Origin of the sequence: Rhodococcus sp. AD45-ID (assembly GCF_003023755.1) — a bacterium.
GTDB lineage: Bacteria > Actinomycetota > Actinomycetes > Mycobacteriales > Mycobacteriaceae > Rhodococcus_F > Rhodococcus_F globerula.
This window is the reverse complement of sequence record NZ_PYHL01000001.1, coordinates 3,236,442-3,351,784: the sequence shown is the minus strand read 5'-3', so window position 1 is coordinate 3,351,784 and position 115,343 is coordinate 3,236,442. Positions and strand designations below refer to the sequence as shown.

General features: G+C 61.4%; 103 protein-coding genes and 4 tRNA genes (2 of these 107 cut by a window edge). 52 read left to right on the top strand and 55 right to left on the bottom strand.

Annotated features, from left to right (window positions below; translation table 11 throughout):
• Positions 1 to 1,827, bottom strand: the 5' portion of a protein-coding gene (locus tag C7T36_RS15360) for a LamG-like jellyroll fold domain-containing protein (protein ID WP_052683459.1). The gene continues 1,455 nt to the left of window position 1, outside the view; the window shows 1,827 of its 3,282 coding nt (coding positions 1-1,827); its start codon is at positions 1,825 to 1,827; its stop codon lies off the left edge, out of view.
• A gap of 95 nt (positions 1,828 to 1,922) precedes the next feature.
• Positions 1,923 to 2,810, bottom strand: a complete 888-nt coding sequence (locus C7T36_RS15355; protein ID WP_146153443.1) for a hypothetical protein — start codon at positions 2,808 to 2,810, stop codon at positions 1,923 to 1,925.
• 75 nt (positions 2,811 to 2,885) lie between these two features.
• On the opposite strand from C7T36_RS15355, the gene C7T36_RS15350 reads away from it, so the two are divergent.
• Entirely contained in the window at positions 2,886 to 3,884 is a 999-nt protein-coding gene (locus C7T36_RS15350) for a glycosyltransferase family 2 protein (RefSeq protein WP_204368970.1), read from the top strand.
• 6 nt (positions 3,885 to 3,890) lie between these two features.
• The gene (locus C7T36_RS15345) at positions 3,891 to 6,071 is read left to right on the top strand and encodes an oligosaccharide flippase family protein (RefSeq protein WP_052683458.1); all 2,181 of its coding nucleotides are present in this window, start codon (positions 3,891 to 3,893) and stop codon (positions 6,069 to 6,071) included.
• On the opposite strand, the gene C7T36_RS15340 is transcribed toward C7T36_RS15345, so the two are convergent.
• The gene (locus tag C7T36_RS15340) at positions 6,060 to 7,319 is read right to left on the bottom strand and encodes an O-antigen ligase (protein WP_146153442.1); all 1,260 of its coding nucleotides are present in this window, start codon (positions 7,317 to 7,319) and stop codon (positions 6,060 to 6,062) included. The two genes, C7T36_RS15345 and C7T36_RS15340, sit on opposite strands and share 12 nt — an antisense overlap.
• 72 nt (positions 7,320 to 7,391) lie before the next feature.
• On the opposite strand from C7T36_RS15340, the gene C7T36_RS15335 reads away from it, so the two are divergent.
• On the top strand, positions 7,392 to 8,438 hold the full coding sequence (locus C7T36_RS15335) for a glycosyltransferase (protein WP_084702608.1): 1,047 nt from the start codon (positions 7,392 to 7,394) through the stop codon (positions 8,436 to 8,438).
• Here the strand turns inward: C7T36_RS15335 and C7T36_RS15330 are convergent.
• Positions 8,420 to 9,793, bottom strand: coding sequence for a Wzz/FepE/Etk N-terminal domain-containing protein (locus tag C7T36_RS15330; protein ID WP_045066455.1), 1,374 nt, complete (start codon positions 9,791 to 9,793; stop codon positions 8,420 to 8,422). The two genes, C7T36_RS15335 and C7T36_RS15330, sit on opposite strands and share 19 nt — an antisense overlap.
• 158 nt (positions 9,794 to 9,951) lie before the next feature.
• Here C7T36_RS15330 and C7T36_RS15325 point away from each other — a divergent pair, with 158 nt between their 5' ends.
• The 3 genes from C7T36_RS15325 (at position 9,952) to C7T36_RS15315 (ending at position 13,291) form a co-directional block, all read left to right on the top strand.
• Positions 9,952 to 11,115, top strand: coding sequence for a glycosyltransferase family 4 protein (locus C7T36_RS15325; protein ID WP_045066453.1), 1,164 nt, complete (start codon positions 9,952 to 9,954; stop codon positions 11,113 to 11,115).
• On the top strand, positions 11,115 to 11,879 hold the full coding sequence (locus tag C7T36_RS15320) for a CDP-alcohol phosphatidyltransferase family protein (protein WP_045066451.1): 765 nt from the start codon (positions 11,115 to 11,117) through the stop codon (positions 11,877 to 11,879). Before C7T36_RS15325 ends, C7T36_RS15320 begins: the two co-directional genes overlap by 1 nt.
• Before the next feature lie 224 nt (positions 11,880 to 12,103).
• Complete coding sequence (locus C7T36_RS15315; RefSeq protein WP_045066449.1) at positions 12,104 to 13,291, top strand: DUF1972 domain-containing protein; 1,188 nt, start codon at positions 12,104 to 12,106, stop codon at positions 13,289 to 13,291.
• A 135-nt stretch (positions 13,292 to 13,426) separates the two neighbouring features.
• Here C7T36_RS15315 and C7T36_RS15310 read toward each other — a convergent pair whose 3' ends face one another.
• The 4 genes from C7T36_RS15310 to C7T36_RS15295 form a co-directional block, all read right to left on the bottom strand.
• Positions 13,427 to 15,358 carry an ABC transporter ATP-binding protein gene (locus tag C7T36_RS15310; RefSeq protein ID WP_084702606.1) on the bottom strand — a complete coding sequence of 644 codons (1,932 nt, stop codon included), beginning with the start codon at positions 15,356 to 15,358 and terminating at the stop codon, positions 13,427 to 13,429.
• Positions 15,355 to 17,088 (bottom strand): ABC transporter ATP-binding protein, encoded by a 1,734-nt coding sequence (locus tag C7T36_RS15305; RefSeq protein WP_033235085.1) that lies wholly within the window; start codon positions 17,086 to 17,088, stop codon positions 15,355 to 15,357. Before C7T36_RS15305 ends, C7T36_RS15310 begins: the two co-directional genes overlap by 4 nt.
• A gap of 135 nt (positions 17,089 to 17,223) precedes the next feature.
• Positions 17,224 to 19,572, bottom strand: coding sequence for an MMPL family transporter (locus C7T36_RS15300; RefSeq protein ID WP_045066448.1), 2,349 nt, complete (start codon positions 19,570 to 19,572; stop codon positions 17,224 to 17,226).
• Between the two features lie 87 nt (positions 19,573 to 19,659).
• Positions 19,660 to 20,274 (bottom strand): TetR/AcrR family transcriptional regulator, encoded by a 615-nt coding sequence (locus C7T36_RS15295; protein WP_033235087.1) that lies wholly within the window; start codon positions 20,272 to 20,274, stop codon positions 19,660 to 19,662.
• Positions 20,275 to 20,519: 245 nt separating this feature from the next.
• Between C7T36_RS15295 and C7T36_RS15290 the strand changes: the two genes are divergently transcribed.
• The gene (locus tag C7T36_RS15290) at positions 20,520 to 21,635 is read left to right on the top strand and encodes a GGDEF domain-containing protein (RefSeq protein WP_033235088.1); all 1,116 of its coding nucleotides are present in this window, start codon (positions 20,520 to 20,522) and stop codon (positions 21,633 to 21,635) included.
• A 74-nt stretch (positions 21,636 to 21,709) separates the two neighbouring features.
• Here the strand turns inward: C7T36_RS15290 and C7T36_RS15285 are convergent, their stop codons facing one another.
• Positions 21,710 to 22,165: an Rrf2 family transcriptional regulator gene (locus tag C7T36_RS15285; protein WP_045066446.1), complete on the bottom strand. Its 456-nt coding sequence runs from the start codon at positions 22,163 to 22,165 to the stop codon at positions 21,710 to 21,712.
• 112 nt (positions 22,166 to 22,277) lie between these two features.
• Here C7T36_RS15285 and C7T36_RS15280 point away from each other — a divergent pair, with 112 nt between their 5' ends.
• Positions 22,278 to 23,213 (top strand): sterol desaturase family protein, encoded by a 936-nt coding sequence (locus tag C7T36_RS15280; RefSeq protein ID WP_045066445.1) that lies wholly within the window; start codon positions 22,278 to 22,280, stop codon positions 23,211 to 23,213.
• Here C7T36_RS15280 and C7T36_RS15275 read toward each other — a convergent pair.
• From C7T36_RS15275 to C7T36_RS15265, 3 genes are all read right to left on the bottom strand, one after another.
• Positions 23,185 to 23,547, bottom strand: coding sequence for a DUF202 domain-containing protein (locus tag C7T36_RS15275; RefSeq protein WP_052683456.1), 363 nt, complete (start codon positions 23,545 to 23,547; stop codon positions 23,185 to 23,187). The genes C7T36_RS15280 and C7T36_RS15275 overlap by 29 nt on opposite strands.
• Position 23,548: 1 nt before the next feature.
• Complete coding sequence (locus C7T36_RS15270; RefSeq protein WP_045066442.1) at positions 23,549 to 23,899, bottom strand: YidH family protein; 351 nt, start codon at positions 23,897 to 23,899, stop codon at positions 23,549 to 23,551.
• A 110-nt stretch (positions 23,900 to 24,009) separates the two neighbouring features.
• Positions 24,010 to 24,693 carry a YceI family protein gene (locus tag C7T36_RS15265; RefSeq protein ID WP_045066440.1) on the bottom strand — a complete coding sequence of 228 codons (684 nt, stop codon included), beginning with the start codon at positions 24,691 to 24,693 and terminating at the stop codon, positions 24,010 to 24,012.
• Positions 24,694 to 24,849: 156 nt separating this feature from the next.
• Here C7T36_RS15265 and C7T36_RS30145 point away from each other — a divergent pair, with 156 nt between their 5' ends.
• Positions 24,850 to 25,023 (top strand): hypothetical protein, encoded by a 174-nt coding sequence (locus C7T36_RS30145; protein ID WP_165826333.1) that lies wholly within the window; start codon positions 24,850 to 24,852, stop codon positions 25,021 to 25,023.
• A gap of 6 nt (positions 25,024 to 25,029) precedes the next feature.
• On the opposite strand, the gene C7T36_RS15260 is transcribed toward C7T36_RS30145, so the two are convergent.
• From C7T36_RS15260 to C7T36_RS15245, 4 genes are all read right to left on the bottom strand, one after another.
• The gene (locus tag C7T36_RS15260; protein WP_045066439.1) at positions 25,030 to 26,112 is read right to left on the bottom strand and encodes a porin PorA family protein; all 1,083 of its coding nucleotides are present in this window, start codon (positions 26,110 to 26,112) and stop codon (positions 25,030 to 25,032) included.
• 348 nt (positions 26,113 to 26,460) lie between these two features.
• Positions 26,461 to 27,120, bottom strand: a complete 660-nt coding sequence (locus tag C7T36_RS15255; RefSeq protein ID WP_095887678.1) for a TetR/AcrR family transcriptional regulator — start codon at positions 27,118 to 27,120, stop codon at positions 26,461 to 26,463.
• Positions 27,121 to 27,246: 126 nt separating this feature from the next.
• The gene (locus tag C7T36_RS15250; RefSeq protein WP_045066436.1) at positions 27,247 to 28,161 is read right to left on the bottom strand and encodes an SDR family NAD(P)-dependent oxidoreductase; all 915 of its coding nucleotides are present in this window, start codon (positions 28,159 to 28,161) and stop codon (positions 27,247 to 27,249) included.
• Between the two features lie 60 nt (positions 28,162 to 28,221).
• Positions 28,222 to 29,082 (bottom strand): MaoC family dehydratase, encoded by an 861-nt coding sequence (locus C7T36_RS15245; protein WP_233364875.1) that lies wholly within the window; start codon positions 29,080 to 29,082, stop codon positions 28,222 to 28,224.
• 398 nt (positions 29,083 to 29,480) lie between these two features.
• Here C7T36_RS15245 and C7T36_RS15240 point away from each other — a divergent pair, with 398 nt between their 5' ends.
• From C7T36_RS15240 to C7T36_RS15200, 9 genes are all read left to right on the top strand, one after another.
• Positions 29,481 to 29,894 (top strand): Zn-ribbon domain-containing OB-fold protein, encoded by a 414-nt coding sequence (locus C7T36_RS15240; RefSeq protein ID WP_033235097.1) that lies wholly within the window; start codon positions 29,481 to 29,483, stop codon positions 29,892 to 29,894.
• Complete coding sequence (locus tag C7T36_RS15235; RefSeq protein ID WP_033235098.1) at positions 29,891 to 31,063, top strand: thiolase; 1,173 nt, start codon at positions 29,891 to 29,893, stop codon at positions 31,061 to 31,063. Before C7T36_RS15240 ends, C7T36_RS15235 begins: the two co-directional genes overlap by 4 nt.
• Before the next feature lie 94 nt (positions 31,064 to 31,157).
• Positions 31,158 to 32,441 carry a cytochrome P450 gene (locus C7T36_RS15230; RefSeq protein ID WP_045066434.1) on the top strand — a complete coding sequence of 428 codons (1,284 nt, stop codon included), beginning with the start codon at positions 31,158 to 31,160 and terminating at the stop codon, positions 32,439 to 32,441.
• A 30-nt stretch (positions 32,442 to 32,471) separates the two neighbouring features.
• Complete coding sequence (locus tag C7T36_RS15225; protein ID WP_045066431.1) at positions 32,472 to 32,666, top strand: ferredoxin; 195 nt, start codon at positions 32,472 to 32,474, stop codon at positions 32,664 to 32,666.
• Entirely contained in the window at positions 32,663 to 33,907 is a 1,245-nt protein-coding gene (locus C7T36_RS15220; RefSeq protein WP_045066429.1) for an NAD(P)/FAD-dependent oxidoreductase, read from the top strand. The genes C7T36_RS15225 and C7T36_RS15220 overlap by 4 nt, the downstream gene beginning before the upstream one ends.
• Positions 33,904 to 35,007: an NAD(P)-dependent alcohol dehydrogenase gene (locus C7T36_RS15215; protein WP_045066428.1), complete on the top strand. Its 1,104-nt coding sequence runs from the start codon at positions 33,904 to 33,906 to the stop codon at positions 35,005 to 35,007. Before C7T36_RS15220 ends, C7T36_RS15215 begins: the two co-directional genes overlap by 4 nt.
• Before the next feature lie 18 nt (positions 35,008 to 35,025).
• Positions 35,026 to 36,459, top strand: a complete 1,434-nt coding sequence (locus tag C7T36_RS15210) for an aldehyde dehydrogenase family protein (RefSeq protein WP_045066426.1) — start codon at positions 35,026 to 35,028, stop codon at positions 36,457 to 36,459.
• A gap of 165 nt (positions 36,460 to 36,624) precedes the next feature.
• A complete protein-coding gene (locus C7T36_RS15205) occupies positions 36,625 to 38,187 on the top strand; it encodes an AMP-binding protein (RefSeq protein WP_052683454.1) in 1,563 nt (520 codons plus the stop codon).
• A gap of 367 nt (positions 38,188 to 38,554) precedes the next feature.
• Entirely contained in the window at positions 38,555 to 39,049 is a 495-nt protein-coding gene (locus tag C7T36_RS15200) for a DUF1877 family protein (RefSeq protein WP_045066422.1), read from the top strand.
• Between the two features lie 143 nt (positions 39,050 to 39,192).
• Here C7T36_RS15200 and C7T36_RS15195 read toward each other — a convergent pair.
• The 4 genes from C7T36_RS15195 to C7T36_RS15180 all read right to left on the bottom strand — a co-directional run bounded on the left by C7T36_RS15195 (position 39,193) and on the right by C7T36_RS15180 (position 40,675).
• Positions 39,193 to 39,283 (bottom strand) — tRNA-Ser (locus tag C7T36_RS15195).
• Between the two features lie 56 nt (positions 39,284 to 39,339).
• Positions 39,340 to 39,531, bottom strand: a complete 192-nt coding sequence (locus C7T36_RS15190) for a CsbD family protein (protein ID WP_033235102.1) — start codon at positions 39,529 to 39,531, stop codon at positions 39,340 to 39,342.
• A gap of 142 nt (positions 39,532 to 39,673) precedes the next feature.
• Positions 39,674 to 40,135 (bottom strand): nucleoside deaminase, encoded by a 462-nt coding sequence (locus C7T36_RS15185; RefSeq protein ID WP_045066420.1) that lies wholly within the window; start codon positions 40,133 to 40,135, stop codon positions 39,674 to 39,676.
• Positions 40,136 to 40,675: a tRNA adenosine deaminase-associated protein gene (locus tag C7T36_RS15180; protein ID WP_033235104.1), complete on the bottom strand. Its 540-nt coding sequence runs from the start codon at positions 40,673 to 40,675 to the stop codon at positions 40,136 to 40,138.
• Between the two features lie 48 nt (positions 40,676 to 40,723).
• On the opposite strand from C7T36_RS15180, the gene C7T36_RS15175 reads away from it, so the two are divergent.
• Positions 40,724 to 41,695, top strand: coding sequence for a prephenate dehydrogenase (locus C7T36_RS15175; RefSeq protein ID WP_045066853.1), 972 nt, complete (start codon positions 40,724 to 40,726; stop codon positions 41,693 to 41,695).
• A 24-nt stretch (positions 41,696 to 41,719) separates the two neighbouring features.
• On the opposite strand, the gene C7T36_RS15170 is transcribed toward C7T36_RS15175, so the two are convergent.
• A complete protein-coding gene (locus C7T36_RS15170) occupies positions 41,720 to 42,307 on the bottom strand; it encodes a putative glycolipid-binding domain-containing protein (RefSeq protein ID WP_072782699.1) in 588 nt (195 codons plus the stop codon).
• 248 nt (positions 42,308 to 42,555) lie between these two features.
• Between C7T36_RS15170 and C7T36_RS15165 the strand changes: the two genes are divergently transcribed.
• Genes C7T36_RS15165 through C7T36_RS15145 form a run of 5 tightly spaced genes read left to right on the top strand, consistent with a single transcriptional unit; the run spans position 42,556 to position 47,009 of the window.
• Entirely contained in the window at positions 42,556 to 43,701 is a 1,146-nt protein-coding gene (locus tag C7T36_RS15165; RefSeq protein WP_172936952.1) for a DNA cytosine methyltransferase, read from the top strand.
• Positions 43,702 to 43,731: 30 nt separating this feature from the next.
• Positions 43,732 to 44,610, top strand: coding sequence for a hypothetical protein (locus C7T36_RS15160; RefSeq protein ID WP_045066418.1), 879 nt, complete (start codon positions 43,732 to 43,734; stop codon positions 44,608 to 44,610).
• A gap of 20 nt (positions 44,611 to 44,630) precedes the next feature.
• A complete protein-coding gene (locus tag C7T36_RS15155; RefSeq protein WP_033235108.1) occupies positions 44,631 to 45,035 on the top strand; it encodes a very short patch repair endonuclease in 405 nt (134 codons plus the stop codon).
• A gap of 10 nt (positions 45,036 to 45,045) precedes the next feature.
• Positions 45,046 to 45,741, top strand: a complete 696-nt coding sequence (locus C7T36_RS15150; RefSeq protein WP_045066414.1) for a DUF998 domain-containing protein — start codon at positions 45,046 to 45,048, stop codon at positions 45,739 to 45,741.
• 29 nt (positions 45,742 to 45,770) lie between these two features.
• The gene (locus tag C7T36_RS15145; protein ID WP_045066412.1) at positions 45,771 to 47,009 is read left to right on the top strand and encodes a S9 family peptidase; all 1,239 of its coding nucleotides are present in this window, start codon (positions 45,771 to 45,773) and stop codon (positions 47,007 to 47,009) included.
• Here C7T36_RS15145 and C7T36_RS15140 read toward each other — a convergent pair.
• From C7T36_RS15140 to C7T36_RS15130, 3 genes are all read right to left on the bottom strand, one after another.
• Positions 47,006 to 48,193: a cation:proton antiporter gene (locus tag C7T36_RS15140; protein ID WP_045066410.1), complete on the bottom strand. Its 1,188-nt coding sequence runs from the start codon at positions 48,191 to 48,193 to the stop codon at positions 47,006 to 47,008. The two genes, C7T36_RS15145 and C7T36_RS15140, sit on opposite strands and share 4 nt — an antisense overlap.
• Positions 48,194 to 48,260: 67 nt before the next feature.
• Positions 48,261 to 48,902 carry a dihydrofolate reductase family protein gene (locus C7T36_RS15135; RefSeq protein ID WP_033235111.1) on the bottom strand — a complete coding sequence of 214 codons (642 nt, stop codon included), beginning with the start codon at positions 48,900 to 48,902 and terminating at the stop codon, positions 48,261 to 48,263.
• A gap of 85 nt (positions 48,903 to 48,987) precedes the next feature.
• Positions 48,988 to 49,821, bottom strand: coding sequence for a MurR/RpiR family transcriptional regulator (locus C7T36_RS15130; RefSeq protein ID WP_052683453.1), 834 nt, complete (start codon positions 49,819 to 49,821; stop codon positions 48,988 to 48,990).
• Positions 49,822 to 50,060: 239 nt separating this feature from the next.
• Between C7T36_RS15130 and C7T36_RS15125 the strand changes: the two genes are divergently transcribed.
• Complete coding sequence (locus C7T36_RS15125; RefSeq protein WP_084702600.1) at positions 50,061 to 51,290, top strand: amidohydrolase family protein; 1,230 nt, start codon at positions 50,061 to 50,063, stop codon at positions 51,288 to 51,290.
• A 132-nt stretch (positions 51,291 to 51,422) separates the two neighbouring features.
• Here the strand turns inward: C7T36_RS15125 and C7T36_RS15120 are convergent.
• The 3 genes from C7T36_RS15120 to C7T36_RS15110 all read right to left on the bottom strand — a co-directional run bounded on the left by C7T36_RS15120 (position 51,423) and on the right by C7T36_RS15110 (position 52,482).
• A tRNA-Arg gene (locus tag C7T36_RS15120) sits at positions 51,423 to 51,495 on the bottom strand.
• Positions 51,496 to 51,577: 82 nt separating this feature from the next.
• A tRNA-Ser gene (locus C7T36_RS15115) sits at positions 51,578 to 51,669 on the bottom strand.
• 96 nt (positions 51,670 to 51,765) lie between these two features.
• Positions 51,766 to 52,482, bottom strand: a complete 717-nt coding sequence (locus C7T36_RS15110; RefSeq protein ID WP_045066405.1) for a dienelactone hydrolase family protein — start codon at positions 52,480 to 52,482, stop codon at positions 51,766 to 51,768.
• 62 nt (positions 52,483 to 52,544) lie between these two features.
• Here C7T36_RS15110 and hisC point away from each other — a divergent pair, with 62 nt between their 5' ends.
• The 3 genes from hisC to C7T36_RS15095 all read left to right on the top strand — a co-directional run bounded on the left by hisC (position 52,545) and on the right by C7T36_RS15095 (position 56,310).
• Positions 52,545 to 53,621 (top strand): histidinol-phosphate transaminase, encoded by a 1,077-nt coding sequence (gene hisC, locus C7T36_RS15105; RefSeq protein ID WP_045066851.1) that lies wholly within the window; start codon positions 52,545 to 52,547, stop codon positions 53,619 to 53,621.
• Positions 53,622 to 53,721: 100 nt separating this feature from the next.
• Positions 53,722 to 55,404, top strand: coding sequence for a bifunctional UDP-sugar hydrolase/5'-nucleotidase (locus C7T36_RS15100; RefSeq protein ID WP_045066403.1), 1,683 nt, complete (start codon positions 53,722 to 53,724; stop codon positions 55,402 to 55,404).
• Between the two features lie 36 nt (positions 55,405 to 55,440).
• On the top strand, positions 55,441 to 56,310 hold the full coding sequence (locus C7T36_RS15095) for an MYG1 family protein (protein ID WP_045066402.1): 870 nt from the start codon (positions 55,441 to 55,443) through the stop codon (positions 56,308 to 56,310).
• Positions 56,311 to 56,314: 4 nt separating this feature from the next.
• On the opposite strand, the gene C7T36_RS15090 is transcribed toward C7T36_RS15095, so the two are convergent.
• Positions 56,315 to 57,310 carry an alpha/beta hydrolase family protein gene (locus tag C7T36_RS15090; protein ID WP_045066400.1) on the bottom strand — a complete coding sequence of 332 codons (996 nt, stop codon included), beginning with the start codon at positions 57,308 to 57,310 and terminating at the stop codon, positions 56,315 to 56,317.
• A gap of 359 nt (positions 57,311 to 57,669) precedes the next feature.
• Between C7T36_RS15090 and C7T36_RS15085 the strand changes: the two genes are divergently transcribed.
• Positions 57,670 to 58,287: a LysE family translocator gene (locus C7T36_RS15085; protein ID WP_045066397.1), complete on the top strand. Its 618-nt coding sequence runs from the start codon at positions 57,670 to 57,672 to the stop codon at positions 58,285 to 58,287.
• A gap of 27 nt (positions 58,288 to 58,314) precedes the next feature.
• Complete coding sequence (locus tag C7T36_RS15080; protein WP_045066395.1) at positions 58,315 to 58,719, top strand: DUF4259 domain-containing protein; 405 nt, start codon at positions 58,315 to 58,317, stop codon at positions 58,717 to 58,719.
• Between the two features lie 6 nt (positions 58,720 to 58,725).
• Here the strand turns inward: C7T36_RS15080 and C7T36_RS15075 are convergent, their stop codons facing one another.
• The 13 genes from C7T36_RS15075 to C7T36_RS15015 form a co-directional block, all read right to left on the bottom strand.
• A complete protein-coding gene (locus C7T36_RS15075) occupies positions 58,726 to 59,652 on the bottom strand; it encodes a D-isomer specific 2-hydroxyacid dehydrogenase family protein (protein WP_045066394.1) in 927 nt (308 codons plus the stop codon).
• Positions 59,653 to 59,741: 89 nt separating this feature from the next.
• Positions 59,742 to 60,785 (bottom strand): urea transporter, encoded by a 1,044-nt coding sequence (gene yut / locus C7T36_RS15070; RefSeq protein ID WP_033235121.1) that lies wholly within the window; start codon positions 60,783 to 60,785, stop codon positions 59,742 to 59,744.
• 37 nt (positions 60,786 to 60,822) lie between these two features.
• Positions 60,823 to 61,782, bottom strand: coding sequence for an urease accessory protein UreD (locus tag C7T36_RS15065; protein WP_045066392.1), 960 nt, complete (start codon positions 61,780 to 61,782; stop codon positions 60,823 to 60,825).
• Positions 61,779 to 62,420 (bottom strand): urease accessory protein UreG, encoded by a 642-nt coding sequence (gene ureG / locus C7T36_RS15060; RefSeq protein ID WP_033235122.1) that lies wholly within the window; start codon positions 62,418 to 62,420, stop codon positions 61,779 to 61,781. The genes C7T36_RS15065 and ureG overlap by 4 nt, the downstream gene beginning before the upstream one ends.
• A 10-nt stretch (positions 62,421 to 62,430) precedes the next feature.
• Positions 62,431 to 63,144: an urease accessory protein UreF gene (locus C7T36_RS15055; protein ID WP_033235123.1), complete on the bottom strand. Its 714-nt coding sequence runs from the start codon at positions 63,142 to 63,144 to the stop codon at positions 62,431 to 62,433.
• The gene (gene ureE, locus C7T36_RS15050) at positions 63,128 to 63,748 is read right to left on the bottom strand and encodes an urease accessory protein UreE (RefSeq protein ID WP_230590192.1); all 621 of its coding nucleotides are present in this window, start codon (positions 63,746 to 63,748) and stop codon (positions 63,128 to 63,130) included. Before ureE ends, C7T36_RS15055 begins: the two co-directional genes overlap by 17 nt.
• A gap of 9 nt (positions 63,749 to 63,757) precedes the next feature.
• A complete protein-coding gene (locus C7T36_RS15045; RefSeq protein ID WP_033235125.1) occupies positions 63,758 to 65,476 on the bottom strand; it encodes an urease subunit alpha in 1,719 nt (572 codons plus the stop codon).
• 35 nt (positions 65,477 to 65,511) lie between these two features.
• Positions 65,512 to 65,949, bottom strand: a complete 438-nt coding sequence (locus C7T36_RS15040) for an urease subunit beta (protein WP_033235126.1) — start codon at positions 65,947 to 65,949, stop codon at positions 65,512 to 65,514.
• Between the two features lie 45 nt (positions 65,950 to 65,994).
• Positions 65,995 to 66,297 (bottom strand): urease subunit gamma, encoded by a 303-nt coding sequence (locus tag C7T36_RS15035; RefSeq protein ID WP_033235127.1) that lies wholly within the window; start codon positions 66,295 to 66,297, stop codon positions 65,995 to 65,997.
• Positions 66,298 to 66,355: 58 nt separating this feature from the next.
• Positions 66,356 to 68,032: an ammonium transporter gene (gene amt / locus C7T36_RS15030; RefSeq protein ID WP_033235128.1), complete on the bottom strand. Its 1,677-nt coding sequence runs from the start codon at positions 68,030 to 68,032 to the stop codon at positions 66,356 to 66,358.
• Between the two features lie 544 nt (positions 68,033 to 68,576).
• Positions 68,577 to 68,666, bottom strand: a tRNA-Ser gene (locus C7T36_RS15025).
• Between the two features lie 53 nt (positions 68,667 to 68,719).
• Positions 68,720 to 69,190: a MarR family winged helix-turn-helix transcriptional regulator gene (locus tag C7T36_RS15020; protein ID WP_033235227.1), complete on the bottom strand. Its 471-nt coding sequence runs from the start codon at positions 69,188 to 69,190 to the stop codon at positions 68,720 to 68,722.
• Between the two features lie 184 nt (positions 69,191 to 69,374).
• On the bottom strand, positions 69,375 to 70,619 hold the full coding sequence (locus C7T36_RS15015; protein ID WP_033235228.1) for an alpha-hydroxy-acid oxidizing protein: 1,245 nt from the start codon (positions 70,617 to 70,619) through the stop codon (positions 69,375 to 69,377).
• On the opposite strand from C7T36_RS15015, the gene C7T36_RS15010 reads away from it, so the two are divergent.
• Positions 70,618 to 71,607 (top strand): NAD(P)H-quinone oxidoreductase, encoded by a 990-nt coding sequence (locus C7T36_RS15010; RefSeq protein WP_033235129.1) that lies wholly within the window; start codon positions 70,618 to 70,620, stop codon positions 71,605 to 71,607. The two genes, C7T36_RS15015 and C7T36_RS15010, sit on opposite strands and share 2 nt — an antisense overlap.
• A 16-nt stretch (positions 71,608 to 71,623) precedes the next feature.
• Here the strand turns inward: C7T36_RS15010 and C7T36_RS15005 are convergent, their stop codons facing one another.
• Positions 71,624 to 72,826 carry a cysteine desulfurase-like protein gene (locus tag C7T36_RS15005; protein WP_045066388.1) on the bottom strand — a complete coding sequence of 401 codons (1,203 nt, stop codon included), beginning with the start codon at positions 72,824 to 72,826 and terminating at the stop codon, positions 71,624 to 71,626.
• Positions 72,827 to 72,957: 131 nt separating this feature from the next.
• On the opposite strand from C7T36_RS15005, the gene C7T36_RS15000 reads away from it, so the two are divergent.
• The 6 genes from C7T36_RS15000 to C7T36_RS14975 all read left to right on the top strand — a co-directional run bounded on the left by C7T36_RS15000 (position 72,958) and on the right by C7T36_RS14975 (position 78,316).
• On the top strand, positions 72,958 to 73,521 hold the full coding sequence (locus tag C7T36_RS15000; protein ID WP_033235131.1) for a bacterial proteasome activator family protein: 564 nt from the start codon (positions 72,958 to 72,960) through the stop codon (positions 73,519 to 73,521).
• Positions 73,522 to 73,585: 64 nt separating this feature from the next.
• Positions 73,586 to 74,458 (top strand): ABC transporter permease, encoded by an 873-nt coding sequence (locus tag C7T36_RS14995; protein ID WP_045066386.1) that lies wholly within the window; start codon positions 73,586 to 73,588, stop codon positions 74,456 to 74,458.
• Positions 74,459 to 74,469: 11 nt separating this feature from the next.
• A complete protein-coding gene (locus C7T36_RS14990; RefSeq protein WP_033235133.1) occupies positions 74,470 to 75,276 on the top strand; it encodes an ABC transporter ATP-binding protein in 807 nt (268 codons plus the stop codon).
• Positions 75,273 to 76,184, top strand: a complete 912-nt coding sequence (locus C7T36_RS14985) for a glycosyltransferase (RefSeq protein ID WP_045066384.1) — start codon at positions 75,273 to 75,275, stop codon at positions 76,182 to 76,184. Before C7T36_RS14990 ends, C7T36_RS14985 begins: the two co-directional genes overlap by 4 nt.
• A gap of 160 nt (positions 76,185 to 76,344) precedes the next feature.
• On the top strand, positions 76,345 to 77,442 hold the full coding sequence (gene rsgA / locus C7T36_RS14980; protein ID WP_045066850.1) for a ribosome small subunit-dependent GTPase A: 1,098 nt from the start codon (positions 76,345 to 76,347) through the stop codon (positions 77,440 to 77,442).
• 46 nt (positions 77,443 to 77,488) lie between these two features.
• Positions 77,489 to 78,316 (top strand): TylF/MycF/NovP-related O-methyltransferase, encoded by an 828-nt coding sequence (locus tag C7T36_RS14975; protein ID WP_045066382.1) that lies wholly within the window; start codon positions 77,489 to 77,491, stop codon positions 78,314 to 78,316.
• A 3-nt stretch (positions 78,317 to 78,319) separates the two neighbouring features.
• Here C7T36_RS14975 and C7T36_RS14970 read toward each other — a convergent pair whose 3' ends face one another.
• Entirely contained in the window at positions 78,320 to 80,209 is a 1,890-nt protein-coding gene (locus tag C7T36_RS14970; RefSeq protein ID WP_045066377.1) for a glycosyltransferase, read from the bottom strand.
• 59 nt (positions 80,210 to 80,268) lie between these two features.
• Positions 80,269 to 81,078, bottom strand: a complete 810-nt coding sequence (locus C7T36_RS14965; protein WP_045066375.1) for a glycosyltransferase — start codon at positions 81,076 to 81,078, stop codon at positions 80,269 to 80,271.
• Between the two features lie 163 nt (positions 81,079 to 81,241).
• On the opposite strand from C7T36_RS14965, the gene C7T36_RS14960 reads away from it, so the two are divergent.
• Positions 81,242 to 83,449 (top strand): hypothetical protein, encoded by a 2,208-nt coding sequence (locus C7T36_RS14960; RefSeq protein ID WP_045066373.1) that lies wholly within the window; start codon positions 81,242 to 81,244, stop codon positions 83,447 to 83,449.
• Here the strand turns inward: C7T36_RS14960 and C7T36_RS14955 are convergent.
• Together C7T36_RS14955 and C7T36_RS14950 are read right to left on the bottom strand one after the other, a co-directional pair.
• The gene (locus C7T36_RS14955; RefSeq protein ID WP_033235138.1) at positions 83,404 to 84,384 is read right to left on the bottom strand and encodes a Gfo/Idh/MocA family protein; all 981 of its coding nucleotides are present in this window, start codon (positions 84,382 to 84,384) and stop codon (positions 83,404 to 83,406) included. The genes C7T36_RS14960 and C7T36_RS14955 overlap by 46 nt on opposite strands.
• Positions 84,385 to 84,386: 2 nt before the next feature.
• Complete coding sequence (locus tag C7T36_RS14950; RefSeq protein WP_045066372.1) at positions 84,387 to 85,487, bottom strand: DegT/DnrJ/EryC1/StrS aminotransferase family protein; 1,101 nt, start codon at positions 85,485 to 85,487, stop codon at positions 84,387 to 84,389.
• A gap of 110 nt (positions 85,488 to 85,597) precedes the next feature.
• Here C7T36_RS14950 and C7T36_RS14945 point away from each other — a divergent pair, with 110 nt between their 5' ends.
• Positions 85,598 to 86,314 (top strand): DapH/DapD/GlmU-related protein, encoded by a 717-nt coding sequence (locus C7T36_RS14945; RefSeq protein WP_033235140.1) that lies wholly within the window; start codon positions 85,598 to 85,600, stop codon positions 86,312 to 86,314.
• Positions 86,315 to 86,414: 100 nt separating this feature from the next.
• Positions 86,415 to 87,428 carry a lysylphosphatidylglycerol synthase transmembrane domain-containing protein gene (locus C7T36_RS14940; RefSeq protein WP_045066369.1) on the top strand — a complete coding sequence of 338 codons (1,014 nt, stop codon included), beginning with the start codon at positions 86,415 to 86,417 and terminating at the stop codon, positions 87,426 to 87,428.
• Between the two features lie 5 nt (positions 87,429 to 87,433).
• On the opposite strand, the gene rfbB is transcribed toward C7T36_RS14940, so the two are convergent.
• A complete protein-coding gene (gene rfbB / locus C7T36_RS14935) occupies positions 87,434 to 88,438 on the bottom strand; it encodes a dTDP-glucose 4,6-dehydratase (protein ID WP_045066849.1) in 1,005 nt (334 codons plus the stop codon).
• A 188-nt stretch (positions 88,439 to 88,626) separates the two neighbouring features.
• On the opposite strand from rfbB, the gene rfbA reads away from it, so the two are divergent.
• From rfbA to C7T36_RS14920, 3 genes are all read left to right on the top strand, one after another.
• Positions 88,627 to 89,502, top strand: a complete 876-nt coding sequence (gene rfbA, locus C7T36_RS14930) for a glucose-1-phosphate thymidylyltransferase RfbA (protein WP_033235232.1) — start codon at positions 88,627 to 88,629, stop codon at positions 89,500 to 89,502.
• A 1-nt stretch (position 89,503) separates the two neighbouring features.
• A complete protein-coding gene (locus C7T36_RS14925) occupies positions 89,504 to 90,085 on the top strand; it encodes a dTDP-4-dehydrorhamnose 3,5-epimerase family protein (protein WP_033235142.1) in 582 nt (193 codons plus the stop codon).
• Between the two features lie 156 nt (positions 90,086 to 90,241).
• Entirely contained in the window at positions 90,242 to 91,390 is a 1,149-nt protein-coding gene (locus tag C7T36_RS14920; protein WP_052683452.1) for a S1C family serine protease, read from the top strand.
• A gap of 28 nt (positions 91,391 to 91,418) precedes the next feature.
• Here C7T36_RS14920 and C7T36_RS14915 read toward each other — a convergent pair whose 3' ends face one another.
• The 4 genes from C7T36_RS14915 to C7T36_RS14900 all read right to left on the bottom strand — a co-directional run bounded on the left by C7T36_RS14915 (position 91,419) and on the right by C7T36_RS14900 (position 95,522).
• Complete coding sequence (locus C7T36_RS14915) at positions 91,419 to 92,921, bottom strand: HNH endonuclease signature motif containing protein (protein WP_239654674.1); 1,503 nt, start codon at positions 92,919 to 92,921, stop codon at positions 91,419 to 91,421.
• 93 nt (positions 92,922 to 93,014) lie between these two features.
• Entirely contained in the window at positions 93,015 to 93,971 is a 957-nt protein-coding gene (locus C7T36_RS14910; protein WP_045066366.1) for an alpha/beta hydrolase, read from the bottom strand.
• 19 nt (positions 93,972 to 93,990) lie between these two features.
• Positions 93,991 to 94,965 (bottom strand): PIN domain-containing protein, encoded by a 975-nt coding sequence (locus C7T36_RS14905; RefSeq protein WP_045066365.1) that lies wholly within the window; start codon positions 94,963 to 94,965, stop codon positions 93,991 to 93,993.
• 83 nt (positions 94,966 to 95,048) lie between these two features.
• Entirely contained in the window at positions 95,049 to 95,522 is a 474-nt protein-coding gene (locus C7T36_RS14900; RefSeq protein ID WP_172936890.1) for a GtrA family protein, read from the bottom strand.
• 64 nt (positions 95,523 to 95,586) lie between these two features.
• On the opposite strand from C7T36_RS14900, the gene C7T36_RS14895 reads away from it, so the two are divergent.
• The 5 genes from C7T36_RS14895 (at position 95,587) to C7T36_RS14875 (ending at position 101,171) form a co-directional block, all read left to right on the top strand.
• Positions 95,587 to 97,020 (top strand): FAD-binding oxidoreductase, encoded by a 1,434-nt coding sequence (locus C7T36_RS14895; protein ID WP_045066364.1) that lies wholly within the window; start codon positions 95,587 to 95,589, stop codon positions 97,018 to 97,020.
• Positions 97,017 to 97,778: a decaprenylphospho-beta-D-erythro-pentofuranosid-2-ulose 2-reductase gene (locus C7T36_RS14890; RefSeq protein ID WP_033235147.1), complete on the top strand. Its 762-nt coding sequence runs from the start codon at positions 97,017 to 97,019 to the stop codon at positions 97,776 to 97,778. The genes C7T36_RS14895 and C7T36_RS14890 overlap by 4 nt, the downstream gene beginning before the upstream one ends.
• 91 nt (positions 97,779 to 97,869) lie before the next feature.
• The gene (locus tag C7T36_RS14885; protein ID WP_045066362.1) at positions 97,870 to 99,714 is read left to right on the top strand and encodes a galactan 5-O-arabinofuranosyltransferase; all 1,845 of its coding nucleotides are present in this window, start codon (positions 97,870 to 97,872) and stop codon (positions 99,712 to 99,714) included.
• Positions 99,715 to 99,815: 101 nt separating this feature from the next.
• A complete protein-coding gene (locus tag C7T36_RS14880) occupies positions 99,816 to 100,424 on the top strand; it encodes a TetR/AcrR family transcriptional regulator (RefSeq protein ID WP_239654673.1) in 609 nt (202 codons plus the stop codon).
• 129 nt (positions 100,425 to 100,553) lie between these two features.
• Positions 100,554 to 101,171 carry an ANTAR domain-containing protein gene (locus C7T36_RS14875; RefSeq protein ID WP_095887651.1) on the top strand — a complete coding sequence of 206 codons (618 nt, stop codon included), beginning with the start codon at positions 100,554 to 100,556 and terminating at the stop codon, positions 101,169 to 101,171.
• 40 nt (positions 101,172 to 101,211) lie between these two features.
• On the opposite strand, the gene C7T36_RS14870 is transcribed toward C7T36_RS14875, so the two are convergent.
• Positions 101,212 to 101,958: an MspA family porin gene (locus C7T36_RS14870; protein ID WP_072782726.1), complete on the bottom strand. Its 747-nt coding sequence runs from the start codon at positions 101,956 to 101,958 to the stop codon at positions 101,212 to 101,214.
• A 353-nt stretch (positions 101,959 to 102,311) separates the two neighbouring features.
• On the opposite strand from C7T36_RS14870, the gene C7T36_RS14865 reads away from it, so the two are divergent.
• The 3 genes from C7T36_RS14865 to C7T36_RS14855 all read left to right on the top strand — a co-directional run bounded on the left by C7T36_RS14865 (position 102,312) and on the right by C7T36_RS14855 (position 110,868).
• On the top strand, positions 102,312 to 104,153 hold the full coding sequence (locus tag C7T36_RS14865) for a hypothetical protein (protein ID WP_045066359.1): 1,842 nt from the start codon (positions 102,312 to 102,314) through the stop codon (positions 104,151 to 104,153).
• Positions 104,154 to 104,212: 59 nt separating this feature from the next.
• Positions 104,213 to 107,494, top strand: coding sequence for an arabinosyltransferase domain-containing protein (locus C7T36_RS14860; protein WP_375128802.1), 3,282 nt, complete (start codon positions 104,213 to 104,215; stop codon positions 107,492 to 107,494).
• A 140-nt stretch (positions 107,495 to 107,634) separates the two neighbouring features.
• Positions 107,635 to 110,868 carry an arabinosyltransferase domain-containing protein gene (locus C7T36_RS14855; RefSeq protein WP_375128800.1) on the top strand — a complete coding sequence of 1,078 codons (3,234 nt, stop codon included), beginning with the start codon at positions 107,635 to 107,637 and terminating at the stop codon, positions 110,866 to 110,868.
• Here C7T36_RS14855 and C7T36_RS14850 read toward each other — a convergent pair.
• Positions 110,865 to 111,794 carry an EamA family transporter gene (locus C7T36_RS14850; RefSeq protein ID WP_045066354.1) on the bottom strand — a complete coding sequence of 310 codons (930 nt, stop codon included), beginning with the start codon at positions 111,792 to 111,794 and terminating at the stop codon, positions 110,865 to 110,867. The genes C7T36_RS14855 and C7T36_RS14850 overlap by 4 nt on opposite strands.
• 74 nt (positions 111,795 to 111,868) lie before the next feature.
• Between C7T36_RS14850 and C7T36_RS14845 the strand changes: the two genes are divergently transcribed.
• Positions 111,869 to 112,801: a LysR family transcriptional regulator gene (locus tag C7T36_RS14845; RefSeq protein WP_045066351.1), complete on the top strand. Its 933-nt coding sequence runs from the start codon at positions 111,869 to 111,871 to the stop codon at positions 112,799 to 112,801.
• A gap of 62 nt (positions 112,802 to 112,863) precedes the next feature.
• On the opposite strand, the gene C7T36_RS14840 is transcribed toward C7T36_RS14845, so the two are convergent.
• Entirely contained in the window at positions 112,864 to 114,405 is a 1,542-nt protein-coding gene (locus C7T36_RS14840) for an acyl-CoA carboxylase subunit beta (protein ID WP_045066350.1), read from the bottom strand.
• Positions 114,402 to 115,343, bottom strand: the end of a protein-coding gene (pks13, locus tag C7T36_RS14835; protein WP_045066349.1) for a polyketide synthase Pks13. The gene runs 4,065 nt beyond the window's last position; only the last 942 of its 5,007 coding nucleotides appear in the window; its start codon lies off the right edge, out of view; its stop codon occupies positions 114,402 to 114,404. Before pks13 ends, C7T36_RS14840 begins: the two co-directional genes overlap by 4 nt.

Sequence of the window (115,343 nt, the reverse complement as noted above, 5' to 3'; positions counted from 1 at the left end):
GACGATCGCACCACCGACATTGCGCTGGGCCGATTTCAGAGTCAGATCGGCATCACCGGCCCAATCCGACGCGAGAGTCCCCGACGCCTCCCCCAGGCGCCACAAATGGACGGCTCCGTCGCGGGCAACCATCTCCTGGTAGGTGCTCGACGACGCACTTCCGGCCGGCACCGTGGCCGTCGCTATCGGTCCCACCATGCTGTTGCCGAATGCGTCCGAGACCCGAACCCGATACGTCTGGGTCGAACCGGGTGGCGCCGAAGTATCCGTGGCACCCATCCGGCCACGATTCCACCACTGCGCATCGTTGGCGGTGGTAGCCGCGACCGTGGCAGTCGACAGTTGGGCACCACGAAGCAGTTCGTAGGTCAAGTGGCTGTTGTCGCGGTCCCAGGCTGCCGTCCACGTCGCGCGGACCGTGCCAGGAGCCACTCCGGTCAGCACGGGTAGGAGCTCGTTGTAGCCGTTCGGTGCTTCCTTGTTCGGTGCCTGATCCGTGATTGCAAACCGAACCAGCCCCTCCTGCGGCACACCGTTGACCTTCGGAAACTCACCACCAAGGACGATGTACCGATCGTTTCCCGCGATCGACCAACCCGCCTGCTTCTGGCCCGTGAAGGTTCCGGGCGCCAATGTCGGCAACCAGTGCAACAACTCCGGTGCCGGCTTGCCGACGAAGTTGCCGCTCGAGTTGACGGGGCCGACCGCGTTCGTGCGAAACGCCAACGTCCACTGGTAACTCCACGGTTCGGTCTGCGGAAGACCACCGATTTGACTGCAGTCGTGCGGATGTCCGGCCACGTACATCACGTCACCAATCGTGACGTTGGAATACGTGTCGCCTCGGCAGCCGCTGACCCAGCGTAGATTTCCGGTTGCAACATCGGAAGCAAAAACGCTCTCCAGGTTTCCCGACCCATACGAATAGCCGGTCCCGTACACGGTGCCGGCATCGCTGCTGAGGCTGTAAATCGCGGAGTTGATACCGGAATTGCGCACAACCGCGTTGGTAGGAAACGAGATAGTGGCGGCAGATGTGGCATCGAGAGAACCGACGCCGACGTTGTTTGCACCGTTGAGCGTCGTGAAGCGACCGCCAACCACAACCTTGTTGCTACCTGGCGGTGCCGTGATGGCCATTACCTCGGCGTTGGCCTTCGGTGCCCACGGCAGAGCTGCACCGGTGGCGACATTGAATGCCGCCAGCCGCTGACGCGCTTGTCCGCCAACACTATTGAAGATTCCGCCGACGTACAGCGTGTCGCCTTGGACTTCGAGAGCGCGCACACCCGCGTCAAGTGCCGCAGTGAAAATGTTGAGCACCGCGCCGTTATCCGCGTCAACAGCAGCCAGCCGATACCGGTTGACGCCACTGACATTGGTGAAATCACCACCAACGAATACGGTTTTGCCGTCCGCGGACGCTTCGAGGGCACGCCCCTGACCGTTGAGCGCCGGAGCCCACGGCTTGAGTTCGCCGGTATCGAGGTCGTATGCCAGCGCGTTCGACCTCGGAACGAGATTGGTGCCCGGCGCCGCACCAGCAGGCCTGGCGTTGGCGAATTTACCCGTCACGTACACCGTGTTGCCTACCACGATCTGCGCCCAGACCACCCCGTCCACCTGAACGGTGGGTAATGCATCCGCGGACACAGTCCGCGGAATTGTGGGGACAGTCGGTGCGGTATCAGCAGTTGCTGTACCGATGCCCAGCGATCCCACCACCGCTAGAACTGTCCCCACTGAAACGAACGCTTTGACCAAACCGCGCCATTTCTTCCGGTGATCCTGATATCCGTCGGTGCGCATACCGGCGATCTCGCCCATTTCGTACTCCTGGTTGCAATAAGGAACGCACCCGGAATCTTCCCCCCCGTTATGCGCTTAATTCACAGGCAAAACCGCCGCCAGCAATCGACAGGTTACTTCGTTTTTCGAGGATTGCGAACCCGAACGGCAGTGCCGGTAGCGATCCAAACATTCCTCGGCCAATCACCAACGGACGTTTTGGGCGCGAGAATCCCACAATCTCGGATTCCAGACGTCCCGAACCTGTTGTTCTTGATCGTCAACCCGATCGGTCCCCGTCCCTTTTCGTCGACGTTGATCGTGCACTGACCACCGGACAGAATGTTGTCGTTGATCTGGATGTTCACACCCCGCGCATAGTTTTGCGTGATCATCGCCGCAGCGTTGTGCGCTCCTTCCAAACGGCTGTTGTGTACGGAGATATTGCTGCCACCCTCGATTTGCACATTGTCGTCGTGGGTTTGGTTGTCCCATTGCTTCGGCCACGGCGAATAGTGCAAATTGTCGTGTAACCAGCTGTAACCGAAATCAACGTTGTCCCCGAAAACCACCACCGAGTCGACGACACCCGAGATATCGAGCCCCCTGGCATAGAAGTTCCGACCCTTGAGCCCGTCGACGTACGGTGACAGTGTCGAGGGCCGCAGTGTCGTGTCCTCGATCCGGAAATTCCGATGATCACCGTAGGCCGCGACCAGCGCCTCATTGATCTGCTTCGGATCACGCCCGCGGATGATGGACCGTCGGATCGTCACGTTACTGGCCTCGATCCGGACAAAACCACGGATATCCAGGTTCTCGATCACCGTGCCTGGCGTCCGAATCGTCAGGTCCCCATTGTGCACACGCAGAGGCGTTCCCACAGGCAACCCGAAGGTTGTGGGTACAGCAGCCTCGACGACACCTGACACCCCTATGTTCAAACCACCGGCCGCAAGTAAAGCGGCAAAAGCAAGACCCATTGCACGAAGGGACCGTTTAGGGCGAGTACTCCACGACATTGAAGAACTTCCATTCTCCCCCAGCGTTGCGCCATTGGCGCGTTCCAGCAAACATGTAGCGCTATCATAAACCTGGTGAACAGGAATAAACGTAACAATTCGACCATTGATTCTTTTTCCGGAAATCACGCGTCCAACCTATCGGTTGTTGTTGCCGTTTTGACATTCCGGCGCCCAGATGACTTGATCGAGCTGATTCCGAAATTGCTGACGCATTGCGTCGAGGCGACGGTTGGGTACGGCATGCGGCAACCCACCGTCCTCGTCGTCGACAACGACCCCGACGGCGGCGCGCGCGAAACCGCAACCCGGTTCGGCAGCGGCATCACCTACGTACACGAACCGACGCCCGGCATTGCGGCCGCACGCAACCGGGCGCTCGCCGAGTCCGCCGACTTCGATCTCCTCGTGTTCATCGACGACGACGAACGCCCGACATCCGGCTGGCTGACGTCACTGCTCGCCACTCACCTACACACCGGTGCCGACGGAGTTGTCGGTCCGGTCGTGTCGGCGTTTGCGGCGCCACTCGATCCCTGGATCGCCGACGGCGGTTTCTTCGATCGCCGACGCCTACCCACCGGCACCGAAGTCCGTGTGGCCGCGACCAACAACCTGCTCCTCGATCTGCGTCTGGTCCGCTCTATTTCGTTGCAGTTCGACGAAAATTTCAGCGCAAGCGGTGGATCCGACAGCCTGTTCACGCGCCGGTACACCGGAGCCGGTTTCACGCTGGTGTGGTGCGACGAAGCTGTGGTGACCGATGTCGTTCCAGCAGAAAGGGCCACTCGCGACTGGGTAATACGTCGACGCTATCGAATCGGAAACTCTTGGGCTCGTACGGAATTGGAACTCGCCTCGGGCAGTGCGCAGACCGTTCGGTTACGCGGCGCGCTGCTACTGGCCGGGGCGACCCGAGTGGCGGGCGGAACAGCGCGCGCGACGCTCGGTGTGTTGGGTCGCAGCCCGCGTAATCGCGCACACGGTATCCGAATCGCTGCTCGGGGCGCGGGAATCGTCGCGGGCGCCTTCGGCCGGACCTACCTCGAGTACCGCCGTCCGATCGGTGTCTGAGACCCTATGAATCTCGCAGACAAGGCCGCAAGGGGCGGCGGCGTCACGCTTGCGTTCCAGGCGGTGAAATTCGTCGTTCAAACCGCGTCGTTGATCCTGTTGGCCAGGCTGCTGACGCCGGAAGACTTCGGCATCGTCGCTATGGTCGTCGCCATCACCGGCGCTGCGGATCTGATCCGTGACTTCGGCCTCTCACTAGCTGCTGTGCAGGCAAAACAGTTGAGCGACGCCGAACGGACCAACCTGTTCTGGGCTAACACCGGCATCGGATTCGTCTGTTGCGTCCTGGTGTCGGCAGCGGCACCACTGATCGTGTGGATCTACGACAAGCCCGAGCTTTTACCTATCGTCTTTGCCGTGGCGGGCGTGTTCGTCGTCAGCGGCGCGGCCACCCAGTTCCGCGCCGAACTCATGCGCAGTCTGCGCTTCACAGCACTGTCCACCACCGATGTTCTGGCAAATGCCATCGGAGTCGGCACGGCAGTGCTGCTTGCACTTTCGGGCGCCGGATACTGGGCGATTGTCGCGCAGTTGGTCATGGTTGCTGTTGCCACGCTGGTTCTCAGCGCCCTGATCTGTCGGTGGCGTCCGGGGCTTCCACGCCGAGACGTATCGATCAAACGGTTCTTTCGTTTCGGTGGCGGACTACTCGGCACCCAACTGCTCGGTTACGCCACCAAGAACGTCGACAGCATCGCTATCGGAGCGATGTACGGATCAACCACGCTCGGGCTGTACAACCGCGCATACCAACTGCTGATGACTCCGCTCAACCAGATCAACGCCCCACTCACCAACGTCGCACTCCCGGTTCTCTCCAAAGTTCAAGACAACCCGGTGACCTACGGGCGGTACCTGGCCAAAGCGCAACTGATCGGCGGATACGTCACCGCTTCAGCCCTCGCGATCAGCGCCGGAGTAGCGGAGCCGCTGATCACCGTCGCCTTCGGCGAACAGTGGCCTGCCGTGGCCCCGATTTTCGCGCTCCTTGCAATCGGCGGCATATTCCGATCAGTCGCCCAAATCTGCTACTGGGTCTATCTGTCTCATGGACTGACCGGCGCGCAGTTGCGCCTGTATCTGTTTCTCCGGCCTGCCGTCATCGTGATCACCCTTGCCGGACTCCCCTGGGGCGCCGTCGGAGTTGCGGCAGCGTCGTCGATCGGCTTTCTGGTGGACTGGCTTGTCACGCTGTGGCACGTTCACCGCGTTGCAGGCGTAGACAGCATGATGTTGCTGCGCAACTCTTTGCGCGCAATCCTGCTGTTCGGAGCACCGGCCGGACTGCTCGCATTTGCCGGATCTCACCTGTTTGTCGCACCACTCGCGTCCTTGACAGCGGGCGTCGCCTGCGCTCTGGCCGGAGCTGCCGTCTCTGCGGCCCTCTTTCCCACTGTCCGAAGCGATTTGACGACAATGCTCGATTTCGCACGCAGGGCGCTCGGCCGTCCTCCCCGACCGCCGAAAGAAGTTGTCGACCGAAGTCCGCTTCCCAGGTCCGGCCGTCGGGACGACCGCGGTGGCACAGCCGCGGGATCGGCGGGCACCGTAACGCTGTGGGATTACCTGACCATCATCAAGAAACGGTGGCGCATCTTTCTGACGGTACTGGTAATGACACTGGCAGTTGCTTTTTCGGCATCGGCGGCCACTCCCCAAACCTACATCGCACGATCCGAAGCCACCATGCAACTCGGAGTGGTCGGCACACCACGCCAGATCAGTGACCGCTATCCACAGGCACTCTCGCTCACCCGCTCGTTTGCCGCGCTCGCCACGTCCGCTGCCGTCCTGGAACCGGTTATCGGCCGCCTCGGTCTCGACACTTCCGTCGAGTCCCTTGCCCGCGACATCGAAGTCACCATCCCAAACCACACCGTAACCATGAAGATCGCCGTCACGGCACCCACGGCTGAGGGCGCGGCACAGATCGCGGACGCCGTCGCCGAGCAGTTGGCTGACTTCACCGGTCAGATGATTCAAATCGAACAGCCGGACATGCTCAAGCTCGCTGTCATACCGGCGCCCGTACCTGAATTTGCGTCTACGCCGCGCCGCGGCCTGACCATGTTTACCGGCACTGTGACCGGGCTGATGCTCGCGGTGATTGCCGCGGTCTCGTGGGATTGGCAGTTGAGTCGCAGACGCATCCGCGCTGATCGGTTGCACGCACAATTAGGCAGCTGACTCTGTCGTAACCATTCTGCGCCCACGCGGCGAACCACGCTCGGGAAAAGGTGCAAACACGGTGAACATCAACGGAAGTACGGTCACCGCAACGAGAAACGCTCGGTCGACGAACCCGAACGAAACTTCCAACGTGGACGAAGCGAACAAGGCCACCAACAGTGCCACCGGCGGGAAGACTCCGCGCACAGCCCATTGCGACGCCGCCCAAGCGAGCGTCAGAAACATCGCGGCCACGAGGAACAAGAACACCAATCCTCCGGTTGCGATGGTGTGCACGAACTGGTTGTGACCGTGAAACGCAAACCCGCCGAGGCTCCCGACGTGTTGCGGCAGAACCGAATACCAATTCGACCCCGAACCGAACCAGGGATTGTCCCGCCATGTCTCCAGGCTGTGACGCCAGATCGCACCGCGGTTGGTCAAGGCGTCGTCGGCGGGGGCTGACAAGGGCCACCAGATCATCACTGCCGCGGTCACTCCCACCAGTGCCCATGACATCGGGCGACGCAGCACGGACGGTGAAACAGTCATCAGCACCCACACGCCGCATGCAAGCGCAGCAGCAGCCAACGACGACCGCGACGATGTCCACACGATCGCGAACAGGACGACGGCGATGCCCGCCGCACGTACCGCTCGACGTGGAATCAGCATCACAGTCGGCAAACCCACAGCCAGGTACTGCCCGAGATTGTTACCGTCGGTGAAGATTCCGATCAGAATTCCCAGCGGCAGAATCTCTTTCGTCGGTGCCACTGCAGTACCCGCACTCGATATGAATATTCCGCTTTCCGGCAGGAACGTCCCCAACGCAATGCATATCACTGCGGTCAGAACCACCAGATACCCGAGCACTGCCAACTTCCTCAACTGCGGCCGCAGTATCCAGATCGCGATTACCAACAGTGGGTACAGCATTCCGCCGCGCGTCGGCACGTGATCGACGTACAGATCCCTGACCACCACATATACCCATGGGGCAAGCATGAGCACCAACGGCACACGCCGCTCGACAGGTAACGCCGCTGTGCCGCGGAGAATGACGAACGCGCACAAGGCACATGCGAGCAGCAACAACAGCAGTTCCAGCTTGACTGCCAGCGGGTTCAACGGCAACGCATCGCCTACTGTTGCCCGTCGTTTCGTACCCGTCAGCGACTGCACGAGCCGTGGCATCGCATACATCGCCCACACGAGAACGATCAGTGCGACCGCGGCGTCCGGCCGGAATTGTCGCAAGGTCACGAGCACTCCCGGATATGTTCACGGCGAGCCACCGGCGCCGCGAGGCGATCACTATGTTTAGGATACGGTCGCATGAGACCTCGAATCGGCAACGACGAACAACCCGGCGGAGAGGCGTTGAGAGTCTTGTTGTCCGTTCGCGGGCCATTCCGGACAACTAACCCATACGTCGTGCAACTTGCCGACTCGATTCGTAACTCCGGCGCAAGTGTCCAGTACTTCAGTTGGAACACAGCACTGTTCGGCCACTACGACGTGTTTCATATCCATTGGCCCGAAGTAATGATTCGCCGCGACGGCGCACTCGCGCGGGCTGCCGCCCGGATACGATTCATGATGTTGATGGTGCGGCTGCAGCTCACTGGCACGCCGATCGTTCGCACGGCACACAATGTTCGAGCACACGAAACCGGCAGCCGCACAGAGGCCGCGCTTTTGCGGTGGTGCGATCGGCGCACCCGAGCCTGGATCGTTCTCAACGAGTTGTCTACTGTGCCAACGGGAACCGATCGGGCACTCATTCCTCATGGTGACTACACCGACTGGTTTGCGCGGTACCCGAAATCCGACCCCACGGCCGGCCGACTTGTTTCGTTCGGTTTGATCCGTCCGTACAAGGGAACCGAGTTGCTGCTCGAGTCCTTCACCCACGTCACCACGCTTGGCGCCAGCCTGCGGATAGTCGGCAAGCCGAGCACCGACGAACTCCGCACCGCCGTGGAATCCGCTGCCGGCGTGGATAATCGCATCAGTGCTGTCCTCGACTACGTGGAGGACAGCACCTTGGCGCTGGAAATCACCGCAGCACAATTGGTTGTCCTCCCGTATCAGAACATGCACAACTCCGGCGCGCTACTACTCGCGCTCTCACTCGAACGTCCCGTATTGGTTCCGGATACCGACATAACCCGGGCTCTGGCCAACGAGGTCGGTCCCGGCTGGGTCCACCTCTACCAGGGCGCCCTCACGACAGCGGCACTCGATGCTGCTCTCGCCGCCCCTGCGCCCGACCACACCCCCGACCTGTCGGCCAGGAAGTGGCCGCAACTCGGCCTCGCCCATGTCGACGCCTACCGAAGAATGCTTCGGCCACACGGCGATCAACGTCTACCGTCCTGAATCCGATTCTTGATCCGCAACAGGAAACGCGCGATGCCCGAACGCCGTTGCACGAGAACGACACCCACTAGAGTTCCACCCGAAGCCGACAGCCGGTCGGTGGCGTCGGCGAGGTCACGACGCTTAGTACGTCCACGCCGCGCCACCAAAACCGTGATGTCGGTGGCAGCTGCCAACGTTGCGCCGTCCGCTACCGGTATCGCCGCACCACCGACTGCGAGGAGCATGTTGTATGGCGCTGACTCCACCCTGATAAAGGGCTTCAGCCGCGAACTGACCAATAGCTCCGCAGCGTTTCCCTCTGCATTACCTGCGGCAACAAAATCCAGTCGGTTCGTTAGCTGCAATGTCTGACCGAACTCCACGGAACCTTGCAGAATCTCCGCGAGGCCAGGAACCGATTCCGCGCCGAGCATGCCTGCGACGGACGCGGATCGCAGATCGGTGTCGACAAACAGAATTCGATTCCGAGCCCGGGCCATGACCTTCGCGAGGTCGACGGCAACTGCACGTGCCTCATCGCCTGCTGTCACGGGAACTACGGCAACGGACTTCACGTGGCCGTTCTTCGCACACAACGCTGAAATATTGGTGTGCAGCACCAACGTCCCGACGGCGCCCTCGGGTCCTCTGACATCGGTGGACGCCACAACCTGGTCGGCGCCGGCGGACGCCACAACCTGCCCGGAGTCGAATGCGATGGTCGCCAGTACCGGTGTCGACGACGCGGCCTCGACGTCCGAGGCCGATCGAACAGGTCTGGTCAGTGATTCCCAGATCCCCACGATCGCCACGCCCACGAGCAAGCCGGCCACCGCGCCGAGTAATTCGAATGTCAGCCGACTTGCCGTCGGTTGATTCTCTGGCGCCACCGCAGGAGATACCGTCGAGATTCTCATTGCGGGGTTGGTCGCTTCTTCACCTCGAGGCGACAACGTGCGGACCGCCTCGCCGAGTTGTCGGATCACCTCATTCGCTGTCGTCGCCGCGCCCAGACTGGTCTTGTCGGTGACCGTCACGTTCATCACTGTCGTGTTCGACGGCACATCCACTTGTATTCGGCCGGCGAGGCTCCGGGCCGTTGTCTGCAGGTCGAGTTCTTCGATCACCGGATCGAGAACGACCGGCGACTTCACGATCTGAGCGAATGAAGGCATGACACTCTGCGCAAATGAGCTGCCTGCCGTGTAGTCGCTGGCCGTCTTGGCTCGGTCGACAGCAAAATAAACGACCGCCGTCGAGCGGTGCTCAACGGTGATCGTTCCCGCGTATACAGCACCAGCGATAACACCCAGCAACATGCTCGCAATCAGCAGAATCCATCGCGCACGAACGAGATTCCATAAATTTTCCACTCATTCTTCGCTTTCTTCCGATTTTAACAGGCCAAGTGGACAATGCCTCGCACTGCCGACTAACCTTCCTGCAACTATACGGTTACATTCGCTTGCCCAGCGCTTTCGAGCAGACGGCACAGACGAGTGACGCCGGGTTGAACATTCCGGGGGGAATAATGATCAACGTCGGGGCATCCGCTCACCGCGCGCTAGTGGCCCATCCGGGTGCCGAACTGTATGGCTCGGACCGGATAGTGCTGGAATCGGTAACTGCCCTCACGACCAGGGGTTGGGACGTGACGGTGGCACTGGCGTCCAGTGGCCCGCTGGTACCTCTACTGGAAGAATCCGGCGCCGATACCGTGGCAATGCCGCTTCCGGTACTGCGCAAATCAAAAATGTCGGTCAGCGGCCTGCTCTCACTTGCCGTGGAAACAGCCCGCACCACGCCGTCCATCGTGCGGACGCTACGACGCTGCTCCCCTGATGTCGTATACATCAGCACCGTGACCATCCCCTGGGTTGCAGTGGTCGCGAAACTACTCGGATACCCGGTGATCTGCCATGTGCATGAAGCGGAAGACACTGCGTCCAAGACGATTCGGATGGGACTGGGTGCACAACTGCTGTTATCGCAGCGGGTCATAGCAAACAGCAATGCCTGCCGCGAACTGCTCCTACGCGACATCCCGATTCTCGAACGCCGGATGCGGGTGATCTACAACGGCGTTGCCGGACCGCGCACCGCGCCGACGCCCCCAAGAGACAGCCTCACCGGACCGATCCGCCTCCTATTGGTCGGACGCATTGCGCCACGCAAAGGCACAGACATAGCCGTCGAAGCGCTCGGGATCCTCGTCCGGCGCGGGTTGGATGTGACACTCGATCTCGCCGGCGGTGTCTTTGCCGACTACGAGTGGTTCGAAGACGATCTCCGCCGCATCGCCGCGTCGGCGGGAGTCAGTGACCGCATCCGACGTCTCGGAGTGATTGCGCAAGTGTGGGAAACATTGGAGTCCGCAGACATTGCCTTGGTGCCGTCGAGAGCCGAACCGTTCGGCAACGTTGCCGTCGAGGCCCAACTTGCCGCTAGACCTGTGGTGGCTTCCGCCGTTCAGGGCCTCATCGAGATCATCGACGACGGCCGAAACGGACGCCTTGTCGAGCCCGGAGACGCAGTTGCGTTGGCGGACTCGATCCAAGCAGCGATTGACGGCTGGGACGTTGCCCGCGAGCAGGCGATCGGCGCTCGCATCGAAGCCTTGTCCAGATTCTCACCGGAGCGGTACCGCACCGACATCGCCGACGCCTTTACTTCGACAACCGAGAGCAGTCGATAATGACCGTTCATCAGAACAGTCCGCTACCCAAGGAATCGTTTACCGATACCGTGAAACGATTGGCCGGAGCGCAGAAACCACCAGCCAAGGGTTCGCCGGCGTATTCGCGGTTTATCAATAGGAAAATCGGACGCGTCATCGCTGCGGCCGCGTACCAACTCGGCCTGACACCTAATCAAGTTACGTTTATCAGCGCCGGATTCAGCGCGGCCTCTATAGCGGCTATCGCACTGGCACATCCACATTGGTGGGTTGGCGTACTCATCGCCATTGGATTGCTGGTCGGCTACGCATTCGATTCGGCCGACGGCCAACTCGCACGCCTACGCGGCGGAGGTACGCCTGCCGGCGAGTGGCTCGATCATGTGGTCGACAGCATCAAGACCACCGCTTTGCATCTCGCGGTGCTAATCGGTTGGTATCGCCACTACGACGTCACCGATATTGAATTGTTATTGATTCCAATCGCTTTCACACTGACGGCATCCGTCTTCTTCTTCGTTCAGATCCTGACCGACCAGTTGCGACGCGCGCATCCGGACCGCGCGCCCGCCCCGGCAGATTCCAGTGCCGGCGCCACACTGCGATCGATTCTGGTAATTCCCACCGACTACGGCGTGTTGTGCGGGATCTTTGCGCTCTTCGCCTGGCCGTCGCTCTTCGCCGCCGCATACGCCTTGCTCCTCCTCGGCACAACGCTGTTTTTGTGCGCTGCGCTGCCGAAGTGGTACCGGGAGATTCGAAACTTCCGAAATTCGACATAGTTCGCCACATATTTGCTATTTGTCTCATTATTCATGATAAGTACGTGTTAACTGCATATATATATTTGCTATATATTTTCCATTCCTTGGATAAGCGTTATTTTCTTGGTAGCCTTTTCTAAGTCTCGAAGATCTCGGACCGGTGGACCTCCTTACGCCGTGTCGTACGTGTACCGGACGCCGCATCCGATAACTCGAGAACAAAACAACAGGGGGGGACGTTCATGCGAATCGCAATGATCGGAACACGGGGAGTGCCCGCACGTTACGGCGGATTCGAAACTGCGGTGGAAGAAATCGGATCACGACTGGTCGAAGGCGGCCACGAAATAGTGGTCTACTGCCGCGGCGAAGACCGGTCGCCGACTTATCGTGGCATGCACAGGGTGCCACTACCCGCTTTGAAGCATCCAATCTTGGAAACGTTGAGCCACACCGCTTTATCAGTCGGACATCTCCTACGCCACCGCTGCGATGCGGCAATAGTATTCAACGCAGCAAACGCGCCACTCCTGCCGGTAATCCGCGCAGCGCGTATCCCGGTGGCCGTGCACGTCGACGGGTTGGAGTGGAAGCGCGGAAAGTGGGGCCCCGTCGGGCGCCGATACTATCTGGTTAACGAACGTGTATCCGTTTGGCTTGCAGACGAATTGATTTCAGATGCCGAAGGTATCGCGGACTACTACCGCGAGCGCTACAACACCTCGAGCATGTTCCTGCCCTACGGTGCGCCAATCCGCGACACCGACGATCTGAGTCGTCTGGCGGAGCTCGATCTCACGGAACATGGCTACCACCTGATCGTTGCCCGGCTCGAACCAGAGAACCAGGTGGACAAGATCATCGAGGGCTACCTGCAAAGTAACGCCCAGCTGCCCTTGATCGTCGTCGGCTCCGTTCCCTACGAAAGCGAACACGAGAAACGAATCAACGAGCTCGCCGCGTCCGATTCCCGGATCCGCCAACTTGGCGGCGTCTGGGATCAGGATCTCCTCGACACCCTGTACGCGGGAGCGGCAAGCTATCTACACGGGCACACAGTCGGCGGCACTAACCCCTCGCTACTGCGCGCAATGGGAGCGGGCGCAAATGTCATCGCCTGGGACGTGAACTTCAACCGTGAAGTTCTGGGAGCAAACGGAGCCTATTTCACAGAACGAGCGCAACTCGGCACCGCACTCGAGGAGACGGAATCCAACCCTGTTGCTGCCGTAGAACGTGGCCTCCGGGCACGCGCACATGCGGCCGCCAACTACAGATGGGACGAAGTAACCAAGGGATACGAGCAGCTCTGCGAAGAGATGCGCGCCGGAACCCGAAGTCACAAACTGCGCAAACGGCCTCAGGACACTGTCCAGTCCCAGTACGTGGTCGGCCGGAACCCACAACTCAGTGAGACGCACTCCGTCTGAACTTTGCCCCCAGGACCGCCGGCGAATCTATTGCGCCGGCGGTCCTGGGCCTAGGCAGCCAATGTATTCCGTTCTTTTCGGCGCACACCGAGTCGCCATGCAGCATCGCTGGACTGTGTCTGCTCAATGTAGTCCTTAGATCTCCGCGCCCACGAACTGACTGTTGTAGAGCCGGTAGTACGCACCCCGCGAGAGCAGCAGCTCCTCGTGGCTTCCCTGTTCCACGATGCGGCCGGCCTCCATCACCACAATCAAGTTCGCATCACGAATCGTCGAAAGCCGGTGAGCGATGACAAAGCTTGTACGGTCGCTGCGCAGAACCGCGGTGGCACTCTGAACCAGCAGCTCAGTGCGCGTGTCGACAGAACTGGTGGCCTCGTCGAGAATCAGAATGGACGGCTGCGCGATGAACGCTCGAGCAATGGTGATCAGCTGCTTCTCACCGGCACTGATGTTGTTGCCCTCTTCGTCGATGACGGTGTCGTATCCCTCGGGCAGGGAGTGCACGAACTTGTCGACGTAGCTCATCTTGGCAGCGCGCTGAATCTCCTCTTCGGTGGCGCCCGGCTTGCCGTACGCGATGTTCTCCCGGATCGTGCCGCCGAACAGCCAGGCATCCTGCAGAACCATGCCGATGCGCGACCGCAGATCGTCACGCGTCATCTTCGCGATATCGATACCGTCGAGAGTGATGCGACCCGAATTGAGCTCGTAGAACCGCAGAATCAGGTTGACCAGGGTGGTCTTGCCGGCACCGGTGGGGCCGACGATGGCAACCATCTGACCGGGCTCGGCCACCAACGACAGATCCTCGATGAGGGGCTGCTCCGGCTTGTAACTGAACGTGACGTCCTCGAATGCCACCCGTCCCTTGGACACGGCCGGGGACTGCGCGTCGGCGGGATCGACGGACTGCTCTTCCTGGTCGAGGAGCGCAAACACCCGCTCAGCGGAGGCAACACCGGACTGCAGCAGATTGGTCATCGACGCGATCTGCGTGAGCGGTTGCGTGAACTGGCGTGAGTACTGGATGAACGCCTGCACATCACCGAGCGTCATCGTGCCGGAGGCCACCCGCATACCGCCGACAACTGCGATGGCGACGTAATTCAGATTGCCGAGGAACATGACAGCAGGCATAACCAGACCGGAAATGAACTGCGCTTTGAAGCTCGATTGGTAGAGCTTCTCGTTCTGCGTGCGGAAACGCTCCTCGACCTCGTTCTGCCGGCCGAACACCTTGACCAACTCGTGTCCGGTGAATGCTTCTTCAACCTGCGCGTTGATGCCGCCGGTGCTCTTCCACTGTGCGACAAAGTGTTTCTGCGAGCGCTTGGCGATGACAGCCGTGACGATGATCGACAGCGGAACCGTCGCGATGGCGATCAAAGCCAGAATCGGCGAGATGACCAGCATCATCACGAGGATCGCGATCACCGTCATCACCGACGTCACCAGCTGACTTAGCGTCTGCTGCAGGCTCTGCGCAACATTGTCGATGTCATTGGTGACGCGCGAGAGAACATCGCCTCGCGCATGAGTGTCGAAGTACCGTAGCGGAAGTCGATGAATCTTCTGCTCGACGTCCTCGCGTAGGCGTCGAACCGTGCGTTGCACGACAATATTGAGCAGGTACGCCTGCAACCAACTGAACAGCGACGCGCAGACGAACAGCAGCAGCACGATCATCAGCACTCGGCCGACCTCGGCAAAATCGATCCCGGTACCGGGGACCACGTTCATGCCGGACACCATGTCCGCGAACTGATTCTGGCCCTGCTCGCGCAGACCCGCCACTGCTTGGTCCTTGGTAATTCCGGCGGGAAGCTGTTTACCGACAATGCCGTCGAAGATGAGGTTGGTTGCATTACCCAGGATCTTCGGGGCGATCGAAGACAGCACCACACTGACCGTGACCAGAACAAAAATCAGGATGACAGCGGGCTTGTCGGGGCTGAGCCGAGAAAGAAGACGCTTCAGCGAAGGGCCGAAATTCATGGCCTTCTTGGTGGGGTCACCACCGCCGGGAGGTCCGATCGGAGGTGAGGAACTCGGCCGATTGCTCATGATGCGTCCTGTACGGCTAGCTGAGAGGCGACAATTTCGCCGTAAGTGGGACAACTGACTTGCAGTTCGTCGTGGGTACCGACACCGACGATGGCACCGTCATCGAGCACGATGATCTGATCGGCTTCGACGATGGTGGAAATACGTTGCGCGACAACGATGATGCAGGCGTCCCGGGTAACGGGCTGCAGCGCCGCTCTCAGTCTCGCGTCTGTCGTGAGGTCCAGGGCCGAGAACGAATCGTCGAACAAATAGATCTGTGGCTTGCGCACCAGTGCCCGCGCAATGGCCAGACGCTGACGCTGACCACCGGAAACCGTCGTACCGCCTTGCGACACCGGGGTGTCCAGGCCTTCCGGCATCGCGCGGACGAAGTCTGCGGCCTGAGCGACCTCGAGGCATTCCCACAGCCACTCGTCGGTCGCGTCGGGGTTGCCGTAGCGAAGGTTGGTTGCGACGGTTCCCGAGAACAGGTACGGCTTCTGCGGAACAAGTCCGATAACGGAACACAGCAGGTCGGTGTCGATGTCGCGGACGTCGACACCACCGACGGATACCGACCCGGATGTGGCGTCGATGAGTCGCGGAATCAGGTTGAGCAGCGTTGTCTTACCGGATCCGGTGCCGCCGATGATCGCGGTGGTTTTGCCTGGTTCGGCCCGGAAAGTGATGTCGCGCAACACCGGTTCCTCGGCGCCGGGGAACTGGAACTGAGCGCCGCGAAGTTCGACGACGCCCGGGTTCTTCAGTTCTCGAATCGGGTTCTCGGGCGGAATGACCGACGACGCCGTATCGAGCACCTCGGAGATACGTTCTGCGCAGACCGATGCACGCGGCAGCATGACGGCCATGAAAGTAGCCATCATGACGGCCATCAGGATCTGCATGATGTAGCTGAGCATCGCGGTGAGCGAGCCGATCTCCATGGCTCCACTGTCGATCTGATGCCCACCGAACCAGATGACCGCGACACTGGTGACGTTGCTGATCAGCATCACCAGCGGGAACATCACCGCCATCAGTTTTCCGACACCGAGCGCCGTTTCGGTCAGTTCGTCATTGGCTACACCAAAGCGCTTCACCTCGGAAGGCTCGCGAACAAACGCGCGGACAACCCGGATTCCGGTGATCTGTTCGCGTAGAACACGGTTGACCGCGTCGAGACGACCCTGCATGAGCCGGAAGCCGGGAACCATCCGCGCGATCAAAAAACCCATCGAAATCGCCAGCAACGGCACGCTGATACCCAGAATCCAGGACAGATTCAGATCCTGACGCAGCGCCATGATGATGCCGCCGACGCACATGATCGGAGCCATCACGAGGATGGTGCAACTCATCACGACCATCATCTGCACTTGCTGGACGTCGTTGGTATTTCTGGTGATCAGGGACGGCGCACCGAAATAGCCGACCTCGCGGGCCGAGAAAGTACCGACCTGATGCAACACCGACGCCCGCAGATCGCGTCCGATGCCCATGGCAACACGAGCACCGAAGTACACCGCACCCACGGAGCACAGGATCTGCGTCAACGTCACAAGGAGCATCACCCCACCCGTTGACAGGATGTAGCCCGTATCCCCCTTTGTCACACCGTTGTCGATGATGTCGGCATTGAGACTGGGAAGGTAAAGGGCAGCCATAGTCGAAATAAACTGCAGGACGACAACGCCCGTGAGTTCGCCACGATAGGGCTCTAGGTAAGTGCGCAGCAGCCTGATCAGCATAGTGAGCGAAGGTTACCAATCTCTGCCGACAAGTGCCGCAAGGTTTTTTCGGCCACCGGGAACTCCGACAAAAACACACGTGCCGCAACCGACTTGGAGTCGATTGCGGCACGTGTGTAGGACCCTGCTGTGCAGTTAGGCAGATGTTGCAGCCAATTCCGCTTCCTTGTCGGCGCGGAGTTGCTGGCTCAGCTTCTCACCCTCGATGTCGACGTTGGGCAGAATCTTGTCGAGCCACTTGGGCAGCCACCACGCCTTGTCGCCGAGCAACGCCATGACCGACGGAATGATCACCATACGAACGATGAAGGCGTCGAAGAAGACTGCGGCAGCGAGCGCAAACCCGATCGACTTGATGAACGAGTTCGGCTCCGCGATGAAGGCACCGAACACGGAGATCATGATGATCGCGGCAGCGCTGACAACCCGGGCACCGTGATTGAAGCCGATGGTGACAGCCTGCTTGGCGTTAGCTCCGTGGACGTACTCCTCACGCATGCGCGTCACGAGGAACACCTGGTAGTCCATCGCGAGTCCGAACACGACACCGATCAGGAAGATCGGCATGAAACTCACCAAAGGTTGCGGGTTCGAGATAATTCCCAACCAGCCGTGCTGGAAGATCGCAACCGTGGCGCCGAATGTCGCGAGCACGCTGAGCAGGAAGCCCAACGTCGCGGTCAGCGGAACCAGGATCGAGCGGAACACCAAGAGCAACAGGATGAATGCCAGGCCGACCACTACCGCAAGGTAGGGAACCAACGCGTCCTGCAAGGTATCCGAGATATCACCCTCGAGTGCAGTCTGACCTGTGATTCCGTAGCTCACACCGATCGAATCAGCCAGTCCTGCTTCGGCACTGCGGAGACTGCTCACCAACTCCATGGTTGCCGGATCGGTTGGACCGGTTGTCGGAGTGATCAACATCTGCGCGGTATCGCCGGCCTGGTTGACTTTGACGATCTGTGCATTCTGGACGCCGTTCAGCCCCGAGATCGTCGAGACGACCTTCTCGAATGCCTCGCCGGCCGGAACGTCTGCACCCTGTGCGTCGATAACACCGAGCAGCGGACCGTTCTTACCGCCACCGAAGCCCTCGTCGATCAAGTCGTACGCCTGACGCGAACTTGTTGCCGGATCACCCGTTGCCTCCGACGGCAATGACAGGCTCAATCCCGTTGCCGGCAAAGCCAAAGCGCCCAGAAGTACAACGCCGCCGATCAAAGGAACGAGCGGGCGTCGCACGATGGCGCTGATGTAGCGCAGAGCCAGCGTTGGCTTACCCGAATCCTCGGACTCCTGAGCCTTCTTGCCGAGGAACGGAATCTTGCCGGCAAAAGCCTTCCGGCCGAAGATACCCAGGATCGCGGGCAACAACGTCAAGGCGATGAGCACTGCGATGAGCACTGTAAATGCCGCTGCCGCACCCATATCCGAGAGGAACGGGATGCCGACGACACGCAATGCCACGAGGGCGATGATGACCGTCAGACCAGCGAATACGACTGCGGAACCGGCAGTTCCGACTGCGCGTCCGGCGGCTTCCGATCGGTCGTCGGTCAAGGTCAGCTCATGCCGGAACCTGGACATGATGAAGAGCGAGTAGTCGATCGCCACTGCCAGACCGATCATGATCGCCAACGTCGGCGTCATCGATCCGAGGTCCATGAAGCCCGTCGCGACGGTAATACCGAGGCTGCCGATTGCGATACCGATGATCGCGGTGATCAGCGGAAGTCCGGCGGCCACAAGCGAACCGAACGTGATTGCCAGAACGACGGCAGCGACGGCAATACCGATCAACTCGGTGAGCCCACCGGGCATCTCGGCTTCCTGTGCCGCAGTACCACTGACCTGGACGTTGAGTCCTTCGGCCCGTGCCACATCGGCAGCAGCATTGATCGACTCACGCATCGCCTCATCGGCATCGGTGACAGCGCCGACAAAGGGAACCTCGATGTATCCGACCGTGCCGTCCGCGCTGAGCGGCGACAATGCCGCAGCGTCTGAGCTTGCTTTTGCCTCGGAAGTTCCGGCAGCAGCGGCCTGCTCCTGGAACATCGCCGTCATCGAATCATTGGCGGCAACCGGGTTGACCAACGCTTTCGCGGCCTGTTCCGGCGTCGCCGTCGCCGGATCGACCTTGGCAGCGTCCTCGACCGTGTCGATCGCGCGGATCTGCGCGAGCATGTCGTCCATGGCCTTGACGTTTGCCGGATCAGCCAACGTCGTACCTGCAGGCGCTTGGAGAACATATCGGGCACTCAACGAATCCATAGCGTTGGGAGCGTCCGGGAAACGCTCCGCCATCAGGTCTTGGGCCTGCTGCGCGGGAGTACCCGGAATGTTGAAGGAGTCCTTGGTGGGACCGGACAGGGTCGCAGCCCCGACGCCCATCAGAACCAGGATTATCAACCAAACGCTGAGGACCGCGCCTTTTCGCCGGTAGGCGAACTTGCCGATCCGATAGAGATAGGTGGCCACGACGGGCTCCTTGCTGTTTCGGTGCGTGTACGTGGACAGGTATTAGGTGTGCGTGCTGAAGACGCGGTGTCTCAGAGACGTGGTGTCTCAGAGACGCGGTGGCGGCGCAGGCAACCCTGCACGAATTTGCCGAAAAGCGTCATGGACCAGTTCTTCCGGTCCGGAAGCATCCGACTTTCCGCCGGACCAGATGTCGATCACCGATTTAGCGGCTCCGGCCACCGCTCCGAGGAGAAGTGTCGGGTACAGGTCACGCTCGACATCCGTGCCGGTACGTTCGGCCAATGCCTGAATGACTGCACGGTTGATCCGCTGATGCATGTCCGCAGCATCCCGATAGAGAGCGGGACTCGCGTCCGACAGCATCCAGATACTTGTTGTCTTACTCGCTGTCGGACCGGAGCCAGTCACGATTTCGACCACAAGATCCTCGAGGACGTCGAGAATCGGTTCGTCCGCGGGCCGAGATGCAAGCGCCTCGATCCAGAGAGTTACCGATTCCTCGAAGCTGGCGAGTACCGCCTCCTCCTTGCTGGAGAAGTAGTTGTGGAATGTCCTCGTCGACACTCCAGCCTCGGACGCAATCGCGTCGGCGGTGACGCACTCGATTCCGAGAGCCCGAGCGAGCCGTTCTGCCGCACTGCTGAGTGCAGCGCGGGTTGCCGCCTTCTTGCGGTCTCGGAGACCTGGCTCGGTTATCACTCTCTCCACGTTACGGAACTTGCAGACATCTGCAAGTTTGCAGAGTCATGCAAAATTGTGGATTCCGGCACAGCTTCGCGGCAATTGTCGGGTAGGTCACACTCGCCAGGCTCGCGGATCGGCACCGCCTCGACAAAAGCCACGCCTACACCAGACAATGGTCAAAACGGTTGCCATTGATTAACCAACCGCATGGATTAACCGCTGCGGATCAACCACCCGATCTTGAACAACTGAGGAATTTCATGGACCCACTCCTACAAAGCTGGCCGGTGCCGCCTTCGGTCATGCTGTGGGGATCGAAGAACGGCCCCGGCTCAATGCTGCGGCTCGTCAACTTCACCATCGGGTTCTGCTCGCTCAACTTTTCCCTGGTTGCCTATCTGTTCCTGATCAGCGGCGAAGGCCCCGACCGACAGTTCGCGCGCACCTGGCTCATCGCATTCGCGACCGTAAACCTCATCCCCACTGCCCTTTGGTTCCTCGGAAAAGTTCGCGGGTCGCGCGCTCTGAAACTGTTCGGGATCTGGGCAGATCTGGGAACAGCCTCCGTCATCATCACGTTTACCAGCCACGATGCAGCACTCTTCGGCGCGGTGCTCTTCGTAGCCTCCGGCGCCTACTTCACGTACTTTCTCAACTTTCGATGGCTCGCCTTCCACCTTGCCTTCTCCTGTACGTTCATCATTTCCCTGGCGATCCTCGCCATCACCCGCGGGACGCTGCCCACTGCCGGCGTCATCGCGCGCACCGACGTAATCCTGTGCGCCGTCATCTTCATCCCGGCCACCATCCAACTCGCCTGGCGGCAACTACTCGCACGCGCCAACGGATCGAAAGTCGACGCACTGACCGGCCTCCTCAACAGGCGCGGACTCTGGGACATGGCCGAACGGGTCTGGTCGACCTCACACGCCAACCGCGTCGACGTTGCGGTCGCCGTCGTCGACATCGACAAATTCAAAGCCGTCAACGACGCCTACGGGCACGAAGTCGGCGACACCGTCATCATCAGAACCGGCAACCGACTTCAACAACACGTCAACGGATTCGGATACGCAGCGCGCACCGGCGGCGAAGAATTCACGCTCGTCATGATCGGAACGCCATACGGACTACGCAAACGCATAGCGACTCTGCCCCGCGCAGTTGTCGAAGCCACGGACGCCCCCCTGGCGACAGTCAGTATCGGCGCCTCCACGATGCCGTTCACCCCAGACGTGGAGCAATTCGACTACACCGCGTTCTCCCGCGCGATAGTCCATGCCGATCATCTGATGTACGAAGCGAAATCATCCGGCGGGAACTCCGCGAATACCGCGCCACTCGACATGACGCGCTTCGACCGATCCGGGAACTGACGTCAGCGCCGCTACAGCCCCCACCGTCAGCGCCGCTACAGCCCCCACCGTCAGCGCCGGCACAGCCCCCAACGTCAGCGCCGCTTCCAGGCCCCCGGATCCGCCGTCAACTGATTCACAAAGTCAGGTAGGTGGCCGTCGGCCACATCCGCCATCGTGACGTTCTCGAGCACCGCGCGAAGATTGACGCGGACCGCTATCCACACATCCTTGAGCTGCGTCGCCGGACCCGTGTAATCGACATCCTCGGGGCGCTCCCCACGGATCGACGCCAACGGACCTTCCACTGCACGGATGACGTCGGCAATCGTGATTTCCGGCGCGGGACGGGCAAGCCAGTAACCACCCTCGGGTCCGCGCTTACTCGTCACAAGGCCGCCGCGTCGTAGATCCGACAGAACTGCCTCGAGAAACTTATGGGGGATCACCTGCGACGTTGCGAGAAACTCGGCTTTGGCCGGGCCTGGACCAGCTGCTGCGAGTTCCGCCAACGTTCGCACGGCGTAGTCCACCTTTGCGGTGATGTGCACCGGCAATTCCTACCATTCCCCTATGGAAAGGCGCAAGGGAATGCATCTTCCATGTCGTTACACATTAATGCATAATGTAACGATAAACCCGTGAACGGACAGGACAACTAGCGTGTGGGACACCCTCCTCGAATCTTGGAAGTCTCTCCTGGAACCACTCCATGACCCGGTAGCGCTGGCCATCCCCGCGTTTGCCCTCTTCCTGGTGATCGAATGGGCAGCAGCACGCAAACTCGAGGATCATCCCGACCGCGCTGACGGCCGAGCACACCCCGCGACGGGCGGTTACCGTGGCGTCGACGCCCGCACGAGCGTCCTACTCGGAGTGGTCTCCATCGCGACCAGCGCCTTCTGGAAAGTTCTTGCCCTGATCGGATATTCCGCCATCTGGGTATATCTCGCACCGTGGCATCTCTCACCGAGCGCCTGGTACACCTGGGTGATCCTGCTTCTCGGAATCGATGTCCTCTACTACGCGTATCACCGCATCGCACACCGCGTTCGAGTTATCTGGGCAACACATCAAGCGCACCACTCGAGCGAATACTTCAACTTCAGCACCGCCCTGCGTCAGAAGTGGAACAACAGCGGCGAAATAATCATGTGGCTACCGTTGCCGTTCCTCGGAATTCCGCCGTGGATGATCTTCGTCGGCTTCTCCGTCAGCCTGGTCTACCAGTTCTTCGTGCACACCGAGCGGGTCGGAAAGCTCTGGCGTCCCATCGAATTCATCTTCAATACGCCATCACACCACCGCGTCCACCACGGGTCGGACGCCGACTATCTGGACCGCAACTACGGCGGAATCCTCATCGTCTGGGATCGGATCTTCGGCAGCTTTGCCGCTGAAACACACCGGCCGACATACGGACTCACGACGCCAGTCGGAACGTACAACATCTGGAAACTGCAGACACGCGAATACGCTGCCATTGCCCGCGACTGGAAAGCGTCGACGTCATGGCGCAATCGCGGCGGCTATGTGTTCGGGCCTCCCGGATGGGCACCGAAAGCCGAACTCACGTCACCAGAATCCACAACCCACTAGCCGCGAGAACCAGCAGGCTCACCGCCAGTACAGCACCCATACCCAAAGCGGGCGTTGCCTTTTCCCTGGCAAAGAGCTCGAGCCGCGCAGACCTCGACCGACGCTCGTAGATCGTGACGGCAACAATCAGGACAGCCGCGATTGCCGGACCGATCATCGCCACCGAACCGAACGGCGGCAACCAGCGCAGGCACGCCACGGCCAAACCGAGGATGGACAGACTCGTACGCACGAATGAGAGCGACGTGCGTTCGGACTGTAATCCCTTGTCAGGAGGGCTGATCGCGCTCCTGCCCGAAGGACTGATTGCGTCGGACGGCTCTACGGTAGTCAAGCTAGTTCACAACCTCGACCACGAGGACAGTCGCACAGATGACCAGAACGATTCCCACTACCGGCGCCATGAGAGGCACCGGTAGTGAGCGTTCAGCTCGCAATGCCCGCTCCGCACTGATCCAGTGGACAAAAGATGTGATGGCGATCAGCGCTCCGCCAACAAGGAGGAGCGCCGCCAGACCGGAGCGAACGCTCTCGTTCAGGATGTCGCCGCCGAAAGCCTCCAGGCCGACGCCCGACGCGATGAACGCAGTCGCGGTGCGCACCCAGGCCAAATATGTCCGCTCGTTTGCGAGAGTGAACCGCGGATCCGGGTCTTCGCCTGAGCGGAACGGCTTCCACAATCGCATTAGTGGGACCGTCCGCCGAGACAACACTCGTACCTGAGGACGCGCCGCGAATTCAAGTTCATGTCCTTAATCTTCCCTGGCGGCGGAAACGCACCGCCATCCGGGCTTGATCAGGACTGGTCGAGCGATACCAGGAAGTCCACGCTGCCACTGCCGTCGACAGTTACGAACCCGAGGGACGGAGGCTGCACACCGAAGTCGGTCCACGTCACCGGAATGGAGCCGGACGCGATCAGCGTGTCACCGGAGTGCAGAACCGTCATGTCCACGGACACCGGCTTGGACTGGCCCTTGAGCGTCAACGTGCCAGGCACCGTCACCGTCGCAGTTGTCCCATCCGTCGGCACCGACGACAGATCCACCGGCGAGTCCATCGTGAACGTCGCCGTCGGATACGTGCTGGTGTCCATCACGTTGCCCGTGAACTGGCTGTCACGCCGGTCGGAGTCGGTCTTGATACTCGCCACCTGCACGGTCACTTCGCCGGCCGTGAGCTTTTCACCGTCGACCGTCGCATTGCCACTCACCTCTCCTGTGGTGCCTACGACAGTCACACTCGATCCGTTGAGAATCTCGTGCACGGTGTACCCGGCTGCCGTCTGGTTGTCCCCTTGTCCCGCGACGACGGTCCACGCACCGTCGATCGACCCGGACGCCGCCTCGGCACCTTCCGTAGACACCACGGCTGCGGGAGCGTCATCTTCTGCGATGAACTTCCCGTACGCCCACGGCCCCACGAGTAGGGCGAGCACGACCACGACTACTGCTCCGCCGATCCACCACATCTTTTTCATGCGTTCGACGATAGTTGCAGCTTCAACGGATGTCAGGGGTTGCCAACTGTGGGAACTCTGTGAATGTGCTCCGTGACGACTGGGCACGAGAGGTCATCTACGGCACTTGGTAATGATTTGGTAAAGTAGCACCACGCTTCGAAGGAGGTGTTCACAATGTCGGACCTGGCCCTCCTGAGCGACGACGAGTTGGACGAGCGTCGAATCGCCCTCAGTCAATCACTCACTGCCGCAGCCTATTTGATACCTACCCCGGCGCCGTCGTTCTTCGAGAAATTGAAGCAGGATATCGACGACGCCGCGGCAGAGTGGAATGCGCGACGCTCCTGAGGACGGTCAGCCGCGGGCGCGGACAAACTCCGCGTCCGGATTGCCGGTGCCCGAACCGGAGACCTCGAGGTGGTTGCCACCACCGCGACCGGGCTTGCGCCGAACGATCGCGACGACGAGAAGGAGCACCCCCACCAGCGCAGACACGAGCGGAACCCAGAATTCCGCTACCTTCAGCTGCCGTTCTCCCCGTGCAACCTTGTCGGCAACCTTCTGGATCGACGCGTCGGAGGTCTGGGCCCGGACCTGGGAGAGATCGAGAAGTGGTACCAACGCGTCTCCCGACGCGATATTGAGCACTGCGGTTTGGTTCTGGGCGATGCGGATGGGCGTACCGAAATGAGTGTCGACAGCGGCGTCGAGCATGTTCACCGAGGTGTACGTGAGGGGCACCGGGTCGGGCGCAGCCGCTAGTGCTTGTTCCACTGCAGCCGCCCGGTCAGGCGACAATGCGGGAATCAAGGTCCGCACTATCTCACGCGGCAGTGTGGAGCCATCCCCGCCCGGGACGAGAGCTGCGATTCCAGCCATGACCGGACCCAGAACCGCGGGGTCCACGATGGGAGCGGTTGCCGTGCCGGTGAATTCGTACACCTCGCGCCCCGCAAGCGTCGTTGTTCCGGTGTAGGTGACAGGTTGAGCAGTGCGTGTCACCTGGTCGTAGACGAGCGCGTCGTCGGTGGTGGGGTTCATCGGGAAGGACAGCGTGATTCCGCCGCGTTGGTCCTCGACCGACACTCCGTCCGGCGGGGCGGCTTGGGTGAAATCCTCGCGATTAACCGCAAAAGAGCGGACATCGGTGACGTCACCGCTCGGAAGATGGGTGACCACTGTGCACGTGACGAGCGCGGTATCTCCTACTACCCGATCAACTTTCAACGAGCGGTCAATGGTGATCGGCGTGCCCGCGTCAAGCCCGAAGGTCGTGGGGTCGATCTGGCGGAGTGTGCCCTCGAACAGTGCGCCCTCTTTGGTATCTGCGGGCAGCTTGGACATATTCGGCACAACAACGTACCTGATCACCGCCGCAGCAGTGATCAGCATCAAGCCGACGATAAAGAGCGCGATAGACGAACGGCGCAGGGCCATATGGTTTCTCCTCGGAAAGCGAGCGAATTGCTCAGCCGTGAGCGGTCGGTTGTCCGGTCACTCGACGACGGTTGGTGAACAGCTCATCGCAGGCACTGAATCCACCCGCGGATCGGACGCTGTCAATTGAAAACCGACTCAGCATCGAAATATGTTCTTGTGGAGGGTATTCCACACACGAGCGTGACACAAGACACATTTGAAGAATTGTTTCCGGGTTTGAAGTTCACTCGCAGAGACGATCCAGGCCTCGCGGAAGGCACAGGCATGGCAAGATTGCGGCCCCGACTTCGGAAAGTCGGGGCCGCAATCGCGCCTTATTCAGTTGTACAGACTGGTTTGTTCCGGTCAGCCGTTGTCTGCTGAATTATCTTTCGGGTCAGCGGAATCCGCGGCAAGCAAGCGCTTCGCCGCCAAGCGCAGGCGCCGTTTCACCTCGTGGGCTGACGTTTCCCCGTTCAGCCAACTGCCGACACTGGCGACCCACAGGGTTTCCACCATGCACAGCGCGCGTAACTGCATTGGGCTGCAGCGATGGTCGGGGCCCCACGCTTGAACTGCGGCAATAGAGGTGAAGGGGGTGGACCAGGGTGTTATATCGGTGACTTCTGCAGAATGTCGGACTCGATCGGGGTCGAACTCGAGCACTGTATTGCCCGCGGCCAGCACGGAGTGTGCGAACCCCGGATCCTTGACCATCGCCACGAAGGCCCGGACAAACACTTCTCCGGCACGACCCTCCGCCGTCCGCTGTCTTGGCGGACGACGGAGCACGTCCTCGGCCAGAGAGTCCAGTTCTGAACTGACGGCGGCCGTGATCAGCTCGTCTTTGGACGCATAGTACTTGTACAGCGTCGAAAGGGCGGTTTGGGCACGACGAGCGACCTCCCGCATCTGCACGGCTTCGTAGCCACCGGCGGATGCCAACTCACGGGCCGCTTTCACGACTCGCTCGACACGGAATGCCTTCGCCTCAGGTGTGCGGCCATTAACCTTCACTGCGGCCATCCGTGCTGTCCCCAATCGTGTACCGAAATCTGACACTGTCGCATCAGCCACCACGATATCGTCCCGGCCCCAACCCCAGTTCACACGCTCAGCGTCCGGTACTCGTTCTCGCCGAGTATGCGTTGGTCAGCTAGGAACCTGGCTCATGAACAAGGACGGGTGCAGGCCGTCTGCCAACGGTCGGAACTCCCCTTCGACCTTAGCGGCCAAGTCGTCGAGGTCCCATGGCCCGTCTGACGACACCGAGGCAATGACGTCGGGGTTGTTCCACAACTTCACCTCGAGGCCGGAGGCGCCGAGGGTGCGGCCCGACAGCCAATCGGAACCCGTACCGGCGAGGTACGTGACGATGGGCGCAATATTGTCCGGCGAGTCGTTGCCGGGGACTGCATCGAATCCCAGTTGCTTCTCGTCGGGGATGGTTTGTGTCAGTCGGGTGGCGGCACCCGGAGCGATAGCGTTGGCCGTCACGCCGTATCGCGCCAGGGCATTTGCAGTGGAGGCAGTCAAGCCGACAATGCCCATCTTTGCTGCGGCATAGTTCGGCTGACCCGGCGAACCCTGCAGTGCGGAATCGGAAGTGAAGTTGATGATGCGGAAGTGGCCGTCGGGATTCCGCAGCGAACGCCAGTAAGCTGCCGCCGGCTTGATGGTGCTGAAGTGGCCACGCAGATGCACGCGGATGACCGCATCCCAGTCTTCTTCCGGGAGGTTGAAGATCATCTTGTCACGCAGGATTCCCGCAACGTTGACAAGAATGTCCAGCTTGCCGTAGTTCTCCAGTGCGAGATCGACCAGCCGCTGACCGGTCGCGACGTCGGCGATGTCTCCGCCGTCTGCGACAGCGGCACCGCCACCGGCAACAATTTCAGCAGCGACGTCACGCGCCGGTCCCTGGTCCCCGCCCTGGCCGTCCGGTGACGAGCCGAGGTCGTTGATGACAAGCTTTGCGCCCTGTGCGGCGAACAACTTGCTGATCGACGCGCCGATGCCTCGTCCGCCGCCGGTAATGATCGCTACGCGACCTTCGAGTGAACCCATGAATCTTTCCTTTGTTAGTGCCTCGACGAACATCGCGGCGAATCGTTATGGAGTGGAGAGTCAGCGGATTGTGGCGGTGCCCATGTCGATGACGACGTCACCGAGATCGTCGACCGTCCGGAACCGAACGCCTTTGCCGTCGTTCCAGATCGAGGTGGTAATCGACTGTCCGGGCAACACGGATTTGGTGAACCGCCCGGACATCCCAGTGAAGCGTTTCGGGTCCGAATCGGCCACAACATGCAGGAGGGCCCGGCCGGCGTAGCCATAGGTGCACATTCCGTGCAAGATGGGAATATTGAACCCACCGCGGGCACTGAATGCCGGGTCCGAATGCAAGGGATTCCGGTCGCCACTGAGTCGGTAGAGCAGCGCCTGGTCCGGTCGAGTCGTGTATGTGACAACGTGATCCGGTTTGCCCGTTGGCAATTCCCATGCGGTCGACGGCCCTCGCTCACCGCCGAACCCCCCGTAGCCTCGCAAGAACAACCCGGACTCGAGAGTTCCCACGATCTGGCCGACAGAGTCGCGGGCAACGGTCTCCGTCATGATCAAGGCACCGGAACCCTTGTCGTAGACGCCGGTGATCGTGCCAGTGGTTTCAACGCGGCCGTCGGTCGGAAGCGGGCCCGTCAGGCTGAGCGCTTGCGATGCATGCAACACCTTGGTGAAGTCCACATCGTCGGGTAGCAAGGAGTCGTCGCCCGACAAAGCCACATTGGCAAAGGTCGGGAGCACCATCTGCTTTATGCCCTCACTGTTCTCTGTGGTGAACTCCAGCTCGTCCAGCGGGTCAGGCTGACCGGCGCCGACACCCAGGGCATACAGCAGTGCGTCTTTCGACGTCCAACTCTTCCAGACAGGTTTGCCGGTGCGTCCGACGAGTGAGCTGTCGATCGGCATGTAGAACCTCGATTTCATCCAAGTGATATTCCGCAGGAGCGGACCGGGGTTACCGGACGGTAAGTGTGATTCGGATCGACGAGAACGCCGAAAACGTTGCCTTACAACGCTCTCCAACTAAAGAGAACACGTTACGTATGTGATTGGCAAGTCTCTCGTCCAAGGAGGACAGTTCGATTTTTCGGATTTTCGACCAGGCCTTGACATAAAGGATGAACTGGATCACTCTGGTCGTGACAGAACGCGTTCCGTTTAGGCAAAACTAGCGGAACGTGTTCCTTTAAATGAAACGTAACGGTACGTATTTCTTTACGCGAACAGTAACGGCACATGTTCTTTTTGCAACGCTAACGGACTGAATTCCGTTGAATACCTTCATGAGTTGATCCCAGACCCATACGACGAAAGGACTGTCGATGACAGGGCCTGTACCGGTTCCGACCCCGGCCACCGCTCCCTATTGGGAGGGTGCGCAGCGGGAGGAACTCACGATTCAACGCTGCCAGTCGTGCACACAGCACTACTTTTATCCACGACCTTTCTGCCCGCATTGCAACTCCGACGACGTGGTGTGGACCCCTGTCAGCGGCCGAGGCCGACTGGTGTCCTACGTAATCAACTACCGACCGATTCCCCCGTTCGATTCCGAGACCCCCATCGTCGTCGCACTGGTCGAACTCGACGAGGGACCACAATTGATGAGCAACGTGATCGGGGTGGATGCCGACCCCGGGAACCTCCCGCTCGACCTCGCGCTCGAAGTCACGTTCGTCGAACGTGGAGACACGAAGCTCCCCATGTTCACGCCGCTGCAGGAGTCCGCCAGATGACAACAAGCCATGTGACATCTATGCACAACGGAAACATCGTGATCGTCGGTGCGTCGGAGACGACGGAAATCGGTGTATTGCCAGGCATGTCCATCCTCGATCTCCATGCCAATGCCGCCCGCAACGCAATGGCCGACGCAGGCCTCACGCCAGCGGACATCGACGGCGTCGCTACCACCGGCCTGCTTCCGATGGAAGTCAGTCACCACCTGGGTATCACGCCTCATTGGCTGGACGGAACAGGCGTTGGTGGATGCAGTTTTATGCTTCATGTGCGTCACGCCGCGGCCGCCATTGCTTCCGGTGCCGCTGACGTCGTGCTCGTGACGCATGGCGAGTCCGGGCGGTCCCGCGTTGGCGCTCCACCATACTTGACGCCTTTGGATTCCATGACCGGTCAGTTCGAGGCCGTCTACGGCGCAAATATGCCGTACTCGACCTTTACAGTCCCGGCGCTGCGCTTTCTGCATGACCGCGGAATGACGCTTGAGCACCTGGCTGAGGTTGTTGTTGCACAGCGCAACTGGGCCCTCGACAATCCGCGAGCTTTCCGTCGCAAGCCGACGTCTGTGGATGAAGTGCTGTCCGGTCCACCGGTGGCCTACCCGTTTACCCGCGACATGTGCTGTGTGCTCACCGACGGTGGCGGCGCCGTGATCCTGACCAGTGCCGAACGGGCGGCAGACATGCCGGGATCCGATCGGCATGTGTATTTGCTCGGGTCCGGTGAATCTGCCGAAGGTCCACTGGTTTCGCAGATGCACGAGCCCGGATCGTTCCGTGCATTCCGTGATGCCGGCGCCGATGCCTTCGCCACCGCGGGAATCACCCGCGACGATGTCGACCACCTGATGGCATACGACGCCTTCGCCCACGTTCCGCTCTACATGCTCGAGGATCTCGGGTTTGTCGGTCATGGTGAATCAGGAGACTTTGTCGCCGAAGGACATACGTCCAAGGGAGGCCGACTTCCGATGAACACCAACGGCGGTGGAATGTCGTACACACACAGCGGGATGTACGGAATGTTCGCCATCCAGGAGGCGGTCCGTCAGCTACGCGGGGAAGCCTGCGAGCAGGTTCCCGAAGTCGAAATCAGCTTCGTCCAGGGAGTCGGATACTTCTTCGGCGCCGCCGGCAGTTTGGTTCTCTCGAATCGGCGTCCGTGAGGGAAATCTTCTGTCCCAGAACGCAACACCTGCGACGATCAGGAACCTCGTCGACCGAACAAATCACCGCCAGGAGCCACGGAAAGGTACCTGCATGACCACCTCACTTCCATTCACCGATCACCCGGTGACTGCCCCGAACATCGATGTCACAAGTGTCGAGTTCTGGGGTCGGACATTTGCCGAGCGGGACAAGACATTCGCCTGGCTGCGCGAGAATGCTCCGGTGAGCTGGCACAAGCCGATGGAACGCCCGCATTTCAAACCCGACGACAGCGAGAAAGGGTTCTGGGCACTCGTCAAAAGTGCCGATATCGCCTTCGTGAGCCAGAATCACGAAATCTTCAGCTCCGATCAGGACTCGGCGCGGGGTGTAATGTTCCCGCCAATTGACCGCGAAACAGTCGGTGCCCCAACCTTCCTCGTGATGGATCCGCCCTACCACACCCGATACCGCCAGGTAATCAGCTCGGCGTTCACTCCGAAGGCCGTCAAGCGTCTACGCGAGAAGATCGAAGAACGCGCCGAGCAGATCGTCGGCCGAGTCGTCGGTGCGGGCGAGTTCGACTTTGTCGAAGAAGTCGCGTCGAAGTTGCCGATGCTCACTGTCGCCGATCTTGTCGGCGTCCCCGAGAGTCTGGTCGAAGAGTTCGCCAAAGCGGGCGACAACTTCGTCAACGCAGGTGACCCGGACGAATGCCCAGCGGATCTGACACCGGCCGAGTACGCCATGCAGCAGATGGAAAGACTGTCGGAGATCGGCAATGACTTGGTCAATTTCCGTCGTGAGAATCCGGCCGACGACATCGCAACTGCGCTGGCAAACGCCGAGTTCGACGGCAAACCTCTCTCCGAGCTCGAAATCGCCTCAACGATGGTCCTGCTCAGCGTCGCCGGCAATGACACCACCAAACAGACCACCAGCCACACCGCCTTGTCACTGCACAAGAATCCGGACCAGAAGCGATGGCTGACGGAAGACTTCGACGGCCGCATCGCGCAGTCGATCGAGGAGTTCATTCGCCACGCTTCACCCGTCCAGAACTTCGCGCGCACGGCCACTCAGGACTTCGAACTGGGTGGAACTCAGCTCAAAAGGGGCGACAAGGTCGTCATGTTCTACGGCTCGGGAAACCGGGATGAGGACGTCTTCGAGGATCCCCATCGATTCGATTTGCAGCGCAGTTTCACTAACAACCATGTTTCCTTCGGCGGCGGCGGGGTCCACTACTGCCTCGGCCACATGGTCGCCAAAGCCCAACTGCGGGCACTGTACTCACAAATCCTCACCAAACTTCCTGCTATGGAGGTCGGCGAGCCGGTGTACCTCTTCAGCGACTTCATCAACGGGATCAAGCACCTCCCGGTACGCGTATAACAAACTCCAGCAAAGAACAGGAACGACGCTATGAAAATCAATGTCGATCGCGGGCGGTGCACAGGAATCGGAATCTGCGAATCGGTAGCCGAGGACTACTTCGAGGTGGCGGACGACGGTTCACTGATTCTCCACAAGGAGTTGGTCGATGCCGGTGACGAGAACCTCGCCCGGGAGGCTGTTCGTGCATGTCCGGCCAAAGCCCTGACACTCGACGAGACATGATCGTGAACGCAACAGATATCGATCATGGAGCCGGACTGGTTGTCGTCGGGGCGTCACTGGCCGGTCTGCGGGCTGCGGAGTCCGCCCGTCAAGCGGGGTTCGCGGGACCGATCACGCTGGTCGGCGACGAGTTCCATCTTCCCTACGACCGGCCTCCCCTGAGCAAGCAGTTCCTGAAAGACGGCGCCGCGCCCGACTATCACACTTCGGCCGAGGAGCTCGCCGCCCTCGATGTGAAGCTTCGCCTCGGGGCGCCGGCGACGGGACTGGACCCCGCATCGCACCGCGTGCGTGTTGGTGACAACGACTGGCTTCCGTACCAGAAGTTGATCATTGCGACAGGTGCGTCACCACGCTCTCTTCCTGACATGCCGGATCTGGAGGGCGTTGTCGGGCTTCGCACTCTCGATGACGCACTCGCCCTTCGTGAAAGACTCCGCCCTGGAATCAAACTCGTGATAGTTGGCGCCGGATTCATCGGATCCGAGCTCGCCTCGTCCGCCCGAGATCGCGGCGCAGACGTGACGATCGTCGAGGCCGCCCCCATTCCACTCGTCCGTGCAGTCGGCGAGACCGTTGGCCAGGCGCTCGCAAAGCTTCACGAACGCAACGGAATTCCACTCCTGTGCAATGTTCAGGTCGAGGGGCTGATCGGCACCACTCACGTCGAGGCGGTCCGGCTGAGTACCGGCACTTCGTTGCCGGCTGAGCTTGTTGTCGTCGGCGTGGGAGCGTCTCCCGCGACGGGGTGGCTGGCAGATTCGGGTATCGAACTGCACCCGGTGGATGGTGGAGTGATGGCAAACGAGTTCCTTCAGACCTCGCTTGAAGACGTCTATGCGGCGGGCGATGTCGTCCACTGGCCCAACCCTGCATTCGACGGACTATCGGTGCGGCTCGAGAACTGGACCAATGCTGCCGATCAGGCGCACCAGGCTGCCATCAATGCCGTTGCGCCGGAAGATGCCAAGCCGTACGAGACCGTCCCCTATTTCTGGAGCGACTGGTATCAGAGCCGCATCCAGTTCGTCGGCACGGCAGTCGCCGATGAAGTGGTCTTTGCCTCCGGTGATCCTGACACTGACAAATTTGTGGCGCTGTACCGCTCGGGCGATCGACTGGTCGGCGCTGCCACCTTGAACGAACAACGCAAGATCATGAAGCTGCGTCGCATTATCGCAGGTAAAGGCGTCTGGGCAGATGCGCTCGAGCTCGTTAATCCCACGGAGAAGAAATCATGACCACTACCGCAATAGCCGCCGTTCTGCGTGACAGCGACGGCAAGTTCGAACTCGAGGAAGTGGAGCTCGGGCCGCTGGAGTCGGACGAACTTCTCGTCAAGGTGGTCGGCGCCGGGTTGTGCCACACCGACCTTCTGCTACGGGATCCCAATTTCCTGGCGCAGACCGGGCCGATCATTCTCGGCCACGAAGGTTCCGGCATCGTCGAAGCGGTCGGCAGCGCGGTCAGAGGCGTCGAAGTCGGCGACCACGTGCTGATGAGTTTCGAATCCTGCGGTCGCTGCCGCAACTGCCTTGCCGGAAGCCCTTCCTACTGCGACGAATTCATGTCTCGAAACCTCACGGGGCGCCGCGCGGATCTCAGTACCGGTGCGCTCGATCGGAATGGTAACCCGGTGGCGAACCGGTGGTTCGGGCAGTCGTCCTTTGCCACGCACGCCATTGCAACCGAACGCAATGTGGTCGTGGTCGACAAAGCGCTGCCGCTCGAGCTTCTCGGTCCTCTCGGCTGCGGCTTGCAGACGGGCGCTGGTTCGGTTCTCAACGAAATGAAACTGGCTGCTGGACAAAGTATTGCAGTGTTCGGAGCCGGTGGTGTCGGACTTGCGGCAGTGATGGCAGCCAAGGCTGCAGGTGCCCGTGACATCGTCGTGGTCGACCTGGTCGACTCTCGGCTCGAAACGGCTGTAGAAGTTGGTGCTACCCGAACGGTGCGCGGCGATGCACCGGATCTCGTCGAGGCAATCAAGAACGGCGGGCGTGGACTTGACTTCTCCTTCGAAACGACCGCAGTGACCTCTGTCATCACAATGGCTGTCAGCATCCTCGACACCCCGGGTAAGGCGGTGTTGGTGGGCGGCGGTTCCGGAAAGCTCGACATCGACCCAGTTCTGTTGGCAGGCAAGTCAGTGACGTATGTGCTGGAAGGGAGTTCGGTCCCGCAGGTCTTTCTCCCGCAGCTGGTGGATCTGTGGCAACGCGGTTGGTTCCCCTTCGACAAGCTCGTCCAGACCTACACGCTCGATCAGATCAACCAGGCCGTGGAGGATTCGCTCTCCGGCAAGGCAATCAAGCCGGTGCTGACGCCGGCGCACCACTGACCACGAAATGGATCGAGAATGACCTCAACGGATTCGCTATTCTTTTCTGCCGCAGCAACATCGAACGGACGCGATCTCCCTACCACGGGTAGCTTCGGGGTGATCAATCCCGCGACGGGTGAGGTATTCGCACAGGCACCGTCCGTCACGCCGGATCAGCTCGACGGTGTGTTCGCCGCGGCTCTGACCGCGTACGAATCTTGGCGGTTCGACGACGAATTTCGGCGTGACTCATTGCGCCGAGCCGCAGACGTCATCGAGAGCCGGATCGGCGAACTGGCCCCGATCCTGACGATGGAGCAGGGCAAGCCCCTCACCGATGCCGCAATGGAATTCGGCGTCGCGGCGATGTGGCTGCGCTACTACGCCGATCTCGACATCCCTCGGGAAATCATCCGAGACGATGCCGAGGGCTTCGAGGAGGTCACCCGTCGACCGATGGGGGTCGTCAGTGCCATAACCCCGTGGAACTTTCCGATCGCGCTTGCGATGTGGAAGATCGCGCCGGCACTGCGCGCGGGCAACACTATCGTCGTCAAGCCCTCTCCGTACACACCGCTGGCAACGCTTGCGCTCGCCAACGTCCTTCGTGGCACCTTCCCTGACGGTGTACTCAACGTGGTCACCGGGCCGGATCCGCTTGGCGCAACTATGGTTTCGCACCCAGTTCCGCGCAAAGTCAGCTTCACCGGTTCGACCTCGGTCGGGCGAAAGGTCGCTCTCGGGGCTGCAGACGGCCTCAAGCGCATCACTCTGGAACTCGGCGGAAACGATCCCGCCGTCATTCTCGGAGACGTGGACGTCGAGAAGATCGCACCCAGCCTGTTCCAAAGTGCATTCAACAACAACGGGCAGATCTGTCTGGCCGTCAAGCGCGTGTACGCACACGAAAGTATTCAGCCTCAACTGGTCGAGGCCCTCAGTGAAATTGCCAAATCCGTCAAGGTCGACGAGGGCACTGTCGACGGAACGGTGCTCGGGCCCATCAACAACAAGCCGCAATTCGATCTGGTCAAGAGCTTGGTTGCGGATGCGTTGAACAACGGTGCGAGGGCCGCCGCCGGCGGTGGACCAATCGACCGCAAGGGTTACTTTCATCAGCCGACCATCCTCGACCAGGTCGACGACGGTATGCGCATCGTCGACGAAGAGCAGTTCGGTCCGGCGCTTCCCATCGTCTCGTTCCGAGACGAGGCCGACGTCATCGTCCGCGCCAACCGCGGAGAGTACGGACTTACCGCGTCCGTGTGGTCGGGCGACGCCGAACATGCCGCAAGGCTCGCTCCGCAGATCGACGCCGGTCAGGTCTCGATCAACGGGCATGGCAGCGGTGTTCTACCGCATCTCCCGTTCGGCGGTCACAAGTCCAGTGGCATCGGAGTCGAAAATGGCCCTTGGGGTCTACACAGTTTCACCGAACTGCAGGTGATCACGGGACCTTCGCGCCACTAGCCGCTATGCGGTCGACCTTTGGCAACCAATGTCCACAGAGTGCTGGACATTGGTTGCCATCGGATTTCCAGTGGTACTTGGAATGCGTGGGCGAACGCACACGTCCGAAAAAATTACGAACACTTCGCAATAGTCACCGATATCCCTCCAGGAAAGAGGACATTCATGTCTACCGTGGTCAACAGCGAGCGCGAGGATCGCCAACAGCCGACGGGCATAGCAATGCCCGGCGCCTGGCTTCTGGGCCAACGTGATCCCAGTCGGCCCGCGATCGTTATGGAAGGCAAGACAACAACTTTCGGTGAGCTTGTCAGTAAGGCCAACCAGCTCAGCAACAAGTTCACCGATCTGGGGTTGACCAGAGGCGATGTCGTCGCGGGTCTACTGTTGAACGGTACCGAGTTCTACGAAATTACTCTGGCATGCACGCAAAGTGGTTTGTATTTCGTTCCGATCAATACTCATCTGGCGGGACCTGAAGTCGAGTACATCGTGCGCGATTGCGACGCGTCCGTCCTTATCGTTCACGCAGAGCTCGCCGACAAGGTTGTCGGCCGGATAGAGGACGCAGTTCCGCACCGCGTGGTTATCGGTGGCGCGCCGGCCGACTGGTCCAGCTACGAAGCCTTTACCCTCCTCGCCGACGAAACTCCCGCCACCCGCTCGCTGGGCTCGGCGATGATGTACACCTCCGGCACAACTGGCCGACCGAAGGGCGTCCGCCGCCCGATGATCGATGCAACGCCCGAGAGCCCGCTCCAGGCGACCGGTCCGTTCTTCGAGCACGTGGGAATACCCCATGGGCCTGGACGGCATTTGGTGTACTCGCCCGTGTATCACGCTGCGCCGGGCGGTGTTTCACTTTCTCTGTTGCATGCTGGGCACACGCTGTACGTCTTGCCTGGCTTCGATGCAGAAACGGTGCTTCGAACGATCAGCGACAAAGCCATTACTTCCTCCCATATGGTTCCCACGCATTTTCAGCGGCTTCTCGATTTACCGGCAGGCGTTCGTAACAGCTGTGATATCTCGAGTGTCGATGTTCTTTTTCATGCCGGGGCTCCGTGTCCTCCGGCAACCAAGCGCGCCATGATCGATTGGTTCGGTCCGGTTCTGGTTGAATATCTCGGCTCCACCGAGGGGCTCGTGTGCGTGTGCTCCACCGCCGAGTGGCTCGAACATCCGGGCACCGTCGGGCGACCGGACCCGAGCGCCGTAGTGCTCCGAGGGCTGGACGGAGAGCAGGCTCCCCCCGGTGAAGAGGGCACTATCTATTTCAAGACCAGCCCATTCGAATACTTGGGAGATCCGGAGAAGACCGCTGCTGCGCAGTGGGGCGAATTCACTACGTCGGGAGATGTCGGACGCTTCGACGACGACGGCTACCTGTACATATTGGATCGGCGCGCAGACCTGATTCTCTCCGGCGGCGTGAACGTGTATCCAGCGGAAGTCGAGGGCGCACTGCTCGAACATCCAGACGTTGCCGACGTCGGAGTCATCGGCGTCTCCGACCCGGAGTGGGGCCAACGAGTGGTGGCGATCGTCCAATTGGCGTCCGGATTCAACGACGACGAAGACCTCCGCGCAAAGCTGGACCAACACGTACGTGAGCAGATCGCCGGCTTCAAGCGACCGCGCGAGTACATCTTTGTCGTGGACTTTCCGCGATCGGCCGCGGGCAAGGTGTCGCGCCAAAAACTGCGGGAACTTGCCAACGGTCAGTAGTGACACCCCATGCGTCGGGGCGACCCATCCGCCCGACATAGCTAATAGTCCCCTCACGTTGGCACGTCGACGCAATCTGCGCCGCCTCGTGGACCTTGCAGAATCCACGGAAGATCCTGCTTCCTGCCACGGCTCCCAGGATCGCCTGTGGTGATCGCATTCGCGGGCTCCTGGTTGGTCAGTGACCTCGGTAATCACTGACCAACCAGGAGCCCATGAGTCGTTCTACGCCGCAGCACCGTAATCCGCCTCTCCCGAAGCGAGAATCACGGGCGCTGGCTGCTCAGGCGCCTCAGGGGAGCTTTTGGCGGTGGCGGAGGGATTTGAACCCGAGTTGACCACCAGGGGCAGCCGTTAGCATCACGCCATGGAACTTGGGGTACATTTCGCGCTTTCAGACCACGTGGCAACGGAACTTCTCGACGCACGTGGCGACGACGACAGACTCGATGCGTTGGTCGAGGACATCGAGGAGACAGGGCGCTCCGAGTTCTCATGCGACACGGACAAGGCGTGGGACCCGATCCTGTGCTCCCTCTCCAATGGCGGGTACCAGCGCGCGCCCGAGAACTGGCCGGCATGTGGCGTGATCTTGGGGGACGAGGACCTCAACACGAACACCGACGACCAACTGATTACCTATATGACGCCCAATCGGGTCGCCGAAGTCGCCTCGTACCTGGCGGAAATCACCGAATTCGAGTTCGGCGCAGGCTATGACGCGATGCCGCTCGACGACCGCAACCCGGAGTACGGCGTGGACGAGCGCACGTACGCCTGGGGTTGGCTGCAGGAAGTGGTGGACTTTTTCCAGCGCGCGGCCCGCGACGATCGGCACGTGGTGTTCACCGTGCGGTTCTGACTGCCCACCACTGTCAGCAGGCGGGTCTCGATCGTCCTACTCGTTGTGTCCTACTCGTTGTGTCGAGCGACTCTCAACGCAGCTGCAGCACCGGCAAGAAACACAAAAAAAGCTCCCCACCTGCGTGAACAGGTGGGGAGCTTTGGCGGTGGCGGAGGGATTTGAACCCTCGGACGGGGGTTACCCGTCACACGCTTTCGAGGCGTGCTCCTTAGGCCGCTCGGACACGCCACCGTTGGTGACTTTACCGGATGGTGTGCCCGAGACCGAAATCGCCTGGTGGCGGATCGTTAGGTCAGCTTGTCCTTGACGCTGGAAGCAGCATCCTTGACCTTCTCACCAGCGTCTTTGACCGCCGATTTCACCTGGTCGCCTTTGCCTTCGTTTTCGAGGTCTTTGTTGCCGGTGACACTGCCAGTAGCTTCCTTGGCCTTGCCGCCGAGATCTTCTGCCTTGTTCTGAGCTTTGTCTGCGATTCCCACGAGTACTCCCTTGAGTGAACGCGAAACAAATCACCTTCCGGCAATTCGCAGATACCGTGACGGCATCTGTCCTCCACCATGCCTGCGTCTGCCGGTTACTGCCACCCCGATGTGGAATCCGTCTCGCTCGGGAATAGCGGAATCAGCCCCGCTGATCGCGGAAGAAATCCTCCAAAAGCCCAGCACATTCGTCTTCGAGCACCCCACCGCGCACCTGCGGACGGTAGGTCAATCTTCTGTCCCGAACGACATCCCACAGCGATCCGACGGCACCGGTCTTGGGCTCCCAGGCCCCGAAAACGACCCTGGAGACACGGGCGAGAACCAACGCGCCGGCACACATCGTGCACGGCTCGAGAGTGACGGCGAGCGTCGCACCTTCCAGACGCCAACCGTCGCCGTAGATTTTCGCCGCTGCACGCAACGCGAGAATCTCGGCGTGAGCCGTGGGATCGGACGACGCTTCCCGCGCATTGGCCGCACGGGCAACCTCGACGCCGTCCGCGTCGAAGACAACCGCGCCAACGGGAACGTCGGAGACCGATGCACTGCGCGCGGCACTGATGGCCGCACGGATCATGCGCTGATCGTCAGCGAGTGACATCTACCGCGGGAGCTTGTCGAGCACGGCAGAGAATTCGGATTCGAATCCGAGTCGCTGCGCGATCATCGCCAATTGCTCGTCGGGATACAGATCAGTATCGGCGGTGATCACCGAGAGAACGGGTTCCGGTAGCCCCAGATCAGCCAGGACCGACAGATCCCCCTCTTCCCAGGGCTCGACATTGTCGAGGTCATCTGGATCGATGTCGGGGATTTCAACGTTCAGCGCGTCGAGGACGTCCGCTGCGATGTCGTAGTCGATCGCGGCGGTCGCGTCGGAAATCAGCAGATGCGTTCCCGTCGGCGCAGGACGCAAGATGATGAAGAACTCTTCGTCGACGTCGATTAGGCCGAAAACGGCACCCGAGCTACGAAGCTCGCGGAGTTCGGTTTCGGCGCTCGACAACGACGTCAAAGCCGCAGAGGTCAAAGCCTTGACCGTCCACTTGCCTTCGTCACGTACCACTGCCACGCCGAAGCCTTCGAACTCCTCCGACTGGTTCGAGGAGGCGCTCTTGTTACTCGCGCGCTGTGCACCCATGGCGCAACGGTAGCCCGGCTAGTGCCCGTGAGTGAAGTCCGCGCCCGGATATGCCAACCTGAACGGGTGTCTGCGACCGATTCTGCCCCTCCCGTCTGCGTCCTCGGCCTCGGTTTGATCGGCGGTTCGCTGTTGCGCGCCGCTGCCCGCGCCGGTCGCGAGGTGTGGGGTTACAACCGTTCGAGCGAGTCGGCCGACGCAGCGCGCGCCGACGGTTTCGAAGCCAACACCGATCTTGCTGCCACTCTTCGGAAAGCTCAGGAGACCGGCGCAATCATCGTGATCGCCGTGCCCATGCCGGCCGTCGACGCCACTCTCGAAGCCATTGCCGCACATGCCCCGAACAATCCGGTCACCGACGTCGTGAGCGTGAAGGGCGAGGTGAAGGCAGCCGTCGAGCGTCGTGGCCTGAGTGCCCGCTTTGTCGGTGGCCATCCCATGACCGGAACCTCCGCGTCTGGCTGGGCCGTTGGCGATGCAGACCTGTTCATCGACGCCGTGTGGGTCGTGGCCACCGACGACGGCGTCGACGCAGATGTGTGGACGCAGGTCGCGGACCTCGCTCTGGACTGCGGTTCCGTCGTCGTTCCGGCCGAATCTCTCGAACATGACCGGGCTGTGGCCCGGATTTCGCATCTGCCGCACCTGCTCGCCGAATCGTTGGCGATCACCGGCGCCGCCGGTGGTGAACTCGCGCTCGGGTTGGCCGCCGGATCGTTCCGCGACGGCACCCGCGTGGCCGGCAGTGCGCCGGGACTGGTGCGGGCAATGTGCGAGGGCAACCGCGATGCACTGCTGGTCGCATTGGACGAGGCTCTCGCTCTACTGCAGAGGGCGCGAAGCGAACTGCACGCGCACGGTTCGACAGCGGAACTCGTCGATGCCGGGTTCGCCGCGCGAGGAGCCTACGAATCGCATGAGCGTTGGGACATCACCGATGTGCGCGTCGGAGAATCCGACTGGATCAACCGGATGCGCGACGCCGGCCGCCGCGGCGGCGTGATCCAGCGACGCAGGTAGGTTCCCGCTGTTGGATCCCGACTGTCAGATCCGGCCGGCCAGTCCTGGGTAATCGAGGATGAATCCTTCGTGGTCGACGGTCACCGTTGCACTCGATACGGGTGACATCACGCTGATGCCGTCGGTACCGCTGCTGTACGTGATGGTTGCGGCTTCGACCCGCAGATCCAGCAGGTTGACGTACACAACCGGAACCTCGACATCTTGGGTGTCGTTCTGCAGCCCGAAACGCCTGATGGGAAGGGTGTTGAAGAACGGGCTGAGGATCACGTCGACGTCGAGCGCGCCGGAGAAGGACGAGCGCTGGTGGTTGGCGCCGTTCTCCACCATCCAGGTTCCCTCTTCGTCTCGGCTGATCGACATCTGACGCTCACCCGCAGCGAGGGCGGTACGCACCGACAACCTGCGCGTGATACCGGCCTCGTCTGTGACCAGGTCATATGAGGCGCTGAATGCGGGATGTTCGCTACACGCGCCACCGATGATCCGGCCTGACGCCTTGATGCGATTTCCGCTCAACTGCACGCGTACCGACTCCATGCGAGGAGCGTTGTGCGCCTGCCAGGTCAATACCGCAGGCCAGGATGCGCTATCGGAAGGTTGGATGCTCACCCGACCACGGTAATGGACGATGCCCTCGAGAGCACTGCTGGCTGGTGATTATTACTGCGATCAAGGACCTTTTCCGCGGCGTCGGTGACCTGCGACTGTGTGTGTAAGGCGATTCACAGCCCGATACGGCCGCCGATACGTGCGGAATGCCGGTGCGCGAAAAGTTGTGGCAAAAGCTGTCGGACTTCTCGAGTAACGTGCTTACAAGTCGGTTCGTGAGGAAGGGTGCTGTGACGTCGTCGCAAAGCATGGTGGGGTTGTTTGCCGGTATCGGTGGGCTTGAGTTGGGTCTGTCGGAGCACGGGTGGAACACCGAACTGCTGTGTGAAATCGACCCGGGCGCCCAGGCAGTTCTCCGTTCCCGGTTCTCGGACGTCCCTTTGCACGGCGACGTCACGAAACTGCGCGCGCTCCCGGCCGATATCGACTTGGTTGCTGCCGGTTTCCCCTGCCAGGACCTCTCGCAGGCCGGTAAGACTGCGGGCATTACCGGCGCCCGCTCGGGCCTCGTCGACGAAGTATTTCGACTGGTCAAGCGCAAAAAGGGTCCACGGTGGCTGGTCATCGAAAACGTGCCATTCATGCTGCAGCTAGGCAAGGGCGCAGCCATGCGGCACATCACCGACGCTCTCGAAGACCTCGGTTACACGTGGGCGTACCGCGTTGTCGACGCCCGGGCATTCGGCCTCCCTCAGCGCCGCCAGCGCGTCATCATGCTGGCATCGCGCACCGAAGATCCCCGCGAAATCCTCTTCGGACAAGACGCCGGTGAGCGACTCGGCGGCGACCCTGCCGATTTCCCGTGCGGCTTCTACTGGACCGAGGGCACCCGCGGACTCGGTTGGGCCGTCAACGCCGTACCGACGCTCAAGGGCGGTTCTTCCGTCGGAATCCCCAGCCAGCCGGCCGTCCGCTTACCTTCGGGTGAGATCGTCACGCCAGGCCTGGTCGACGCCGAACGTCTACAGGGTTTTGATCCCGACTGGACACTGCCGGCCGTCGACGTTCCCGGCCTACGCCACAGCCATCGCTGGAAGCTCGTCGGAAATGCCGTGAGCGTGCGAATGGCGTCGTGGGTGGGTAGCCGTCTGGTCGATCCCATCGAATACGACGCGGAGTACGAGACACCCCTCGAACCTGGCGACGCCTGGCCGAGTGCCGCGTGGGGCCGTAACCGCCAAGCGTTCCGCGTCCACACCTCGACGTGGCCCGTTCAACACGACTACGAGGATCTGAGCGGATTCCTCGAAGACACTCGGTTGCTGTCCGCTCGGGCTACTGCGGGCTTCCTCAAACGCGCACGGATGGGCAACCTTCGCTTCATTCCCGGATTCATCGAGGACGTAGAAAGCCATCTCGAGCGGATGGGCGGATATCCCGAGGCAGTGGCATGAACGGGGCAGTGGCATGAGCGGGGCAGTGACATGAGCGAGGGTTCACTGTTTCCCGAGCCGGAGACCCTGTTTCCGGAAACGCTGTTTCCGGAACCCCAGCACGAACCACTGTGGGACGCATTGCGACTCGCGGGCGACAAACCTGCGGCAGACGCCGACCGCGGCGAGAAGAAGAACTACGCGCAGCGGCTTTCCAATCAACTCGCCCAGACGGTTGCCGACGCCTTGCGCCCGCTGTACCCCAACATCACCCCCACTGCGACGGGCGAAGGCCAGGAAGCGACGGTAGATGTCGCGAAGGGCCGAAAGCGCTTGGATGTCAAGGCACTCGACCCCACACTCGGCTTGATCCTGTGCGTGTCGATCAAGACGTACAACTTCCAGGACTACAGCCCCCGCAGCGGAAAGCTCGGCCGCTGGACCAAGAACATCGTCCGCAATGATCACGAATTGCGTGGCGAGGCAATGGTTCTGCATCAGCGACAGCCCTACAGCGTTCTGGTAGCCGTCATGTTCGAGCCGTACGCCACGTGCGACGACGGCGACCCCACCAAGACCAGCGACACCGGCAAATCCTCGTTCGCCCACCACGTCACGACGCTGTCGAAGCGTTCCGGCCGCGGCAAACGTGCGGTTGTCGGCGTTCCGGGTAAGGCGTGGGTTGATCTGGGCGCCGAGGACACGCGCTACGACCTCTTCGAAAAAGTGTTCATCGGATTGTACGAAACCGATGGCGGCGTACGCTTTTTCGACGTCGACGAGCCGCCTCCCCGCAACGGCCGTCCCACCGAGAGTCAAACACTCTCGTTTGACGATTTTGTCACCATCGTGCACGGTGAAGTGGAGCGTCGCAACAGGTTTGCCCCCACCTGGTCAGACCCGGACGACGGCGACGACTCCGACAGCTGAACCCCACGAAAGTGAAGACAGTGCCCGCGACGGATCCGACAACCAGCGCTCGAATGAGCGCACAGCGTCGACGCGACACCAAACCCGAGATCGCGATCCGGCGCGAACTTCATCGGAGTGGACTGCGGTACTTCGTCGATCGGGCTCCCGTCAAAGGTGTTCGTAGACGGGCCGATTTGGTGTTTCCGCGGCGGAAGGTGGCGGTGTTCGTCGACGGCTGTTTCTGGCACTGTTGCCCGCTCCACGCGACATACCCCAAGAACAATGCGCAGTGGTGGGCGGACAAGTTGGCCGCCAACGTGCTGCGAGACCGGGACACCGATGCACGCCTCGCCGAACAGGGCTGGACCGTCATCCGCATCTGGGAGCACGAAGATCCGTCGACGGCAGCCGAACGCGTCCGGAACACTCTTCTCGCTCCGTAAGCTTCGTGAGGTGAGCGGACTTGGTGGAGCGCGAGTAGTTCTGGCGGGTGCGTTGATTCTCGGTGGAATCGTGTACTCGTCGTGGGTTCTGGAGTTCTTCCTCGACACCGGACTTGATCCGGTGACGTCGTTCCTCAGTGAACTCGACGCGGCAAATCAGAAGTACCGCGACGTGTTCGGTAACGCCGACGTTATCTCCGCCGTTTTGATGTTGGTGTCAGCGACGCTCGGGCTACTGGTTACGGAGCGACGCAAATTCTATGTGGCGGGCTGGATTGCACTGGCTGTGTTCGGCGTTGCCACGATTGCGGACGCGTCGTTTCCGCTGGACTGCTCCGGCCCGGATTGCGCGGCGAGCGAGCCCGGCGGACTACTGCCGCAACTACATCACGTTCATGCTTTGACCAGCAGCGTAGCGGTCTTTGCGATCTTCACCGCGATGATCACGTTCACCGTCGGGGCCTTCCGTTATCGCGAGCATCCGCTGTTGCGCACCGTCGGATTGGGCCTTTTGATCGTGACTTCCCTTGCGACGGTGTGGATGTTGACAACTAACGGCATAGAACTGGCCGGCGGCGGTAATCTGGGCTTGGGAATCGCCCAACGTGCACAGGTTTTGGGAATGTCTTTGTGGCTGTGCACCCTGGGTTGTGCGGTATTGCGGCGACAGGAAAGGTTTTTGAACAGCGATTTCGGGCGATCCTGACATACACGGACCTACCGAAGGGTGTGCCCATGTCACTCGCGTCGACGTTCTTCTCCCACCCACATCAGGCGTTCACCACGGGGTTTTATCGCAACGAGTCGTTCGACTACGAACTGCGAGTCCTCCTCGGACAGGCAACGTACGGCGCCTCCGATACCGGCGAAGTTCTTGCTGCCGTCGCCGAAGTCGGCGACAAAGACCACGAGGGTTGGTACGTCGCGTGGTTCGACCTCGGATCACGGATATTCGAAGAAGCCGAGGAATCCGCGCAGGCCGGACATCCGCGCAGCGCGTCGAGCGCGTATCTGCGGGCAGCGTCGTACTTCGCTGTGGCCGTCAATGCCGTCGACGGACTGACCGACGATTCGGTTCTGGTTCCCACGTTCCGGCATCACCGCGCCGCGTGGGACGGTTTTGTCGACACCACCTCGCACTCCGTGGAGCGCGTGCGGATTCCGTACGAGGACACCACGATGCCGGGGTACTTCTTCCGCCCACCCGGAGACGTGCGACGGCCGACGCTCATCATGGTGAACGGCAGCGACGGCCCCATCAGTTCGATGTGGGTCAACGGCGGCGCCGGAGCGCTCGAACGCGGCTACAACGTGCTGATGTTCGACGGACCGGGTCAGCAGTCCATGCTGTTCGAGAACAATATTCCGTTCCGCCATGACTGGGAAGCTGTCATCACCCCTGTCGTCGACTTCCTGATCGACCGACCCGACGTCGACGCGTCGAAGTTGGCGATGTGCGGCATCAGTCAGGGCGGCTATTGGGTGCCGCAGTCATTGGCGTTCGAGCATCGGATCGCCGCGGCAATCGCCGATCCCGGCGTGGTCGACGTATCCGCGTCGTGGCTCGTTCACATCCCGCGCGGCATGCAGAACTTGCTGGAAGAAGGCAAGTCGGAGGCCTTCGACCGGGACATGGCGATGGGGTTGCGAGCGTCGAAGGAAACGGCCCGCATCTGGCGGTTCCGAGCGCGGCCATACTTAACTGACGGCTACTACAACACTCTGGCCGAGGTACGGAAATACCGCCTCGAACATGTTGCGGGCTCGATCACCACTCCCCTGCTGATCACCGATCCCGAACACGAACAGTTCTGGCCGGGGCAATCGCAACGCCTCGCTTCGCTGTCCGGCGGGCCCACCACTCTGGTTCCGTTCACGGCCGCCGAAGGCGCGAGTTTCCACTGCCAACCGATGGCAAGACGCCTCACCGACCAACGCATGTTCGACTGGCTCGACGAGCAGTTGGGGCTCTAGACGACTGAACCGACCTTCTCCGTACGGTTCAGCAGCGTTGCACACATCGGGAGCAGCAGAACGGTAATTGCGCCGGCCGCCACCAGAATCGACGCATTGGACGACGACATCTGACCGGCACTGACAGCAGCACCGGTGACGGCAACGATCATCGGCAACCCGGTAGCCCCGTACAGCGCGACCTGTGCACTCTCCCGGGTACTGAAAGGCGGTTCGACCCTCTCGAACTTGGTCGTGAAAAACACCGGCACACCGCGAACCACGATGATGAGAACAAGGAACGCCAGCAGGACGGTGGGATTCTCCGCGACCGCCGACACGTCGATTGCCATTCCGGAAGTGATGAAGAAGATCGGAATGAGGAATCCGAAAGCAATACCGTCGAGCTTGATCTCCAACCGCTCGTTGCCGTCGGGCATCAGGCGTCGCAGGATGAAACCGGCCGCAAAGGCGCCGAGAACAACGTCCAGCGAGAATACGGCCGAGAGTGCACCCAGCCCGACCAGCAACAAGATCGTCAGGCGAACCGTGGTCTGTGCTGTGGTGTCCGCGCCGGAACGGACAAGTGTGTGCGTCCACGATCCGTGCGAGATCAGCTTGGTCGGCAGCACCGCAAGAATCACCGCGATCAGCGCGAATGCCGCGAGGACCACCAGCGACATGACAGCGCCACGCGCACCGAGCAATACGGCCATCGCAACAACGGGGCCGAGTTCGCCGACAGCGCCGTGATTGAGGACCGTCCGGCCAAGCCGGGTGTCGAGGATCTTGTTGTCCTTGAGGATCGGCAGCAAGGTACCCAACGCGGTCGACGTCATCGCAATCGCGACCGCCGCTTCAGCGGAGATCACACCCTGCGCCCCCAAGAGCGCGACAATCGCAAATGCCAAAGCGAGGCAGAACAGCCACGTGTACAGCGCTCGCCGGCCACCAGCGCCGCTCAGTTCCTTGCGGTCGATCTCGTAGCCGGCGAGCAGAAACAGCATGCCGAGGCCCAGTTCCCGAAGGATCCCGATGGCCTCACTCTCTGCCGCCAAGTTGAGCGCAAAGGGCCCGACAACCGCGCCGGCGACCAACAGCAGCACAACTTCCGGTACCAGGCGCCGCGGGAACAGGCCCGCGACAAAGGGCGCGAGCGCAGCGATCAGCGCAATCCAGAACAGCGACGAGGCAATTGAGGGCACGGATCATTATCGGGCATTTACGACAGATGTGCCTGCGATTACATCAGCGGCGCGTTACCGCTCTGAGTTATTTTCGCCAGAACAGGTGGTGGGTCATCCCACTCGGGCTTGGCACGATCTCGAGATTGAAACGGTCACGCAGCTCGTCCGGCGACTCCCAGAGACGGAGCCCGGAACCGAGCTCGACCGGAGAAACCGCGACGTGCATGGTGTCGACGAGATCCGCGTCGAGAAACTCCCTGATTGTGGTCACCCCACCGCCGAGCCGGACGTCCTTACCCTGTGCGGCCTCACGGGCCTGCTCGAGCGCGGTCGTCGGGTCTGCGTCGACAAAATGAAAAGTCGTGTCGGAAAGGGTGAACGACGGTCTTGGGTGGTGGGTCATGACAAACACGGGCGTGTGGAATGGCGGCTCGTCGCCCCACCATCCCTGCCACTCGAGGTCTTTCCAGGGTCCACGCTGGAATCCGAATTTGTTGCGGCCCATGATTTCGGCACCGATATTCTGGGCGAAGTCGCGAGAGAAGTAATCGTCGAGCCCTCGACTTCCACCGGGGTCGGTTCGATTCGGCCAGCTGGCCGTGGCTCCGGCCCACGCAAACATATCGCGATGGTCGAACCCGAACGGGCTCTCGAAACTCTGGTTCTCACCCGCGGCGACTCCGTCACTGGAGATGGTGAAGTTCTGGACCCGTAGTAGCTGATTCACTGTGCGCTCCCACACTCTCGATGATGGTCATACGGGAGTTAAGACTCGGAGGAGAGGTGAAACTCATCGGCGGCGGGACTATGCATTAAGCCTGATCGTCCATGAGACCGAGCGTGTCCCAAGCCTGCTCGATGCGTCCGGCCGAAAAACGAGCATCGGAGCTTTCGAGCTCGGCGAGGATGGCCTGGACGACAGCGACCATGGCTGTCAGCGACGGAGTCACGTAGATACCCTCGATCGGGGTGATCACGACGTGATCGGCGTATGTGTTCAGGGGTGACGAGTGCAGGTCGGTGAGAACGGCGATAGTCGCGCCCCTTTCGCGTGCAAGACGGGTTAATCCACGCAATGTACTGGTGAGGCGCCAAACATTGATGACGATGACACAGTCGCGTTCGTCCAGGTGTGACACGTGTATCGCCTGCGACGTTGCGGAGCCGGCCGAGAGGCGGATGTCGTATCCGTAGACGGACGCCAGGTAACTGAGTACCTGTGCGGGTCCTGCCCCGGATCCACTGGTGATCAACACGATTCGACGGGCCGCTTTCATCGCGTCGGCAACGCTCTTGATGGCAGTGATGTTGGCCGCGGACGAGACGGCGGCGAGGTTTGCCACATCCTGCCTCAGCATTTGCGCCGCCGCCTCCGTCGATTCGGGGCGCTCGGGATTTGTTGTCACGAGTGAGTCGAGATATTCGGCTCTGAGCGCTTGACGAAGATCGCTCCACCCCTCGAACTGGAGTTGCTGGGCGGTCCGCACAACAGTGGAGACATTCACTCCAGCGCGCTCGGCGACTTCGCGGCCAGATGCATACGAGGCGAACTGCGGCATCTGTGCAAGAACTTGTATGACCCGATCGGCCTGAGCTCCGAGGTTCGCGCGCTCTGCTCGTTGCGCGAGCATCGTCCCAACCGTCACCTCGGAGCGCCTCTTTTCACTGGATCTAATACATGGCATCAAGCGTCGCTGACGACCTGAAACACGTCACTGGTCGCAGTCACGCTATCACCGCAATCTCAGGCCTCCTTGGGGAAACTTCGCATGAACAAAGTGTTGCATGAATCACGACTATGCATCTAATGTTGCGCGCATCCCAGCCTCGACGCGAGCATTCACGCAGCCCACGGACAACAATCAGTCGCTTTCAAGGAGAGACCATGCACACTCGGGTAATTAACGCCCACACGCTCGAACCCTCGACTGGCGAGCGCCAGAAGAATGCCTGGATCGACATCGCCGACGGGCGGATCGTCGACAGCGGGGTGGGGCGGCCCCCCGCTTCGCCCGGCGACATTCGAATCATCGATGCAGGTGGGGGCACCGTCATGCCCGGCTTGGTCGACGCCCACGTCCATATCCTGGTGACGACGACAAATACCGCCGAAATTGCTGGATGGACGCCGGGTTATGCGACTGTGAGAGCGCTGCGCTCGGCGGGCGACATGCTCCGACGTGGTTTCACCACCGTGCGTGATGTCGGTGGCGCCGACCATGGAATGGCCCGTGCTTTGCAAGAGGGCTTGGTCCCAGGGCCTCGACTGATCTTCGGCGGTAAAGCACTATCGCAGACCGGTGGCCACGGAGACTTCCGCTCTCTCAATGACACCTCTGTGCCCTGTTGTCAGCTGAAACCCGACTTCGGACGGATCGCGGACGGCGTTGATGCCGTTCGCCACGCGGCCCGCGACGAGTTCCGCAAGGGCGCGCATCACCTGAAGCTTGTCGTCTCCGGTGGGGTCGCATCCCCGACTGACGAGATCTCAGCGGTCCAGTACACACAGGAAGAGATACGTGCGGCTGTCATCGAGGCTGAGAACCACAATCGGTACGTCACGGTGCATGCCTACCACCCGCGCTCGGTGAATCAGGCGCTGAGAGCCGGCGTGCGATGCGTCGAGCACGGCAACCTCATCGACGACGAGTCGATCCGCCTGCTCGTCGAGAACGACGCCTTCTTGGTCCCGACAATCATCACGTACGAGGCGATGTACGAGGCCGGTGCTGCATCCGGCCTGTCCGCAGGATCACTGAAGAAGCTCGACGAGGTTCGGACAGCGGCCGTCGGCGCGCTTGAACAGGCCCACCGGGCAGGAGTGAATCTGGTCTACGGCACCGACTTGCTCGGGCATCTGCAAACGCGTCAACTCGAAGAGTTCACGATCCGTGCGCGCGTTCAGCCGATCCTCGACGTGATACGCAGCGCCACCAGCACTGCTGCGCGCTTGCTCGGCATGGAAGGAGAGATCGGCACCCTCGCGCCGGGCGCTCACGCGGACCTCCTCGTGTTGGACGGGGACCCGGAGCAGGACCTCACTGTCCTCACCACGCCGGAGCGGTACTTGCGTCACGTGATCCACGGCGGTGACGTCACCGACATCGCTAAGTGATGGACATAACAGCGGAATGTGGAGGCCTACGTCGCCGATAGACATCAGGCCAATCGGATGCATCCGTGTGCATGTGCAGAAATACAAGAAAGCCCCTCACCGGCATCTCTGCTGGTGAGGGGCTTTCTGTTGTGCGCCCGAAGGGATTCGAACCCCTAACCTCTTGATCCGTAGTCAAGTGCTCTATCCGTTGAGCTACGGGCGCATGTTCTGTTGTGTTGCTGGTCTTGCGTGTCTTGCCGTCGTACTTTCTATCATTTCTTACCCGCCGGTCAAAATCACCGGCGTGGCGGAGGCGAGAGGATTTGAACCTCCGGTCCCTCGTAAAAGGGACAACTCATTAGCAGTGAGTCCCATTCGGCCGCTCTGGCACGCCTCCCTGGGGGTTCCGATCCTTTCGGACCGCCGGGACGAAAGATTACACACTTCTCACCACCAAAGGCAAAACGAGTGGTCAGAGCCCTGATTCATGGCGTTATCGCAGGTTGCCGTCGAACCAGTCGAAGATCCGGGTGCGGGCGTCGATGATCGCGGCTGCACAGGGGTCGTCGTCGTCCCGGCCTTCGGGGACTTGTGGTGGTTCGTCCGCTCGATGCTGCAATCCTGCGTAGCTCACCACCAGGGTCGCCACGTCGGCTTTTGCCGTCGCCTCCCTCAGTCTGTTGACGTGCTCGGGTGGAGTGTCGGGATCGTCCTCCCCGTAGAGGGCGAGCCACGGGGCTTGCAGGGACACCGCGGCGTCGAGCAATGCCTGCGCGTCGACGGACAGCGCTTCGACGATCCCACGGGCGGCGACACTCACAGCCGCACCGACGGGACGACTGGTTGCGACGAGCATCGCCGCGGTGCCTGCCGCGTCGAAACCGAGGACGCCGATGGTGTCGGCCGGGACGTCGCGGCCCGTGAGCCAATCGAGGGTCGCGTCGACGTCGGCAAAGAGGTTGTCACCAAAAACATCGCCCTGGACTACCTCGGGTTCACGGTGAAAAAGATGCGGGGCGACGGTCAGCCAGCCGTCGACGGCAAGGGCAGCCATCAACTCGAGGAGTGCTTTGCTGAATTGCCTCGCCTCGTGCAATACGACGATCGCGCCACGGGTCGGGCCGTCGGGTTCCACCACGGTCAGTGGCACAGTGGCGACGCCGCCGTCGGCCACCCGCAGATTCGCGGCATCTCGGAACATTCCCGACATGCTTCCTACTCTGACACGTGGACGGCTCGAGCGCACCGAATCAGAGCGCGCATAATCGGACTGTGACCCCACACATTCGCCCCGACCTCGCTTCGATCCCCGCCTACGTTCCCGGACGCAATTTTCCGGGTGCGATCAAACTCGCGAGCAACGAAACGACACTTGGCCCGCTGCCCAGCGTCCGTGATGCCGTGGCCGAAGCTGTCGGACACGCGAATCGTTACCCCGACAACGGCGCGGTGGCATTGATCGAGACGCTTGCGTCATTCTTGAATGTTGAACCGGCAAACGTCGCTGCTGGTTGCGGCTCTGTGACGCTGTGCCAAGAGTTGGTACAGGTCACATGCGATCCGGGCGACGAGGTCATCTACGCGTGGCGCTCCTTCGAGGCCTACCCGGTGGTGACTCAGGTTGGCCACGCGGTGTCGGTGAAGGTCCCGCTGGCCGAGGATTTCGGGCACGACCTCGGCGCGATGCTCGCCGCGATCACGGACCGCACGCGCCTGATCTTCATCTGCAACCCCAACAACCCGACCGGCAATGCACTGTCGAAAGCGGAACTCGAAAGCTTCCTGAACGCCGTCCCGCCCCGCGTCGTCGTCGCTCTCGACGAGGCGTACTACGAGTACTCCCGATCCGATGCGGACGGCATCGAACTGTTCCGCAATCGCCCGAATGTGGTTGTACTGCGCACGTTCTCGAAGGCGTACGGCTTGGCCGGTATCCGGGTGGGTTACGCGGTGGCCCATCCCGAGATCATCGTCGCGCTCGGCAAGGTCCACACACCGTTCTCGGTGAGCGCGCTCGCGCAGACCGCCGCCATCGCATCGCTGGCCGCAGCCGACGAACTCCTCGCCCGCACCGACGCCGTCATCGCGGAGCGGACTCGCGTTCGCACCGCACTGATCGAGGCCGGCTACACCGTCCCCGAATCGTCGGCGAATTTTGTCTACCTGCCGCTCCGCGAACTCTCTCCCGGCTACGCCGATGCAAGTACCGAATCCGGCATCCTGATCCGCCAGTACGGCACCGAGGGCGTCCGCATGACCATCGGCGATCCGGACGAGAACGATGCCTTCCTCGCATTTGCCTTGACCGACGAAGCCAAGCGTTTGGCGGGAATCGGCGTCAGCGCGTGACACTTGATACATAACTGTTACGCCCAGCCCTAGAATTCGTTCTCGCGGCCAGGCACACTCAGGAAGGTTCGAAACCGGCCCGGAGGAAGGAGCACGAAGTATGACGCGAGGCATCACACGCGCTTGTGCTGTGCTCGCGACTTCTCTCCTCGCAACCTCCCTGAGTGTGACTGGCGTGGCTAGCGCCCAGAGCCCCGATACCGTCTCGGTCCGGTTGCTCGCGTTCAACGATCTCCACGGCAGTCTGCTGCCACCAGAAGGCGAACGCAGCCAAATCATGCAGGCCGACGGTTCGTACACCCCCGCGGGCGGCGCCGCATACCTCGCCGCGTACGTGTCCCAGCTGCGAAACCAAGCGTCGAATTCGTTGCTCTACTCCGTGGGTGACAACTGGGGATCGTCCGCACTGGAATCGTCGATGTTCAACGACGAACCAACAGTCGAACTCCTCAACCGCATGCAGATCAATGCGTCGGCGATCGGCAATCACGAACTCGACGACGGCCTCGCGGAATTCCGTCGGATGGAATCGGGTGGGTGCTCCGCGGAGAACGCCTGCACCTTCAGTCCCACGTTCGGCGGAGCCAATTTTCCGCTGATGGCGGCCAACATGACGTACACCGACGGCACACCGGCAACGCTGCCCTTCACGGTCGACATCGTGGACGGCGTTCCCCTCGGCGTGATCGCGATTGCGGCAAGTAACACAGCTCAGATCGTGGCACCGGACGGCGTTTCGACCCTGAAATTCGGCGACGAGGTCGAAGCAATCGATCGCACCGCGGACGTTCTCGACTTCTTCGGCGTCAAAGCCATCACCGTGCTGTTGCACCGCGGCGACGAACCGGACATTGCGGGTGGGCCAAACGACTGCAACGTCACGTCCGGTCCCGCTCGCGACATCGCGTTGCGCGCATCGCCGAAAGTCGACGTCATCTTTACCGCGGACAGTCATCAGCAGTACAACTGCGAATACCCCGATCCCGCCGGAAATCCCCGCGTGGTGATGCAGGGCGCGTCGCACGGTCGCATCGTCTCCGTCGCGGATGTCGTGATCGACCGCACCACTCGGGACGTCCTGCGCGATCAGACATCGTCGTTCAATCAGATAGTGACACACGATATTTCGCCGGACCCCGACACGGCAGCGCTTGCCGATCAAGCATGGAATGCGGCTGCCGAAGTGGCACAACGTCCCGTCGGCACAATCACCGCCGACCTGACTCGCGACCAGACCTCCAGCGGAGAATCCGCCATTGGCAACCTGATCGCCGACGCTCAATTGGCGGCTGGCACCGCGCGGGGAGCCCAAATCGCTCTGACCAATCCGGGCGGAATCCGCGAAGACCTCGACAACGGAACAGTGACCTACCGCCAGGCCCATGCGGTGCAACCGTTCGGCAACAGCCTCGAGGTGCTGTCCATCACAGGGGCGGCATTGAAAGATGCGCTGGAACAGCAGTTCCAATTTTCGCCGGAATACTTGCCGTTCGAACGAATCCTCGCCCCGTCTGCTGGTTTCACCTACACACTCGACCGCAAGGCCCCCGCCGGGTTACGCGTCTCGGAAATGCGCCTGAACGGCGAAAACATCAACCCGGACACGGTTTATCGTGTTGCGGTCAACAAGTTCCTCGCCGAAGGCGGCGACGGGTTCACAGCCCTGCGCAGCGCCATCGAAACAACCGGCGCGGGCAACGACCTCGACGCCCTGGTTGCCCTGTTCACCTCCGGCTCACCAGTTGCTCCGCCGGCCACCGATCGCATCCGCACGGTCGGCTGAATAGGCATCAGCGAGCCGATTGCCTAGTCTCGACTGGTGATCATCGCGACCCATAACGGCAAGTTCCACGCAGACGACGTCTTCGGCGTATCGCTCCTGAAGCAGCTGTACCCCGACGCCACCGTCGTCCGCACCCGTGACGAGGACGTCCTGAACAGCGCAGACATCGTGCTCGACGTCGGCGGACGCTACGAGCCGGCAGCCGGCCGTTTCGACCACCACCAGCGCGGTGCGGGCGAACGCAACAACGGCATCCTGTACTCGGCCTTCGGGTTGTTGTGGCAGGAATACGGCCTGAAGTTCTGCAACGGCGACGAGTCCGTGTGCCGTCGCATCGACGGCCGCCTGGTCGAGGGCATCGACGCCGTCGACAACGGTCAGGAGATCTACACCCTCAACGAGTTCGGCACCAAGCCATTCGACCTGTCCGCAGTTCTGGATCTGTTCAATCCCATCTCGTCCACCGACGAGGAGTTCGACACACAATTCGAACTCGCGGTTGCGCTCGCAACGCAGATCCTGATTCGCTTGCGCGCCAAGTACGCCGGCGACGCAGCGGCCGAGAAGGAGTTCGCGGACACGTACGCCAAAGCGTCGGATCCGCGATTTGTCGTCCTGGAACGCTTCATTCCGCACGGCCGGGCGGCGTCGGCTCAGCCCGAGCTGTTGTTCACGATCTTCCCGAACACCAACGGCGGCTGGTCGATTCAGACCGTCAAGCCGGCTGATTCGAAGTTCGGTTCACGAAAGCTGTTGCCGGAGCAGTGGCGCGGCCTCAACGGTTCGGATCTGGCGGCCGAAACCGGTGTCGACTCGTCTGTGTTCTGCCACAAGGCCGGATTCATCGCTGCCGCGCACACTCGCGACGATGCGATGAAACTGCTGGAATTGGCTCTCGCCGCGTAGACCCTCAGCGGCCGAGCGCGGTTTGTAGCGTCGGCCAGGAATCGTGCAGTGCGTCTTGGTAGTACGGCCACGAATGGGTTCCGCTGTCCCGGTAGGCAAACACTCCCGCGATGCCCAGGCCTTCGAGCCTGCTCTCGAAGGCCTGGGTGCACGAATGGACGAGCGCTTCGAGCGGCCCACCCCGGACAATCGCCGTCGCTCCTTCCATGGTGAGGACTGTGTTGTGCGCTCCTGGCAATCCGGTGCTCGCAGAGCTGTAGATCGTTTTGCCGCGCAACGCCTCCGCATTGCCCGACGGATTGTGATTGCGCCAATCCGGATCCCCGGCCGGCCCCCACATATTCGTGGCGTCGCCGTTCTTGCTGGCAACCGTGGCGCGCACGAAGTCCTGTGAGTACGGCGCCGTGGTGTCGAGACACCCACTGTACGAAGCCAATCCCGTGTACAAGTCCGGATTCCGAGTGATCAGGTTGCCCGCAGCCAGCGCGCCCATGGATACGCCGCCGACAACATTGGTGCCGTTCCCGGCGAATGCCTCATCGATGAGGGGCGGTAACTCTCGCGTCAGAAACGACTCCCATTTGTTCACACCGAGGTTCGGGTCGTCGCTGCGCCAGTCGGTATAAAAACTGCCGGTACCTCCCACCGGTAGAACCACATTGACGTCCTTGTCGGCAAAGAACGCCTCGATGTCGGTGTTCTGCGTCCACGTACTTTCGGTGTATCCCGACTCCGACCCGGCACTGACCCCGTCGAGGAGATAGAACGTGGGCCGAGTGCCCGGAGCGCTCACGGGATGCAGAACCTGAACCTGAACTTCACGGCGCATCGACAGGGAGTCGACAAACACTGCACTGCGAGTGGGCGTCAACTGCTCGATCCGTGCGATATGAGCGATCTCTGTCTCGGGGTGAGCGACAGCTGTATCGGAGTGCGCAACACCGACGAGGCCGAATGCACTTACCGAGAGAATCACTCCGAGTACCACTGACGTCCGCATAAGTGGCCACCTTCTCACATAACGCCCTGTCAGACTGTTCGGTCGTGGCTGCCGATTCGACCGGAGGATTGAGTCGATCAAAAGCCGGGTATGCGTCACTCTTGGCAAGTTCTCCACCGATGCACACACAGGTGTGGATAACTTCATTCACATCCAGCCCACGACTGTGCATAACCTGTGCACAACTACATGAATTACATCAAGGTTATTCCACCTACCTCGACTAACAGGGTTCTACACAGTGTGGATAACTTTGTCCTCAGATTCGCCGAACCGTTGCCGTTTCGGGCGTGTCCATGCAGTTCCGACCCAACGCGACATGATTTGTTCACAAGGAGGCAACTCCCCATACTGAGTCCATGATCTCCGCCCTGTTGGCCGCTGCCGCCGTTCTGGCACTCCTCACACTCGTGCCCGGACCGGACATGGCCGTCGTGACGCAGGCAGCGCTCACCGGCGGTCGATCGTCCGGATTCCGGGTAGCGGTAGGCATCATCAGCGGACTGCTCGTATGGGGCTTGCTCACCGTGCTCGGCTTGTCGGCGTTGCTGGCCGCTTCCGCGGAGGCATACACCGCCGTGAAACTCGCCGGCGCTGCCTATCTGATCTATTTGGGGGCGCGAGCGCTGTGGGGCAGCCGTTCATCCCAACTGCGCAGCATCGACGCACCGCGTTCGCAGAAGGCCGGTACCTGGAAAACCGGTTTCACCACCAACCTTCTCAACCCCAAAATCGCGGTCTTCTACACCAGCCTGCTGCCGCAACTGGTTCCAGCGGGATGGCCGACGGGTCCGTCACTCGCACTCCTGGTGATCATCCACGCAGCGATCTCCATCGCGTGGCTCAGCGCCTACGTCGTGCTTCTCTCCCGCGCCCGTAGCACCTTCGAGAAGCCGAAAGTGCGGCAGGCACTTGAACGTGTGACCGGCACGGTTCTTCTAGGATTCGGAGCGAAGATCGCGCTGGAAGCGCGCTGAGTCGACACATCAGAGAAGAGCACAACAGTGGGTGCGTGGGGATCGGGACCGTTCGAGAACGACGGTGCGGGGGATTTGATTGCATCCATCGGGCACGGTGATTTCACCTTCGAGTCCGCGGAATGGGCGTTCGAGGACGACTACCTCGAGGTGGACGGCGGCCAGATCGCCGTTGCCTTACTCGAATTGGTGCTCATCGTGCGCGCCGATCGCAAACGGGATCCTGCCGTCGAGGAACTTGCTCTCGACGCCTTTGCCGACGCCTTGACCAGCGAGCGGCTCACGTGGCTGATCGAGATGGTGGAACGCACCATCGCGTCGACCGACTCGGAACTGTTCGAGCTCTGGGACGAGCAGGGACCGGAAGAACTTGCGGCCTGGCGGATCCCGGTGGTCGACGGCCTCGAAGATCTGCGCGTGCTGTCGGTCTGATCTAGGTCAGTAGCCCGCCGACGAATCGATCACGGCAGCGAGGTCCTCACCGGCAGCAAATCGAGCAACGTTGGCGGCCACGTGATCTGCCAGGACGCGCGTGAGCGTCGTAGCCGGGTTGGCGACGTGCGGAGTGATGATCGCGTTGGGCAGCTTCCACAACCGGTGTCCGTCCGGCAGCGGCTCGGGATCTGTGACGTCCAGTGCCGCACCGCCGATCGATCCGGCTTCGAGGGCGTCGACCAGCGCATCCGTGTCGACGAGATTTCCGCGGGCGATGTTCACGATCCAGCTCGACTCCGACATCTGGTCCAGTTCCGCCTTGCCGATCAGATGCCGGGTCGCCGACGTCGACGGTGCAGCGATCACGAAGTGGTCTGCCTTGGACCAGACTTCACCGGTGCGATCGGCCGAGAGCGTTTCGACGGCTCCTTCGACGGGGGTCCCCGAGCGGGTGATCGCGATGACCTCGACCTTGGATGCCGCGAGGTACGGGATCAACGCGCGACCGATTCCACCGCAGCCGACGATCGCCACAGTCGAGCCCTGTAGGGTGCCCACTCGCGGATCGAATTCTTCTTTACGCCACGACTGTGCCGCCAATTGTTCGGGGAGAGAACGCACTCCAGCAAGGAGGAGCATCATCGTGTGCTCGGCCACGTTGCCCGCATACGCGCCGGCAGCGGACGTCCAGACCCGCTTGTCGTCGATGACGCCGGCGTCGAACCAGGGCTCGATCCCGGCAAACGGCAACTGCACCCAGCGAACCGAGTCGGGCAGCGACGACGGGAACGTGTCCGGCCCATCCGCCCAGACGACGCCCTCGGCCTCGGCGAGTGGAACGAGCACTCCACCGGCTCGGCGAATCCCGTCCGCAAGGTGAGAATCCTCGACGGGACCGAGATGGATGCGAGGGGTGCTGGTGCCTGTCATGAGAGACGCTTTCTATTCAAGGGAAGTGGCGGTGGGACGATCAGACGACGGCAGTCATGTCCCCATCACCGTAGAGTATCTCCCGTTCTCTAGCCGTTTGCTTTCGCGATCGAGTCCTTGCCCTCTGCGGCGCCGCCCTTGATGGTGTCGTGCTGGACGGGAACGAACTTCTTCTTCGGTAGCAGGAACAGCCACGTCGCAAACACGAACGGACCGGTACCCGCCGGCAGGCTGATCGGCGCGAAGGCCGAGACCAGGGTGCCGTGAATGACTACCGTCACCAGCACCCCGAAGACCGTGTAGACAAACACACGCCACGACGGGTTGTAGAACACCGACCCCAAGGCGATAGCCGTCAACACCGAGCTGAGCCCGTAGAGGCCGTTACCGATGTCGACGGTGTTTGCGCCGAGCGCAAGTACCGAACCGATCGCTACGGCGGAACCGATGAGGGCGAACACCGCCGCCCACCGGGACGCAACGAGCAAGGCGACCACGAAGATGATTCCGGTGATGGTGTTGTTGATCAGAAATATCTGGGAGACGTTGCGAAACAGTGTGTCCCAGAGGAAGCCGAACGTGATGTCGGCGTGAACCGATGAATCCCCGATGTGCTGCGGGAACTGTGCGGCACTGAGGTCCGACGTTTCGATCCGCAGGAACTGGAAGGCGGCCAGAAGGAAGAACCAGTTGACGAGGTTGAACGGAAAGGTCAGCGCCGGCACACCCCAGGTCTTGAAGACGTTGGCAACCGCAAGAAATGCGATAGTGGACGCCGCAGCACCGACAACCAGGTAAATCCACAGCATCACGCCGCCGGCAAGGAACGTGGGAAAGGCTGCGCCGACCAGGATTCCGTTGTATCCGTACAAACCGATGCGCATCGAATCGTCATCCGAATGCAGCAGCATCCCGGTAACCGTGGACACCACCAAACCCACTACCGCGCCGATCGCCACGGTGATCGTGTCGGCGGCTATCGCACCCCAGAAAATACCGATGAGAAACAGCAGTCCGGTCAGGGCATTGCCCTGAAACATCACCTGCCCGGAGCCCTTGAGGTTGGTGTCGATGAATCGCAGCACGACGTTCTTGTCCGCGATATCGTCCCAGGGTTTGGTGATGGTGGTCATCGCACATCCCTCACACTTCTTCTCCCGGCGAACCGCGTCATCCCCAGAGCGGGACGGGCGGAATAGTGGTATCCAGAACCGACTTTCGAACGAGCGCCCAGAAATCACGGACCTTGGCTTTGACCGGTTCGCTCTCGGGACCCAGGACCTTGAAGATCAACCCGGCATCGTTCGGTAGTCGGCTCGCACCCGAGAAGACCTTCCCGTCGGGTCCCGGAACAACCTGTTCCAGTATCTCGTCGGCATTCTCTTTCGGAGTGAGCAGAATGACGTTGCCGAAGACGTCGTACTCCCCCGTGATTCCCTTGTATCGCACCGGGAAACGCTGCGGTTCGATCACCAGTTTCTCGGTGAAGAGATCCGCTCCGTCCGGGCGCCGCGCCTTGATCAGGGTGGAGTACAGGTCGTAGACAAACAGCTCCGTATCGGACTGGGCGCTCCTGTGGTACTTACGGCCGGGCATCACAATTTCCGAAAATAGCAGCGTTGCAGACGGATCCACCGTGACATCGGTGCGTGCGAAGTACCTCGCATTGCGGTGCGGGATAGTCACACCCGGCATCAGTTCGAGATACGAATTCTCAGCCAAGGTCACCTTCTGCAACTGCGACGCATGATTCGCATCCATTTGATGCACCTTGGTTGCCGACTGTGTCGTGACGTGCGCCAAGGATCCGGGTTCCATGTCGATGGTCAGGAACAGCCGATCACCCTGCAGCACACTGCCGGACGTCGAGATCATGTAGACGCACGGCATTGCCGGCAACGCTTCGTCCCAGTACAGCGCTTGTTGAACAAGTAAAGGCGTCTTCCGATACATGTCCCGGAGAATCGTCTTGTCGCCGCGATCGACAAAACGCATCTCGAGCACCCCGGTCTTGCCCACCTTGCCGGCCGGGGCTTGCTTCGGCTGATCCTGGTACTGGTCGAGTTCCGGAACGGTCGGGATCGGCCCCGGGAGCGACCGCGCGGCCCCCGAGGCAGCTGGAGCGCTCACTTGGCGCTCGCTCCCACTTCCTCTTCGTCGAAGAGGACACCGTGCACGATGAGGTCCACCACTTCCTTGATTCCCTCGCCGGTCATGCAATTGGTGAAGACAAACGGCTTGTCACCGCGCATTCCCTTCGAGTCTCGATCCATGACACCCAGATCGGCCTTCACGTACGGTGCCAGATCCGTCTTGTTGATGACCAGGATGTCCGACTGCGAGATCCCGGGTCCGTTCTTACGCGGAATCTTATCTCCCGCAGCTACATCGATGACGTAGATGAAATAGTCGACGAGAGCGGGACTGAACGTCAGAGTGAGGTTGTCACCACCACTTTCGATGAACACGATATCCGTGTCCGGGAACGTGCGTTCCATGTCCTCGACCGCCGCGAGGTTCATACTGGGGTCCTCGCGAACGGCGGTATGGGGACACGCACCAGTCTCCACTCCCACGATACGTTCTTCCACGAGAACACCTTTGAGTGCCTTGCGCACATGCTTGGCATCCTCCGTGGTAACCACGTCGTTGGTGATGATCAGTACACTGGTTCCCCGCTTCACGAATTCCGGCGTAATCGCCTCGATGAGGGCAGTCTTGCCCGAACCCACAGGACCGCCGATTCCGATGCGCGTTGTCTTCTTCATGATTCTCCTTCTAGTTCATGAACATTCGGACATGTGCCTTGACGTGAACCGCTGCCAGAATGTCGATCATCGGGGAAAAGTTGGACATGTCATCAAGCCCGTACTCGCGAACGGCCGCATACTCGCCGTCGGCGGATTGATTCACCTCGAACAGAATCTCCTGCGTGGCAAGGTGATCTACCCGAACGATACGGAGCGCCGCACCGAGCAACGTCATCGCCACACCGTACTGATGAACGGTAAAGGCATCATGCTCCGGAGAACCCATCTCCGCGAAGGCAATTCCGAGACCCGCCGGATACGTGCCGGGGGTTTCTCCAGCCTCGATCGCCGATAGCCACTTGCCGAACAACGTCTCACCGGCGAGTCGGCCGCCGAGCTCCGCCAGTTTCTTACCCATCCGGGTAGTCATCGTTCGGGACTCTTCGTTGAGTTTGCGTTCGATCACGGCATGATCCGCCGCCAGAATCGCCGAGAAATTACCGCCCGACGCCCCCCGGTGGGCGGCCAGCACGGCGATACCATCGCATGTCGCACCCTGATGCGCGGCCGAGAGAACAAATTCCCGCAACGACGGAGCATCGGTGACAATTCCTTGCGCCACGGCCGATTCCAACCCGTTCGAGAACGAGAAGGAACCGACCGGGAACATCGAATCGGAAAACTGCATCATCCGCATCGCACGGTTGATGGTCAGCTGCGACCCTTCACACGAGGGGGTCATGGGTATGCCCCTCACCCTCGCGCGCTGCCGCACCGAACAGTCGGCGTGCCTCGTGCGGAGCAATGTAGGGAATGACCTCGGAGCCAGGAATGAAGGTGTACTCGATGCCCTCGAACGCATGGGTGCGCATCACCGAACCCATGACCGCCTTGTCTACCGTCAGCGGAACATAGACCTTCATTCCCTTCACCACTGCCGGCCAATGCTGGTTACCCACAGCGTGACCCAACTCGAGACACGTCTGGATCATCTTCTCCGGTGTCACGTCGAGCAATGCACTGAGGTCGATCTCGAGAACGTCCTTGAGGTTGATCCGCGCGACAACGACGGTGTTCTCCGGCTCGTCCCACAGCAGAATGTCGCCGTCCTGCAACTGAACACCGCGGTCGAGTGACACCGCCAACTCACGTCCGCCCACAGTCGTGCGTCGCAACCGGCTCTTCTGCGCTTCCCACTGATCGAGTGAAAGTACGTCGATTACTGCCTTCTCGAGTCGACCGGCCCACTCTTCGTCAGTCTCCTTCCCGAGCAGCGCGTCGACTCGAGCAGGCTTGCCTGTCGGCGCCGTCATCTCGCCGTGAGTGTGTGCGATTGTTTCAGACACAGGAGTCCCCTAACTGAAGAAGTAAAGTTGGTTCAGGCGAATGGATTCGGCCGGTTCGACGTAGGCGTGAACGCCGTCCGCCGTCACCGCGAAGGTCTCCGGATCGACCTTGATCTCCGGAGTGGCAGAGTTTCGCACGAGGTCGCGTTTGGTCACGGTGCGAGTGCCCTCGACGGCAAGAACTTGACGCTCGAGTCCTAGTCGATCCTTGATGCCGTCATCCAACGCGGCCTGGGACACAAACGACACCGAACTCTCGGGCAGGGCCTTACCGAACCCACCGAACATCGGCCGGTAGATCACCGGCTGCGGGGTCGGTAACGATGCGTTCGGATCTCCCATGGCGTGCCAACTGATCATTCCGTTCTTGATGATCATTTTAGGCTTCGCACCGAAGAAAGCGGGTTCCCAGAGAACAAGATCCGCCATTTTTCCCGGCGCGATGGAACCAATGACATGGGACAACCCGAATGTCAGGGCCGGGTTGATCGTCGTCTTCGCGACGTACCGTAGGACCCGGAAGTTGTCGTGCGTCTTGGAGTCCTCCGGCAGCTTTCCCCGGGCACGTTTCATGCAGTCGGCTGTCTGGATCGCCCGGAGCCAGTTCTCCCCGACACGGCCCATTGCCTGCGAGTCGCTCGAGAACATCGAGATGACCCCCATATCCTGCAGCACGTTCTCCGCACCGATCGTCTCCGCGCGAACGCGTGACTCGGCAAACGAAACATCGGACGGCACTTTGGGATTGAGGTTGTGACAAACCATGATCATGTCGAACAACTCGGCTTGCGTGTTGATGCCGTACGGCAACGTCGGGTTGGTCGACGCTGGAAGAACGTTGTCCTCACCGGTCACCCTCAGGATATCCGGTGCATGGCCGCCGCCGGCGCCCTCACTGTGATAGGTGTGAATGGTGCGGCCCTCGAATGCCGCAATGGTGTCTTCGACATAGCCGGCCTCGTTCAACGTATCCGTGTGTATGGCAACCTGAACATCCATCTCGTCGGCCGCACGCAGCGACGCCCGGATCGCGGCTGGTGTTGCGCCCCAGTCCTCGTGGACCTTCAATCCCGCGGCACCTGCCTTGATCTGCTCGATCAAAGACGGATAGCCGGACGAGTTGCCCTTACCCAACATGGCGATGTTGACGGGAAGACCCTCATTGGCCTTGAGCATCATCTCCATGTTCCAGATACCCGAGGTGATGGTGGTGCCGTTGGTACCGTCCGACGGCCCGATACCGCCGCCGATCAGCGTCGTCACACCACCACTGAGCGCGTGGTACGCCTGCTGAGGAGAAACGAGGTGGACGTGCGGATCAATACCAGCGGCAGTCAGAATCAGCTGCTCACCGGAGATGGCATCCGTTGCCGGTCCCGTCGTGAGTCCCGGCGTCACCCCGTCCATCGTGCTCGAGTTGCCGGCCTTGCCCCACCCGACGATTTTGCCGTCCTTGATACCGACATCGGCTTTGACGACGCCGATCGTGGCGTCGAGGATCACGACGTTGGTGATCACCAGATCGAGTGCGCCATCGCGACTACACGACGCCGGATCCTGGCCCATACCGTCGCGCAGAGTCTTGCCGCCGCCGTAGATCGACTCATCACCGATGGTTCGAAGATCTTCCTCGACCTCGATGTACAGGTCCGTGTTGCCGAGCCTGATCTGGTCACCTTTCGTGACACCGAACAGGCCCGAATACTCTTGCCGTGAAATGCTTGTCATGAGTATTGCTCTCCTTCGGCCACCGTGAACGAGGCTCAGTCGGATTGTGGTTCGGACAAGAAGCCGAGCTCATCTGCAAGAGCGACGGCACGGGGCAAGCGCGGGCGATACGCGGCGTGCGTGGGAGCCCAACCGTCCACCAAACTGTTGAATCCGTGGGCGCGCTGCTTGCCGCCGAACGGCACCAACGTCACTTCCTTCTCGTCTCCCGGTTCAAAGCGCACGGCAGTACCGGCCGGGATGTCCAGACGCCAGCCGAACGCCTTCTCGCGATCGAAGGACAATGCTCGATTGACCTCCATGAAGTGATAGTGCGATCCCACTTGAATGGGCCGGTCACCCGTATTTCGCACACGCAGCTTCAGACGCGGCCGACCTTCGTTGATCTCGATCGGTTCATCCCGCAGGACGTATCCCCCGACTGGAACCTTCTTCTCGTCGCCGGAATTCTTCTTCGATGATTTTGTTGCCATCTTCGGGTGCTCCTGAGTTGGTCTTTCGGCCTGAGTTCGTTACGGCTACTGGATGGGCGAATGCACGGTGACGAGGCGGCTACCGTCGAGGAACACCGCCTCGACCTGCACGCGCGGAATCATGTCCGCGACACCGTCCATGACGTCGTCGACGGTCAATGCGTGCGACGCGTCCGCCATGACTTCCTCGAGAGTTTTCCCCTCGCGAGCACCCTCCAATGCAGCCGCCGTGATGACAGCTACCGACTCCGGGTGATTAAGCTTGAGCCCCTTTGCTTTTCGTCGCAGAGCCACGTCAGCCAACATGAGGATCGTCAGCTTGTCGAGTTCTCTCGGTGTCAGATGCATTCCGACAACTCCTTCTCGCTCATACTCTTCACTTCCGTGTGGTCAGCTGGAAAGCTGGTCAGGTCCCGGTACCGGGTGCGCTCGACCCCGACAACGGTTCCGCGGATTGCTGCACAAATCCGCTCCTCCTTCCGAGGGAGTGCCGGTTGATTGCGTCGAGCACGGCTTTGGCGCGGTCGGACGGTACAAGAACTTCGACCCGCAATCGGTCGGTGAAGACGACGTCGTTGCGTTGGCCGCGGAACTTGAGAGAATCCGAATCACTCGCGGACACATGGGCTTCCGAAACCACGATCGACTCCGCTCCCGCAGCCAGCAATGCCTCACGCAACTTCTCCGACTCGATGGTCTGGAGGACCGCAGTGATCAGTTCATGCTTCGGCGCATCGGGATGTGGAGCAAGCTTTTCTCCGTCGGCTACGACTCCCCCGTCGAACCCGGTCGATTGCGGTGCTCCACCTGCTTCGACAAACGCCGGGTTGTAGCGGTAGGCGTCCATGCCTTGCTGACGACGGTCGATATTCACCTGGTCTTTCGGAGCCAGCTTGAGCCCGATCGTCTTCTCGATTCCCATGGCGATCAACCAGGTCACGACAAACGAGAAGGCGATGACGGTGATCAGAGCCAAAGCCTGCTCACCGAGTAGACCGAGGCCGCCACCGAACAGAAGTCCGTCGCGGCCGATCGGGTTGATCGCCTTCTCTGCAAACAAACCGAGAAGCAGCGATCCGAGGATGCCGCCGACAAAGTGGACGGCGATGACGTCGAGTGCGTCGTCGAACTTGAAAATGGACTTGAGCGCCAATCCGAAGTGGCAGATCAATCCGGCAAGCACACCAATTGCCAAGGCGGAGAACGTACTCACGAAGCCCGCGCAGGGTGTGATGGTCGCCAAACCTCCGACCGCGCCGGTGATTCCACCGATCGCCGTGGCTTTACCCTCGGTGTATCGCTCGATGACCAGCCAGACGACCATGCCGCCGGCAGCGGCAATGTGAGTGTTGATCAAGGCTTGCGCCGCAACACCATCCGCAGCCAGACCGTCGCCGGCGTTGAAACCGAACCAGCCGAACCACAAGATGCCAGCGCCGACCAGAGCCAACGGAACGGAGTGAGGAACGGCTTCCGCGTTCGGCCAGCCCGGGCGTTTGCCGACAACCAACAAGATCGCGAGTGCTGCGGCGCCCGCCGACGCGTGGACGACGATTCCGCCGGCCCAGTCCTGCGCCCCACGGAGCGCCAACCAGCCTTCAGGATTGAAGAGCCAGTGGGCGATCGGGGGATAGACGATGATCGACCACAGAACAAGGAGAACAGCCCACCCCAACGGCTTGAGACGGTTTGCCGTGGCACCGGTGATCAAAGCAGGCGTGATGATCGCGAACATCATCTGATAGGCGACAAACGCCAAGGTCGGGACTGCAACAGCCCCCTCGATCAAGTGGAATCCCGGCGCGGCTGCGGTGTGAATGTCCTGCAAGCCGAAGAGTTTCAAGTCGCCGAGGAAGCCGGATCCCCAGTCGCCGCTGAACGCAAAGCTGTAGCCGAAGACAACCCAGGTGATGGACACCAAGCCGAGCGGAACCAGGTTCTGCTGCAACATCACCAGCGCGTTACTGCCGCGCACCAATCCAGCGTAGAAGAACGCGAGACCTGGAACCATAAAGAGGACAAGCCCTGCGGAAATGAGCACCCAGGCCGTGTCACCACTATTTATAACGGGTTCGGCGAGCATCGGTAAAACCACCTCCGAGTAATAAGACCGTAATAGGTCTCGATTTTTCTCGTTACGCGTACGAACGACGGTGCGCGGTTAACACCGACAGCGAATATCCAACCGAAGGCGCCGGTGCCATGGTTGCACATTTCGTACCGAATGGTGGGGTTGCTCTGCTCTGCCAACTTAGGGAGAGTTCCTGAATTCGGAGTCGAAACAGTAACGGACAGAACTTATTTCATTCTTTCGGTCACCGAACAATAACAATAGTCAGTCAGCACAGTTACGGCGCGACACCGCATCGCGGCGCTTCTCTAATATGCTTTCGATTGCAAAACATCGAAGTGGAAATAAAAGTTGCCCAAGTCCACGTCAATACCTATCCGAATGGTCAGGTAATTACGCGAATTAGTGGCCTAACTGTTCAGTTGAACATCCACAAATCCGCGATTCATTCTTGAATATCCCCGCAAGGTTGCGTACTGCAACAAATAGATTGAACCGTGTCTCTGCAGCTGGCGACAAAAAAGTCCCCCACCTGCGCAAGCAGGTGAGGGACTGTTGGCGGAAGCGGAGGGATTTGAACCCCCGGTGGGTTTAACGCCACGCTCGCTTTCAAGGCGAGTGCATTCGGCCGCTCTGCCACGCTTCCGTGGGCGATACTATCCGGTGCACTCGCGAACTGTGAAAACGGCTCCCCGTTACTCAGCGATCGCCGATGGCCGCGTCAACCTTCGAGAAGACGTCTGCCAGCACTTCCAGTTCATTGGGCGTCAACAAATCCACGAGATTTTTGCGCACGCCGGCGACGTGGGTGGGTGCGGCAGCAGCGAGGCGTCGTCGGCCCTCGTCGGTGATCTGCGCAAGCACGCCACGCCCGTCCTCGGCGCAGGTAGTGCGCTCGACTATGCCCTGAGACTCCATGCGACGGATCTGGTGCGTGAGGCGGCTACGAGAGGACAGGACACCGTCTGCCAAGTCACTCATCCGAGTTGAACCGTCCGGGGCTTCCGACAACATCACGAGGATGCGGTAATCCGCCAACGAGAGATCATGCGAATCCTGCAGCTCCCGGTTCAAGACCTCCATGAGCCGCTGATTGCCGTCCATGTAGCCGCGCCAGGCACGCATCTCGGCAGGCGTCAGCCACGGAGTCTCTTGCTGCGCGGGCAGCATTTCCTGCTGCGAAGGCAGCATTTCCTGCTGCGAAGGCGACGTTTCCGCCGGTACGCTGGACGGCTCCCGGAGTACGGGTGCCTCGTCGGTTGTAGTGTCAGTTGTCACGGCTCCCCAGTTTAGACCTGCATACGCCACATTCAGTCTTCTTCACAGGCCTGAAGTCCTGAAGCGGCCAAGGGCGCTAATGTCCGGAAGTGGCCACCAATAGGGACCTGTCGATTTCCCCCACCGACGACACCCCAGCCAGTCCCATCGTGAGATCGAAATCGGCGAGCAGGCTCCGCAAAGCATGGCGGACGCCGTCCGCTCCGGCCAATCCCAAGCCGTATACCCACGGCCGCCCGTACAAAACCGCCTTTGCTCCGAGCGCCAGCGCGATGATCACGTCCGCACCACACCGAATACCCGAATCCATCAGGATGTCAGCTTCGTGTCCGACGGCCGACGCTATGGGCCCCAACGCGTCCAACGCGGATATCGCCCCGTCCACCTGACGACCACCGTGGTTGCTCACGATGATTCCGTCGGCACCGGCCGCAACCGCGGCGCGAGCGTCGTCGGGATGGACAATTCCCTTGACCGCGATCGGAAGTGACGTCCACTGGCGAAGTTTCGCAATATCTGCCATCCGAACGGCGTGATTGCCGAACAGCGACACCCACGTCAGAACCGCAATCTGCAGTGCCTCCGCACTTTCCTCGGGCGGTGTCGCCAACTTTGCACGGAAGACCGGATCGGACAGATAGTTCGCGATGCCTTTCGCCCGCAGGAACGGCAAGTGCCCCAGTTCCAGATCCCTTGGACGCCAACCCATGCCGGGCGTATCGGCCGTCACCACGATGGCCTTCGCTCCCGCGATGTCAGCACGGCGGACAAGCGATTCGGCAAGCTCGTCGTCCGCCGGCCAGTACAGCTGGTACCACCAGTTATCTCCCGACACCGCGCCGACATCTTCGATGGTCGACGAGGCCGCAGTCGACAAAACCGAGCCGATACCCAATTCCGACGTGACCGAACCGACCGCAACCTCTGCGTCGTCGTGTACCAAGCCGAGTACTCCGACCGGCGCGGTCAAAATCGGCGCAGCCAAACGCGTACCGAGCACCTCGACGCTCAGATCACGGGCATCGGGGGCGGCGGCACCTCGAAACATGCGTGGCACTATCGCGTGCTTCTCGAACGCCCGGAGGTTCGATGCTGCGGTGCGTTCGGTCGAAGCGCTGCCCGCGATATATCCGAAGGCTTCGGGTGAGAGTTGCTCACGCGCGGCAGCTTCCAGCCCAGCCGCTGTCATGGGCAGCGACGGGACGGTGCCGCCCAGGCCGCTCAGGTAGATCTCGTTCTGCATGTTCCCGAAGTAAGTCACGACAGCGACGGTAGCGCCAACCCCTCCTATTGCGGGGCGATTCGCTAGCGTCGTATCCATGTACGCCATCACTATCGACCAGCCCGGCGGCCCCGAGGTCATGACCTGGGCGCAGCAGCCCGATCCGGAAGTGCCTCGCGGGCATGTTCTGGTTGACGTCGCCGCGACCGCCGTCAACCGAGCGGACCTCCTGCAACGCCAAGGTTTCTACCCGCCGCCCCCCGGCACGAGTGACGTCCTCGGACTCGAATGCTCCGGCGTCGTCAGCCAGCTCGGCGAAGGTGTCACCGAATGGGCTGTCGGCGACGAAGTGTGCGCACTGCTTGCCGGTGGCGGATATGCCGAGAAGGTGGCAGTACCTGCGACACAACTCCTTCCGGTACCCGAGGGAGTGGATCTGCGAGTCGCGGCATCCTTGCCGGAAGTCGCCTGCACGGTCTGGTCCAACGTTGTCATGCGCGCCGGACTGCGCCGCGGACACACTCTGCTGATCCACGGAGGCGGCGGCGGAATCGGAACCCACGCCATCCAGGTCGGCAAAGCTCTCGGTGCGCGAGTTGCCGTGACCGCCGGCTCGGAGGAAAAACTGGCGCGCTGCCGTGAGCTGGGCGCGGACATCACGATCAACTACCGCGAACAGGACTTTGTCGCCGCTCTCGCCGAAGCCACCGACGGACACGGCGCGGACATCATCCTCGACAACATGGGAGCGTCGTACCTGGGCCGGAACGTGGACGCCCTCGCGGCGGACGGGCACATCGTCGTCATCGGGATGCAGGGCGGACGCAAGGGCGAAGTCGACATCGGCAAGTTGTTGGGGAAACGCGGAAGCATCACCGCGACGGGCCTACGTGGGCGTCCGATAACGGGGCCAGGCGGAAAAGCCGAAATCGTGGCCGACGTTCGAGCCAAACTGTGGCCGTTGATCGCCGACGGTTCCGTCCAACCGGTCGTTTCCATTGAGCTTCCGATCACCGAAGCGCCGTTAGCTCACCAATTGCTGGATTCGCCCGAAACGGTAGGCAAGGTCATCCTCACCGTGAAGTGACGTAACAGGTACGAGATCAGCCGAGCGTGCCGAGTTCGGCAACAAGTTGGTTGATCTCGTATCGCGTCGTATACGGCGCCAACCCGATCGTGACCGCGCCACCCTCGTCGTTGACACCCAACGCGTCGAGGAGGCGCGAATTGCCGTGAGTGCCGCTCATGACCGCAATCCGCTTGTCTGCGAGATGCGCTGCCACCTTGTCGGCAGCCGTTCCATCGAGCGTGAAGCTGACCGTCGGAACCCGCGTCGGTGCATGCCCGATGACCATGACATGGGGCAGCGCGGACAGGGACCGCAGCAGGTGCTCGAAAAGGCCGTCTTGATAGTTCTGCAGTGAACTGATCGACGTTTCGAGGCGCTCGCGGCGACTGCCAGTGGCCGATTCATCGAGGCCTGCGAGGAAATCGATCGACGCGGTGAGCCCGGACAGCAGCGCGAACTGATGCCCACCCACTTCGAGACGTTCGGCACCACGTGCGTACGGGTTGAGCGAGACGGCGGGGATACGGTCGAGCAGGCCGGGATCGCGGAACACCAGCGCACCAACCTGCGGACCACCCCAGGACGGCGCACTGACCGCGATGATGTCTGCGCCGAGTTCGGCCATATCCAAATGCGCGTAGGGAGCAGCACCAACAGCGTCGACGACCATGAGGCCGCCGAATTCGTGCAGCCGATCCGCCGCGGCACGCACATTGGGCGCCGAACCCACGATCGGCGAAGCCGCAGTCAAAGCTACAAGTCGCGTCGTGGAGGTAATAAGCTCGTTGAACTGCCAACTAGGTAGTTCGCACGTCTCGATTTCAACTTCCGCCCAACGCACCTGTGCGCCGTACCGACCGGCGACGCGCAGCCAGGGCGCCACATTTGCTTCTTCGTCGAGCCGGGAGAGCACCAGACCGGTACCGAGGCCCAGTCGCGAACTCAGAGACTCTGCCAGCCAGGCCAGCAGGACCGCCCGGTCCGAGCCCAGGACAACACCCGCCGGATCACCTCCGACGAGATCTGCAACGGCGGAACGAGCACTGTCCAGGATTGCCGCGCTACGACGGTTCGAGACGTGCCGACCGGACGACGACGACGCGGCTGCCCGGAATGCGGTGGACACTGTCCGAGAGACTGCGTCGGGAATCTGCATTCCCGCCTGCGGGTCGAGGTGGATCCAGCCGTCACCGAGTGAGGGAATCAATCCCCGAACGCGGGCAACGTCGTAAGCCATGCTCGACACTCTAGGGGCATGCGGCTCTGTAGTCGAAGGCAGACACCGAAATACCCGTCAGTACAGTTACTTTTCGGTTACCTTTTCGGGGTTAAGTGCAGTTTGTCGCCCTGACACGACAAGATGGAGCTATGAACAAGCCAGAGGAAGAACGGATACTGGTCATCGGCCCCGACGGCGCGGAGACAAACGGCGCGGAGACAAACACCGATCGGCAAGACGCCAGGGAGCCCGAAGGCGAATCGATCGCCGACATGGTCGAGCAGCCGGCCAAGGTCATGCGAATCGGCACCATGATCAAACAGCTCCTCGAGGAAGTGCGCGCCGCACCGCTCGACGACGCCAGCCGAGTACGGCTCAAGGAAATCCACCGATCCTCGATCCGCGAACTCGAGCAGGGCCTCGCACCGGAACTCCGCGAAGAACTCGAACGGTTGACACTGCCCTTCACCGACGACTCCGTTCCGACCGACGCAGAACTGCGGATCGCACAGGCACAGCTGGTCGGATGGCTGGAAGGCCTCTTCCACGGCATTCAGACAGCACTGTTCGCCCAGCAGATGGCGGCACGTGCCCAGCTCGAACAAATGCGTCAAGGTGCACTACCTCCGGGCATGAGCATCGGCGTCCCGCACACACCGGGGAACCCCGGGCACCCCGACCAACAGTCCCCCGGCACCGGCCAATATCTGTAACTCCGGCCACCACAACACCCGAGGAAAAGTTCGCACTGCACCGGGGCCGGTAGGCTCGACCTCCGTGTCAGCATCCGCAACCGAATCCGAGACGTCGGAGCAACCTGTGCCCGTGTCCGACTCCCAGACCTTCCATCGCGCTTTCAAAGACCTGCGCGATGGACTACGGCAGCGCGAGTTGTGGCTGAGCCTCGGTTGGCAGGACATCAAGCAGCGGTACCGCCGGTCAGTGATCGGCCCCTTCTGGATCACCATCGCCACCGGTGTCCAGGCCGCGGCGATGGGCCTCCTGTACTCCGCTCTGCTGAACATCCCGCTCAAGGAGTTCCTGCCGTACGTCACGGTCGGGTTGATCGTCTGGAACCTGATCAGCGCCAGCATCCTCGAGGGCTCCGAAGTCTTCATTTCCAACGAGGGCCTGATCAAGCAGCTGCCGTCGGCGCTGAGCGTGCACGTGTATCGCCTGGTGTGGCGTCAAGTGCTGTTCTTTGCGCACAACTTCGCGATCTACATAGTCCTCCTGTTCGCGTTCAGCATCTGGCAGAACATGAGCTGGACGGCGCTCGCGGCAATACCCGCATTCGTGCTGATCGTGGCGAACACACTGTGGGTATCGATCGTGTTCGGCATCTTCTCCACGCGGTACCGCGACATCGCACCCATCCTCGGCAGCCTCACCCTGCTGCTGTTCGTGCTGACACCCATCATGTGGACGACGCAGGCTCTCAAGGATCAGGGCGGACAAGCCGCAGACCGAGTGAAGCTTGCCGAACTCAACCCGCTGTACCACTACCTCGAGATCATCCGAGCACCACTTATCGGAACCGATCAGCAGGCATACCACTGGTACATCGTCATCGCCCTCACCGTTGTCGGCTGGGCCGTCGCGCTCCTGGCACTCCGCAAGTACCGGGCACGCGTGCCCTACTGGGTCTAGAGGAAAAACACATGAGTCAGCCAGTCAGCATCCACACGCAGAACGCGTGCGTCGACTTCCCGATCTTCGACGCCAAATCCCGCTCGCTCAAGAAAGCTTTCCTCGGTAAGGCCGGCGGATCCATCGGCCGCAACGACTCCGATGTTGTTGTCGTCGAAGCTCTCCGCGACATCACGATGACCCTCAAAGAAGGCGACCGCATCGGACTGGTCGGCCATAACGGCGCGGGCAAGTCCACCTTGTTGCGACTCCTCTCCGGGATCTACGAACCGACCCGCGGAACAGCCACCATCCGTGGCCGCGTCGCGCCGGTCTTCGATCTCGGGGTCGGGATGGACCCCGAGATCTCCGGCTACGAGAACATCATCATCCGCGGCCTGTTCCTCGGTCAGACTCGCAAGCAGATGCTCGCGAAAATGGATGAGATCGCCGAATTCACCGAACTCGGCGAGTACCTCTCGATGCCACTGCGCACCTACTCCACAGGCATGCGCGTGCGCGTCGCCATGGGTGTTGTCACCAGCATCGACCCGGAAATTCTGCTCCTCGACGAAGGCATCGGCGCCGTCGACGCGGAATTCATGAAAAAGGCCCGCGTACGCCTGCAGAAACTGGTCGAACGCTCCGGCATCCTGGTCTTTGCAAGCCACTCCAACGAGTTCCTCGCCCAACTGTGCAACAGCGCGATGTGGATCGACCACGGCCAGATCCGCATGCACGGTGACATCGAAGACGTCGTCCGTGCCTACGAGGGCGACGACGCCGCCGAACATGTCCGCCACGTGATCAGAGACATGGAACGGGAGACGCCCGCGTGAGCACACCCGAGAAGATCATCGGGGTCGTCGTCACACACAAGCGTCGTGAACTGCTGGCCGAATCGCTGAAGGTGCTCAGCACGCAGACCCGGCCGCTCGATCACCTCGTTGTCGTCGACAACGCCGACGAAGACGCGGTGCGCGAACTGGTCGAAGGCGCTTCCCTGCCCACCAGCTACATCGGTTCGAAGCACAACCTCGGCGGTGCCGGAGGATTTGCCCTTGGCATTCTGTATGCATTGTCACTCGGCGCAGACCGGGTTTGGCTCGCCGACGACGACGGTCGCCCCGAGGGAGCCGAAGTGCTCGAAACACTGCTCGCGTGCGCGCTCCGACACGACCTTGCCGAGGTCTCTCCCGTCGTCTGCGACATCGACGATCCCGACCGCCTGGCGTTCCCCCTGCGCCGCGGCACCTCGTGGCGTCGGTTGCGTAGCGAACTCGACACCTCCGAACTCGGCGACGAGGACCTTCTGCCGGGGATCGCATCCCTCTTCAACGGCGCATTGTTCACCGCCGACGCCATCGACGCTGTCGGTGTTCCGGATCTTCGGTTGTTCGTCCGCGGCGATGAAGTGGAAGTGCACCGTCGACTCGTACGATCCGGCCTGAAATTCGGCACGTGCCTGAAGACCGCCTACGTACATCCCAACGGCGCCGAGGAATTCAAGCCGATTCTCGGCGGGCGGATGCACACGCAATACCCGGACAACGATACGAAGCGCTTCTTCACCTACCGCAACCGTGGGTACATCCTTGCACAGCCCGGAATGCGCAAACTGCTTCCGCAGGAATGGATTCGGTTCGGCTGGTACTTCCTGATCACGCGGCGCGATCCCGCAGGTCTGCGCGAGTGGATGCGACTGCGCAAACTCGGCCGGGAAGAGAAGTTCGAGCGCCCGAGTTAATTTAATTCGGTTGCACCGCTCTGCCACCGTCTGAGACGATTCTGCACCGACGCATGGTGCGTCCTGAGATTTTCGAGGAGTGAGTATTGATGACTGTCGTGTTCTGCACCTATCGCACCGTCAATACTCACGATTCTTCGTACTCGAGGACACCTTCACCATGCCAGAAAACAGCACATTACTGACCGAATACGGTTGGAACGCAACACTTTCGGAAACATTCGACGCACTGCTTGTCAATTCACCTGACACGGAACCTGGGCGCGTCATACGCGTGGACCGCGGCCAGTGTGACGTTGCCGTCGCGACCGGTACCGTCCGCGCACTCAGTGGCAGCACTTCGCTGTGTACCGGCGACTGGGTTGCAGTCTCCAAAGTCACGCGCGCCAACACTGCGCTCGCCACCACGGGCGAGACCGAAACACCCACGGTCACTTCGATATTTCCGCGATCGAGCAGCATCGTTCGATCCGCGGCATCCGGAAAATCCGAAGGTCAGATACTGGCCGCGAACGTCGACACCGTCGTCATCACCACGGCGTCGGACGGTGACGTCGACCTCGGACGCATCGAGAGACTACTCGCACTCGCATGGGAAAGCGGCGCAACACCGGTCGTCGCGCTCACCAAAACCGATGCAGCTCCTGATATTTCCGCCGTTCTTGCCGAAGTTTCCGCCGTCGCACCCGGCGCAACAGTGCTCGCCGTCAGCGCCGAAACCAGCGAGGGAATGGACATACTCGACGCAGTTCTGGACGGCACCGTGGCGATACTCGGTCCTTCCGGCGCCGGCAAATCAACTCTTGCCAATGCGCTCCTCGGTGATACCGCCGCGAGCTGCGTACTCGAAACGGGCCGGGTGCGGGCCGGCGACGGCAAAGGACGCCACACCACCGTGACAAGAGAACTGATTCCGTTTTCCGGCGGCCGGACGCTCATCGACACTCCGGGGCTGCGGGGCGTCGGCATGTGGAACGCCGGCGAGGGTATCGACAAGACGTTCCCCGAGATCGAGGAACTGATCTCGGCCTGCCGGTTCTCCGATTGCGCACACAACTCCGAGCCTGGGTGCGCGGTCGTGGGTGCACTCGAACGCGGTGATATCGACGAGCGGAGACTCAGAAGTTATCGGAAACTACAGCGGGAGAACGCGTGGAACGCCGCACGCAGCGACGCCCGTCTGCAGGCGGAACGCACGCGAGAGATCAAGGTGCTCTCCCGCCGCATCAAGGATCATTACCGGGGCCGAAGGCAGTAACGGCCGAACCCTGGCAGCATGGGAGTGATCCCGACGAGAGGTTGCCATGTTCGAGCAGTTCCGTTCCAGCGCCAGGACCAAGCTTCAGCGTGCGGTATCCGAGGTGATCGAGAACGCCGACCGCCATAATGCCGAGCGCACACGGCAGATTCTCGACGAACTAACACGCTCGCACGACGAACTGGCCGGGGCCCGCGAAGATATCGCGGGCCTTCGGCGCAGAATCGACGAACTGGAATACCGTCAACGCCGCGATCTGGCGTACGCAGTCGATCTGGAAGCAACCGCGTCGAGCGCGTCGTTCATCCTGGAACATATGCGGGTGGCGCAGACGTTCGGTCATCCTCACGACACACTGCGACACGCACTGAATTTGGTCGAGATTCCAGGAATGGCACTCGAATTCGGCGTCGCATCCGGAACGACCTTGAAGATCATCGCCGACGAATTTCACGAACGTGATGGCATCGTTGCCGGCTTCGACGTGTTCTCCGGGCTACCGGAAACATGGCGAACCGGATTTCCGGCCGGTGAGTTCGCTCAGGAATCTCTCCCCGAAGTACCTGGGGCACAACTTGTTCCAGGGCTTTTCGAGGAAACATTACCGATATTCCTCGACCAGGAACGTGAAACCGTGGCGTTCCTGCACCTCGACGCCGATCTCTACTCGTCGACCAAGACGGTGCTCGATCTACTCGGAGACCGCCTAGTCCCGGGATCGATCATCGTGTTCGACGAATTCTTCAACTACCCCGGGTGGCAGAACCACGAATACCGGGCGTGGACGGAATACGTCACACGCACCGGCATCTCCTTCGAGTACGTCGGTTACACCTTCGACAACGAACAGGTGATAGCCAAGATAGTCAGGTGAGAGTCACTTCTCGTACAGGCGAGCCCAGTTCTCGCGGCTGGTGAGCTGCGGGAACTCCCGGGCGAATGCCTCAGCGACACTTGGTGCTTCGGCCAGGAATCGCTTGATCACGCCGGCAAGGCGACCACTCATCTCGGCAGCCGTCTCACTGTCGAAGCGGCGTTCACGCACGCCACCCTGCGAAGCGTCGGTCACGAAGACATGATCGAAGCGTCCGACGTGCCACCACTGCGCGTCCTCGTAGGAGATCGCCACCGGACCCCGCTCGAGCTGGTTGCGAGCCTGCATCACAGCGCGTTTCGCAAGAACAAGATCGGTCCACAGGCCGGTCTTGGGACTGGGCGCAACGCGGCGAATCGGCAGCCTTCCCGGCAACTCAGACGCCGGACGAGTCACCGTCTCCGGGAACCGCTTTCGTTCCTGGTTGATCGTCGCCAACGCCTTCTGCCCACCGTCGGCCAGGCCCGCCGGGCCTTCGAGGAATCCCTCGATCGCCCGGATTTGTGTGTGCGCGAGGCCGTACTGCAAACCGACGATCGAATGCGAAATATCCCGGGCCAGTTGCTTGGCCAGTGTCTTCGGCGCAAAACCCGGATCGAGTGACGCGGTGATCAGACCGTTGCGAGTACTGAAGTAGTGGGCAAAACCGTCGACGTCCTTCCAGTAGAAGTCCGCATGCCAGACCGCGGCCGACGGCAACGTGATGGTGGGGATTCCGGCCCGTCCGGCGCGCAGGCTGTACTCGACGTCGTCCCACTGGAAGAACACCGGCAGGGGCAGCCCGATGCGTTCGATGGCTTCAGCGGGGATCAGGCACGTCCACCAGCCGTTGTATTCGGCGTCCACTCGGCGTTCCGGCAGCTTCTCGAGCACGCTCCGGTTACGGACCCCGTGCTCGTCGGTCGGCACACCGCGCTGAAGGGTGCCCAGATCGACGCGTTCACCCGAAGCCAACAAGTAGTCGGGATTGAACAGGAAAAGCATCTGAGCGCCGATCAAGGCCGGTTCCGTTGTCATGTTCGCAAACGCACTCAGTCGAAGGACCGATTCCGGTTCACACAGAATGTCGTCGTCCATCAGAATCACGTCGGAGTGCGGTCCGGCCTCCGACGCCTCGTACAGTCCTCGCGTGAAACCGCCGGCACCGCCCAGGTTCGCCTGCCGCAGGTACTGCAGGCGCGATCCGAACTTCTTCGACACTTCCTGGAAAAGCTCACGACTCTCCACCGGATCGGTGCCCTGATCGACGACGTACAACGCGTCGAGCAACCCCAACACGCGTTCGTCGGACGCAAGAGCCTCGACGGTGCGCGCACAGTCGTCGGCGCGGTTGAACGTGCAGATCGCTACCGCTACCGGCCGGATCAGCTTCGGTGAAACGACGGACCATTCGACGTCGTCGACAACTGCGCCGCCGCCCTGCGCTTCGAACTGCAACCACAGCGCGCCGCCGTCGACAAAAGTGTCGAGAGGCGCCGTCATGGAAATCTGCTCGGTTCCGGTAACAACGACATTGGTCACGATACGACGGTGACCACCGATGTCGGACGCCTGAATTTGAACGCGGCAGGCCGTCTCGGCTACGACTCGTGCGGTGACGGTGACCTCGGTGACAGCCGTCCAGCGCTGCCAGTAGCTGGCCGGAAATCGACCGAAGAAAGTATTGGTGTGCGCAACAGCTCCGGGCTGAAGTCGCAGTTCGAACCGAGATCGTGTCGACATGCCGACCTTGGTTACGGCGTACAACTCGTCACTTGCGACGGGCGAGGTTCCGGTGAACAACGTCCGCTGCGCCACCAGGCGATCCGAGCTCGCACGATGTTCGGTCAACTCGACCCCGGAGTCGGACTGCCCGGAGTCGGACTGGCCATCGGTCACTTTCGCGGTATCCACACCTCGCAGGGTATCGCGAACCCGCTCAGCCCTGCCGCAAGCACCAGGCCACGCTGGTTCTACCCGCGGTACCCCGGGCCGGCCACAGCGGCCAGCTCCTTCTTTCGCCGGCGAAGCGACAACAATCCGTTTGCCATTTGAATGACGTCCTTGGGCGAAATCCGGCTTGCATGCGCGAGGTGATCGTCACTGAGACGAATCGGAACCTCCACAGGGCGCACGCCCGCCAATTCCAGCGCGTAGTCCAGTTCCGTCGTAAACAGAAAACCTCGCTCGGCCAAAGCCGGCGCGATCTGGCGCACCAAGGTGCCGTCGACGATGAACGTTCCCTGCGGATCACCCGTCCGGGTACCCAATATGGCTCGTCGAAGGGTGGCAAATCCACCGGTCATGATCGCTCTCAACAGGCCACGCTGCACCTCGGATTCCGCGTGGGCCTTCGAACCGATGACCACGGGAGGAACAGACCCCAAATCAGCCATCACACGGTTCGCGCCTTCGATGTCGCCGAAACCGAACGGCAGATCGTCCGCGGTGAGCAACACACGCTCTCCCCGTGACGCGATGATTCCCGCGCGCAGTGCCGCACCCATGCCTTTGTCACTGGTCATGGGACGGAAAGTCACGGCCGGCCAGGACCAGGCAGCCGACAACGCGGCACACACGTCCGCAGTGTTATCCGTGGAACCGTTCTCCACGACGATGATCTCGACTGGGCTGGTGCTCTTGGCAGGGTTGGCGCTGAAGTACTCGGCGAACTGTCGCACCGTCGACTCCAGTACCTCTCCTGAGTTGTATGCGGGGATGACCACCGAAAGCTCCGGCGTAGCTGATTCCCCACGAACGGGTTCCGTCCGCGATGTCGCCACGTGCCGATCTCCTTCTTCCCCGACTGCAGTTCGAACTCGTCGGAATACTACGCTCCAAGGAAATGGGCTCCGAGAAACAGGGCACTGAGAAACAGGGCTCTGAGGGATAGGGCACGCCCCGGGCTCCGAAGTACAGCCATCGACTCGACGACGAAAGCACATCGTGAAATCTGACTTGCCGCTTGCTCAACGCGTAGTGCCGCCGATTCTGCTCGCCGCTCTGGTTTCGATCGTCGCGGCAATCCCACTGATTTCCAATCGCTGGTTCTACTACTGGGACGACAGTGCAGCAGCTTTCACGCCGGGATGGCACACGATCGGCGAACGAATTCTGTCCGGTTCGTGGCCGACGCTCATTCCCGAATTGTGGGCCGGTGGAAACGTCACCGCCGAAGCCCTTTACGGGACATACAATCCCGTGATCCTTCTGGATTCGGTTGCCATCGCGCTCATTCCGAACCTCGGCATCGGGATCACGCTCGTCAAAATGCAATTCATGGCGATACTTGCCGTCGGTGTCTACCTCGTGGCTCGGCAGTACGGCGCAAACCGGTCGATGGCATTCATCGCCGGATTTGCCATGCCATTCGCCGGTTACACGCTCTACTTCGACGCTTCCAGTTGGGCATCCGGACTGATCGCCTTCGCGTGGATCCCGCACGTGTGGTGGTCGACGCGTGCCAGTGCACTCGGGCGCGTGAATCCGCTGGTACCGATCGCATTCGGCTATCTCGCCATGACCACCGGCAACCCGTACGGAGCGGTTGGCGTCGCTGTCGTCTATATCGCCGTCATCGCGGAATGCATCGCGATCAAACGGGCAGGCAGTATCCGGTCACTTCTCATCAGTGCCACGGCGATCATCATGATGTCGCTGATCGTGTACCTGCCACTTCTGTTCACCACCGGCGTATCCGTGCGCACGCAGTCCGGCATCGCGAACGACGGCTCGCTACGCCCCGATCTCGGTGATCTGATCAACGTTTCAGGACCTTCCAACCAGCCGTACGTCACGGCATTTGCATCACCTGCCATGACGATTCCCCTGGTCTACCTGGCTTGGTTCCTGATCCCGCTTGCTCCCTGGATTCGATGGAGTTCGCTCAAGACGCTGGGGCGTCACAGTGTTTCGCTCTTCGTCTTCGGCGGAATCTACGTGGTGCTGCTTCTCGGCCCGTCGAATCTGTGGCTGTTCCGTTGGCCGGCAAGACTTCTCGAATACGGCCAACTGCCCGCCATCGTTGTCACGGCGGTTGCTCTGTCCGCAGGCTTGCAGCGTGATCGAATCCGCGCGCGATCGATCATCACCGCAGGATTGTTGGCGCTCCAGTTCTATCTCGCCTGGTCGAATGTCCCCGAAGACATCGGCATTCACTTCGCATCGCTGCTCATCACCGTGGTTCTGACGGCCGTCGCTCTGATCGTGGCCTACCGGAAACCCCGATACCTGGCAGGTGCACTCGCGGCCGGAATCGTCGTAGTGCTCAGTGCCCAGACAAACTTCTGGTTCACCGGAAACTACAACGTCACACCGTGGAAGTTCCCGCGGCAGATCGCGTTCCTGGAATCGAAATTCGAAGACCGATACCAAGGAACAACTTTCGCCATCGCCGATCCCGTCAACATTCCGCTCGACAACCAAACCGGACAATGGGGCGATTTGCTGTTCGGAAATGCCTGGCAGCCTGCGGGCGTCGACGCCGTAAACAGCTACGCGGGAATCAGCTACAACGACTTCGTTCAAGCCCTGTGCCTGAACTACTACGGCGGCGTCCAGTGCCCCGACGCAGTCGATCGACTACTCGCCGAGTCACCGGGCACCGGCGTGTCCTGGCTCGACGCGATGCGCATCGATACCGTCGTCGTTCAGAATTCCGGACCGTACGGTGGAAAAAACGCACTCGACGCCCTTCCCGAGAGCGACTGGACCGTCTCGCCCGATCGCGTCGTCACGGTCGGCCGCCGCACCACCGATCACCAGTGGCCGGACGGTCGTGTCTCCGCAACCACACCGGGACTCGATGTTCAGGGCGGCGCCGCCGCAACGGACACCCGGGAAACCGTCGAGTACACCGGATCAGGCACGGTCACCTTCGCCCTGCTCGCCTGGCCCGGCTGGACCGCAACCGTAGACGGGCAGTCGGTGGAAACGAAGGCCAGCCCCGGCGGCTTGTTGCAAGTCGATCTACCGCCGAGCGCCGACGCCGGATCGACACTCACCATCGAATTCGCCCCGCCTGGAAGCACATTCGGATGGGGCATCGCCGGCGTCGGGCTACTGGTCGCCTTGTCTCAAGGCGCCTGGGCGTTCCGAACGCGGCGCAATCAGGAAGAAAGCGTCGCAGCGAGCGCAGATTCCGTGACTTCGTGAACCGCACGGTGAGCGGGCAGAATTGACGCCCGCTCACCGTCCGCATCACCCGTTCCCTGCACCAACCCGAGGAAATGCGTCAACTGCGCTGCCAGCGGCTCCTCGCTGTAACGGATCGTCGGAATCTCGATGACCGTCTGCTGCTGGTAGCCGTCCCGATCGGTGGGCATGTTGTCGTCGATGTGACGGTAGATCGTGATGTCGCGACGAAGCAGATCGATCTCGATGAGTCGATCAGCCTCGAGCAATGACAGTTGACGGATCTTGCGCTGGCTGATTCGGCTGGCCGAAATAGTCGCCACCGCACCCGAATCGAAACGCAGCACAGCGTCGGCGCAATCTTCCGACCGGTTCTGCACGGAAGTCGGATGGAAGTATCCGAACTCGCCTTTAGCCAAACTCGGCTCCGAACCGGCAAATCCGATAGCCAAGTCGATGTCGTGAATCAACAAGTCTGTCGCGACGCCCGTCGGAATGCGAGAAACGAACGGAGAGTGACGAATACCGTTAACCTGCCACACATCGCCGGAGAACTCGCGTGCAGTGCGAACAGCTGGATTGAAGCGTTCGAGGAGACCGCACATCAGCGGAACACCGGACGCGCGTGAACGATCGACCAAGTCGACGCTCTGCTCGTATGTCGCGGCCAACGGCTTCTCCACCAGAACGGGCTTACCCAGATCGAGAACCCGTCCGGCCAACTCGTAGTGGGCCGGTGTGGCTGCGGCGATCACCACGGCGTCGATACCGTCGAGTGTGTCGAAATCCGCAGCCCAGCGCGTATCGAACCGCTCCGCAACAGCTTTGCCCTGTTCCTCGCGCGGCTCGATCAACAACTCCAACTCGCACAAAGCCGACTGCGCGATGACACGCGCATGCAGCGAACCCATCTGACCGGAGCCGACAAGGGCAATACGGGGCTTGCTCGTGGTCATTTTCAGGCCTCCATAGCGCCGCGCACTGCGGCAACGATCTGATCGACATCTCCGGCGGACAATGCCGCGTGGACCGGAATACTCAAGCACCGCGACGCCACCGACGTCGCAACCGGCGTGTCCTCGATCACCACACGGGGATGTTCGCGGTAGCACTCGTAGTCGTACACAGCCTTGGGGTAGTAGATCCCGCTGCCGATGTCCTTCGCTGCGAGACGCTCGCTCAATTCGTCGCGAGAAATCGGTGCGTCCTCGGCCAACAACAAGGTGAACTGGTGCCAGACATGTCCGCGGCCGGACAGCTCAGCCGGCAGGATCAGCCCGTCGACATCTTTCAAACCGACTCGTAAGGCTTCCGCATTGCGTCGACGCGCCTCGACCTGCTGCATGTACGTCGCCATCTGCGGCAGCGCCAAGCTTGCCTGTAGATCGGTCATCCGGTAGTTCTGGCCGACCATCTCGTACTGGTAGCGAGCCCGCATCCCCTGGTTACGCAGGACACGAAGTCGGTCGGCTGTCGCGTCGTCGTCAGTGGTGATCATTCCGCCTTCGGCGGTCGTGAGGTTCTTCGTCGCGTAAAACGAGAAGCAGCCCAACCCGAAACTGCCGGCGCCGCGTCCCTCGAAGGTCGCACCGTGAGCTTGAGCGGCATCCTCGACGACGGTCAGGCCATGCGTCGTGGCCAACGGCATCAACGCCCCCATGTCAGCCGACTGGCCGTACAGGTGGACGGGCATCAGCACCTTCGTACGATCGCCGATTCTGGCTGCAGCGGCAGCGGGGTCCAGATTGAAATCGGACTCGGAAATGTCGGCGAACCTGGCCGTCGCACCGGCCTCGAGAATCGCATTCAACGTGGCAACAAATGTGAACGGCGTGGTCAGAACCTCGTCACCGGGCTGCAGATCCTGAACCTGAAGTGCCGCGATCAGCGCCGTGGTGCCATTGTTCACCGCCACCGCATGACGAGTACCGACCAAAGCCGCGAACTCGTCCTCGAGCCGCTTGACCTTGGGGCCCTGCGCGACGATCCCCGATCGCAGAGTGTCCAGCACCTCGCGCTCGACTTCTTCCCCGAACGAGATACTGGATATCGCGATCACTGAGTTACCTCCGATAGATTCATCCGACTGTCGTCGGAACGAAATACTCCGACAACCAACGAAGCGTATCGAAACGCAATTCGATACTTCGAGAGGATTCCGGAACACGCATGTCTTCACGACCTGACTGCCATATCCATCCCACCGCCCTGGTCGGCGCCGAAGTACTGATCGGGACCGGTGTAACGATCGGACCGAACGCAGTCCTGACCGGTCCACTCGACATCGGCGACGACTGCTGGATCGGGGCGGGAGCCGTGCTGGGAGCACCACCGGAGATCCTCGGCGCACACCATCCCACCTCGTGGTCCGACAGCGCGGGCCTCGGAATCCGCATCGGCGCCCGAACCACAATCCGTGAACTGACCACCGTCCACCAGGGCAGCGAACGACGCACCGAAATCGGTGACGATTGCTTCGTGATGAACCGTGTCGGCATCGAACACGACGTTCAGGTCGGTGACCGGTGTGTCGTGTCGTCCGGGACTACGCTCGCCGGGCATGTCAGCGTCGGAGACGGCGTCAATCTGGGGATGCATACCGTCGCTCACCAGCGACGCGTCATCGGATCCGGATCCATGATCGGCATGGGAACCGTGGTGGTCAAAGACGTTCCTCCGTTTGCCAAGGCCTTCGGCAATCCGGTGTCACTGCACGGCGTCAACCGGATCGGTATGAGCCGTTCGGGCATCTCCGAAGAAGCTATCGAGGCAGTTGCGGCGATCTACGCCGCCGGAAGCTTCGACGGTTTAGCCGCCTTCCCGGATTCTCTGCGCGACGCCTTCACCTGGTGGCGCGAACGGGCCGACAAACCACTCGTTGTGTAGCTGGGAGAACCCTGGTTGGTATCGTCAGGCAAATGACGAACGGGTGGGAAGTTTCAGGCGCGTGAGTACACCCCCCGAATCCGAACATCCCAAACCCGAAATGCCGGTCGACGATGTCGAGCCAGCCGCGAAGCCGAACACTCTGCGCGGACTGCTCGTCAACGGATTCAAAGTTCTGGTCACCGTCGCGATCGTCATTGCAATCATTTTTGCGGTGAAGTCCCAATGGGCCGCCGTCAAAAGCACGATCACCGACCTGAACTGGTGGACGCTCGCTGCGTCGTCGCTGTTCATCTTCCTCGGCATGGGCGCCGCAGTGCGATCCTGGCAACACGCACTCGGTGCCCTGGAACAACCGATCCCGGCGTTCGACGCTGCCCGCGCTTATCTGGTCGGCCAACTCGGCAAGTACCTTCCCGGCAGTGTGTGGGCATTTGTGCTGCAAACGGAACTCGTGACGCGCGCCGGCGTGTCCCGGGCCGCAGGCTTTGTCGCAGTGCTGGTCACGGTGGGGTTGAGTACAACTTCGGCGTTGGTCGTGGGACTCTTCGGTCTACCTGCTCTGTTCGAGGTCAGCACGGTAGCAGCGGTTGGCGTGATCATCCTGGTACCGATCGCATTGGTCTGCGCGTACCCACCCGTCCTCACCCGTTTGGTGAACCTCGCGCTGAAATTGCTCCGCCGCGCACCCCTGCACAAACCGCTCACAATGCACAAAATAGCCCTCGCGCTGGGTTGGTGCGCAGCTAGTTGGGTGCTCTACGGCATCCAACTGTGGCTGCTCGCGTCCAGCTCGGCGGGATTCGAAATTCGTGGGCTCGTCCAATGCATCGGGGCTCTCGCCCTCGGTATGTGCGCGGGCGTCCTGGTATTTGTCGTCCCGTCCGGAATCGGTGTCCGCGAAGCCGTCATCGTCGCGGCGCTTTCGCCGTTCATGGATGCGGGCGTCGCGCTCGGCCTCGCGCTGGCGTCGAGGCTGCTCTTCACCCTCTGCGAAGTCTTTGCCGGCGTCGTGGCTGCGCTCTCGGGATCGCGGGTCCTGCGCAACGCTCTCGTGCACGAGCGTTCCCGGGTACCCGATCCCAGCAAAGCCAGAGCTGACAAAGTCCAGTAAGCCGCTCAGTCCACGACAGCTTCCGAAGCTGAATAGCCTGCCTCGGTGACAGCCTTCTGTGGACGCCACCACTGTTCGTTGTCGCGATACCACTCCACGGTGGCTTCCAATCCACTGCGGAAATTGCGATACCGCGGCTGCCATCCCAGTTCCCGTTGAATTCGCGTCGGATCGATCGCGTACCGCATGTCGTGCCCTGGACGGTCAGTGACAAAGTCGAATTCGTCTGGTTTGCGCCCGAAAATCTCGAGCAGGGCAGCAATCACCGTCCGATTATCCGTTTCACCATCCGCGCCAATCAGGTACGTTTCGCCCGACTTGCCTCGTTCCAGGATGTCCCAGACGGCACGATTGTGATCGTCGACGTGAATCCAATCGCGAACGTTGCGACCTTCCCCGTACAACCGGGGACGCACACCGTCGATCAGATTTGTGATCTGGCGCGGGATGAACTTCTCGACATGCTGAAACGGGCCGTAATTGTTGGAGCAATTGGAGATCGTTGCCTCGATCCCGAACGAACGCACCCATGCCCGCACAATCAGATCGCTCGACGCCTTTGACGCCGAATACGGACTCGAAGGGTTGTACGGCGTCGACTCGGTGAATCGCGTCGGGTCATCCAGTTCAAGATCGCCGTACACCTCGTCCGTCGAGATGTGGTGATACCGAACCTCATGCGCCCGAACAGCCTGCAGCAGCGAGAACGTGCCCATCACGTTAGTTCGGATAAACGGTTCCGGATCACTCAACGAATTGTCGTTGTGGCTCTCCGCCGCAAAATGCACCACCGCATCGGACCGCGCTACCAACTCGTCCACCAAGCCCTGATCGGCGACGTCACCGTGAATGAAGTGGATACGATCCTCCACCTCGGCAAGTGAGCTCCGATTACCGGCATAGGTGAGAGCATCGAGAACCGTAACCTCGACGCCTGGACGCGAAGTCACCGTCTGGTGAACAAAATTGGCGCCGATAAACCCGGCACCCCCGGTGACCAGCAGTCGCACGTTCATCTCCTCAAGCTTGCCGAACCCTTCGAACCTTACCGCCCGTCGGCGCCTGACCGGTTTGCTCGTCGGATCTGACCGCTTTGCCCATTAGTGCCCGATCCGTTTGCCCATCGGTGCCCGATCCGTTTGCACATCGGTGCCCGATCCGTTTGCTTCGATATGCGTACGTGCAGGACACTGCACGTATGCGTGGAATCATTCTGGCCGGCGGCACAGGCTCTCGCCTGCACCCGATCACTCTCGGAGTGAGCAAGCAGATGCTGCCGATCTACGACAAGCCGATGATCTACTACCCGCTTTCCACCCTGATGTTGGCGAACATTCGCGACATTCTCATCATCACCACGCCGCACGACTCCGAACAATTCAGGCGCCTACTCGGTGACGGTTCCCAATTCGGGGTCAATCTGACCTACGCGATCCAGCACGAACCGAACGGACTCGCAACAGCATTCGTCCTTGGCGCCGAACACATCGGGAGCGAATCTGTTGCACTTGTCTTGGGCGACAACATCTTCTACGGTCCGGGTCTGGGCACCCAGTTGAAGCGATTCTCCGACATCGACGGAGGGGCGATCTTCGCCTACTGGGTCTCCGATCCCACCGCCTACGGGGTCATCGAGTTCGACGACGCCGGACGCGCGATCTCCATCGAGGAAAAGCCGGAATCCCCGAAATCGAACTACGCCATACCCGGACTGTATTTCTACGACAGCGACGTTGTGGACATCGCGCGAGACCTAAAGCCCTCCGACCGAGGCGAATTCGAGATATCCGACGTCAATCGCCACTACCTCGACGCGGGTCGTCTACAAGTCGATATCCTCCCCCGTGGAACCGCCTGGCTCGACACCGGCACCTCGAACTCCCTTCTCGAAGCCGCCAACTACGTGCGGACAATCGAGCATCGTCAGGGCCTCAAAATCGGCTCACCCGAAGAAGTTGCCTGGAGGCAGGGATTCATCACCTCCGACCAAATGCGCTCCCAAGCAGAAACATTGGGTAAATCTGGCTACGGCGATTACCTCCTCGCCCTACTCGAACACGGCAAGGAATGGTGACATGGACATCCGCGAACTGAAAATTTCCGGAGCTTGGGAAATCACTCCCCGACAGTTCGGAGACAACCGCGGCGTTTTCCTCGAATGGTTCAAGAGCTCCGCATTCACGGCCGCAACAGGCCGCAACCTCGAACTGGCGCAAGCTAATTGCTCGGTTTCTGCAGCGGGCAGTCTGCGCGGAATCCACTTCACCGACACACCTCCCGGGCAAGCCAAGTACGTCACCTGCGTCAAAGGGGCCTTCCTCGACGTGATCGTCGACCTGCGCGTCGGATCCCCGACATTCGGCGAATGGGATTCCGTCCTGATCGACGACATCGACCGCAAAGCGGTCTACCTGTCCGAAGGCCTGGGGCACGCCATTCTGTCCCTCGAGGACGGATCGACCGTCATGTATCTCTGCAGCATCGAGTACTCCCCGCAATTCGACCGCGACCTCGACCCTTTCGATCCGGAACTGAACATCGCCTGGCCAACAACCGACCGGGCAGGTCACCCCCTGGCCTATGAACTGTCTGCAAAAGATAGTGCCGCACCATCACTCGAGGCACTTCGCACGCAAGGACTCTTGCCCAGGTTCTAGGCGCCCAGGTTCTAGGCGCCCAGGTTCTAGTGCCCCGTTTTGTGACCGCACCACCGCCGAATCGGTAATCTGCACCAAAATAGATACACCGGTACTGGTAACCGACGGGCATGGGTACACAGGCGACATGGGTACACCGACGACATGGGTCCACGGATGAGCGAAGACAGTGGTAGCCGCGGCACCAAACGGGGCCTGTGGCTCGCCGTACTGCTCGTCCTGGGACTCGGTGGTCTCACGCTGGCCGCGCCGCCGCTGACACCGAGCTCACTGCAACCGAGCTCACTGCAACCGAACTCACTGCAACCGAACGCCCAGTCACCCGTCACGGTCATCACCACCACCCCGCCGCCGCCTGCGATTTCGCTGACGCCACAAGAACTGGTCGCGCGGGTCGTCTCCAGCATTGTCACCATCACTTCGTCCGCCAGGTTCACCACCACGGCAGGAACAGGTATTGTCCTGTCTCCGGACGGGGTGGTCTTGACCAACCATCACGTGATCAGCGGTGGCACCGAAATCACGGCCGTGAACATGTCCAATGGACTGATCTACGACGTAGAAGTACTCGGTTACGACAGCGGCCAAGACCTCGCAGTACTCCGGCTCGTCGGAGCGTCCGACCTTCCAGTTGCCACCGTGGGAAGCTCACAGACAGCCGCGCGAGGTGATCCGGTTACCGCCATCGGAAACGCGGACGGGGAAGGAGTTCCACTTCCTGCGCTCGGCACCATCACCGGTTTCGGGGTCACAGTCAACACTCGCAATTCGACGGATGGCTCACGAAATCAGCTGAAGGGCCTCATCGAGGTCAATGCCGACATCCGGCCAGGCGATTCCGGCGGACCACTTGTGAACGCTGCTGCCGAATTGATCGGAGTCAGTAGCGCCGGCAATGCCATCGCCATCGAAGATCGAACGGAAGTCTCACCCGCCCCGCAGTCTTACGCGATCCCGATCGACACCGCGCTTCCGATTGTCGACCAAATACTCAGTGGTCGCTCCTCGGAGACGGTACGTGTAGGCCCCACGCCGGTGCTCGGCGTAGCAGTCAAAGATCACGCGGGCTCCCCGCCTGGTGCGGAAGTGGTTGCAGTGAGCTTCGATTCGCCAGCAGAGCTTGCCGGGTTGACCGAAGGTGACGTGATCACGAATTTCGGGGGAGCTCCCATCGCCTCGACGTCCGACCTGAATATCGCGATGAGCATGCGTCACCCTGGCGATACGGTCGACCTGATCTGGTTCGACGCGCAAGGCCAACAGCGGTCAGATTCCCTCGTCCTCGACGAGGGACCGCCGCGTTGAACTGCCACGTTGACCTGTATCAAGCTCTTCAATTCGGCTCAGGATCTTGATCCTCTCTCGAAGACCGTCTCTGCCGATTCGGGTCTCCTCGATGTAGTTTCTTGCGCCACGCAATGATCGAATGCGCTCGTTCCAGCAATTCTCGTGGATGGTGCCGGGAGTTCACTCGAGGCCGCCGTTCCGGATCGATATGCGCCGGCGGTGTCCACTCCGTTCTTCCGGTGTACCCGTCGTTCTCGTTCCGCGCGTTGGTGATCCAGCCCTGCGAGCCCTTTTTGACGAGACCGTGGCAGCTGTCGCAGACGAGTGTGAGGTTTTCGATATCGGTGAGCCCGTCATCATTCCATTCGGTCATGTGGTGGACAGCGCACCGCGAGGGTGGTGCGTCGCAATCGGGCCGCGTACATCCCCGGTCAGCTGCAATAAGCGCCAGGCGCTGATCAACAGTCGCGAGGCGCTTCCCACGACCGAAATGCAGCGGACGGCCGTCATGATCGAAGAGAACCAACACCGGATGGGATTTCTCGGACATCGCGAGCGCGTCCCGAATCGGCAGAATACCGCCGGTTGCCGTGGTTGCCACGCCACCGATCGATTCCTCCAACTGCTCCAATGTCATGGTGACGATGACTGTCGCGGGAAGGCCGCGATGGTTGCCCATCACACCTCCGTCGAGGACACATTTCAACAGCGCTGAAAATGCGTCGTGGTTTCGCTGACCGGCGGTACGTGTGTCACGTGACGCTGCTGCCGCAATTGCCGACTCGCCCACCTCAGAGCAGTCCCCGCCGGGTGATTCCGGATCATCCGGGTTGTTCATCCCTGGTCTCGCCCATTTGGCCAGCACAACATCAAGTTGTGCCTTTGCAACCGGATCGAGCTCACCGGAGATCCGTGCCATCAGATCTGCGTCCTGTCTGCGCACACTGAGGTACCGCCGACGTCGCCGATCCCTGTCATCGGTTAGTTCACCGTCTGGGTTGAGCCAAGCCAATGCCTCGATGCCGGCAGCCGTCACTCCTTCCGGAGTGCCCGTGCGCGCGTATTCGGCGAGCACCATTTCGAGGCTTTGTCGGTCTTCGAAATCAAGTGCCGCAGGCGCTTTGTGCATGACATCCGCGATCGCCGATATGTGATCACGGCCGATATCCCCGTCACGTGCTGCATCAGCGGTTTCGGGGAGCACCGCGGGAGTCTGCTCCCCGAAGGCCGAAACTTGTTGCACCACAGACCGTGCCGCCCGCACACGCCGTGACGCGTCCGACGCAGAAATACGGAGAACCTGCACGAGCAGTTGATTCGGCGACCGAAGCCCTTGTCCCACGTGCAGGCTACGTTCCATTCCTTCGGCCACGAGTTGATAACCAACAGCATCGATCAGCCGAACTGTTCGCTCGAGATCTCGCAATGCAGAGATGATTCCGTCGTCGGTCAACGCCGCAGACGAGCACTGCACCAATTCTTCGGCAGCGCACGACAACACATCGACCAACTGGCGATGACCCCCGTCATCTGGTGCAATATCGCTCACTGAACCCCCCGGTTCGAACTTGCACCACACCCTATTCCGAGGGTCCGACAAGAAACTCCAGCAAGACGAGCGTCAGATGAACACCGTCAAGACTCAGGCGATGCGCGCCCGAATAAACGTTGCGACGTCACGGAGAGCTGCACGGCTTTCGGGCAGACTCGGCCACACCGCTGGGAAAGCGTGAATCTGCCCGTCCCAGATTTGCAGTGAACATTCGACACCGGCTATCGAAAGTCGTTGCGCCATCAGTTCCGCGTCCACTCTGAGCACTTCGGATTCCGCTGCTATCAGCAGCGACGGCGGAAGTCCTGCAAGGTCTCCGTCGACCGGCGACGGCATTACGCCGCCCAACGAACCGATTGCTGTCAAGGCAGAAACCGGGGCGATGACATCGCGTCGAGCATTGGCGTGTGCAGATTTTGCGGTGCAGTCCAGGTCGAGGAATGGCGACAACCCAACCAACCCTGCAGGCGCAAGATCAGTGGCAGCCGCCGCCAACGCTGTGGCAAACACCAGAAATCCGCCCGCCGAATCACCGGCGAAGACAGTCTTTTCCGGTAATCCGCCCTGCGCGAGAAGCCAGTGATACGCGCTCAGGCAATCATCAACCGATCCACTGATGCTCGTGTACGGCAACTGCCGGTACGCAAGATGCAACACCGGCAAACCTGTCCGCTTGGCAATGCTCGCAACCACTGGACGATGTGTGTTGAGGCCACAACACATGAAGCCGCCCCCGTGCAGGTACAAAACCGCTCCGTCGCGAATATCGGCCGTAGAACCGGCTGTGCGCACCAGTTCTCCGTCGAAGCCCGATCCCCCGCCGGAATCAGGAAAACGAATCATCTCTCGATCGATTCCCGACGGAATTCGCATCCGTGCTGCGGAGTCCAATACCGCTGCGCGCCGAATTGCGCCGTATGTCAACGGCGCCACTCCGACAACCGGACGCACCATCGCGCGACACACGTTGTACAGAATCCGCGACGAGGTACTCGGGCTGCCGAACCGCGTGCCGGTTCGGCGAGTGATTATCGGAGACAGGGACATCCGCCTAGATTAAGGGCGGTCAGTTTCCGGCGAGGTCGACTTCGTCAAGATCTTCGACGATAGTGACTTTTCGCTTCCGCCCACCGATCACTTTCCCGAGGTTGCGTAGTCCACCGGACGTCGGCTTGGGTGCGGGCGGAATGCGCTGGGGTGCAACGCGGGTGCGGGCTGCACGTTGTACCGGTTTAGGAGCGGGTGCCACCGGCGCAGCAGGAACAGGAGCAGCCGGCGCGGCATATCCAACCGACTCAGCGACTTCCACAACCTCGCGAACGACAACCTCGCGCACCACAACCTCAGCCACCTCGACAGGCTCGGGCACTTCAACAGGCTCGGGCACTTCGACAAGCTCCGGCAAGACAACCCGCTCCTCAACAAACGTCGCCTCAACCTGCGCCGGCCCGTCGAAGACGGGGAATTCCAGCGCCCATCGGACGCGGCTGTCCAACCAACGTGAGTCGAGTTCGCGCAGTAGATCCGGATGCCACGACGCTTCCTGCGTGTCACCGAACGCCCGTGTGTCATCGCTGACCCACAGTATTTCGGTGCCGGGATTCCGATCGGCCAGATCGAGCAGGGTCAACCAGTTCAGTGTCGCGGGGTAGCCGTCACGCTTTTTCTTGTCGACGTACGGCCGTTGCATCGCTATCGCGCGTTCGGCCATAAGTAGGTGCGGCACGTCGACAGGGTCGATGACCTCTATGCCGATTCCCTGCAGATCGTCGACCAGATCTTGCACATAGCTGTCCGCTTTGTCGTGGGCGGCGTCGATGAATCGGGTGAGGTCCCGGCGTAGACCGAGTCGGTCGTACATCCGCGCTTGCACGCTGAGAGCGGCGATCATGTCCGCGGATTCCTTGCGGTAGCGATTTGCGACGTCGAGGGCAACGAGGCGCGGGACCACAACGCGGAGTCCGCGAGCTTTGGCGTCGGCGACGGAATTGTCGAACCGTGCGCCGCGGACCAAGGCGGAGGAGTCGAGGACGATGATCATGACCTGCATTCTCCCTCAAGAACGGGACGAATGCGCCAATTCACGCGGCCCTTAATTCACACAGCCCTTAATTGCTGCAACTCTTACTTGATATTGAAGATCACAGCTCGCTGGACGATGAAGTTGATGACCGTTGCGGTGCCCTGCGCGATGACAAACGCCAGAGGCATGCGCCACCATTCGTCGGCGAGCACATGCAACATCACTGCGTTGAGCCCGACCTGAACGGCAAAGGTCACCGCGTACAGCACGACAACAGCGATAAACCGGGCGCGCGACGGCTCGGCCTTGAACGTCCACCGGCGATTGATCAGATACGCCGTGGTGGTACCGGCAACGAAGCTCAGAGCTTTTGCTGCGGTGTACGACAGCCCCAACGCGTGGAGCAGCGCATACAGCCCGTAGTCCACGATCGCCGACAACCCGCCCGTCGCAACAAACCGGACGATCTGCGTTTTCAGGTCGAGAGCGTCATCGGCGAGGTCCGTCGTGACGGGAATCTCCACCGGCAGAGGGACGTGGGGTTCGTGCTGGTGGTTCGCAGGCGTTTCGGGCACGACGACGAGCGTAACGACTCCAGCCCAAGTCGTCCGGCTCTACTCCCAGGTAACCTCTACGTTGATGTCCACGACAGCAGAAGAGACGCCCAAGCAGGCTCTCCACACCCAAGCCCGCACCCTCACCGGTTGGGGACGCACCGCCGCCACCACCGCACAGGTGTTGTCCACCCCCGACGTGGAAGTGATCGCAAGTGCGGTCGCCCAGGTTGCGGAGAAGAACGAGTCCAAGCCGTCGCATTTGCGACGCGGTGTCATCGCGCGCGGTCTCGGCCGTTCGTACGGTGATCCGGCGCAGAACGCAGGCGGCTTGGTCATCGACATGAATGCGCTCAACCGTATTCATCGCATCGATCGTGACACCGCTTTGGTGGACGTCGACGCCGGGGTGAACCTGGATCAGCTGATGAAGGCTGCTCTGCCGTTCGGCCTGTGGGTTCCCGTGCTGCCAGGTACGCGCCAGGTCACGATCGGCGGCGCCATCGGTTCCGATATTCACGGCAAGAACCACCACAGCGCGGGTAGCTTCGGCAACCACGTCGTGTCGTTGGATCTGCTGACGGCTGACGGCAAGGTTCGCACCCTCACCCCCAAGGGCGGGCGCAACGATCCCAAGGCTGCGCTGTTCTGGGCCACGATCGGCGGTATGGGCCTGACGGGCATGATCCTGCGGGCCACCATCAAGATGACGCCGACCGAGACGGCATATTTCATCGCCGACGGCGACGTCACCAACAGCCTCGACGAGACCATCGCCTTCCACAGCGACGGTAGCGAAGGCAACTACACCTACTCATCCGCATGGTTCGACGCGATGTCCGCACCGCCGAAGCTCGGCCGCGCAGCTATTTCGCGGGGCAGTCTGGCAAAGCTCGATCAGCTTCCGACCAAGCTGCAGAAGGACCCGCTCCGGTTCGACGCGCCCCAACTTCTCACCGTTCCCAACGGACTCCCCAATGGGCTGGGCAACAAGCTGATCTTCGGCGCAATGACCGAGGCATGGTTCCGCAAGTCCGCGACGTACCGCGACAAGGCCCAGAATCTGACGCAGTTCTACCACCCCCTCGACATGCTCGGTGAGTGGAACCGCGCCTACGGATCCAACGGATTCCTGCAGTACCAGTTCGTGGTTCCGCCGGAGGCTGTCGAAGAGTTCAAGAAGATCATCGTCGACATTCAGCGCAGTGGTCATCACTCGTTCCTGAATGTGTTCAAGCTGTTCGGCGAGGGCAATCAGGCTCCTCTGAGCTTCCCGATCCCGGGTTGGAACATCTGCGTCGATTTCCGCATCAAGCCGGGCCTCAACGAATTTGTCACCGAACTCGACAAGCGAGTCCTCGAATTCGGCGGACGCCTGTACACGGCCAAGGATTCACGGACGTCCGCAGAGACCTTCCATTCCATGTACCCGCGCATCGACGAGTGGATGGCGACGCGCCGAAAGTACGACCCCACAGGCGTTTTCGCCTCCGATATGTCCAGAAGGCTGGAACTGTGATCAACGCTGTAGGTAACCCGCAAACTGTTTTGCTTCTCGGTGGAACGTCCGAGATCGGCCTCGCGATGTGCGAGGAGTACTTGAAGAAGTCGCCGCTGCGCATCATTCTGGCGACGCTGCCCGGCGATCCCGGCACCGATGCCGCGGTCAAGGGCCTCGAAGCCAAGGGCGCCACCAAGGTTGAGGTCGTCGACTTCGACGCTGTGAAGTTCGACAGCCACCCCGACGTCATCGACAAGGCATGGGCCGGCGGCGACGTAGATGTCGCGATCGTTGCGTTCGGTTTGGACGGTGACGCCGAGGAGCTGTGGCAGAACCAGCGCAAGGCTGTCCTGGTCGCAAACGTCAACTACACCGCGGCAGTCTCCGTCGGCGTGCTGATCGGCGAGAAGATGAAGGCTCAGGGCTTCGGCAAGATCATTGCGATGTCGTCGGTTGCCGGTGAGCGCGTGAAGCGCGCCAACTTCGTCTACGGCTCCACCAAGGCCGGTCTCGATGGCTTCTATCTGGGCCTCGGCGAGGCTTTGGCGGAGTTCGGCCCGAGCGTAACGGTGGTTCGACCGGGCATGGTGCGCACCAAGTTCAGCGCCCACGTCAAGGAAGCACCCCTGACCGTCAACAAGGAAGACGTCGCGCGGCTTGCTGTTGCAGCGTCGGACAAGGGCAAGGAAATTGTCTGGGCCCCGGGCCCGTTCCGCTTCGTGATGATGGCTCTGCGCCACGTGCCGCGACCTATCTTCCGGAAGCTGCCCGTCTAAGCTCTTTTTCGTGTCACAGACAACAGCTGAACCAGCTCTGACAACTGCCTCCCCGTCGCCGTGGCGTAATGCCGCGGCGACGGTGGTGGAAATGGCGCTCGCGGCACTGGTAGCGGTCGTCGTCGCCGCTGTCGGACTGTTCGCGTTCAGCCAGGTCGACTGGCCGGCGTTCACGTCGTCGAATACCACTCAAGCCGTCACGACGGTCTTGCAGGTTGTCTGTATCGCCGTGATCGGCGTCGCCGTGCTGATGTTCCGCGCCCGCAAAGCGCAGCGAACTGCAAAGCTCCTCTCGTGGGCGGGGCTTTCGGGCTTCGTCACCACAACACTCGGACTCCCTCTCGCCGCAACCACGCTGTATCTGCACGGGGTTTCGGTCGATCAACAATTCCGCACCGAATACCTGACTCGGCTCACGGATTCCGCTGCGCTGCAAGACATGACGTATGTAGATCTCCCGCCGTTCTACCCGGCCGGCTGGTTCTGGGTCGGTGGACGCGTCGCAAATCTGCTGGGCATGGACGGCTGGGAAGCCTTCAAGCCCTATGCGATCGGCTCGATCGCCGTTGTCGCCGTGATTGCACTCGTGTTGTGGACCAAGCTCATTCGACGCGACTGGGCGGTAGTCGCCGCGTTGGCCGTCACCGCGGTTGTGTTGGCGTACAACTCCCCTGAGGCGTACGGCGCCGTCGTCAACCTCCTGATCCCGCCGGTGCTCATCCTCGCTTGGGGCGCCCTCGATCGCCCGGGTTCGTCCCGGTTTGCCGGAGCGGGAGCAGTTCTCGGCACCGGCTTGTTCCTCGGATACGCAGCGACTGTCTACACGCTGTACCTCGGATTTGCCGCGTTTGCGGTAACACTGATGGGTATCGTCGCGGCGGTTCTCGCAGCCCGCGCCCAGAACACCTGGAAAGCCGCACTCGGACCACTGATCCGACTGGTCGTCATCGCCGTCATCGCCGGCGTGGTCGCTCTGACTGTCTGGGCTCCCTACCTGCTCGAAGCGCTCTCGGGCGCTCCCGCCGAGTCGGGCACCGCTATGCATTACCTCCCGGATTCCGGCGCGGTACTCCCCTTCCCGATGCTGCACTTCTCACTCGTCGGCGCGCTGTGCATGTTGGGCACGATCTGGCTGATTTCCCGGTTCCTGTTCTCACGCAGGGCACGGGCGCTGGGTATCGGCGTGATCGCCGTGTACCTGTGGGCCCTGTTGTCGATGATGTTCACGGTTGCCGGCAGCACTCTTCTCGGATTCCGGCTCGAGCCGGTTCTGATCGGGCTCCTCGCCGCGGCAGGTGTGTTCGGCTTCTTCGAGTTCGCCGGCTGGATCGTGTTGGCCACCAGCGAGAATCCGCGGGTCAAAGCAGTACTCGTTGCTCTCGGCGTCATCGGCGCGATTTCCTTTGCGCAGAACATCCCGCAGGTGCTGGCACCGGATATCGCTGTGGCATACAGCGATACCGACGGAAACGGCGAGCGCGGAGACAAGCGTCCGCCGGGAGCCGAAGCGAATTACGCGGACATCGACCGCATCATCCGCGAACAATTGGGCCGCGAGCCCCACGATCTGGTGGTCCTGACAGCCGATATCGGCTTCCTGAGCTTCTACCCGTACTTCGGTTTCCAAGGATTGACGTCGCACTACGCAAATCCGTTGGCAGACTTCCGGGCCCGCGCGGAGCTGATCGAGCAGTGGTCGGAACTCGAGACACCCGACGAGTTGATTGCCGCATTGGATGCCGCACCGTGGCGCAGTCCCGACGCATTTGTCTTCCGCCAGGGCGCCGACGGATACACCCTGCGCCTGGCCGAGGACGTCTACCCCAACGATCCCAATGTCCGCCGGTACACGGTCACCTTCCCCAAGGAGCTGTTCGACGATCCTCGCTTCACGATCACCGAGCAGGGACCGTTCGTGGTTGTCACCCGCAACTGACGCGGTACCCCCGATAACAGTAAACAAACGGGATATTCTTCACAGTCGGCTTGCCGGTGACGGTCGTTGACGCGCCCCCTCCGCACCCCTAACTTCATAACGTGACAAAAACCGATGCCCGCACGGCCATGATCGATGCGGCCGAGCGATTGGTGGCGGAGCGCGGTTTAGCAGCACTGACCTTGCGCGACGTCCAGATCGAGGCTGGGCAGGCAAACAAGTCGGCAGCGCAGTACCACTTCGGTTCACGCGAAGGCTTGCTGTCCGCGGTGATCGAGTCACGCATGAAGCCGGCTGCGGAGCGCCGACACGATCTCCTCAACGCGATCGACGTCGCACAGCAACCGCCGACCATGCGCCAACTCGTGGAAGCGTCGGTGCTGCCGTTGGCCGAGCAGACGATCGAACGTGAGCACAGTTTGTACGCGCGCTTTCTGGTGCAGTCCATCTTCGATCCGGGAATGTCGACGGTCATCCGGGACCACCTGCAGGCAGCGACCTTTCGCGACGTTCAGCAGCGCATTGCGTCGGCGTCGGAGTTGCCGGCCGATATCGCGGATCTTCGCGCGGGCACACTCAGCGTTTTGGCCATCGTGACATTTGCTACCTGGGAAGGACGAGTTCACAGCCCTGCACAAGCCAAGCTCATCGTGGCCGATCTGATCGAGAGTTGCCTCGGTGCGTTGAACGCGCCGGCACCCCAACCCTGATCACACCCGGCCCCAGTTAGACCCCTAGTCAGACAGGGGTCGAGTTTGTCCTCGCCACCACCGGGGTATTCGACTGCTTCACGACGCGGTTGACATGACAACTGCGCACCCATCGTGGCGGGGCAGGTGATGACATTGAGCGAACTCGTTGCGCAGAGTCACGAATTGGTTCCACATCGCGCGATCCTGGACGCAGCAGAGCACACTCTGGTCATTGCGCGAGGTAAGCCATACGGCCCCGAGCAGGCATTTCACGAGCTGCTCCGTGTTGCGACAGAGCATCGGATCGCGGTGCTCACTTTGGCGCGGGCTCTTATCGACGTGTCGCAGACACGTGAACCTGAGAGCCTTCCGAAGGATCTACCGCATACCGTCGCTGCGGCGCAGTGGGGTGCACTTCTGGATCTCCCCACCCGGGAAACACTGCACGCGCACGACACCGACGACGCCGAGGTAGAAAGTCACCCAGCCGACGAACCTGCTGTCGATTACCTGCTCTCGACAGATCTTGCCGGTCGCATCGTCTTTGTGTCGCTGGCGTTCACCATCGCTGCGATTGTGGGATTCTTTGCCCACGACTGGGCGCTGTTACTTCTTGTGACGGCGGCATGCACGGCGTGGGCGGCGGTGGCACTCGCAATGAAGGCCGTCCGCGCCTCCCGCACTCACCGCCGGTCGATCCCTACCGAATACCGGTCGAATACGCAGGCTCCCAACAACTCTCACCGTCACACTGTTGCAGCGTGACGGTGAGAGTCGTAACGATCAAAGCCTCTGCCCTTTAAAGTCAAAGTCTCTGCGGCGCTCCGTATGTGACGACCGTGTCCCCATTGGATGTCACGGCCTTTGCGTACGGCCGGATGGTGACCGGACCGATAGCACCCTGCACGTATCCGTGGATTCCTTGCATCCGCACCGTCGCTTCGCGGCCGTCGAATGTCTGATCTTCGAGCAACTCCACGTCGGTAATTCCACCCGGCGCCAAATCCACGTCAAGTTCCTGTGACGGGATGATGTCTCCACCGAGTACAAATGCATTCGAGATGTCGAGTCCCAGAGCCGGTTCGGGAATGAACCCGATTCCGAGGTTGGTTCCGCTCTCCACGCCCCAGTCGAGTCCGGGGCTGTTGAGGACAACCGTGGCACCGGTCAACGCGATCGGGTAGCCGATTTGGTAGCCGATCGTCAGTTGGGTTCCGGTGAAACTGTCCGCGTCTGGGCCGTCGATGCGCACCGACGCAACGCCGTCGTGGAAGAACTCGACGCTCAGTGGCGAACTGTCGAGCGGCGGGACTGTGTGGATGGCTGTGTCCATCTGCAGGACTTCTATGCGGTTTCCCTTGACGTCCGTGATCGAACTCGCGTTGTCGACTCCCGCCGACGCGTTGGTGCTGCCGAACGCGACGGCAAGGGCGGCCACTGCCCCGACAGCCCCGATGCGAGCCCCGTTACGAGCCTTGTTCCTACTCGCTGCGCGTTTACCCCCTGCGCCGCCGCAAACCCGTGTGTTCGTCATGCACAAGCACCATCCCATCAGGTTGTGACCCCGATGGGTTCCCGCTTTGTCGAGAACGCGATCCGTCGGGGCTGTGTGAACGAATTCGGGGTACACGAATTCGAGCAGGACACCTCCGAGGTACCCATGTCACAAAGGCGCCAAACTCGACCGACCGGTTATCTCGAACGAGGCACGAGCGAGCCTGAACTGCCCCGAATACGGCCTGCTCGCGCAGCTGCAGGCTGGTCTCCAGGCCATCGTTCGTTACGCTGGCGGGATAAGTTATCGAATCGATACCTTCAGCGGGTACCTCGTAACCACCGAGGAGCCGCCGAGACAACCACCGAGGCAACCACCGAGATTGGTTTCATCCGAAAGGCGCCGACTGCATGACCGAGACTCTGCCCGAACCTCAACAACAGCTGGTCGAGGCGACACCAGGGCGGGTCCGTTCAGTTATCAGCCGTGGCCGGATGGTCGATCTTGCGATCATGGTGCTCTTTGTCCTGGCGGCGTTCTGGGTGATGTCGAATCTCTGGCGCAACCTGGAGTCCGGTTATCTGGTCAACGCGGGCCGCGACCAGTCGATGTGGGAATGGTTCTTCGCCGACACCGCGCACGCGCTCTCTCAGTTCCGCACACCGTTGTACAGCGACCTGCTGAATTATCCGCTCGGTGTGAACCTGATGGCCAATACCGCGATGTTCGGCATCAGCATGCCGCTGGCGCCGCTCACCTTGCTTTTCGGGCCGACGCCGACTTATGCGATCGGGCTGACCTTAGGCCTGGCCGGTACCGCAATCGCCTGGTACTGGACATTTTCTCGGCATGTGCTGACGGGCGTTTCTGTTCGGGTGAAGTGTGCGGCCGCAATTGGTGGCGGGTTCTGCGGATTTGCCCCTGCCATGATCTCGCACGCAAACGGTCACCCGAATTTTGTGGCCTTCTTTGTCATTCCGTTCATCTTCATGCAGGTTATCCGCGTTTCACGTGGAACCAATGTGGTCAGGGACGGCGTCGTCCTTGGCCTGCTCATGGCGTGGCAGATCTTCCTCGGCGAAGAACCACTCCTCATCTTCACCATGTCCGCGATGGTGTTCGGCGCGGTGTACGCACTCTCGGATCTTCCGAGAGCGCGGGCTGCGATCAAGCGCAGCCTGCCCGGCTTGGCCGTCGGCGCAATCGTGTCCATCCTCATCACTGCGATACCGCTCTACTCACAGTTCTTCGGCCCCGCAAGCTACGACGGCGTCGGCCACGGCCAGGCGGGAGCCGACTTCGGCGCGTTCACCACCCTCCCCACCGAATCGGTGGGCGGCGACAAGACCGGCGCCGAGTACCGCATGAACCCCACCGAGGAGAACTCGTACTTCGGTTGGCCGATCGTAATTCTGATCTTCTTCGCGACGGTATGGCTGTGGAAGATGAAGCTCACTCGCGCCGCTGCGGCCGTTATCGTCGCGATGGGCGTGCTGTCACTGGGGTCCGAGCTTGTCTACAAGGGCGATCACACCGGCATCACGTTGCCCTGGAAGTTCCTGGCCCACTTGCCGCTGTTCGAGTCGGTCCTGGAGTCACGCTTTGCCATGGGTGCAATTCCCGCCATCGGGTTGCTGCTGACATTGGGTACGTATCGCGCACTGGTGGAGCTTCGTAATCCCCGCGGCGGCAATTCTCGCGGCCCTGGCCTGATATTGCCCGGCGCGTGGTTGGCGGTGCTGGCGCTCGCAGTGGTTGTCCTGATTCCGACGCGCATCGATACCGTCGAACGCCCGGACACCCCGAAGTTCATCACCAGCGGATCGTGGGAGAACTACGTCAGCGACGGCAGCCTCGTGTCGGTTCCCGTGTCCAGCGGTGAAGAAGCGCGGGCCATGCGCTGGCAGATCGATGCCGATTTCGGCTTCCCGATCGCCGGCGGCTACTTCGTCGGCCCTCATTCGATTACCCGCGGCGGCATCTACGGGGCTGAGTTCCGCCCCACGTCGTCGCTTCTGGTCAAGACCAACGAGACCGGTCAGATCCCCGTTGTCGACGCCACCACCCGCGCCGACGCCCTCACCGACCTGCGGTTCTGGCGTGCCGACGTCCTGGTACTCCCGAAAGCAGGCAACGACAACGCGCTGCGTCAGACGGTCAACGCTCTGGTGGGCTTCGACGCCACCTCGGTCGACGACGTCTGGGTGTGGGACGTCCGTGACCTCGTGAGCGGTAAGACGACCAACAAGTAGCGCTTCCTTAAGTCGTCTCTCAGGATGTAACGGGCGACACTCGCCTAACATCGTTCCTTGTGCCGTCTGACGTAGTAGTGCCCCCACAGTCTCCGCCCACTGGCCCCGACGCTCGCCCCGAGTCGGATGCCCAACGGGTGCAGAAGGCACGAATCATCGCGATCGTCACCGGTCTGCTCGGCATGCTGCTGGCGCTCGCCACCCCGTTCCTCCCGGTCGATCAGAAGGCAGCAAGTGTCAGCTGGCCGCAGGACGGGTCGTTGAACAGCGTCTCGGCGCCGCTGATCTCCTACTCCCCGACCTCCCTCGACATCACCATCCCGTGCTCCGCACTTGGCCAACTCGGCGAAGACGGCGGCACGCTGGTCTCGACCATGCCGAACGGTGCGCCCGACCGCGATGCGCGCGGCCTGACCGTTCGGACCACCGCGGATCGCCTCGAGGCGATCACCCGCGAATCGGTCCTGATCTCGGCGCCATTGGGCGAACTCACCGGATGCACCGCGCTGACCATCACCAGCGACTACCAGCAGACCGTCGCCACCGTCACCGGAATCGACGGCCTTACTACAACCCTGACCGGCGACTACCGTCCGCAGGTTGTCGGCATCTTCACCGATCTGCAAGGCGCTCCGCCGGCGGGCCTGTCCGTGGACATGGACATCGACTCCCGATTCTCTTCCAGCCCAACACTTCTCAAACTCTTTGCGATGATCGTCGCGGCACTCTCCACGATCGTCTCGCTGTACGCGCTGCACCGGATCGACGGCGTCGATGGCCGACGCGCACGACGATTCCTCCCGGCGCGGTGGTGGAAATTCACGGGCGTCGACGGCCTGGTCATCGGAACGCTCCTGCTGTGGCATGTGGTGGGCGCCAACACGTCCGACGACGGATACCTCCTCGGCATGGCCCGGGTTTCGGAACATTCGGGATACATGGCCAACTACTTCCGTTGGTTCGGCGTGCCCGAGGCGCCGTTCGGTTGGTACTACGACGTCCTCGCGGCGTTCACCAAGGTGAGCACTGCCAGCATGTGGATGCGGTTGCCCGCGTTGATCGCCGGCATCCTGTGCTGGATGGTGATCAGCCGCGAGGTGATCCCGCGGCTCGGTGTTGCGGTGCGCCGCAACAAGGTTGCCATCTGGACCGGCGGCCTCGTGTTCCTGGCGTTCTGGCTGCCGTACAACAACGGTTTGCGTCCCGAACCGATCATCGCGCTCGGCGCTCTTCTGACGTGGTGCTCCATCGAACGTGCCGTTGCCACAGGCCGTTTGCTGCCTGCGGCGGTTGCGGTGCTGATTGCCGCGTTCTCCCTCGCTGCCGGCCCGTCGGGACTCATCGCGATCGGTGCACTGCTCGCCGGGGCGCGCCCCATCGTGCAGATCTTGATCGCCCGCGGCAAACGAGTGGGATTCTTCTCGCAGATCATGCCGGTCCTCGCGGCCGGAACCGTCGTACTTGTTGCGGTTTTTGCCGATCAGACGTTGGCAACGGTGCTCGAATCGACCAGGGTGCGAACAGCTATCGGCCCCAACGTCCCGTGGTTCGAGGAACGAGTTCGCTGGGACGCTTTGATGACCATCTCCCCCGACGGCTCGTTGGCACGCCGCTTCGGCATGTTCGTGATGATCGTCGGACTGATCTTCTGCGTCATGCTGATCCTGCGGAAGGGCCGGATTCCCGGCACCGCGATCGGGCCGTCGCGCCGGATCCTGGGCATCGTGTTCGCGTCGCTGCTCCTCATGCAGTTCACGCCGACCAAGTGGACTCACCACTTCGGTGTGTATGCGGGGCTGGCAGCAACGGTGGCCGTGCTCGCCGCGGTGGGAGTCAGCGCGTCGAGCATGCGTTCCAAACGGAACCGCGCGCTCTTTGCCGCAGGCATCCTGTTCATCCTGGCCGTGGCGTTCACCAGCTCCAACGGCTGGTGGTACGTCTCGAGTTACGGCGTCCCGTGGTGGGACAAGCCGCCGTCCATCGCCGGCAAGGGCTTCTCCACCGCGTTCCTCGGCCTGACGATTCTCGCGTTGCTGCTGGCTGCGTGGTTCCACGTTCGTGAACCCCTCGAGAAGTCGACTCCGAAGAAGAACAACGGCCGGACAGCTCGCCTGCTCGCAGCGTCCCCGTTGACGATCGCGGCAGGCGCGGTTGTGCTGTTCGAGGTGTTGTCCCTGGTCAAGGGCGCGGTCGCGCAGTATCCGGCGTACTCGATCGGCAAATCCAACGTCGAATCCGTCTTCGGCGGAACTTGTGGCCTCGCCGGTGAGGTCCTGGTCGAATCCGATCCAGATACCGGTGTTCTGCAGCTGATCGACCGCCCCGCCGACCTGGCAGGCGCAGGCGCTTTCGGGGCAACCGAATCAACAGGATTCACCCCGGACGGAGTGGCGAGCGACCTGACCGCAGATGCCGAGGACAAGGCTGCCGGCAGCGCCAACAGCCTCGACACCACCACGTCGGCAAACGGCACCACCACCCCGGGAACGGGCGCAGGTACCGGAGGCGGATCGGCGTCGACGGCCGGAATCAACGGAAGTAACGTTGCGCTCCCGTTCGGCCTCGATCCCGCGACCACTCCGGTTCTCGGCAGCTTCGGCTCGTCGGAAGCCGCTTCCCTGACCACCGGTTGGTACGCCTTGCCGCAGCGCAGTGACGCGGCGCCGCTGCTGACCATCGCTGCCGCCGGGCGTATCCGCTACGTCGACACCGACGGCATCGTCACACCAGGTGCAGTTGTCCACGTCGAATACGGCAAGACGCAGGCCGACGGCAGCGTGACAGCGCTCGGCCAGATCGATCCGATCGATATCGGCCCGTCTCCGTCGTGGCGCAACCTGCGTGTCCCGATGGATCAGCTCCCCGCCGATGCCGACACCGTGCGTGTGATCGCCAGTGACTCCGACATCGGCGGCGAGAAGTGGGTTGCACTCACCCCGCCGCGGGTTTCCGACATGCGCACTCTGCAGAGCGTCGTCGGATCCACCGATCCGGTACTGATGGACTGGGCTGTGGGTCTTGCGTTCCCGTGCCAACGTCCGGTCGATCATCTCTACGGCGTGGCCGAAGTTCCGGACTGGCGCATCCTTCCCGATCGCATCGGTGCGGAGTCCACCAATGCCTGGCAGGACCACTACGGCGGCGGTCCGCTCGGCTGGACCAGTGAGTTGCTCGCAGCCCGCACCTTGCCGACGTATCTCGACAACGACTGGGATCGCGACTGGGGTTCGCTCGAGCAGTACACACCGCTCGATCCGGCGGCGGAACCCGCTCAGATCGACGTGACAACCGAGACCCGTTCGGGCACCTGGACACCAGGTCCGATTCGTTACCAGTCATAACTGTTACCGGTGGACCTACCAAACCTCCCGGGCACGGTAGGTCCACGGGTAACACTCGCATAACATCGGTAGCCGTGCCAGACGTCGCCACAGTGCCACCCTTAACTCCGAGTTCGCCGCCATCCCGTCCGGATGCACGGATGCGCTTCCGACAAACGCGATTGATCGCGATAATCGCGGGCCTCATCGGATTTGTTCTGGCACTCGCCACCCCGCTTCTTCCTGTGGTGCAGACGACGGCAGCGGTCAACTGGCCGCAGAACGGCGTGATCGGCGACGTCGAGGCACCCTTGATGGCTCAGGTCCCCATCGACGTCAACGCGTCGATACCCTGCACCGCTGTCGGCTCCCTTCCCTCGGGCGGCGGCATCCTCATGTCCACGGCCCCCGCTCAGGGCGACGGTGCGGCCCTCAGTTCCATGTTCGTGCGTGTGTCCGAAAGCAACGTCGACGTCCTTGACCGCAATGTCGTCGTGGCGTCGGCTTCGCGTGAGGACGTCGAGTCCAGCCGCTGCAACGCCATCACGTTCAACTCCGACGTCGACCGGACCGCCGCAGCATTCGAGGGACTCACCTACCCCGACGGCAACCCCGTTCGTGGACAACTCGACGGCGACTTCCGTCCCCAGGTGGTCGGTGTCTTCAGCGACCTCCCCGACGGCGCGGCCCCCGAAGGTCTCGGATTCTCGATGACCGTCGATTCCCGGTTCTCGTCCAGTCCGACGACGCTCAAGCTGGTTGCGATGATCGTGGCCGTCTTGTCCACCATCGTGTCGTTGATCGCCCTCGCCAAGCTCGACGGAATCGACGGCCGCACTCACCGCCGCTTCCTCCCCGCACGCTGGTGGAAGTTCTCCGGACTCGACGGCGTTGTTGTCGGCACGTTGACCTTGTGGCACTTCATCGGCGCAAACACCTCCGACGACGGTTATCTCCTCACCATGGCCCGCGTTGCTCCCGACGCCGGATACATGGCCAACTACTTCCGCTGGTTCGGCGTCCCCGAAGCCCCGTTCGGTTGGTACTACGACGTGCTGGCGGTGATGGCCAAGATCTCGACGGCCAGCCCGTTCATGCGCCTGCCCGCGTTGATTGCCGGAATCCTGTGCTGGATGGTCATCAGCCGTGAAGTTGTTCCACGCCTCGGACGTGCGGTCCGCCGGAGCAACGTCGCGCTGTGGACCGGCGGGATGGTCTTCCTCGCATTCTGGCTCGCCTACAACAACGGTCTGCGACCCGAGCCCATCGTCGCGCTCGGCGCCCTGCTGACGTGGTGCTCCATCGAGCGCGCCATCGCGACCGGCCGACTGTTCCCGGCTGCCGTTGCAGTGCTGATCGGCGCCTTTACCCTCGCTGCTGCCCCCACCGGATTGATGTGTATCGCAGCACTTCTCGCGGGTATCCGGCCCCTCATCCGAATCGTCGTGAAGCGTCACCGTGAGGTCGGCACACTGCCACTGCTTGCACCGATCGCGGCGGCCGGAACCTTGGTGCTTGTCGTCATCTTTGCTGATCAGACGCTGGCCGGCGTTCTCGAGGCCACCCGAGTCCGGACCATCATCGGACCGAATCTCGAGTGGTACAAAGACTTCCTGCGGTACTACTACCTCTTTGTCGACACGGTCGACGGCTCGGTAGCCCGCCGATTCGCCTTCCTGACGATGATCCTGTGCCTCTTCACGACGCTCTTCGTGTTGCTCCGACGCGGCCGGGTTCCCGGCGCCGCTACGGGTCCGTCGTGGCGTCTGGTCGGAGTTGTCTTCGGCACCATCTTCTTCATGATGTTCAACCCCACCAAGTGGACTCACCACTTCGGTGCGTACGCCGGCATCGCCGGTTCGCTCGCGGCACTGACAGCTGTTGCAGTATCCGCGTCGGCACTGCGATCGCGCCGCAACCGCTCGGTGTTCGTGGCCGGCCTGCTCCTGATGCTGGCGTTGACCTTTGCCGGCATCAACGGCTACTGGTATGTCTCGAGTTACGGTGTGCCGTGGTTCGACAAGACTGTTTCCTTGAGCGGACACGAATCAAACACCCTGTTCCTCGCACTCTTCGGGCTCGCTCTGGCCGTCGCGGCCTGGCAGTACCTGCGTGAGGGATTTGCGGCGGCACCGGAAAAGCCGAACACCGTCAAGGGCAAGCGGATTCGAAAATTTGCCGCAGCACCTCTGACCGTGATCGCCGGCCTCATGGTGCTCTTCGAAGTCCTCTCTCTCCTCAAGGGCGCCGTCTCCCAGTACCCGGCATACTCACTGGGCCGTAGCAACATCGAAGCCCTCGCCGGAAAAACCTGCGGCATGGCCGAAGACGTGTTGGCCGAGACCGACGTCAACTCCGGCAACCTGGCGCCCATCCCCGGCCCTGGATTCAATGCCGAAGACCCCTTGGCCGGCGAAGAGGCGAAGGGCTTCTCCGCCAACGGTGTTCCCACCGATCTGACCGCGGACTACATCGAAGTCAAGCAGGGCATGGGAAACACCGACACCCAAAGCGTCGGCCCCACATTCGAAACCGGTTCGGACTCCGGAACCAGCGGCGGCACCGGCAATATCGGCGTCAACGGGTCCACCGCCAAACTCCCCTACGGCCTCGACCCGGCCACTACGCCCATCATGGGCAGCTACCAGGCCGGCGTGCAGGAACCGGCGTCACTGATCTCGAGCTGGTATCAATTACCCGCTCGCAGTGAACAATCTCCGCTCGTTGTCATGTCGGTGGCCGGACGCGTCTGGTCCGTCGACAACACCGGAGCGGTGACCTACGGCCAGTCACTGCTGGTCGAGTACGGCAAGACGCAGCCGGACGGGACAGTGGCACTGCAGGGTTCGTACATGCCCCGCGACATCGGGCCGGCGCCGTCGTGGCGCAACGTTCGTATCCCGATCGACGAACTCGCCACCGACGCCGACGCCGTCCGCGTGGTTGCCTTCGATCCCAACCTCACCGGCGATCAGTGGATGGCGTTCACGCCGCCGCGCGTGCCGAAGCTCGAGTCACTCAACTCGTACCTCGGCAGCGAGCAGCCGATTCTGCTGGACTGGGCTGTCGGCCTTCAGTTCCCGTGCCAGCGTCCGTTCTCGCATGTGAACGGCGTCGCGGAGATGCCGAACTTCCGCATCCTCCCGGACCGGCCACTGGCTGTCAGTTCGACCGACACGTGGCAGTCCGCGGACAACGGCGGGCCGCTCGGGTTCACCGAGGTCCTGGCCGAGGCCACCGCAGTCCCGACGTACCTGAAGAACGACTGGGCCCGCGACTGGGGATCTCTCGAACGTTACGACCGATACTTCCCGAATGCCGTTCCCGCAGAAGTAGAGACAGGCACCGCAACCCGCTCGGGCATGTGGATGCCCGGCGAGATGCGGGTGCACTAGCCTGCACTACCTACTCGGGTGCGACGTACGGAGACGGCCGAGACCGCTCCGACAACTACGACGCACCCGAGTAGCTGCGCAGCACTTGGCCGTTCACCCAGGAGAACGACCGCCAGCAGCACGGCGAGTACCGGCTGCATGAGCAGTAGCGTCGCACCCACCTCCGCAGGCAGCCGAGGTAGCGAATAGCCCATCAGCATCCAGCCGAACACCTGGCCGACCAGAGCAAGAGCGGCCAGCCAGATGAACGCTTCCCAGCCGGGGGTGAAATCGATCTGCCCCCACAGTGATCCGATCAGGGAACCGGCAATACCTGCCGAGGCTGTCGACACCAGTACCTGACTCGCCGCACGGTCGGCCGCGCCGATCCGGCCGACAACGAAGATGTAGCCGCCGTAGGCGATTCCGGAGATCAGGGACAGCACTGTTCCCCACAGCAGATCCGTCCCGGCCGCTGCGCCGCCGAACACACCGCCCGCCAAGGCAATTCCGGTGAACATGAAGGGCAACGCAAACAGAAAGCGCAGCGGAACGCGATTGCCGAACACCAGCCAGGACAGTGCGGGCACCACGATCACCTGCACATTCACGACGACGCTTGCTATCCCGGCGCCGATCATGAGAATCGACTGCGACCACAGAGCAAAGTCCAGCCCGAGCAGGATGCCGCCCAATGCTTGCAGCACCAGCGCCCTTCGGGTTGGCATTCCCACCCGTCGATACTCGCGCCACGCCAGCAGGGCCAGCGGCGGCAAGGCCAGGAAACACCGGAAGAAGACCGCCGTCGACGGCGATACATCTGCCAGTTTGATCAGAATCGAACTGACGGAGATAGCAGCGGCGCCGCCGATGACCAGTAGTCGAGGATCGAAGCGAGCCTGAGTAATTCGGGTGGGCGTGCGCGTGGGTGAGGTCAAGGTGGTCACTCCCACAATGTTCCTGCCGCTAACTATTCAGCACAAGCAAATATTCGGATCGCATATTGCGTAGCATTACTACCGTGTTGAACCTCGAAAGGCTGCGTGCCCTGCACGCCGTCGCAGAAAACGGATCAGTTGCCGCTGCCGCGCGCACTCTGCACGTCACGCCGTCGGGCATCTCACAACAGCTGAACAAACTCGAGCGCGAAGTTGGTGTGGCGCTACTCGTTCCCCAAGGCCGAGGCGTACGGCTCACCGAAGCGGGCCGCGTCCTGGCCCGGCGAACCGCCGAGGTTCTCTCGGTCCTCGCGCAGGCCGAAGCCGAAATCGCGTCGCTGCACAGCGAAGTGACGGGACGACTGCGCCTGGGTGCACTCGTCTCTCCCAGCCGGACGGTGCTGCCGAAAGCTGTCGCCGAGATCAAACGCGCGCATCCTCAACTCGAAATCACCTTCACCGAAGGCGAATCCGAGGAACTTCTCCCCGCCCTCATCCGCCGCGACCTGGATGTTGTTGTGGTCGACAGCTGGAGCACTCTGCCCATCGAACTCCCTGACGGACTCTCGTTCACCCCGGTGTACGACGACGTCGCGGTGGTCGCCATCCCCGCGTCACATCCGCTGGCGGAGAACAAGGTTGTTGCGCTGCGCGAGTTGTCCGACCACGCGTGGGCGAGTTGGACGCGCGGCACGGATTTCCACACCTTCACCGTCAGAGTCTTGCGCGCACAAGGATTCGACCCACGAATCGATTACGAGGTAGCCGAGTTCCCCGCGCAAGTGGAATTTGTGGCGCAAGGGCTTGCCGTAGCGCTGATTCCGCGTCTCGCGAGAGTGATACCACCGGTAGGTGTTCGGATGCGCGACACACTTCCGCCGCTGCGACGCGATATCTATGTAGCCTGGCGAACCGACAGCGAGCGGCCCGCTGTGCGGGCAGCGATCGAGGCGCTGCGTGAACAGTTCGATGCCCTGGATACAGCGCTGGATACGGCACAGGACACGGTTGACTAGGACAATTCAACGACAACGGCCCGGCACTTCGAAAGAAGTACCGGGCCGCGACAACTGAACGGTTACAGCGGCATCAAGTTGTGCTTGCGCGGGTTCTTGAAAATCGTCTTGTCCTTGAGCAACTTCAGAGCCTTACGGATTTCGAGACGCGTCTGTGAGGGCTCGATCACCGCGTCGATGTATCCGCGCTCAGCCGCGATGTACGGCGTCGCGACAAACTCGTTGTAGTAGTTGATCAGCTGAGCACGCACAGCGGGGGCATTGTCGCCGGCTTCGGCGAGCTGACGCCGACCCATGATGTTGACGGCACCCTCGGCGCCCATTACTGCGATACGTGCCGTCGGCCACGCGAGGTTGATGTCGGCGCCGAGCTGCTTGCAGCCCATGACGGCGTACCCGCCGCCGTACGCCTTACGAACCACCACGGTCACCTTCGGCACAGTGGCTTCGATGTACGAGAACAGGAAACGCCCGCCGCGCTTGATGACGCCGACTTTTTCCTGATCGACACCGGGAAGGAAACCCGGTGTATCGACGACAAAGACGAGCGGGATGTTGAACGCGTCGCACAGGCGGACGAAGTGCGCAGCCTTGTCGGAACTCGCCGCATCGAGGGCACCACTGAGGTACGTGGGCTGATTCGCGACAACGCCCACAGGCAAGCCGTCGACGCGGGAGAACCCGGTGATCACGTTGTGCGCGACCTGGGCTCCGATTTCGTGGAAGGTGCCGTCGTCGAAGATCCGCAGAATGATGTCGTGCATGTCGTAGCCGGCGTTGTCCGCGTCCGGCATGAAGGCATCGAGTTCGAGGTCCGTCTCGGTGATCTCGGGTTCGAGGCCCGGATTGATGAGCGGCGCCTTCTCCTGCCATGAGGAGGGCATGAAGCTCAGGTACTCACGCACCCACTCGAACGCAGCCTTCTCGTCCGGGGCGACGTGATGGATGTTTCCGTTCTCTGCCTGCTTGCGCGCTCCACCGAGGTCGTCGAGGCTGACCTCTTCGCCGGTTACCGACTTGATGACGTCGGGGCCGGTGACAAACATGTAGGACTCTTCGGTGGCAACCACGACGTCGGTGTTGATCGGCGCGTATACCGCTCCACCGGCACACTTTCCGAGAATCACCGAAATCTGCGGGCACACGCCGGACAAAGGCTCCTGACGTGAACCCATGTTGGCGTACCACGCCAGTGAGGAGACCGCGTCCTGAATTCGGGCTCCACCGGAATCGTTGATGCCGACGACCGGGCAGCCCACTTTGAGGGCAAAGTCGTTGACAGCGGCGACCTTCCGGCCGAACATCTCGCCGGCAGCGCCGCCGAACACCGTCTGATCGTGCGCAAATACAGCGACGGGGCGCCCGTCGACGGTTCCGTGTCCGGTCATGACGCCGTCGCTGTACGGATTGCCTTCGCCCGCCATTTTGACCAACGCGCCGATCTCGATGAAACTGCCTGGATCGAGAAGCATGTCGATGCGCTGACGGGGCGTGCTGTGCCCTGCCTCGTCGCGCTTGGCAATGGCCCGGGCGGAGCCGGGTTCCTTTGCCTTCTCCAACTTTTCGCGGAGTTCAGCAAGCTTCTCCGCGGTGGTTGTCGTCACTTCTGAACTCCGGTTTCCGCTGCTTTGGTCTGGGCTGTCTCGATCTGGGTCAGCTTGGTGGTGAGGTCTGCCGCGACCTTCGAGATATACGGCTCGTCCACGATCTGCAGGTGATCCCCGCCGATGTAGACGACCTCGAGGTTCTTCACGTAGCTGCCCCAACCACCGTCTGCCTTACGGGTTTTGAACGCAGGCTCGAGCGTCATCAGTTCGTCGTGGTACTTGTCTGCCATGTAGATCACGACGTCGCCGTCGTAGCTCTGGAACTTCGCAGTCTGGATAGCACGATTGTCCAGGAACGACGTCCGCTGGTGCTCGATGATGCCACCGGGGATCTTGACGCCGCTCATCTTGATCATGTCCATCAGGAACTGCATCTGATCTTCATCGGATTCGATTTCGGCCAGAACATCCACGGGCAATGGCACATCGAGGTTGTAGGTGCGCTTCGCGAAGGCTCCGTACCGCTCCCACCGCTTCCGTCGCTCCTCCGCGGTGTCCGGAACGTCCTCGCCGGCCATGACGGTATCGAGCATGCCGACAACCCGCACATCGGCCCCCTGCTTGCGCAGGATGGCTGCGACGGCATACGCCAGCACGCCGCCGAGCGACCAACCGCACAAGACGTACGGTCCGTCACCCTGAATTTCACGGAGCAACGGCACGTATTCTTCGGCGCGCTTCTCGATCGGGCCTTCTGTGCGCTCGAACCCGTACATCGGCGTGCCGGCAGGCAGACGCTTGAGCAGTGGTTCGTACGCAACGGTGGATCCACCGGCTGGGTGGAACACGAATACCGGTACGGCAGTGGAACCTTCGGGGCGGCCGCGCAGAATACGCACCACACCGTCGATCTTGCCCTCGTCTTCGAGGTACTGACGCACAACGTCCGCAAGGTCTTCGATCGTGCCGGAACCACGTACGTCGTCGACGGTGAC

What these genes read in the sequence shown, in the direction of transcription:
- C7T36_RS15355 (WP_146153443.1), bottom strand. Translation starts at nt 2,810, where the DNA reads ATGTCGTGGAGTACTCGCCCTAAACGGTCCCTTCGTGCAATGGGTCTT.
- C7T36_RS15345 (WP_052683458.1), top strand. Translation starts at nt 3,891, where the DNA reads ATGAATCTCGCAGACAAGGCCGCAAGGGGCGGCGGCGTCACGCTTGCG.
- C7T36_RS15335 (WP_084702608.1), top strand. Translation starts at nt 7,392, where the DNA reads ATGAGACCTCGAATCGGCAACGACGAACAACCCGGCGGAGAGGCGTTG.
- C7T36_RS15325 (WP_045066453.1), top strand. Translation starts at nt 9,952, where the DNA reads ATGATCAACGTCGGGGCATCCGCTCACCGCGCGCTAGTGGCCCATCCG.
- C7T36_RS15320 (WP_045066451.1), top strand. Translation starts at nt 11,115, where the DNA reads ATGACCGTTCATCAGAACAGTCCGCTACCCAAGGAATCGTTTACCGAT.
- C7T36_RS15315 (WP_045066449.1), top strand. Translation starts at nt 12,104, where the DNA reads ATGCGAATCGCAATGATCGGAACACGGGGAGTGCCCGCACGTTACGGC.
- C7T36_RS15310 (WP_084702606.1), bottom strand. Translation starts at nt 15,358, where the DNA reads ATGAGCAATCGGCCGAGTTCCTCACCTCCGATCGGACCTCCCGGCGGT.
- C7T36_RS15305 (WP_033235085.1), bottom strand. Translation starts at nt 17,088, where the DNA reads ATGCTGATCAGGCTGCTGCGCACTTACCTAGAGCCCTATCGTGGCGAA.
- C7T36_RS15290 (WP_033235088.1), top strand. Translation starts at nt 20,520, where the DNA reads ATGGACCCACTCCTACAAAGCTGGCCGGTGCCGCCTTCGGTCATGCTG.
- C7T36_RS15270 (WP_045066442.1), bottom strand. Translation starts at nt 23,899, where the DNA reads ATGCGATTGTGGAAGCCGTTCCGCTCAGGCGAAGACCCGGATCCGCGG.
- C7T36_RS15265 (WP_045066440.1), bottom strand. Translation starts at nt 24,693, where the DNA reads ATGAAAAAGATGTGGTGGATCGGCGGAGCAGTAGTCGTGGTCGTGCTC.
- C7T36_RS30145 (WP_165826333.1), top strand. Translation starts at nt 24,850, where the DNA reads ATGTCGGACCTGGCCCTCCTGAGCGACGACGAGTTGGACGAGCGTCGA.
- C7T36_RS15260 (WP_045066439.1), bottom strand. Translation starts at nt 26,112, where the DNA reads ATGGCCCTGCGCCGTTCGTCTATCGCGCTCTTTATCGTCGGCTTGATG.
- C7T36_RS15255 (WP_095887678.1), bottom strand. Translation starts at nt 27,120, where the DNA reads ATGGCCGCAGTGAAGGTTAATGGCCGCACACCTGAGGCGAAGGCATTC.
- C7T36_RS15250 (WP_045066436.1), bottom strand. Translation starts at nt 28,161, where the DNA reads ATGGGTTCACTCGAAGGTCGCGTAGCGATCATTACCGGCGGCGGACGA.
- C7T36_RS15245 (WP_233364875.1), bottom strand. Translation starts at nt 29,082, where the DNA reads ATGAAATCGAGGTTCTACATGCCGATCGACAGCTCACTCGTCGGACGC.
- C7T36_RS15240 (WP_033235097.1), top strand. Translation starts at nt 29,481, where the DNA reads ATGACAGGGCCTGTACCGGTTCCGACCCCGGCCACCGCTCCCTATTGG.
- C7T36_RS15235 (WP_033235098.1), top strand. Translation starts at nt 29,891, where the DNA reads ATGACAACAAGCCATGTGACATCTATGCACAACGGAAACATCGTGATC.
- C7T36_RS15230 (WP_045066434.1), top strand. Translation starts at nt 31,158, where the DNA reads ATGACCACCTCACTTCCATTCACCGATCACCCGGTGACTGCCCCGAAC.
- C7T36_RS15225 (WP_045066431.1), top strand. Translation starts at nt 32,472, where the DNA reads ATGAAAATCAATGTCGATCGCGGGCGGTGCACAGGAATCGGAATCTGC.
- C7T36_RS15220 (WP_045066429.1), top strand. Translation starts at nt 32,663, where the DNA reads ATGATCGTGAACGCAACAGATATCGATCATGGAGCCGGACTGGTTGTC.
- C7T36_RS15215 (WP_045066428.1), top strand. Translation starts at nt 33,904, where the DNA reads ATGACCACTACCGCAATAGCCGCCGTTCTGCGTGACAGCGACGGCAAG.
- C7T36_RS15210 (WP_045066426.1), top strand. Translation starts at nt 35,026, where the DNA reads ATGACCTCAACGGATTCGCTATTCTTTTCTGCCGCAGCAACATCGAAC.
- C7T36_RS15205 (WP_052683454.1), top strand. Translation starts at nt 36,625, where the DNA reads ATGTCTACCGTGGTCAACAGCGAGCGCGAGGATCGCCAACAGCCGACG.
- C7T36_RS15200 (WP_045066422.1), top strand. Translation starts at nt 38,555, where the DNA reads ATGGAACTTGGGGTACATTTCGCGCTTTCAGACCACGTGGCAACGGAA.
- C7T36_RS15185 (WP_045066420.1), bottom strand. Translation starts at nt 40,135, where the DNA reads ATGTCACTCGCTGACGATCAGCGCATGATCCGTGCGGCCATCAGTGCC.
- C7T36_RS15180 (WP_033235104.1), bottom strand. Translation starts at nt 40,675, where the DNA reads ATGGGTGCACAGCGCGCGAGTAACAAGAGCGCCTCCTCGAACCAGTCG.
- C7T36_RS15165 (WP_172936952.1), top strand. Translation starts at nt 42,556, where the DNA reads ATGGTGGGGTTGTTTGCCGGTATCGGTGGGCTTGAGTTGGGTCTGTCG.
- C7T36_RS15160 (WP_045066418.1), top strand. Translation starts at nt 43,732, where the DNA reads ATGAGCGAGGGTTCACTGTTTCCCGAGCCGGAGACCCTGTTTCCGGAA.
- C7T36_RS15145 (WP_045066412.1), top strand. Translation starts at nt 45,771, where the DNA reads ATGTCACTCGCGTCGACGTTCTTCTCCCACCCACATCAGGCGTTCACC.
- C7T36_RS15125 (WP_084702600.1), top strand. Translation starts at nt 50,061, where the DNA reads ATGCACACTCGGGTAATTAACGCCCACACGCTCGAACCCTCGACTGGC.
- C7T36_RS15110 (WP_045066405.1), bottom strand. Translation starts at nt 52,482, where the DNA reads ATGTCGGGAATGTTCCGAGATGCCGCGAATCTGCGGGTGGCCGACGGC.
- C7T36_RS15100 (WP_045066403.1), top strand. Translation starts at nt 53,722, where the DNA reads ATGACGCGAGGCATCACACGCGCTTGTGCTGTGCTCGCGACTTCTCTC.
- C7T36_RS15090 (WP_045066400.1), bottom strand. Translation starts at nt 57,310, where the DNA reads ATGCGGACGTCAGTGGTACTCGGAGTGATTCTCTCGGTAAGTGCATTC.
- C7T36_RS15085 (WP_045066397.1), top strand. Translation starts at nt 57,670, where the DNA reads ATGATCTCCGCCCTGTTGGCCGCTGCCGCCGTTCTGGCACTCCTCACA.
- C7T36_RS15075 (WP_045066394.1), bottom strand. Translation starts at nt 59,652, where the DNA reads ATGACAGGCACCAGCACCCCTCGCATCCATCTCGGTCCCGTCGAGGAT.
- yut (WP_033235121.1), bottom strand. Translation starts at nt 60,785, where the DNA reads ATGACCACCATCACCAAACCCTGGGACGATATCGCGGACAAGAACGTC.
- ureG (WP_033235122.1), bottom strand. Translation starts at nt 62,420, where the DNA reads ATGAAGAAGACAACGCGCATCGGAATCGGCGGTCCTGTGGGTTCGGGC.
- C7T36_RS15055 (WP_033235123.1), bottom strand. Translation starts at nt 63,144, where the DNA reads ATGACCCCCTCGTGTGAAGGGTCGCAGCTGACCATCAACCGTGCGATG.
- C7T36_RS15045 (WP_033235125.1), bottom strand. Translation starts at nt 65,476, where the DNA reads ATGACAAGCATTTCACGGCAAGAGTATTCGGGCCTGTTCGGTGTCACG.
- C7T36_RS15040 (WP_033235126.1), bottom strand. Translation starts at nt 65,949, where the DNA reads ATGGCAACAAAATCATCGAAGAAGAATTCCGGCGACGAGAAGAAGGTT.
- C7T36_RS15035 (WP_033235127.1), bottom strand. Translation starts at nt 66,297, where the DNA reads ATGCATCTGACACCGAGAGAACTCGACAAGCTGACGATCCTCATGTTG.
- amt (WP_033235128.1), bottom strand. Translation starts at nt 68,032, where the DNA reads ATGCTCGCCGAACCCGTTATAAATAGTGGTGACACGGCCTGGGTGCTC.
- C7T36_RS15020 (WP_033235227.1), bottom strand. Translation starts at nt 69,190, where the DNA reads ATGCTGCCCGCGCAGCAAGAGACTCCGTGGCTGACGCCTGCCGAGATG.
- C7T36_RS15010 (WP_033235129.1), top strand. Translation starts at nt 70,618, where the DNA reads ATGTACGCCATCACTATCGACCAGCCCGGCGGCCCCGAGGTCATGACC.
- C7T36_RS15015 (WP_033235228.1), bottom strand. Translation starts at nt 70,619, where the DNA reads ATGGATACGACGCTAGCGAATCGCCCCGCAATAGGAGGGGTTGGCGCT.
- C7T36_RS15005 (WP_045066388.1), bottom strand. Translation starts at nt 72,826, where the DNA reads ATGGCTTACGACGTTGCCCGCGTTCGGGGATTGATTCCCTCACTCGGT.
- C7T36_RS15000 (WP_033235131.1), top strand. Translation starts at nt 72,958, where the DNA reads ATGAACAAGCCAGAGGAAGAACGGATACTGGTCATCGGCCCCGACGGC.
- C7T36_RS14990 (WP_033235133.1), top strand. Translation starts at nt 74,470, where the DNA reads ATGAGTCAGCCAGTCAGCATCCACACGCAGAACGCGTGCGTCGACTTC.
- rsgA (WP_045066850.1), top strand. Translation starts at nt 76,345, where the DNA reads ATGCCAGAAAACAGCACATTACTGACCGAATACGGTTGGAACGCAACA.
- C7T36_RS14975 (WP_045066382.1), top strand. Translation starts at nt 77,489, where the DNA reads ATGTTCGAGCAGTTCCGTTCCAGCGCCAGGACCAAGCTTCAGCGTGCG.
- C7T36_RS14955 (WP_033235138.1), bottom strand. Translation starts at nt 84,384, where the DNA reads ATGACCACGAGCAAGCCCCGTATTGCCCTTGTCGGCTCCGGTCAGATG.
- C7T36_RS14945 (WP_033235140.1), top strand. Translation starts at nt 85,598, where the DNA reads ATGTCTTCACGACCTGACTGCCATATCCATCCCACCGCCCTGGTCGGC.
- C7T36_RS14940 (WP_045066369.1), top strand. Translation starts at nt 86,415, where the DNA reads ATGCCGGTCGACGATGTCGAGCCAGCCGCGAAGCCGAACACTCTGCGC.
- rfbA (WP_033235232.1), top strand. Translation starts at nt 88,627, where the DNA reads ATGCGTGGAATCATTCTGGCCGGCGGCACAGGCTCTCGCCTGCACCCG.
- C7T36_RS14925 (WP_033235142.1), top strand. Translation starts at nt 89,504, where the DNA reads ATGGACATCCGCGAACTGAAAATTTCCGGAGCTTGGGAAATCACTCCC.
- C7T36_RS14920 (WP_052683452.1), top strand. Translation starts at nt 90,242, where the DNA reads ATGAGCGAAGACAGTGGTAGCCGCGGCACCAAACGGGGCCTGTGGCTC.
- C7T36_RS14910 (WP_045066366.1), bottom strand. Translation starts at nt 93,971, where the DNA reads ATGTCCCTGTCTCCGATAATCACTCGCCGAACCGGCACGCGGTTCGGC.
- C7T36_RS14905 (WP_045066365.1), bottom strand. Translation starts at nt 94,965, where the DNA reads ATGATCATCGTCCTCGACTCCTCCGCCTTGGTCCGCGGCGCACGGTTC.
- C7T36_RS14895 (WP_045066364.1), top strand. Translation starts at nt 95,587, where the DNA reads ATGTCCACGACAGCAGAAGAGACGCCCAAGCAGGCTCTCCACACCCAA.
- C7T36_RS14885 (WP_045066362.1), top strand. Translation starts at nt 97,870, where the DNA reads ATGGCGCTCGCGGCACTGGTAGCGGTCGTCGTCGCCGCTGTCGGACTG.
- C7T36_RS14875 (WP_095887651.1), top strand. Translation starts at nt 100,554, where the DNA reads ATGACATTGAGCGAACTCGTTGCGCAGAGTCACGAATTGGTTCCACAT.
- C7T36_RS14870 (WP_072782726.1), bottom strand. Translation starts at nt 101,958, where the DNA reads ATGGGATGGTGCTTGTGCATGACGAACACACGGGTTTGCGGCGGCGCA.
- C7T36_RS14865 (WP_045066359.1), top strand. Translation starts at nt 102,312, where the DNA reads ATGACCGAGACTCTGCCCGAACCTCAACAACAGCTGGTCGAGGCGACA.
- C7T36_RS14855 (WP_375128800.1), top strand. Translation starts at nt 107,635, where the DNA reads ATGCGCTTCCGACAAACGCGATTGATCGCGATAATCGCGGGCCTCATC.